General features: G+C 59.0%; 110 protein-coding genes, 1 tRNA gene and 1 pseudogene (1 of these 112 running past the window's edge). 35 read left to right on the forward strand and 77 right to left on the reverse strand.

From position 1 onward, the window contains the following. On the reverse strand, positions 1–245 hold a 245-nt coding region (locus G560_RS0110895; protein ID WP_244870038.1), incomplete at its 3' end, for a helix-turn-helix domain-containing protein. A gap of 81 nt (positions 246–326) precedes the next feature. Further along, positions 327–2213, reverse strand: coding sequence for a hypothetical protein (locus G560_RS20330; protein WP_022704344.1), 1887 nt, complete (start codon positions 2211–2213; stop codon positions 327–329). 1120 nt (positions 2214–3333) lie between these two features. Between G560_RS20330 and G560_RS0110915 the strand changes: the two genes are divergently transcribed. Both G560_RS0110915 and G560_RS21200 read left to right on the forward strand, forming a co-directional pair. Next, on the forward strand, positions 3334–3732 hold the full coding sequence (locus G560_RS0110915; RefSeq protein ID WP_022704347.1) for a LexA family transcriptional regulator: 399 nt from the start codon (positions 3334–3336) through the stop codon (positions 3730–3732). Next, positions 3729–3917 (forward strand): hypothetical protein, encoded by a 189-nt coding sequence (locus G560_RS21200; RefSeq protein WP_162140860.1) that lies wholly within the window; start codon positions 3729–3731, stop codon positions 3915–3917. Before G560_RS0110915 ends, G560_RS21200 begins: the two co-directional genes overlap by 4 nt. Before the next feature lie 156 nt (positions 3918–4073). On the opposite strand, the gene G560_RS0110925 is transcribed toward G560_RS21200, so the two are convergent. The 7 genes from G560_RS0110925 to aspS all read right to left on the reverse strand — a co-directional run bounded on the left by G560_RS0110925 (position 4074) and on the right by aspS (position 8714). Next, positions 4074–4307, reverse strand: a complete 234-nt coding sequence (locus tag G560_RS0110925; RefSeq protein WP_022704349.1) for a helix-turn-helix transcriptional regulator — start codon at positions 4305–4307, stop codon at positions 4074–4076. A gap of 324 nt (positions 4308–4631) precedes the next feature. Beyond that, positions 4632–4707 (reverse strand) — tRNA-Phe (locus tag G560_RS0110930). Between the two features lie 89 nt (positions 4708–4796). After that, positions 4797–4973, reverse strand: coding sequence for a DNA gyrase inhibitor YacG (locus G560_RS0110935; protein WP_022704350.1), 177 nt, complete (start codon positions 4971–4973; stop codon positions 4797–4799). Further along, entirely contained in the window at positions 4970–6010 is a 1041-nt protein-coding gene (locus tag G560_RS0110940; protein ID WP_022704351.1) for a ribonuclease E/G, read from the reverse strand. The genes G560_RS0110935 and G560_RS0110940 overlap by 4 nt, the downstream gene beginning before the upstream one ends. Then, positions 6007–6585 (reverse strand): Maf family protein, encoded by a 579-nt coding sequence (locus tag G560_RS0110945; RefSeq protein WP_022704352.1) that lies wholly within the window; start codon positions 6583–6585, stop codon positions 6007–6009. The genes G560_RS0110940 and G560_RS0110945 overlap by 4 nt, the downstream gene beginning before the upstream one ends. Before the next feature lie 4 nt (positions 6586–6589). Further along, entirely contained in the window at positions 6590–6808 is a 219-nt protein-coding gene (gene infA, locus G560_RS0110950) for a translation initiation factor IF-1 (protein ID WP_028913995.1), read from the reverse strand. A 130-nt stretch (positions 6809–6938) separates the two neighbouring features. Further along, entirely contained in the window at positions 6939–8714 is a 1776-nt protein-coding gene (gene aspS, locus G560_RS0110955) for an aspartate--tRNA ligase (protein WP_028913996.1), read from the reverse strand. 243 nt (positions 8715–8957) lie between these two features. On the opposite strand from aspS, the gene G560_RS0110960 reads away from it, so the two are divergent. The 3 genes from G560_RS0110960 (at position 8958) to G560_RS21010 (ending at position 13109) form a co-directional block, all read left to right on the forward strand. Then, the gene (locus G560_RS0110960) at positions 8958–9296 is read left to right on the forward strand and encodes a DUF3147 family protein (protein ID WP_022704355.1); all 339 of its coding nucleotides are present in this window, start codon (positions 8958–8960) and stop codon (positions 9294–9296) included. Between the two features lie 73 nt (positions 9297–9369). Then, on the forward strand, positions 9370–12699 hold the full coding sequence (gene carB / locus G560_RS0110965) for a carbamoyl-phosphate synthase large subunit (protein ID WP_022704356.1): 3330 nt from the start codon (positions 9370–9372) through the stop codon (positions 12697–12699). Between the two features lie 140 nt (positions 12700–12839). Beyond that, a complete protein-coding gene (locus tag G560_RS21010; protein WP_155947239.1) occupies positions 12840–13109 on the forward strand; it encodes a hypothetical protein in 270 nt (89 codons plus the stop codon). Between the two features lie 158 nt (positions 13110–13267). On the opposite strand, the gene G560_RS21015 is transcribed toward G560_RS21010, so the two are convergent. Beyond that, on the reverse strand, positions 13268–13738 hold the full coding sequence (locus G560_RS21015; protein WP_022704358.1) for a BrnA antitoxin family protein: 471 nt from the start codon (positions 13736–13738) through the stop codon (positions 13268–13270). Between the two features lie 309 nt (positions 13739–14047). Here G560_RS21015 and G560_RS19070 point away from each other — a divergent pair, with 309 nt between their 5' ends. Next, positions 14048–15406 carry a DEAD/DEAH box helicase gene (locus G560_RS19070; RefSeq protein WP_022704359.1) on the forward strand — a complete coding sequence of 453 codons (1359 nt, stop codon included), beginning with the start codon at positions 14048–14050 and terminating at the stop codon, positions 15404–15406. Between the two features lie 90 nt (positions 15407–15496). Here the strand turns inward: G560_RS19070 and G560_RS0110985 are convergent, their stop codons facing one another. Further along, complete coding sequence (locus G560_RS0110985) at positions 15497–15949, reverse strand: hypothetical protein (RefSeq protein ID WP_022704360.1); 453 nt, start codon at positions 15947–15949, stop codon at positions 15497–15499. A 391-nt stretch (positions 15950–16340) separates the two neighbouring features. Between G560_RS0110985 and G560_RS0110990 the strand changes: the two genes are divergently transcribed. Beyond that, a complete protein-coding gene (locus G560_RS0110990; protein ID WP_022704361.1) occupies positions 16341–16931 on the forward strand; it encodes a thymidine kinase in 591 nt (196 codons plus the stop codon). On the opposite strand, the gene G560_RS0110995 is transcribed toward G560_RS0110990, so the two are convergent. Continuing rightward, the gene (locus G560_RS0110995) at positions 16901–17836 is read right to left on the reverse strand and encodes a DMT family transporter (protein WP_022704362.1); all 936 of its coding nucleotides are present in this window, start codon (positions 17834–17836) and stop codon (positions 16901–16903) included. The two genes, G560_RS0110990 and G560_RS0110995, sit on opposite strands and share 31 nt — an antisense overlap. Positions 17837–17930: 94 nt before the next feature. On the opposite strand from G560_RS0110995, the gene G560_RS0111000 reads away from it, so the two are divergent. The 3 genes from G560_RS0111000 to G560_RS0111010 all read left to right on the forward strand — a co-directional run bounded on the left by G560_RS0111000 (position 17931) and on the right by G560_RS0111010 (position 21136). Beyond that, on the forward strand, positions 17931–19556 hold the full coding sequence (locus G560_RS0111000) for an AMP-binding protein (RefSeq protein WP_028913997.1): 1626 nt from the start codon (positions 17931–17933) through the stop codon (positions 19554–19556). A gap of 74 nt (positions 19557–19630) precedes the next feature. Continuing rightward, entirely contained in the window at positions 19631–20659 is a 1029-nt protein-coding gene (locus tag G560_RS0111005; protein WP_022704364.1) for a hypothetical protein, read from the forward strand. Between the two features lie 171 nt (positions 20660–20830). Continuing rightward, complete coding sequence (locus tag G560_RS0111010; RefSeq protein ID WP_022704365.1) at positions 20831–21136, forward strand: hypothetical protein; 306 nt, start codon at positions 20831–20833, stop codon at positions 21134–21136. A gap of 64 nt (positions 21137–21200) precedes the next feature. On the opposite strand, the gene G560_RS0111015 is transcribed toward G560_RS0111010, so the two are convergent. The 5 genes from G560_RS0111015 to G560_RS0111045 form a co-directional block, all read right to left on the reverse strand. Further along, complete coding sequence (locus tag G560_RS0111015) at positions 21201–21716, reverse strand: copper chaperone PCu(A)C (protein ID WP_022704366.1); 516 nt, start codon at positions 21714–21716, stop codon at positions 21201–21203. A gap of 41 nt (positions 21717–21757) precedes the next feature. Beyond that, complete coding sequence (locus tag G560_RS0111020; RefSeq protein ID WP_022704367.1) at positions 21758–22123, reverse strand: DUF2946 family protein; 366 nt, start codon at positions 22121–22123, stop codon at positions 21758–21760. A gap of 131 nt (positions 22124–22254) precedes the next feature. Beyond that, positions 22255–22542, reverse strand: coding sequence for a 50S ribosomal protein L28 (gene rpmB, locus G560_RS0111030; RefSeq protein WP_022704369.1), 288 nt, complete (start codon positions 22540–22542; stop codon positions 22255–22257). A 149-nt stretch (positions 22543–22691) separates the two neighbouring features. Next, complete coding sequence (locus G560_RS0111035; RefSeq protein WP_022704370.1) at positions 22692–23102, reverse strand: DUF4864 domain-containing protein; 411 nt, start codon at positions 23100–23102, stop codon at positions 22692–22694. Positions 23103–23213: 111 nt separating this feature from the next. Next, positions 23214–24794 (reverse strand): lysine--tRNA ligase, encoded by a 1581-nt coding sequence (locus G560_RS0111045; protein ID WP_022704372.1) that lies wholly within the window; start codon positions 24792–24794, stop codon positions 23214–23216. A gap of 131 nt (positions 24795–24925) precedes the next feature. Here G560_RS0111045 and G560_RS0111050 point away from each other — a divergent pair, with 131 nt between their 5' ends. Next, positions 24926–25348, forward strand: a complete 423-nt coding sequence (locus G560_RS0111050) for a tellurite resistance TerB family protein (RefSeq protein WP_022704373.1) — start codon at positions 24926–24928, stop codon at positions 25346–25348. A gap of 33 nt (positions 25349–25381) precedes the next feature. Here G560_RS0111050 and G560_RS0111055 read toward each other — a convergent pair whose 3' ends face one another. The 3 genes from G560_RS0111055 to G560_RS0111065 all read right to left on the reverse strand — a co-directional run bounded on the left by G560_RS0111055 (position 25382) and on the right by G560_RS0111065 (position 28069). Further along, on the reverse strand, positions 25382–25657 hold the full coding sequence (locus G560_RS0111055) for a hypothetical protein (RefSeq protein ID WP_155947241.1): 276 nt from the start codon (positions 25655–25657) through the stop codon (positions 25382–25384). 174 nt (positions 25658–25831) lie between these two features. Further along, positions 25832–27265 (reverse strand): D-alanyl-D-alanine carboxypeptidase/D-alanyl-D-alanine endopeptidase, encoded by a 1434-nt coding sequence (dacB, locus tag G560_RS0111060; protein ID WP_231575923.1) that lies wholly within the window; start codon positions 27263–27265, stop codon positions 25832–25834. 189 nt (positions 27266–27454) lie between these two features. Continuing rightward, positions 27455–28069: a nicotinate-nucleotide adenylyltransferase gene (locus G560_RS0111065; RefSeq protein WP_028913998.1), complete on the reverse strand. Its 615-nt coding sequence runs from the start codon at positions 28067–28069 to the stop codon at positions 27455–27457. A 184-nt stretch (positions 28070–28253) separates the two neighbouring features. Here G560_RS0111065 and ettA point away from each other — a divergent pair, with 184 nt between their 5' ends. Further along, on the forward strand, positions 28254–29909 hold the full coding sequence (gene ettA, locus G560_RS0111070; protein WP_022704377.1) for an energy-dependent translational throttle protein EttA: 1656 nt from the start codon (positions 28254–28256) through the stop codon (positions 29907–29909). 72 nt (positions 29910–29981) lie between these two features. Here ettA and G560_RS0111075 read toward each other — a convergent pair whose 3' ends face one another. The 8 genes from G560_RS0111075 to G560_RS0111115 all read right to left on the reverse strand — a co-directional run bounded on the left by G560_RS0111075 (position 29982) and on the right by G560_RS0111115 (position 35957). Then, positions 29982–30506, reverse strand: a complete 525-nt coding sequence (locus G560_RS0111075) for an REP-associated tyrosine transposase (protein ID WP_022704378.1) — start codon at positions 30504–30506, stop codon at positions 29982–29984. A 295-nt stretch (positions 30507–30801) separates the two neighbouring features. Then, positions 30802–31200: an acyl-CoA thioesterase gene (locus G560_RS0111085; RefSeq protein WP_022704380.1), complete on the reverse strand. Its 399-nt coding sequence runs from the start codon at positions 31198–31200 to the stop codon at positions 30802–30804. Continuing rightward, positions 31184–31549, reverse strand: coding sequence for an ectoine synthase (locus tag G560_RS0111090; RefSeq protein ID WP_022704381.1), 366 nt, complete (start codon positions 31547–31549; stop codon positions 31184–31186). Before G560_RS0111090 ends, G560_RS0111085 begins: the two co-directional genes overlap by 17 nt. A gap of 60 nt (positions 31550–31609) precedes the next feature. Further along, on the reverse strand, positions 31610–32713 hold the full coding sequence (locus G560_RS0111095) for a polysaccharide biosynthesis/export family protein (protein ID WP_022704382.1): 1104 nt from the start codon (positions 32711–32713) through the stop codon (positions 31610–31612). A 131-nt stretch (positions 32714–32844) separates the two neighbouring features. After that, positions 32845–33852: a GDP-mannose 4,6-dehydratase gene (locus G560_RS0111100; protein WP_022704383.1), complete on the reverse strand. Its 1008-nt coding sequence runs from the start codon at positions 33850–33852 to the stop codon at positions 32845–32847. Between the two features lie 18 nt (positions 33853–33870). Continuing rightward, the gene (locus tag G560_RS0111105) at positions 33871–34773 is read right to left on the reverse strand and encodes a DMT family transporter (protein WP_028914002.1); all 903 of its coding nucleotides are present in this window, start codon (positions 34771–34773) and stop codon (positions 33871–33873) included. Between the two features lie 199 nt (positions 34774–34972). Beyond that, complete coding sequence (locus G560_RS0111110; RefSeq protein ID WP_022704385.1) at positions 34973–35575, reverse strand: LysE/ArgO family amino acid transporter; 603 nt, start codon at positions 35573–35575, stop codon at positions 34973–34975. Continuing rightward, positions 35568–35957, reverse strand: coding sequence for an ACT domain-containing protein (locus G560_RS0111115; protein WP_022704386.1), 390 nt, complete (start codon positions 35955–35957; stop codon positions 35568–35570). The genes G560_RS0111110 and G560_RS0111115 overlap by 8 nt, the downstream gene beginning before the upstream one ends. An 87-nt stretch (positions 35958–36044) precedes the next feature. On the opposite strand from G560_RS0111115, the gene G560_RS0111120 reads away from it, so the two are divergent. Both G560_RS0111120 and G560_RS0111125 read left to right on the forward strand, forming a co-directional pair. Then, positions 36045–36920: a LysR family transcriptional regulator ArgP gene (locus G560_RS0111120; protein ID WP_022704387.1), complete on the forward strand. Its 876-nt coding sequence runs from the start codon at positions 36045–36047 to the stop codon at positions 36918–36920. A gap of 108 nt (positions 36921–37028) precedes the next feature. After that, positions 37029–38165 carry an MFS transporter gene (locus G560_RS0111125; protein WP_022704388.1) on the forward strand — a complete coding sequence of 379 codons (1137 nt, stop codon included), beginning with the start codon at positions 37029–37031 and terminating at the stop codon, positions 38163–38165. A gap of 95 nt (positions 38166–38260) precedes the next feature. Here G560_RS0111125 and G560_RS0111130 read toward each other — a convergent pair whose 3' ends face one another. The 4 genes from G560_RS0111130 to G560_RS0111145 form a co-directional block, all read right to left on the reverse strand. After that, the gene (locus G560_RS0111130; protein WP_022704389.1) at positions 38261–39001 is read right to left on the reverse strand and encodes a YebC/PmpR family DNA-binding transcriptional regulator; all 741 of its coding nucleotides are present in this window, start codon (positions 38999–39001) and stop codon (positions 38261–38263) included. Between the two features lie 96 nt (positions 39002–39097). Beyond that, a complete protein-coding gene (locus tag G560_RS0111135; protein WP_155947243.1) occupies positions 39098–39475 on the reverse strand; it encodes a hypothetical protein in 378 nt (125 codons plus the stop codon). A gap of 26 nt (positions 39476–39501) precedes the next feature. Next, positions 39502–41280, reverse strand: a complete 1779-nt coding sequence (locus G560_RS0111140) for an SLC13 family permease (RefSeq protein WP_022704391.1) — start codon at positions 41278–41280, stop codon at positions 39502–39504. A gap of 75 nt (positions 41281–41355) precedes the next feature. Next, entirely contained in the window at positions 41356–42168 is an 813-nt protein-coding gene (locus G560_RS0111145; protein WP_028914003.1) for a TIGR00282 family metallophosphoesterase, read from the reverse strand. Positions 42169–42262: 94 nt separating this feature from the next. Here G560_RS0111145 and G560_RS19075 point away from each other — a divergent pair, with 94 nt between their 5' ends. The 3 genes from G560_RS19075 to G560_RS0111160 all read left to right on the forward strand — a co-directional run bounded on the left by G560_RS19075 (position 42263) and on the right by G560_RS0111160 (position 46166). Next, positions 42263–44692 (forward strand): ligase-associated DNA damage response DEXH box helicase, encoded by a 2430-nt coding sequence (locus G560_RS19075; RefSeq protein ID WP_050525295.1) that lies wholly within the window; start codon positions 42263–42265, stop codon positions 44690–44692. 407 nt (positions 44693–45099) lie between these two features. Further along, entirely contained in the window at positions 45100–45759 is a 660-nt protein-coding gene (gene pdeM, locus G560_RS0111155; protein ID WP_022704394.1) for a ligase-associated DNA damage response endonuclease PdeM, read from the forward strand. Then, positions 45756–46166, forward strand: coding sequence for a PaaI family thioesterase (locus tag G560_RS0111160; RefSeq protein WP_022704395.1), 411 nt, complete (start codon positions 45756–45758; stop codon positions 46164–46166). Before pdeM ends, G560_RS0111160 begins: the two co-directional genes overlap by 4 nt. Positions 46167–46184: 18 nt before the next feature. On the opposite strand, the gene folD is transcribed toward G560_RS0111160, so the two are convergent. From folD to ybgC, 13 genes are all read right to left on the reverse strand, one after another. Further along, positions 46185–47075 (reverse strand): bifunctional methylenetetrahydrofolate dehydrogenase/methenyltetrahydrofolate cyclohydrolase FolD, encoded by an 891-nt coding sequence (folD, locus tag G560_RS0111165; RefSeq protein WP_028914004.1) that lies wholly within the window; start codon positions 47073–47075, stop codon positions 46185–46187. A 307-nt stretch (positions 47076–47382) separates the two neighbouring features. Further along, on the reverse strand, positions 47383–49059 hold the full coding sequence (locus G560_RS0111170) for a formate--tetrahydrofolate ligase (RefSeq protein ID WP_022704397.1): 1677 nt from the start codon (positions 49057–49059) through the stop codon (positions 47383–47385). Positions 49060–49389: 330 nt separating this feature from the next. Then, the gene (locus G560_RS0111180; protein WP_022704399.1) at positions 49390–49971 is read right to left on the reverse strand and encodes an MOSC domain-containing protein; all 582 of its coding nucleotides are present in this window, start codon (positions 49969–49971) and stop codon (positions 49390–49392) included. Between the two features lie 6 nt (positions 49972–49977). Continuing rightward, complete coding sequence (locus G560_RS0111185) at positions 49978–50763, reverse strand: methyltransferase domain-containing protein (RefSeq protein ID WP_022704400.1); 786 nt, start codon at positions 50761–50763, stop codon at positions 49978–49980. Positions 50764–50932: 169 nt separating this feature from the next. Continuing rightward, positions 50933–52840, reverse strand: coding sequence for an ATP-dependent zinc metalloprotease FtsH (gene ftsH / locus G560_RS0111190; RefSeq protein ID WP_022704401.1), 1908 nt, complete (start codon positions 52838–52840; stop codon positions 50933–50935). A gap of 74 nt (positions 52841–52914) precedes the next feature. Beyond that, positions 52915–54186, reverse strand: coding sequence for a tRNA lysidine(34) synthetase TilS (gene tilS, locus G560_RS0111195; protein ID WP_022704402.1), 1272 nt, complete (start codon positions 54184–54186; stop codon positions 52915–52917). Next, entirely contained in the window at positions 54177–55001 is an 825-nt protein-coding gene (gene ybgF / locus G560_RS0111200) for a tol-pal system protein YbgF (RefSeq protein WP_028914006.1), read from the reverse strand. The genes tilS and ybgF overlap by 10 nt, the downstream gene beginning before the upstream one ends. A gap of 6 nt (positions 55002–55007) precedes the next feature. Next, positions 55008–55529 (reverse strand): peptidoglycan-associated lipoprotein Pal, encoded by a 522-nt coding sequence (gene pal, locus G560_RS0111205; RefSeq protein ID WP_022704404.1) that lies wholly within the window; start codon positions 55527–55529, stop codon positions 55008–55010. Between the two features lie 100 nt (positions 55530–55629). Further along, complete coding sequence (gene tolB / locus G560_RS0111210) at positions 55630–56967, reverse strand: Tol-Pal system beta propeller repeat protein TolB (RefSeq protein WP_022704405.1); 1338 nt, start codon at positions 56965–56967, stop codon at positions 55630–55632. Further along, positions 56964–58115, reverse strand: coding sequence for a hypothetical protein (locus G560_RS0111215; RefSeq protein WP_022704406.1), 1152 nt, complete (start codon positions 58113–58115; stop codon positions 56964–56966). Before G560_RS0111215 ends, tolB begins: the two co-directional genes overlap by 4 nt. 9 nt (positions 58116–58124) lie before the next feature. Beyond that, entirely contained in the window at positions 58125–58598 is a 474-nt protein-coding gene (tolR, locus tag G560_RS0111220) for a protein TolR (RefSeq protein WP_022704407.1), read from the reverse strand. Positions 58599–58601: 3 nt separating this feature from the next. After that, a complete protein-coding gene (gene tolQ, locus G560_RS0111225) occupies positions 58602–59297 on the reverse strand; it encodes a protein TolQ (protein WP_022704408.1) in 696 nt (231 codons plus the stop codon). Positions 59298–59428: 131 nt separating this feature from the next. Continuing rightward, complete coding sequence (gene ybgC / locus G560_RS0111230; RefSeq protein WP_022704409.1) at positions 59429–59833, reverse strand: tol-pal system-associated acyl-CoA thioesterase; 405 nt, start codon at positions 59831–59833, stop codon at positions 59429–59431. 125 nt (positions 59834–59958) lie between these two features. Here ybgC and G560_RS0111235 point away from each other — a divergent pair, with 125 nt between their 5' ends. Next, positions 59959–60273 (forward strand): hypothetical protein, encoded by a 315-nt coding sequence (locus G560_RS0111235; RefSeq protein ID WP_028914007.1) that lies wholly within the window; start codon positions 59959–59961, stop codon positions 60271–60273. A gap of 49 nt (positions 60274–60322) precedes the next feature. On the opposite strand, the gene G560_RS19080 is transcribed toward G560_RS0111235, so the two are convergent. The 5 genes from G560_RS19080 to ruvC form a co-directional block, all read right to left on the reverse strand. Then, positions 60323–60988: a hypothetical protein gene (locus G560_RS19080; protein ID WP_022704411.1), complete on the reverse strand. Its 666-nt coding sequence runs from the start codon at positions 60986–60988 to the stop codon at positions 60323–60325. Positions 60989–61167: 179 nt separating this feature from the next. Then, positions 61168–62766, reverse strand: a complete 1599-nt coding sequence (locus G560_RS19085) for a hypothetical protein (RefSeq protein ID WP_022704413.1) — start codon at positions 62764–62766, stop codon at positions 61168–61170. 164 nt (positions 62767–62930) lie between these two features. Continuing rightward, positions 62931–63959: a Holliday junction branch migration DNA helicase RuvB gene (gene ruvB / locus G560_RS0111255; RefSeq protein ID WP_022704414.1), complete on the reverse strand. Its 1029-nt coding sequence runs from the start codon at positions 63957–63959 to the stop codon at positions 62931–62933. Positions 63960–63962: 3 nt separating this feature from the next. After that, on the reverse strand, positions 63963–64643 hold the full coding sequence (gene ruvA / locus G560_RS0111260) for a Holliday junction branch migration protein RuvA (protein WP_022704415.1): 681 nt from the start codon (positions 64641–64643) through the stop codon (positions 63963–63965). Continuing rightward, positions 64640–65173: a crossover junction endodeoxyribonuclease RuvC gene (ruvC, locus tag G560_RS0111265; protein ID WP_022704416.1), complete on the reverse strand. Its 534-nt coding sequence runs from the start codon at positions 65171–65173 to the stop codon at positions 64640–64642. Before ruvC ends, ruvA begins: the two co-directional genes overlap by 4 nt. Positions 65174–65513: 340 nt before the next feature. Between ruvC and G560_RS0111280 the strand changes: the two genes are divergently transcribed. Further along, positions 65514–65729, forward strand: coding sequence for a DUF1127 domain-containing protein (locus tag G560_RS0111280; protein WP_022704419.1), 216 nt, complete (start codon positions 65514–65516; stop codon positions 65727–65729). 184 nt (positions 65730–65913) lie between these two features. Here the strand turns inward: G560_RS0111280 and G560_RS0111285 are convergent, their stop codons facing one another. From G560_RS0111285 to G560_RS0111305, 4 genes are all read right to left on the reverse strand, one after another. Next, positions 65914–66267 (reverse strand): hypothetical protein, encoded by a 354-nt coding sequence (locus G560_RS0111285; protein WP_022704420.1) that lies wholly within the window; start codon positions 66265–66267, stop codon positions 65914–65916. Positions 66268–66385: 118 nt separating this feature from the next. Continuing rightward, positions 66386–67264, reverse strand: a complete 879-nt coding sequence (locus G560_RS0111290) for a 50S ribosomal protein L11 methyltransferase (RefSeq protein WP_022704421.1) — start codon at positions 67262–67264, stop codon at positions 66386–66388. Positions 67265–67593: 329 nt separating this feature from the next. Next, complete coding sequence (locus G560_RS0111300) at positions 67594–68013, reverse strand: LAPAL motif-containing putative phage structural protein (RefSeq protein WP_022704423.1); 420 nt, start codon at positions 68011–68013, stop codon at positions 67594–67596. 76 nt (positions 68014–68089) lie between these two features. Beyond that, the gene (locus G560_RS0111305) at positions 68090–68416 is read right to left on the reverse strand and encodes a class I SAM-dependent methyltransferase (RefSeq protein ID WP_022704424.1); all 327 of its coding nucleotides are present in this window, start codon (positions 68414–68416) and stop codon (positions 68090–68092) included. A 497-nt stretch (positions 68417–68913) separates the two neighbouring features. Here G560_RS0111305 and G560_RS0111310 point away from each other — a divergent pair, with 497 nt between their 5' ends. The 5 genes and pseudogenes from G560_RS0111310 to G560_RS0111330 all read left to right on the forward strand — a co-directional run bounded on the left by G560_RS0111310 (position 68914) and on the right by G560_RS0111330 (position 73697). Then, positions 68914–69975 carry a YeeE/YedE family protein gene (locus tag G560_RS0111310; RefSeq protein ID WP_028914008.1) on the forward strand — a complete coding sequence of 354 codons (1062 nt, stop codon included), beginning with the start codon at positions 68914–68916 and terminating at the stop codon, positions 69973–69975. Positions 69976–70068: 93 nt separating this feature from the next. Next, the gene (locus G560_RS0111315) at positions 70069–71325 is read left to right on the forward strand and encodes a D-amino acid dehydrogenase (RefSeq protein ID WP_022704426.1); all 1257 of its coding nucleotides are present in this window, start codon (positions 70069–70071) and stop codon (positions 71323–71325) included. Between the two features lie 104 nt (positions 71326–71429). Next, positions 71430–72137, forward strand: a complete 708-nt coding sequence (locus G560_RS0111320; RefSeq protein ID WP_022704427.1) for a hypothetical protein — start codon at positions 71430–71432, stop codon at positions 72135–72137. Between the two features lie 73 nt (positions 72138–72210). Beyond that, positions 72211–72585 (forward strand): annotated as a pseudogene (locus G560_RS21350) (GFA family protein). Positions 72586–72857: 272 nt separating this feature from the next. Then, the gene (locus G560_RS0111330) at positions 72858–73697 is read left to right on the forward strand and encodes a HalD/BesD family halogenase (RefSeq protein ID WP_022704429.1); all 840 of its coding nucleotides are present in this window, start codon (positions 72858–72860) and stop codon (positions 73695–73697) included. Positions 73698–73827: 130 nt separating this feature from the next. On the opposite strand, the gene G560_RS0111335 is transcribed toward G560_RS0111330, so the two are convergent. Further along, positions 73828–74217, reverse strand: coding sequence for an SMI1/KNR4 family protein (locus G560_RS0111335; RefSeq protein ID WP_022704430.1), 390 nt, complete (start codon positions 74215–74217; stop codon positions 73828–73830). Positions 74218–74440: 223 nt separating this feature from the next. Next, the gene (locus tag G560_RS0111345) at positions 74441–76648 is read right to left on the reverse strand and encodes a primosomal protein N' (RefSeq protein WP_022704432.1); all 2208 of its coding nucleotides are present in this window, start codon (positions 76646–76648) and stop codon (positions 74441–74443) included. A gap of 84 nt (positions 76649–76732) precedes the next feature. On the opposite strand from G560_RS0111345, the gene fsa reads away from it, so the two are divergent. From fsa to G560_RS0111365, 4 genes are all read left to right on the forward strand, one after another. Beyond that, positions 76733–77386 carry a fructose-6-phosphate aldolase gene (fsa, locus tag G560_RS0111350; protein WP_022704433.1) on the forward strand — a complete coding sequence of 218 codons (654 nt, stop codon included), beginning with the start codon at positions 76733–76735 and terminating at the stop codon, positions 77384–77386. A gap of 167 nt (positions 77387–77553) precedes the next feature. Beyond that, a complete protein-coding gene (locus G560_RS0111355) occupies positions 77554–78246 on the forward strand; it encodes a DUF484 family protein (RefSeq protein WP_022704434.1) in 693 nt (230 codons plus the stop codon). Next, positions 78243–79166: a tyrosine recombinase XerC gene (locus tag G560_RS0111360; protein WP_022704435.1), complete on the forward strand. Its 924-nt coding sequence runs from the start codon at positions 78243–78245 to the stop codon at positions 79164–79166. The genes G560_RS0111355 and G560_RS0111360 overlap by 4 nt, the downstream gene beginning before the upstream one ends. 30 nt (positions 79167–79196) lie before the next feature. Then, entirely contained in the window at positions 79197–79892 is a 696-nt protein-coding gene (locus tag G560_RS0111365; protein ID WP_022704436.1) for a CDP-alcohol phosphatidyltransferase family protein, read from the forward strand. 50 nt (positions 79893–79942) lie between these two features. On the opposite strand, the gene G560_RS0111370 is transcribed toward G560_RS0111365, so the two are convergent. The 3 genes from G560_RS0111370 to ileS form a co-directional block, all read right to left on the reverse strand. Beyond that, a complete protein-coding gene (locus tag G560_RS0111370; RefSeq protein ID WP_022704437.1) occupies positions 79943–80392 on the reverse strand; it encodes a methylated-DNA--[protein]-cysteine S-methyltransferase in 450 nt (149 codons plus the stop codon). A 6-nt stretch (positions 80393–80398) separates the two neighbouring features. Beyond that, positions 80399–80857, reverse strand: a complete 459-nt coding sequence (locus G560_RS0111375) for a hypothetical protein (RefSeq protein ID WP_022704438.1) — start codon at positions 80855–80857, stop codon at positions 80399–80401. Positions 80858–80960: 103 nt separating this feature from the next. After that, the gene (ileS, locus tag G560_RS0111380; protein WP_022704439.1) at positions 80961–83915 is read right to left on the reverse strand and encodes an isoleucine--tRNA ligase; all 2955 of its coding nucleotides are present in this window, start codon (positions 83913–83915) and stop codon (positions 80961–80963) included. A 239-nt stretch (positions 83916–84154) separates the two neighbouring features. Here ileS and G560_RS19090 point away from each other — a divergent pair, with 239 nt between their 5' ends. After that, complete coding sequence (locus G560_RS19090) at positions 84155–85372, forward strand: FAD-dependent oxidoreductase (protein ID WP_022704440.1); 1218 nt, start codon at positions 84155–84157, stop codon at positions 85370–85372. Positions 85373–85385: 13 nt separating this feature from the next. On the opposite strand, the gene G560_RS0111390 is transcribed toward G560_RS19090, so the two are convergent. Both G560_RS0111390 and G560_RS0111395 read right to left on the reverse strand, forming a co-directional pair. Further along, entirely contained in the window at positions 85386–86405 is a 1020-nt protein-coding gene (locus G560_RS0111390) for a YcjF family protein (RefSeq protein WP_022704441.1), read from the reverse strand. Between the two features lie 24 nt (positions 86406–86429). Continuing rightward, positions 86430–87803, reverse strand: coding sequence for a YcjX family GTP-binding protein (locus G560_RS0111395; protein ID WP_050525294.1), 1374 nt, complete (start codon positions 87801–87803; stop codon positions 86430–86432). Positions 87804–87964: 161 nt separating this feature from the next. Here G560_RS0111395 and truA point away from each other — a divergent pair, with 161 nt between their 5' ends. After that, positions 87965–88735 (forward strand): tRNA pseudouridine(38-40) synthase TruA, encoded by a 771-nt coding sequence (gene truA / locus G560_RS0111400; RefSeq protein ID WP_022704443.1) that lies wholly within the window; start codon positions 87965–87967, stop codon positions 88733–88735. Positions 88736–89048: 313 nt separating this feature from the next. Here the strand turns inward: truA and G560_RS0111405 are convergent, their stop codons facing one another. From G560_RS0111405 to G560_RS0111445, 9 genes are all read right to left on the reverse strand, one after another. After that, positions 89049–91151 (reverse strand): 3'-5' exonuclease, encoded by a 2103-nt coding sequence (locus tag G560_RS0111405; protein ID WP_022704444.1) that lies wholly within the window; start codon positions 91149–91151, stop codon positions 89049–89051. A 70-nt stretch (positions 91152–91221) separates the two neighbouring features. Continuing rightward, entirely contained in the window at positions 91222–91608 is a 387-nt protein-coding gene (locus G560_RS0111410) for a response regulator transcription factor (RefSeq protein WP_022704445.1), read from the reverse strand. Between the two features lie 5 nt (positions 91609–91613). Then, a complete protein-coding gene (locus G560_RS0111415; RefSeq protein WP_231575921.1) occupies positions 91614–92129 on the reverse strand; it encodes a hypothetical protein in 516 nt (171 codons plus the stop codon). A 19-nt stretch (positions 92130–92148) separates the two neighbouring features. After that, a complete protein-coding gene (locus tag G560_RS0111420; RefSeq protein WP_022704447.1) occupies positions 92149–93966 on the reverse strand; it encodes a DUF294 nucleotidyltransferase-like domain-containing protein in 1818 nt (605 codons plus the stop codon). Positions 93967–94035: 69 nt separating this feature from the next. Beyond that, positions 94036–95805, reverse strand: coding sequence for a sodium:solute symporter family protein (locus G560_RS0111425; protein WP_022704448.1), 1770 nt, complete (start codon positions 95803–95805; stop codon positions 94036–94038). A gap of 12 nt (positions 95806–95817) precedes the next feature. Then, entirely contained in the window at positions 95818–96075 is a 258-nt protein-coding gene (locus G560_RS0111430) for a DUF4212 domain-containing protein (protein WP_022704449.1), read from the reverse strand. A gap of 65 nt (positions 96076–96140) precedes the next feature. Then, the gene (locus tag G560_RS0111435; RefSeq protein WP_022704450.1) at positions 96141–96818 is read right to left on the reverse strand and encodes an adenylate kinase; all 678 of its coding nucleotides are present in this window, start codon (positions 96816–96818) and stop codon (positions 96141–96143) included. Positions 96819–96821: 3 nt separating this feature from the next. After that, positions 96822–98786 carry an acetate--CoA ligase gene (gene acs / locus G560_RS0111440; protein WP_022704451.1) on the reverse strand — a complete coding sequence of 655 codons (1965 nt, stop codon included), beginning with the start codon at positions 98784–98786 and terminating at the stop codon, positions 96822–96824. A gap of 364 nt (positions 98787–99150) precedes the next feature. Then, positions 99151–100815: a SulP family inorganic anion transporter gene (locus tag G560_RS0111445; protein ID WP_022704452.1), complete on the reverse strand. Its 1665-nt coding sequence runs from the start codon at positions 100813–100815 to the stop codon at positions 99151–99153. Positions 100816–100897: 82 nt separating this feature from the next. On the opposite strand from G560_RS0111445, the gene G560_RS0111450 reads away from it, so the two are divergent. Then, positions 100898–101383 carry a HugZ family pyridoxamine 5'-phosphate oxidase gene (locus G560_RS0111450; RefSeq protein ID WP_022704453.1) on the forward strand — a complete coding sequence of 162 codons (486 nt, stop codon included), beginning with the start codon at positions 100898–100900 and terminating at the stop codon, positions 101381–101383. 64 nt (positions 101384–101447) lie between these two features. Here G560_RS0111450 and G560_RS0111455 read toward each other — a convergent pair whose 3' ends face one another. Both G560_RS0111455 and meaB read right to left on the reverse strand, forming a co-directional pair. Then, positions 101448–103745 carry a right-handed parallel beta-helix repeat-containing protein gene (locus G560_RS0111455; RefSeq protein WP_022704454.1) on the reverse strand — a complete coding sequence of 766 codons (2298 nt, stop codon included), beginning with the start codon at positions 103743–103745 and terminating at the stop codon, positions 101448–101450. Positions 103746–103885: 140 nt separating this feature from the next. Beyond that, the gene (meaB, locus tag G560_RS0111460) at positions 103886–104869 is read right to left on the reverse strand and encodes a methylmalonyl Co-A mutase-associated GTPase MeaB (protein WP_022704455.1); all 984 of its coding nucleotides are present in this window, start codon (positions 104867–104869) and stop codon (positions 103886–103888) included. A gap of 176 nt (positions 104870–105045) precedes the next feature. Here meaB and G560_RS0111465 point away from each other — a divergent pair, with 176 nt between their 5' ends. Together G560_RS0111465 and hrpB are read left to right on the forward strand one after the other, a co-directional pair. Continuing rightward, the gene (locus tag G560_RS0111465) at positions 105046–105777 is read left to right on the forward strand and encodes a DUF3108 domain-containing protein (protein ID WP_022704456.1); all 732 of its coding nucleotides are present in this window, start codon (positions 105046–105048) and stop codon (positions 105775–105777) included. Between the two features lie 7 nt (positions 105778–105784). After that, the gene (gene hrpB, locus G560_RS0111470) at positions 105785–108241 is read left to right on the forward strand and encodes an ATP-dependent helicase HrpB (protein WP_022704457.1); all 2457 of its coding nucleotides are present in this window, start codon (positions 105785–105787) and stop codon (positions 108239–108241) included. A 4-nt stretch (positions 108242–108245) separates the two neighbouring features. Here hrpB and G560_RS20335 read toward each other — a convergent pair whose 3' ends face one another. From G560_RS20335 to G560_RS0111490, 4 genes are all read right to left on the reverse strand, one after another. Further along, a complete protein-coding gene (locus G560_RS20335) occupies positions 108246–109526 on the reverse strand; it encodes a Hint domain-containing protein (protein ID WP_022704458.1) in 1281 nt (426 codons plus the stop codon). A 190-nt stretch (positions 109527–109716) separates the two neighbouring features. Further along, positions 109717–110274 carry an isochorismatase family protein gene (locus G560_RS0111480; protein ID WP_028914012.1) on the reverse strand — a complete coding sequence of 186 codons (558 nt, stop codon included), beginning with the start codon at positions 110272–110274 and terminating at the stop codon, positions 109717–109719. Between the two features lie 4 nt (positions 110275–110278). Continuing rightward, positions 110279–111205 (reverse strand): ornithine carbamoyltransferase, encoded by a 927-nt coding sequence (gene argF, locus G560_RS0111485; RefSeq protein ID WP_022704460.1) that lies wholly within the window; start codon positions 111203–111205, stop codon positions 110279–110281. A gap of 74 nt (positions 111206–111279) precedes the next feature. Beyond that, positions 111280–112461 carry an aspartate aminotransferase family protein gene (locus G560_RS0111490; RefSeq protein WP_022704461.1) on the reverse strand — a complete coding sequence of 394 codons (1182 nt, stop codon included), beginning with the start codon at positions 112459–112461 and terminating at the stop codon, positions 111280–111282. A 385-nt stretch (positions 112462–112846) separates the two neighbouring features. Between G560_RS0111490 and G560_RS0111495 the strand changes: the two genes are divergently transcribed. Then, positions 112847–113464 carry a GcrA family cell cycle regulator gene (locus tag G560_RS0111495; RefSeq protein ID WP_022704471.1) on the forward strand — a complete coding sequence of 206 codons (618 nt, stop codon included), beginning with the start codon at positions 112847–112849 and terminating at the stop codon, positions 113462–113464. Then, a complete protein-coding gene (locus G560_RS0111500; RefSeq protein WP_028914013.1) occupies positions 113465–113653 on the forward strand; it encodes a hypothetical protein in 189 nt (62 codons plus the stop codon). A 108-nt stretch (positions 113654–113761) separates the two neighbouring features. Here G560_RS0111500 and G560_RS20340 read toward each other — a convergent pair whose 3' ends face one another. Next, positions 113762–115343 carry the 3' portion of a DUF4214 domain-containing protein gene (locus G560_RS20340; RefSeq protein ID WP_022704462.1) on the reverse strand. The gene runs 1139 nt beyond the window's last position, so 1582 of the gene's 2721 nt are visible here — the last part of the coding sequence; its start codon lies beyond the right edge, outside the window; its stop codon occupies positions 113762–113764.

Here is a 115343-nt window from a genome sequence, read left to right on the forward strand (position 1 = left end):
GCAGTCCGGCGCTCTTTGCGTGATTTGCGCTGATCCGAAACAAGCCATGCTGTCAGCTGAGTGACATACGGATCCAGCTTGCTCGGACGATCCGGCGTCTGAAACGCTGGCTCAACAATCCCCTCCCGCAAATACTTCTTGATCGTGTTGCGCGAGATGCCCGTGCGCCGCGCGATCTCGCGAATGGGCATCTTCTCTCGCAGCGCCCATCCCCGGATAACTTTTAAAAAACTCATGTCTATCACTCCAAGTGCCCCCAGCTGATTCAAGCTGAGGCAAGGTTGCACATGGGTCAGTTCTCAGTGACAATTTTTGCTGTTGCCGGGTCAGTTCTCAGTGACAATCAACAATGAAGCGCCTGTGGCAGTTTCTGTTCCGGTCAAACTGTCGTCACGTCCAATCGTGACATCACCACCACTTGTGGCCAGAGAGGCTTTCCAAGTTAATCCAGTGCCACCAAACGACTTACCACGCACGAAACCACTAAGGGCTGTCATGTCACCAGTGAAGCCAAAGCCGCTCAGTGAAGTTCCATCTCTACCGCGGCTCAGAGAGCCACCGACAGTTAGCTCATCAGAAAGCCCTACTGCTGCCGATATACTGCCAACGGTAAGGGTGGAGGTGCTGTCATTTGAAGAACGGGCTGCTGAGATTTTAATCGCCATTGGCAATTTAGGTGTGCTACCAGCGTTTGCCATGAAGTTCATCTGCCCAGCAGTATCAACTTCTAGCTCGGCCTGCACTGAATTACCGAGACTTGCTGTGAAAACTGCAATAGCAGCTCCTTGGGCTTGGGCATTTTGAGAAATGCTAGCTTGTGTATTTGCAGCGTCAAGCATGACACCGCCAAAGGCTGCATTTTTATAAATAAAGACGAGCTCGTTTTCGACGTCACTCACAGGGTCATATACGCCGTCTACAGTCCCTACAATAACGCTCCCGTCAGCTGAAACAAACTCCGCTTTCGAAGAGTTATTCCCAAAATCACTGCCTGTAGCAAGATTTACCAATCCACTGCTTTCGTCCCAACGAAATGCTTGTGTCAGGCCATCCGTCTCCGACGCTGCTTCCCCCACGACGACAGAACCGTCAGCGGATACAGCATTCGCATACGTATACAACGTCCCCCAATCCGCAGTTGTCCCGTCATCAAAATCGGTGCGCACGAGGTTAACCATACCGGTCGCCTCAGTCCACCGAAAGGCGCGCCCTGCAGCATAAGCATAGCCTATAACAGTTGAACCATCTGCAGAAATATCAGTTGTATTTGAGTTTACCGGAGCATTATTACGTAATAAATTTTCGGAAGCCCAATTATCAACAGATGTGGAAGCGATGTCCACCATGATCCCGTCGTTGGCATGCCAATAAAACGCCCGGACAACATTGTCTCCATCGTATGCCTCTCCCACCACAGCTCTACCATCTTCAGAGACGCCGCTAACTTGAGAAGTGGTACAGCAGTTGCTACCCACGGCCCAGCTGCTCCCGGTTCGCAAATCGACCATACCTGTCTCAGCAGTCCAACGATAAGCTGTGTCTGACAGACCGTCACCATTAGCCGTCCCTACGATAGTAGTCCCATCACGCGAAATACCAGCCACTTTTTGTTCGTTAAGTCCCCATGTTGCACCTTCGTCAACCTGAGTTAGTCCATTTTCTGTATCCCAATGAACTGCACGCCTATTTCCATTAAGACCGTTTCTGATCTCGCCTGCGACAGCGGAGCCGTCAAAAGAAACGTGCTTGGCGTCAGAACTATAGTCTTCGCCAAAAATCTTATCTACGGTTATGGTATCACCTACGACCCAACGGGCGGCATAACCATTCATTCGACCTACGACGACCGAACCGTCGGCGGAGATGGCATAAGCCCTTTCCTCGGCGAGCTCCACACTTGGAAATAGCTTCAAATCTCCAGTGACGGTGTCCCAATAAAACGTATATGTATATCCCTCATCATCGTCTTCGCCTCTTCCTATTACCGCAGTTCCATCATCAGACATAGCGTCGGGGTAAAAGTAAAATTCGTATTCGTTCAGATGTATGTCTTCCCAATACGGGCCAAAGGTATACAAAGGTGCTGGGCTGAAAGCGACCATTTCGTTGTCCGCAGCAAGCGATGCGATTGGCAGTCCAGACAAAGCTGAAGCACCAAATAACAATACAGCGGGTGAAATCATAGCTTTGGTCAATAGCATGTAATATTCCATTTTCATTGCAGGCGATCTACATCATGCAATCCACCCCCCATGTTCACGCGCTATGCTTGAATTTGGATTATGCGCATGATCAGGCACTGCGGTTTTCGATGTCACGGATCACTTCGACACGGTCGTTCGACTTGAGGCCGTGGACGTTTTTGGCAACTGCACTCTGCCTTTGTTCTGCCACTAAGCAATTCGTCTCCCTTGAATGAGAGTGCGCGTCAACGTCGCAAAAGATATATGGAGATGTCATTTGGATCGATATGTCGAAAGACAAATTGGATGAGTATTGGCTTTTCATGAGGGTGCACAAACAGTTCGACAACGACAAAGAGGGGGGGGTAAAGTCCCGGCACTTTAGGCAAATGATGCCTGGGTCTCGCGCGTTACTTATGAATCGATCGGCACTTATCATCGCGGCATTGAAGCAGGGTTGGCAAACTACGACATCAGCCTGATGCACATCGCTTTTCCATATCTACGAAGGCTTCTTCCGCTATCGCAGCATAAACGTAGGCGTTGCTTAGGATGATTTACGCTAACAGACCACCAGTGTTATGGAGTGAGCCCATCAGGTGCGCCTTCAAAGATTTAGAGCTCATTTGAAACCATGACTGCAAAGTTTGCTTACAGGCTCGATGCCGAAAAGTATTGGCTAGTGCTTGAAAAGCCAATGACCGCTTTGGTGATTCTGCACTGCGGCGTGGCCCGACCCCGCGAAGGCCGGTTGAGGGCCGTCCATTGCCGAAACCGCAACGGACATTAAGCAGGTCAGACGCACCACTCCTTAGATCGCGACAGCTGGTTTATTGAACCCTTGACGGCCCCATGATGATAGACGCCAATGAGGCGACGTGCCCTATCTGCGGAAGCGCCACTCCCTCAGCCTCCACCCGAGCATACCAACGCAATTGGCAGCTCACAGACCGCCATAATCGTTTGCGAGCCTAGTTCGGGGTGGAGGAATCTCCCTCAAAAACGCCTGCGGCGCCCCAAGCCATCCCCATCAGACACCGCTCCCCTTCTAGGACTTCGGTCTTTTCAAACATCCCTATTCTTCCTGTGAAACAGCCGTCATTTTTCTACCTATATAATTGATATCAAGTAACAAATGAGAGCGATATCAATGACACACCCACACAAAGACACCGCGGCCACTAAGTTCATCAACGCACGCATCAACGAAATCAGCCACCGCAAATCCCAGCAAGAGATGGCCCGCGACGCAGGCTTCAAGAATTCAAACATGATCACACTGTTGAAGCTAGGGTCGACCAAGCTGGCTTTAGATCGCGTTCCCGGAATGGCAAAGGCGCTGGAGGTGGATCCTGCCCTTCTTATGCGGCTCACACTGGCGCAATCCGTTGGCACCACCGCAGCGGCGGCACTGATTGAATGTTTCGGGTCGCCCGTCACAGAGAACGAACAGGGCTGGCTCGACGAGCTGCGCGATGCATCTGACAATAGCGACCCGAGACTGGCCGGACGGGCTCGGACAGCACTGCGGGGGATTTTTGGCAAATGAGCGACACCCCCTTCACCACACCCCGCCACATGGTTCCCAACTGGGAGCACCTGACTGCAAACGAGAAAGGCTGGGTCGAATTCATCCGGATCATCTCAGGCGGGCGCGACCCGTGTATCACACCGAAACGCGTTAGGGCGCTCAGGGCGATGTTGGACCCCGTGACTGCATCTGACCAAAGGTAGAAGAACCAACGGCTGGTCCCTTAGGAACTGGGGGTGTGGATGTGCAGCCATTCCCCGTCGGGGGCGGCTGCACATGAAAGACGCGTCATTGAATTGGCGCAATGGCCCAGAGCGCCGACCCGAAGCTTGGGAAACCAAATAGGTTCGTTCAGGCAGTCACGCCGCTATGCCAAAATAGTCGAGCCTTTCGACAAAGCACGTTTCTAGCTTCGCATCATGGTCTTCAATATCTGCCAGCCTCCACCGTGTGCAGCCTCGACCCACATTAAATGGCGCCGGAAAGTCGCCTTCGCGCTTCCAACGCCAAATCGAAGCAGCAGACACCCCGTAGTGAGCTGCGACCTGCTCGACTTTCAAAAAACTAGACTCAAACTTGGCAATATCGACCATGTGGTATCCCTCCTTTTGTGTGACCAACCTCTATAGGCGAAAAGTCCGGGATTGTCCTTCGGAAGACAAAAACTCTTTTCATCTTCGAAATTTATAATGAGCAAAACCAGTGTCGCCGCGGCATCCTCAGCATTGCAGAGTGCCTTTTTGCAAAAAGACGGCATGAGAATCTGCTCTGCAGCCTTTGTTCTCCTAAACATCAACGTAGCCCACGATCAGCGTTTGGTAGCCCATGGGTAGCCCAAAAGTACAAATGGCGCTTACCAAGCAAAGCACAAGATGCCCGCAACCAAAGCTTTTCGTATTAATATCAATGGGATGAAGTGGTGCCCGAAGACGGATTTGAACCGCCGACACGCGGATTTTCAATCCGCTGCTCTACCAACTGAGCTATTCGGGCACGTAGGCGCGGTATTAGGACAGCAGGCGGGGGCTGTCCAGAGGGATTGCGCAAAAAATCGCGCCCCTTTCGCGATTTACTGGCGCAACTTACTGACGGGCAACCTCGTCCTGCCCGGTCTCGCCGTCCTCGTCCACATCCGTCACGGCTGCGGGGATGGCATAAGACCCGTTCAGCCACTTGGCCAGGTCAACATCCGCACAGCGGCGCGAACAAAACGGCGTGTATTTCGGGTCGGCATCACGCGCGCAAATCGGGCAGCTCATACTCCGCTCTCCAACACATCCCCCAGCGCCAAACGATCCCGCTTGCGCACCAACTCGTACAGGCCCAGCACCGTCCAGCCCACCAAACTCGTCTCGGCAGACTCCCCTTTGAACGCCGCGCGCAGCACTTGGTCCAGCACAGCGCGGTCGCGTTTGGGCATCGGCGCAAAATCCACCACAATCTGCCCGCCAAGCCCGCGCAGCCGCAACTGACGCGGCAAATCCCGCGCCGCCGCAATATTCGCCTTCAGCGCCGCCGCAGGGCTGGTATCACCGCCTGTGTTCACATCCACCGCCAGCAGCGCGCGCGTGGGTTCAATCATCATATGCCCCTCGGCCAGTGCCACATGCGGCGCCAGCACGGCATCAATCATTTCCAGCACACCCAGATCGGCAAAACCGCCCTCAATCACCTCATCGGGGGCCGGATCGGCCCAATCGCGCCAGGCCACCTCAAGCGCCCCTGCCCCTTCGACAAGCAGCTCCGGCCCGCCATTGGTATCGGCCAAAACCGCCTCGGCCAAATCGCGCATCGCGGCAATATCGGCGGCAATCTCGTCACTATCCACGCCCTCGCAGGCCGACCGCAGGATCAGCCCCAGCGTCTCATCCGCGCTCGCCATCCCAGCTTCGGCCAAACCTTCAAGCGCGGCGCGCACGCCTTCATCCTTAATCCGACGCGAAATATTACGCCCAGGCGCCCCCGGCGTCACAATCGCATATCGGCTTTTGAACAACAGCCGCGTGGTCACAGGCACAGCTTTGCCCGCCTCGGCAGGCCCCGTCACTTGCACCAACAACCGCGCCCCGGGCGCTATGCCCGATGTCTGGCGCAAAAATCCATTGCCGTCGGGCAGCTTGACGAATACGCCGCCCTGCCCCTTCATCAAACGGTCAGCAACCGCGCGGTAAATCGCACCGGGCAGCGCGTCATCGCCGATCGGGTCCACCAGCAAATCCTGCAACTGCCCGTCAACGATCAACGCCGCCGCAGGCCGCCCCTGCACCTCGTCCAAAACGACAATCCGGCCCTTCATGGCTTTTCCTTCCAAACAGGGTATCCGGCTGTGCCCAGCATCGCGGCGGTTTCCGCCACAGGCAACCCCATGATTCCCGTGAACGACCCCGAAATCCACGGGATAAACGCACCGGCCAACCCTTGGATGCCATAGCCCCCCGCCTTGCCGCGCCAATCGCCTGACGCAAGATAGGCGTTCAACTCCGCGTCCGACAGCCGCTTCATTTTCACCGCAGACACCACTTCGCGGGTCCACAACCTGTCACCCAAACGCAAGGCCACAGCGGTAATCACCGAATGCCTGCGCCCGCCCAAAGCGACCAAAAACGCCGCCGCCTGCCCCGCATCGGCAGGCTTGCCCATGATCCGCCGCCCCAAAGCCACGGTGGTATCGGCGCACAGCACCAAATCATCCGGCCCCGCCTGCACCGCAAGCGCCTTTTCCCGCGCAATCCGCGCGCAATAGGGGCGCGGTAGCTCGGCCTTTAACGGGTCTTCGTTAATGTCGGGGGGCAGCACAGCATCCGGCACCACACCAATCTGCGCCAACAAATCAAGCCTGCGCGGGCTGGCCGAGCCGAGGATCAACCGCATGAAGTTACTTGAAACGATAGTTGATACGGCCCTTGGACAGGTCGTAAGGCGTCATTTCTACCTGAACCTTGTCGCCTGCCAGAACACGAATGCGGTTTTTGCGCATTTTGCCTGCCATCACAGCGATCAATTCATGGCCGTTCTCAAGTTCGACCTTGAATGTCGCATTCGGCAAAAGTTCCTTTACGACACCGGGGAATTCGAGAATGTCTTCTTTGGCCATGGTCACTCCAATAAATTTGAGCCCGCAAAAATGCAGGCTTTTGCGGGCATATGCGCCCAAGCGGGCTGATTTTCAAGCCCAAACTGCAAGCAAGGTGGCCCTATGGGGCAATTCATAGGGCCAAAACCGCTTATTCCTTTGGAATGACACGCAGATGCAACTCGCGCAGCTGCTCATTCGTCGGCTCCGACGGCGCATTCATCAGCAGATCTTCGGCGCGTTGGTTCATCGGGAACATGATAACCTCGCGGATGTTCGCCTCATCGGCTAGCAACATCACGATCCGGTCAATCCCCGCCGCACAGCCACCGTGGGGTGGGGCGCCGTATTTGAACGCCTTGACCATGCCGCCGAACCGCTTGTTGACCTCATCATTCGGATAGCCCGCGATTTCAAACGCCTTGTACATGATTTCCGGCTTGTGGTTGCGAATGCCGCCACTGATCAACTCATACCCGTTACAGGCAAGGTCATACTGATAGGCGTAGACGTTAAGCGGATCACCCTGCAACGCCTCCATCCCACCTTGCGGCATGGAAAACGGGTTGTGGCTAAAGTCGATCTTGCCCTCATCGTCTTTTTCAAACATCGGGAAGTCAACGATCCAAGCAAAGCGGAACGTATCGGTTTCCGACAGCTTCAACTCATTGCCAATCTCATTGCGCGCCCGGCCAGCAACGGCTTGGAAGGTTTCCGGCTTGCCGCCAAGGAAAAACGCCGCGTCGCCTTCATTTAGGCCCAACTGCACGCGAATAGCCTCGGTCCGCTCCGGCCCGATGTTTTTCGCCAAGGGGCCAGCGGCCTCCATGCTGCCATCCTCGGCCTTGCGCCAGAAGATATAGCCCATGCCCGGCAGACCCTGCTGTTGCGCAAAGGCATTCATCCGGTCGCAGAACTTACGGCTGCCACCCGTAGGCGCGGGAATAGCGCGGACCTCGTTGCCCTCGGATTCCAACAGCTTAGCGAAAATCGCAAAGCCGGAGCCGCGGAAATGCTCACTCACGTCCTGCATTTTGATCGGGTTGCGCAGGTCGGGCTTGTCGGACCCGTACCATTTCAGCGCGTCATTATAGGCAATCAGCGGCCAGTCGGTATCAACCTTCTTGCCACGACCGTATTCCTCAAAAATCCCCTGCACGACAGGCTGCACGGCGGCAAACACGTCTTCTTGCTTCACAAAACTCATCTCAATATCAAGCTGATAGAAATCAGTTGGCGAGCGGTCGGCGCGGGGGTCTTCATCGCGGAAACAGGGCGCGATTTGGAAATACTTGTCAAAGCCCGACACCATGATCAACTGCTTGAACTGCTGCGGCGCCTGCGGCAGGGCGTAAAACTTGCCGGGGTGCAGGCGCGACGGCACCAGAAAATCGCGTGCGCCCTCTGGGCTGGATGCTGTAATGATCGGGGTTTGAAATTCGTTAAAGCCTTGGTCCCACATCCGGTTGCGGATGGACCGCACCACGTTGGAGCGCAGCATCATATTGGCATGCAACTTATCGCGGCGCAGATCGAGGAAACGGTAGGTCAGGCGGGTTTCTTCCGGATAATCCACCTCGCCAAACACCGGCATCGGCAATTCTTCGGACGCGCCCAGCACTTCCATCGACCGTGCATACACCTCAATCTCACCCGTGGGCAGCTTGGGGTTAACGAGGCTCGCATCCCGCGCTTTGACCGTGCCATCAATACGAATAACCCACTCGGCGCGCACCTTTTCAAGGTCTTTGAACGCAGGGCTATCGCTGTCGGCCAGCACCTGAGTGATCCCATAATGGTCACGCAAGTCGATGAACAACACGCCGCCATGGTCACGGACCCGATGCACCCAGCCCGACAGGCGGATGTCTTGGCCAACGTTGCTGGCATTCAATTGGGCGCAAGTGTGGCTGCGATAGGCGTGCATCATTATCCCCTTTCAAAGGGCTTATTTTCCAGTTCCGCTGATACACATCGCGCGGGCGGTGAAGTCAAGCCCAAGCGGCAGCAAGGGGGGGGCCGCCCGCAGGGGCATCGAGCCCCTTTGGGCGGCGTTGGCGCGGGGTGATGGGGCCGGTGTAGCGGGGCGGCATTGGGTTGGCGGTGCGGATCGGATTTGAGTATTTTTACAAAGATGAAAGGGATAGGGTTTTTCGAGAGGAGAAATTTCATGCTCTATCTGTTCATCAAAGCGGCGGTTTCGGGGGTTTTGATTGCGGTCGCATCTGAAGTGGCGCGGCGGCACGCAGGCATCGGCGCGCTGATTGCATCCTTGCCGTTAGTGTCGGTTTTGGGCATGATCTGGCTGTGGCGCGACACCCAAGACCCGCCACGCTTGGCCGATCATGCGGCGGCGACCTTGTGGTATGTGATTCCCTCCTTGCCGATGTTTGTGCTGATCCCTGTGATGCTGCGCGCGGGTTTCGGGTTTTGGATCGCCCTTTTGGCCGGTTGCGCGCTGACTGTTGCCCTGTACCTTATTACCGTTTGGGTCATGACCCGCGCCTGATCGCCATATGCCCCTTGCACCCCCCTGCACGCCCGTTATAACCCACAAAATTTTGCGCAGATTGGGGGCCGCTATGCCAAAAAGAACCGACATCAAATCAATCATGATTATCGGTGCAGGGCCCATCGTTATTGGACAGGCCTGCGAGTTTGACTATTCCGGTGCCCAAGCCTGCAAGGCGCTGCGCGAGGAAGGCTACCGTGTCATCCTCGTCAACTCGAACCCCGCCACGATCATGACCGACCCGGGGCTGGCCGATGCGACCTATATTGAGCCGATCACGCCGGAAGTCGTGGCCAAGATCATCGAAAAAGAGCGTCCCGATGCGCTGCTGCCGACTATGGGCGGGCAGACTGGGTTGAACACTGCGCTGGCGCTGGCCGACATGGGCGTGCTGGAAAAGTATAACGTAGAGCTGATCGGCGCCAAGCGCGAAGCCATTGAAATGGCAGAAGATCGCAAATTGTTCCGCGAGGCGATGGACCGCATCGGCCTCGAAAACCCCAAGGCGACGATCATCGCCGCGCCAAAACTGCCCAATGGCAAGTATGACATCAAGGCCGGCGTGGCCGAGGCGATGGAAGCGATCGAATACGTGGGCCTGCCCGCCATCATCCGCCCCGCCTTTACCCTTGGCGGCACGGGCGGCGGCGTGGCCTATAACCGCGACGACTATGAGGCGATTTGCCGTTCTGGGCTTGAAGCCTCGCCAATGGCGCAGATTCTCGTCGACGAATCTCTGCTCGGTTGGAAAGAGTTTGAGATGGAGGTGGTGCGCGACACTGCCGACAACGCGATCATCATCTGCGCGATCGAAAACGTCGATCCGATGGGCGTTCATACCGGCGATAGCATTACCGTGGCCCCGGCCCTGACGCTTACGGATAAAGAATACCAGATCATGCGCTCGGCCTCGATTGCCGTGTTGCGCGAAATCGGGGTAGAGACTGGCGGGTCCAACGTGCAATGGGCGGTGAACCCTGTCGATGGCCGCATGGTGGTGATTGAAATGAACCCGCGTGTGTCGCGCTCGTCCGCGCTGGCGTCCAAGGCGACAGGCTTTCCCATCGCCAAGATCGCGGCGAAACTGGCCGTGGGTTACACGCTGGACGAGCTGGACAATGACATCACCAAGGTTACGCCTGCGTCGTTTGAACCGTCCATCGACTATGTCGTCACCAAAATCCCGCGCTTTGCGTTTGAGAAATTCCCCGGCTCACAGCCCAACCTGACCACCGCGATGAAATCGGTGGGTGAGGTGATGGCGATTGGCCGTACCATCCACGAGTCGATGCAAAAGGCGCTGGCGAGCCTTGAAACCGGCCTGTCCGGTTTTGACGAAATCGATATCCCGGGTGCGCCCGACCGTGCCGCGATTTTCAAGGCCTTGGGTCAGCAAACCCCCGACCGTCTGCGGGTGATCGCCCAAGCCATGCGCTTTGGTCTGACCAATGACGACATCCAGGGTGCCACCTCGTTTGACCCGTGGTTCCTCGCTCGCATCCGCGAAATCATTGATATCGAAGCCGAAATCCGCCACCAAGGCCTGCCCACCAACGCCACAGCCCTGCGCCGCCTGAAAATGTACGGCTTCACCGATGCCCGCCTTGCGATGCTGACGGGCCGCGATGAAGGCCAGATCCGCCGCGCCCGCCGCAACCTTGGCGTCAACGCCGTGTTCAAACGCATCGACACTTGCGCGGCGGAGTTTGAGGCGCAAACCCCCTACATGTATTCCACCTACGAATCCCCCGCGATGGGCGATGCGGAGTGTGAAGCGCGGCCATCCAACGCCAAAAAGGTCGTCATCCTTGGCGGTGGCCCCAACCGCATCGGCCAGGGGATCGAGTTTGATTATTGCTGCTGCCATGCCTGCTATGCCCTGACCGCGGCGGGCTATGAAACCATCATGATCAACTGCAATCCCGAAACCGTGTCCACCGATTACGACACATCGGACCGCCTCTATTTCGAACCCCTCACCCTTGAACACGTGCTGGAAATCCTGCGCGTCGAGCAGGAAAACGGCACGCTCCACGGCGTTATCGTACAATTCGGCGGCCAAACCCCGCTCAAACTGGCAAATGCCCTGCATGACGAAGGCATCCCAATCCTCGGCACCACCCCCGATGCGATTGACTTGGCCGAGGATCGCGAGCGTTTCCAAAAACTCCTCCACACCCTCAACCTCAAGCAACCCCACAACGGCACGGCGCGGTCACGTGATGAGGCGTTTGCGGTTGCCAAAGATGTCGGCTACCCCCTCGTCATCCGCCCCTCTTTCGTCCTCGGTGGCCGCGCGATGGAAATCATCCGCGATGACGCCCAACTGGAACGCTATATCCGTGAGGCCGTGCAGGTTTCCGGCAACAACCCCGTCCTCCTCGACAGCTATCTGTCCGGCGCGATAGAGGTTGATGTCGACGCCCTGTCTGATGGCCACAACGTCCATGTCGCGGGCATTATGGAACATATTGAAGAGGCTGGCGTCCATTCCGGCGACTCTGCCTGCTCCCTCCCCCCCCATTCCCTGTCGCCCGCGATCATCGCCGAACTCAAGGTCCAAACCATCGCCATGGCCCGCGCCTTGAACGTGGTTGGCCTGATGAACGTCCAATTCGCGCTGAAAGGCGACGATATTTATGTCCTCGAAGTAAACCCCCGCGCCTCGCGCACCGTGCCTTTCGTCGCCAAAGCCACTGACAGCGCCATCGCCTCCATCGCCGCCCGCCTGATGGCAGGCGAGCCGCTGGCAAACTTCCCGATGCGCGCCCCCTATGCCGCAGGCGTTGGCCCCGACACCGACCTGCCGCTGGCCGACCCGATGACGCTGGCCGACCCGATCACCCCGTGGTTTTCGGTGAAAGAGGCCGTCCTCCCCTTCGCCCGCTTCCCCGGCGTCGACCCCCTGCTCGGCCCAGAAATGCGCTCGACGGGTGAGGTGATGGGCTGGGACCGCACCTTCCCGCTGGCGTTTTTGAAGGCGCAAATGGGCGCAGGCAACGACCTGCCAACCGAAGGCCGCGTGTTCCTGTCGATCAAGGACATGGATAAAACCGCTGCAATGGCCGCCGCCGCCCACGACCTGATCGCCATGGGCTTTGAAATCGTCGCCACCAAAGGCACCGCCACATGGCTCGACTCCGTTGGTGCTGCGTCAACGCTGGTCAACAAAGTCTATGAAGGCCGCCCAAACATCGTGGACCGCCTTAAAAACGAAGACATCGCATTGGTGCTGAACACGACCGAAGGCACCCAGTCCATCCACGACAGCCGCGAAATCCGCAAAGTCGCCTTGTTCGATAAAATCCCGTATTTCACGACCGCTGCGGGGTCGATTGCAGCGGTAAGCGCGATGAAAGCACGGGGTGAGGGGATTGGGGTAAGGACGTTACAGGGGTGAAGAACGGCGGCGCACCCGCGCCGCGAAAACGCTCCAGTGGAGCGTTTTCAGTCCCGAACGCCCCCGCACGCTTGCAGGGGGCATGGTAGCCATGAATAGATGATAGCAGCAGTACGACCTACAATTTGAAGGAGTCAAACATGACGTTCGCGAAAATCGGCTGGTACTGCGCGGTATTAATTACATTCTTCAGCATAGTGAACCTCGGAATTGCAGCATATGTTGCCTTCATTGACAACCCAGAAGCGCGAGCTTTCGCTGCAAATAGTTATCTTGGAGGCAGATCATCTGGGCGAGTGTTGGATATGAGCCTTTACGGGTTTTTATTCGGTATTTGTCTCGGAATTTTTTCGAATATTGCAGAAGCGCTACAAGCTATTACAGAAAAAATGTGCCCTGAGAAAGACTGACCTTTTAGGCCCTCTCTGCTTTACAATTCCTTATTAGCCTGTTTTCGCCCCTCAAGTCTCCAAACTGGTCCCCCCGGCCCTCGGCATGGCCTCGGGCGTTCGATGTTCAAAACGCGCCACTGGCGCGTTTTGCCCCCGCCATTCGGCGGGGTCACATCTCACCCCTCCACCCGCTTCACCTTCATCCGCTCCTTCAACCGCGCCTTCCGTTCCACCGCAACCTCCTCCGCTGTCGCAGGCGCGTCCCCCTCCAACACCCGCCCCGTGTCGCCCCACATCGGTCGCTCGTCTGCATGGGCCTCCCTCTGCGCTTTGTAAAAATCCACGGTTTCCGCCCCGCGAATAACCCCTGCCAGCCGCGCGTGCATATAGCTGCGCAGCACCTCGTTCATGCGCGGCAAATGCCCCGCCCCCATCGATTTGAAAAACCGCAACACATCCGCGTCCATCCGCATCGTCACCCGCGCTTTGGGTGGCGCCGCCGATCCCCGCGCAATCTCGTGCCACTCATCAGGAATGCGCGACGTCGCCTCAATCGTGTTGTGCAGGTCCCACTCCAGCCGCCGCATTGCATCGGCCATATAGTGGTAATTCGCCCGCTGTTTCGCGGTCAGCTTTTTCAAATCCATAATGCCCTCCGTTCGCCTGACCTTGGCGAAAAATACCTAAAATTGCGTAAGTCGAGCGTATGTACGGATGGCATACGCATCGCATACACTTGACAGACGCCGCAAAAAGCCCCATCTGGCAGCTATCCGAGTGCCCGTGCCGCGTGAGCATGTGAACGGCCCGGATATAAGGTTCCCACCGTCACGCAGGGGTTCCGCGGTGCCGACGGGGTGTATGCAAGGTGCAGATACCCGAGGCGCGCGCCGCTCCCTCTTTGCCGCACGGTTGCGGCACTAGGCGCGTGGTTTCACGGGCCGGAAAGACTATTTATGACGACGTTTTCTGACTTGGGGTTGTCCCCTAAGCTTATGGCCGGCTTGGATAAAGCTGGCTACACGGCCCCAACCCCTATTCAGGTTCAGGCCATTCCGCATATCATGAAGGGCCGTGATATCATGGGCCTCGCGCAAACTGGCACCGGCAAAACCGCCGCCTTTGGCCTGCCCTTGCTGCACCGTTTGCTGGATATCGGCCACCCGCCAGCCCCCCGCACCGTGCGCAGCCTTATCCTTGCGCCAACCCGCGAACTGGTCGCGCAAATATCTGATAACCTTACGAATTATACCAAAGGCACCCCTGTCAAAGTGGTGACAATCACCGGCGGCGCATCGATTTTCCGCCAGTCGGAAAAGCTGGCCAAAGGCGCCGATGTCGTGGTCGCCACCCCCGGCCGCCTGATCGACCTGTTGGACCGCAAAGCCCTGACGCTGGAGGCCTGTGGCTACCTCGTTCTGGACGAGGCGGACCAGATGCTCGACATGGGTTTCATCCACGCCCTGCGCAAAATTGCGCAGTATATCCCCTTGAAAAGACAGACAATGCTCTTCTCGGCCACGATGCCGAAACTGATCGAAGATCTGGCAGGCACCTACCTGCGCGACCCTATCAAGGTGCAAGTCGCCCCCCCCGGCAAGCCGGTCGAAAAGATCGAACAATCCGTGCATTACACGCCCCAAGGCGACAAGGCCAAGCTGCTGGAAACCTACCTCAAGGATCACGTTGGCGAACAGGCGCTGGTGTTTGGCCGCACCAAGCATGGCTCTGAAAAGCTTATGAAATTGCTGGTGTCTTGGGGGTTCAAGGCCGGTTCTATCCACGGCAATAAATCGCAAAACCAACGCGACCGTACCCTGACCGAATTCCGCAATGGCGAGTTGGACGTGCTGGTCGCGACCGACGTTGCTGCCCGAGGGATCGACATTCCCGGCGTGCGCCATGTCTATAACTACGACCTGCCGAATGTGCCCGAAAACTATGTCCACCGCATTGGCCGTACCGCCCGCGCCGGTGCCGAAGGCCGCGCCGTTGCATTCTGCGCTCCCGCGGAAATGGGCGAGCTGAAAGACATCGAAAAGCTATTGAAAACAACGCTTCCCATCATCGGTGGTGCACCTTGGGGCTTGGCCGATATCAAAGCCGCACCCAAGCCGCCCCAGCGCGGCGCACGCCCGCCTCGTGGTGGCAGTGGTCAGGGCAAACCACGCTCGGCCCAAGGCAAACCGGGTGGCAAGCCGCAGGGCAAACCCCAAGGTAAGCCGATGCGCGGTGTCGAAGGAGGGCTGGGTGCCCCGAAAAAATCAGGGCAAAGCCGCAGCCCAAGGCCGCAAGGCCGCAGCAACGTAGCCTAACAAAAGGGCTGGCGCGGAGATCCGTGCCAGCCCTTTACGCTTTCGAAAGCAATTTGCTGTTAATCTGCTTCAAACTGAATGCAAAACGCCCTAATGCGCCTCGTCTTCCAGATTAAGCTTCATTTCCAGCAAAACCTGCTGAATTGATAACGTTTCACGCAGCAACCGCTTCGCTTCATTGATCGAGATTTTCCCATCGGAAATCGCGTTATTATACTCGCCCATCAACATCGCGAATCGCTGCGATAGCATCACTACATCCGAATTGATGCCCAGAGATTTTGAATTCCGCTTTGCCCCGTCATAGGCCATCGTGATCCCGCGTAAGTCGGCCAATGCACTGGTAACATGGGGGAAACTCGCGGCAGCCTCCAGCGCAGCGACAACATCGACCGGCATAAAACGATCTGAATGCTCATCGGCATCGGAATAATAGCGCCCGATCGTGGCCTTCGATTTTCCAGACAATTCGCAGGCCGCCTCTATGCCGACATCCTTGACCAAGGCCTCGGTGTGCTTTTTCAGATATCCGTTATGCTTCATGTCTGGCACTTTCACTCTTGTCCCCAAACCAACTTGGGGGAAATCATTTCAGCTTTTCCCATTAAGCTGCCCTTCAGGATTTGTCATCTATGTTTTCAGTTCCAGTGTGCGTTGGGATGGTAAAGAGTGGTCGGTGTCCCCAGCATCGACATGTGTCAGATCCGCCGTATCTTTACCTCGGGTGAGGGCGATGGACCTTGGTTCGTCGCGATGCGGCGGTCTGTTTTTACTGTTAAAGGTGCTTAGGGGGTTGTGATACTGTTCCACGAACAGGCTGCCACAACCCCTTTTTTCCAATCCACGCTCAACGCCTCCTTTCCTGTCACGGTGCCCCGCCAGACCGATAGATTTGCCCTTGTCGCTTTGGGGTGACCAAGGCTAAAACACCGTCATGGCAAAGCTCTATTTTCATTTCTCAACCATGAATGCGGGGAAATCGACCTCGCTTTTGCAGGCCTCGCACAATTACCGCGAAGGCGGCATGGCCACCTATTTGATCACGGCGCAGCTTGACAATCGCGCAGGGCAAGCCCGGATCGCCAGCCGGATTGGCATTGGCGAGCCTGCCGACACTTTCGCCCCGGGCGAAAATCTGTTCGCAAAAATCACGGCGCGTCTGACGAACGGCCCCCTGGCCTGTATTTTCATCGACGAGGCGCAGTTTTTAACCAAAGCCCAAGTTTGGCAGCTGGCTTGCGCAGTGGATGATTTGAACGTGCCGGTCATGTGCTACGGCCTGCGCGTTGATTTTCAAGGGAATCTTTTCCCTGGCTCGGCCGCGCTTTTGGCATGGGCAGACGAAATGCGAGAGGTCCGGACAATTTGCCATTGCGGCAAAAAGGCCACGATGGTGGTACGCAAAGGCCCGGATGGAACCGTGCTGAAAGACGGCGATCAGGTGCAGATTGGCGGCAATGAAACCTATGTTTCGCTGTGCCGCCGCCATTGGCGTCAGGCGGTTGGCAACAATTCCGCCGATTGATTTGCTCGTAGCGCGATCATTGCACCCGCGGCAGTGATCATCCCCATACCCAGCATGGCCCACAGCCCAAGGTCTTCGCCCCACAAGACCCACCCCCAGAACGCGGCCAGCGGTAGGTTCAGGTATTCAAACACCGAAACGCGGCTCGCCTCGGCGATCTGATAGGCGCGCATCAGCATCGCAACAGCGACCAGCGAGCCGGCCGCCTGCACAAACGTCCACCAATAGAATGCCAATGACGGCCAAACCCAGCCCCGCGCCACAAACCCCGCCGCACCCTCTGGCACAGCGACAGGAAACAGCGCCAGCACGATCAGCCCGACGAGCCCGAAAGCCCCTATCCCCGCGAAAAACCCCAAGGTCAGCGTCTCGGTCGTCTCATCCCCGCACCATTGGCGTGTGGCAATATTGCCCATCGCATAGAACGCGCCGGCCACAACCGGCATCAAGGCGGGCAGCGACAGCGCCGCTATTGCATCGCGCCCAAGCACAAATGCCACACCCAGAAACCCGATGCCCACCGCCAGAACCCGCACAATCCCGATGTGCCGACCATAAAAAAAGCGCGATATCAGCAGCACGAAAATCGGTGCGGTGAACAGCCCCGCGGCCACCTGTGCCACGGGCAAAAAGGCCAGCGACCCGAAATAGATCATCAACGCAATGCCATGCAGCCCCGACCGCGACGCCACCGCGCCAAATCGTTTGGGCCGCATCCGCAACCCTAATGGCCGCGCCACCAGCGCCAAAATCGCTACGATCATCAAGGTGCGGGTGACGTGAAATTGCCACAGCCCCGCCTCGATCGCGATCACCCGGACAAAGTTGTCAGTAAACCCGATGACCGTGGCAAAGCCCAGAACCAGGACGGCTGCGACCAATACGGGTTCAGATGTCGGTTTCATCGGGTTTTGCCTTTTTGTTTACCTTTACCGACTCGGATAAATTCGGCCATGATGCATGGCGGAAAGCGACATTTTCGGCGCCAAGGGGGGAAATATGGGTTGGCTTGCGGATGAAACTGGGTTGGAACGGTGTTCGGCGAACCATGTGGCGCTCTCGCCCTTGTCGCATCTGGCGCGCGCGGCCGATGTATTCCCTAACCATTTGGCGCTGATTTATGGCCAAACGCGGCGCACCTATGCCCAGTATCATACTCGCGTCAGCCGCCTCGCCTCGGCCTTGGCTGCGCATGGGGTGCGGCCCGGCGATGTTGTGGCGACCATATTGCCCAACATCCCCGCGCAGGCCGAGGCGCATTTCGGCATCCCCGCTTGCGGTGCCATTATCAATACCATCAACACCCGGTTGGAACCCGACACCGTTGGCTATATCTTTGACCACGGCGGCGCCGTTGTGGTGCTGTGCGACACAGCCTTTTTACCCTTGGCCGAGGCCGCGATAGAACTGCAAGCCGGCCCGCCCCCGCATATCATCGAAGTACCGGACCCAGAGGCAGGCCACCCCGCCACAGGCCGCTATTCAACCTATGAGGATTTGCTGGACCAAGGCGACCCAGCCGATGCGTGGCACATGCCTACGGATGAATGGGAAAGCATCGCGCTGAATTATACCTCGGGCACCACGGGGCGGCCCAAGGGGGTCGTGTGCCACCATCGCGGCGCATATTTGCTGACGATGGGCACAGTGGTCAGTTGGGGGCTGACCATGCATCCGGTATACCTGACCATCGTGCCGTTGTTTCATTGCAACGGTTGGGGTCACACGTGGATGATGCCGGTTCTGGGCGGCACCATCGCCTGTTGCCGCGATGTAACAGCGCGTGCCATTTATGACGCCATCGCCGACCACGGCGTCAGCCATTTCGGCGGCGCACCTATTGTCCTGAACACCCTGATCCACGCCAAACCCGACCAACGCCGCGCCTTTGACCATATCGTACAAGTCTTTACCGCCGGTGCGCCGCCTGCCGCCGCCACCCTTGCCGCGATTGAACCCTTGGGCTTTGAGGTAAAGCAGGTGTACGGGCTGACCGAAACCTATGGCCATATCACCGAATGCCTATGGCAAGACCGTTGGAACGCCTTACCCCAATCCGAACGCGCCGCGATCAAGGCCCGCACCGGCGTGATGCAACCGATGGCAGGCGAGGCCGTAGTGATGGACGAGGCGATGCAGCCCGTCCCGCGTGATGGCGAAACCGTGGGCGAGATTATGATCCGCGGCAATACCGTGATGAAGGGCTATTACAAAAACCCCGAAGCCACCGCCGAGGCATTCAAAGGCGGCTGGTTCCATTCCGGCGACATCGCCTTTCAGCACCCCGACGGCTATATCAAGATCACCGACCGCGCCAAAGACATCATCATTTCGGGCGGTGAAAACGTCAGCTCGGTCGAGGTGGAAAATGTGCTGATGCACCATCCCGCCGTGTCGCTTTGTGCCGTGGTGGCCAAACCGGATGAAAAATGGGGCGAGGTGCCTTGCGCTTTTGTTGAACTGAAAGCGGACGCACGTGCAACCGAAGGGCAGATCATCGCCTTTGTGCGCGACCATCTCGCCGGGTTCAAAACCCCGAAAATAGTAGTCTTTGGCGAATTGCCCAAAACCGCAACCGGCAAAATCCAGAAATTCGTGCTGCGGGTCACGGCAAAAACCTTGTGATGTCGCTGCAAGATTGTGCAAGCCGTGCCAACCCGCTATCGTTAGTATCAATAAGGCAGCAGGCAAGGCCATAAATGGCAAGTACGGCCCTAAGTAAGTATGAAAAGCTGGAATGCTCTGGCCTTTGGCGTGAAAATGCCCAAGGCCAGAGGCGGGAAGTTATTGCCAATTTGGGTACCACATCGCTTATCCTGTCCGACCCAAAGCAAGAGGTGGCGCTGAGCCATTGGTCGCTTCCGGCGGTCAAACGCCTGAACCCAAACGAGATGCCAGCGCTCTTTGCCCCTGATACCGCCGATGGCGAAACGCTGGAAATTGACGATCCCGAAATGATCGTGGCACTGGAAACCGTCCATGCCGCCATTCGCGCCACGCGTCCGCATCCGGGGCGGCTGCGCAATTCCTTTCTTGGGGCGACGGCCTTGGGTATTTTGGCCATCGGTGTGTTTTGGTTGCCCGACGCGCTAGAACAGCACACCGCGTCGTTTTTGCCTCGCACGACCCGTCAGGATATCGGCCGCACGGCCCTGGCAGACCTAACGCGCCTGACCGGGCAACCCTGCACTGCGCAGGGCGGCAAGACAGCCCTTGCCAAACTCTCGGCCCGCCTATTTGGGCCCGAAGCGGGTGTTGAGCTGATTGTCGTTCGCACAGGCCTTGCGCGGGCACAAAGCCTGCCGGGCCGTATGGTGGTCTTGCCCGAATCCCTGTTGGCCGAACAAGACGGCCCCGAACTGGCCGCAGGTTTTGCCCTGTCGGCCCGTATCGCCGCCGAAGTGAATGACACCATGATCCCCTTGCTGCACCACGCGGGGTTCATGGCGACCTTTCGTCTGCTAACCACAGGCGCGCTACCCGCCTCTGCGATTGCGGGCTATGGCGACAAGCTGATTGATGCGCCATTTTCGCCGCCACCGGATGATCTCTTGTTGGCTCGGTTTGAAGCTGCGGGCCTTGCGACCACCCCCTATGCCACGGCGCTGGATCCGTCAGGTGCCAGCACAGCCAATCTGATTGAGTCGGACCCCTTTGCCAATGTCGTGCCACCTGCCCTGCTGCCGGATGGCGATTGGGTCAGCCTGCAAGACATCTGTACCAACTGATCCGCATCGGTATTTAGTGGGCAAGGGTATCGCAGCCCCCACACTTGGTAGCTCGGCAATAAACCGCCGTTTTTGCCTTATTTTATTGAAAAAACTTGCCAGAATCGTTAGCCTTTGCCCCATATAAACACATTGGCAGGGCATACCCTGCATAGTATATGAGGCCGAGCCATGACAAAGACCCTTATCGCAGCAGCCCTGCTTGCGTTTGCATTGCCAATGACGGCCATCGCAGGCCCCATTGAAAGCGCGTGCCTGAAATCTGACCGCAAAGCTGCAAGCCGTGCGCTGTGTGGCTGTATCCAGCAAGTTGCGGACATGACCCTTAGCGGGGGCGAGCAACGCAAAGCTGCCAAATTCTTCCGCGATCCGGATCAGGCACAAAAGGTACGCATGTCCAAAAGTGACCGCGACAATGAATTCTGGGCGCGCTACAAGAATTTTGGTGAAACCGCAGGCGCGTATTGCGGCGGCTGATACGGTCCAACCGCCTATGCAAAACGGCCCCCGAGGGGGCCGTTCTTATGTTCGGTTGGGCAGGTTAATTCCCTGCACCTTCCTTCATTTTGCCGTGGCCCATCTTGCTGTGGTCCATCGCCTTACCCATTTCGGCGGCGCGTGCATTGTCCAAAGGCACCTCAACCGTCACGTCACCAGCCTTTTCAAAGGTCAGGGTCAGGCTGATCTTTTCGCCTTCGGCGGGCACTGATTTCAGGCCAAGAAACATCACATGCTCGCCACCGCGTTGCAGCGCGTGGTTTTCGCCCGCAGCAACGGCAAAGCCTTCTTCGACATGCACCATTTTCATCACGCCATTGGCGTCTTGCAAATGGGTGTGCAGCTCGACACGCTCGGCGATATCGGACTTGGCGCCGATCAGGCGGTCATCCGCCCCGTGATTCTCGATCACCATAAAGGCAGCGCCGCTGGTCGCCATAGCGCCCGAAACCCGCAGATAGGGGTCGGTGATGATGATATCGGCAGCAAAGGCCATCGGGGCCGAAGCGATTGCCAGAAAAGCCGCCGAAGCTGCCGCAAAAAGAGTCGTTTTGGTCATAGGTTTATTCCTGTGTTGATAGGGTCTGAAAAAGGTTGGGTTCAGCCCATCAATGGCGGTCCTCGGGCACGGGTTGTCAGTACGGCCGCTGCACGCAATTGGCTAACAGGCGCGCCCGCCGGCAGCCGTTCGCCGGCCGAAACCACAGCAATAATCACCGGCTGTGCAGGCGTCAGATAAGCGGCCAACCCTGCAAGGCATTCTGGGCAGGGATGGATCGGGCCGATAGGATTGCCCTGATCGTCCAGCGTGATGGTCGTCACGCCGTAACCCGAACAAATGACAATCGTGACCCCGCCTTTCGACAGCGCCACCGCTTGACCACGCGCAACCGCCATCGACACAGAGCCAAGGGCCAGTGCCAGGCAAAGCGAAATCAGGCTGAAAAGGCGAAGCATACGATTCATAGCTCCGTTTTTACACGGCCCCGCAAACCCGCGAAAGGGCCATTATGGCGCAGGCCATCCAGCGCTGCGAAACCAGCGAAAACGCAAAAAGCCCCGCCAGCAGCGGGGCCTTTCATAACGTTCCAGCGCAATCAGGCTGTTGCCTGTGCCTTTTCAACGTCTTTTTTGATCTTCAGTGCCTTTGGCGACAGCTCGTCGTTCTTGGCCTTCGCCAAAAACGCGTCAAACCCGCCGCGGTGATCGACTGTGCGCAAGGCAGCAGCAGAAATACGCAAAGAGAAAGACTGACCGAGCACGTCCGAAAGCAACGTGACATCATTCAGGTTTGGCAGAAACCGACGACGATTTCTGTTTTTGGCGTGGCTGACAGTGTTGCCAGACATTGGGCCTTTACCGCTCAGTTCGCAGACGCGCGACATAGTCGTGATCCTTGTTATTCAACGCCCCCAAGGGACATCATATCAACATCAAAGGCCACCGCAAACGGCAGTGTGCCAAAATTCCATCTGCGTCTGTTATGGGGAATCGCCGCCCTCGTCAAGCGGACAACACCCCCTTACGGCAGATTTCAGGCCCCGACACCCGATTGCGGCAAAAGCTGCACGGCGTTGATCTGCCAACCCTCTGGGGTTTCAATTACTTCGTAATCCAGCAGATGCATCGCCCCTGCCTGATCTGTCACCAATACCCGTTGCCACAACCGCCCATCCACATCGCGCAGCTCCAGCATCTGCACGCGGTCGGGGCGGTACACCATCGGATAGCCCCGCTTTACCATCATGCCGAAATTTTCAGACGACCCGAAAATCCCTTGGATATTGGGCGAGGCAAAGCTGAATGCCGTTGGAAAATCATCGGCCTGGAACGCCGCGATCTGATTGTTGATGATCGATTCTATGGCTGCCTGCTTGGCATCCTTGGCCATTGCCGGCACAGCCAACCCCACCAACAACGCCAAAACGATGAAAATTTGCCGCATGTGCAATCCTCCCTGTGACGTCCCCATGGAAAAACCTAGCGCAGGCCTGAAAAAAGACAAGCGGCGCACCGATTGGGCGCGCCGCTTGGGGACATGTCACAGCAAAGGGGGTTAGCCGACCAATTCGCCCGCCAGCCCGCGATCAATCAGCGCCAGTGATTCTGCCACGCCATAAAGGGCGATGAACCCGCCAAAGCGCGGCCCTTCGGATGCACCCAACAGCACCTCATACAGCGCCTTGAACCAATCGCGCAGCGGTTCAAACCCGTGATCCTTGCCCACGGCAAACACCATGCTTTGCAAGGCCTCGGCATCAAGGCCCCCATCCCACGCAGCCAAACGCGCGCGCAAATCAACCATTGCCGCGCGCTCAAGGTCCGTTGGCAGGCGGAACACCCGTTTCGGTGCCACAAAATCCGCGAAATAGCGCACGGCATAGCCCGCCGCCGCATCCAGATCGGGGTGCGTCTCGGCCGAAGCATCCGGCGCATAGCGTTTGATGAACCCCCACAGCCCTGCCGCATCGGTCGCAGCCGACACGCTGGCCAAATTCAGCAACATCGAGAACGGCACAACCATCCGGCTTTCGGGCGGATTGCCCGAATGGATATGCCACACAGGGTTATTTACCTGTGCTGCCACATCTTGCCCCGCATAAGCGCGCAACTGCTGGTGATATTCATCCATCGCACGCGGGATCACATCGAAATGCATCCGCTTGGCGGTTTTGGGCTTTTGATACATGAAATAGGACAGGCTTTCGGAACTGGCATAGGTCAGCCATTCGTCAATCGTCAGGCCATTGCCCTTGGACTTGGAAATTTTCTGCCCTTCTTCATCCAAAAATAGCTCATAGGTCATGTGGTTGGGCTTGCGCCCGCCCAGCACTTCACAAATCCCGTCATAGATAGGCGTGTTGGTGCTGTGGTCCTTGCCGTACATCTCAAAATCCACACCCAACGCGGCCCAGCGCGCGCCGAAATCGGGCTTCCACTGCAATTTCACATTGCCGCCCGTCACCGGCAGCGTCCATTCGCGGCCATCCTCGTCGTCAAAGGTAATGGTGTGGTTCACGCCGTCGACATGCTTCATCGGCACATACAAAACGCGGCCCGTTTCGGGGTGGATCGGCAAAAACGCGGAATAGGTTTGCTGACGTTCTTCGCGCAAACTTGCCAGCATGATCTTCATAATCGCGTCATAGCGTTCCGCGCACATCCGCAACGTGTCGTCAAACTTGCCCGACTTATAAAACTCGGTCGCGCTGATAAATTCATACTCAAACCCGAACGTATCCAGAAACCGCCGCAGCATGGCGTTGTTATGCGCGCCAAAGCTGTCGTATTCGCCATACGGGTCCGGCACCGATGTCAGCGGGCGCTGCATATGTTCGCGCAGCATCTCTTGGTTCGGCACGTTTTCAGGCACCTTGCGCATGCCGTCCACATCATCGGAAAAACAAATCAACCGCGTGGGAATGTCAGACATCACCTCAAACGCGCGGCGGATCATGGTCGTGCGCGCCACTTCGCCAAAGGTGCCGATATGCGGCAATCCGCTGGGGCCATAGCCGGTTTCAAACAGCACATAGCCCTTTTCCGGCGCCTTTTTTTCATAGCGTTTCAGGATCGCGCGCGCTTCTTCAAACGGCCAGGCTTTCGACGTCATCGCAGCATCGCGCAGGGCAGACATATCCCTCATCCTTTTATACACATGCGACAACACCGCGTTGCCGCAACCGCCCTCTCCTATTGCCCCCCCGCCAATAGGTCAATAATCTGCACCTAATTGACGCCCTGCAATGCCCCGAAAAGGAATACCAAATGTCCGAGACGCCCCATGTTATGACCGCCCAAGACGCCCTTTTGGCGATCATGGTCGCCGTTTCCGCCTCGGATGAGGATGTGCGCACCGCCGAACTGGTTGCCATTCAGCGGATTGTGAACCACCTGCCCGTGTTCGCCGATTATGATGCAGACCGCTTTTTGCGCGTGTCGCAGCTGGTGTTTGACCTGTTTGAAGAAGAAGACGGCCTAGATGCCCTGTTCGGCCTTGTGCAGGAATCGCTGCCCGAAAAACTGTTTGAAACGGCCTATGCGCTGGCCTGCGATGTCGCGGCAGCGGATGGGATGCTGTACGAACAGGAATTGCAGTTCTTGCAGGAAATCCGTGATGAATTGGCGATCGACCGTCTGCATGCCGCGGCAATCGAACGGGGTGCCCGTGCCCGCCATATGACCATATAACCAAGGCGCGGCGTGGTCACACGCACCTTTACCTTACGCGCCGCGCATTGCCATTTCAGGCACATCGGCGGCGTCAATGTTGGGCTCTTGGGCACGAATGGCGATCAATTCTGCCTCCATCGCGTTCAACCATTCTGCTTGCTGGGCGCAGCGTTTTTCGCTGTCCGCCAGAGCCGCGCGCAACCAGTTGATATCGGCAACTTGCGACCGCAACTCTAACCCGCGATCCCGCATAGAAATTCCCAGACGCAAGCCAGAAAAACCGCCGCAGGCCAGCAACACGACGGCCAGCAGTACACTTGAAAACATACCAAACTCAAACACTCTAAAACCCTGCCTCAACATACACATCCAAGCCTTTGGCCTTATTGGCAAGCTTGCCCTGCCGCGTCTATAAAAAACGCAAAGGGACATCATCTTTTGGCAGGATTCGCCGATTTCCAAAACACTGACAGGCGGCGGCTTTTACAACTCATCATGTCGTTAGGTGTATTGCGCCGCCCAATGCCTGATCAATTGGCCCTGCATATTGCGCGCGCTTCGGGTCCATTGCGGCCCACCATTGGGCTGCTCACGTTCCGACATAGGCAAGGCATCGCGCCGCCGCGTGTCGGCACTGAAAATCGCAAAGGTCAGTTCCTTGCCCGACGGCGGCTGGATATATCCCGCAAGGCCCGACACAAAATTCAGCGTGCCGGTTTTGGCCACGACGCGGATCGGGTGGCCCTTGATCTCTTTGCCTTTCGCGTCGCGAATGCCTTGCTCTTTCAACAGGTTTGGCAACATGCCACCCCGTGCAGCCCGAAACGCCGCCGCCATATCAAAGGCCGTAATGCGCGAACCGCCGCCAAGACCCGAATGATCGACAAGCTGGCCTTGCACCCCGTGCTTGGCCGCCAGCCACGCATTCATCTGCGCCGCAGAGGCCCGCAGCCCCCCTGCCCCAGACGCCGTCAGCCCCACAGCCTCGGCCGTGATATTGGTCGAATATTTCAGCATGTCGCGCATCACATCGGACAACGCATCACTGCGCGTTTCGGCCAGAACCGCGCCCGCAGGCAAGCCGCCAATCACGCCCGCATCAGGCAGGCGCAACCCGTGCGCGCGCATCAAGGAGGCAAACACCTCGGCGGTGTAAACTTCTGGGTGGCGGACCGGTAACCAACGGCTGCCCGCCTTGCCCAGCGCGCCCTGCGCCACCGTCCAAGTGTCACGGTCTTGCCCGGATTTATAGGCGAACAACGGCGCGGCGCGCGAAACGGCACTGACATTGGCCATCGATACCGCAGGAACAAAGCGTTTGCCCCGTGCATCCATCGACAATGTATACCCGTTCCCTCCGCGCTTCCATTCAAAATTCACGCGGTTATAGTTCAGGTTTAATCCCGCCACAGCAGGGTTATACCCCACATAATCCGGCTGATCGCCGTCGATCTCGTCGATATGCGGAATGCCCCCTGCATAGGCGAGGTAGCGGCCGCTGATCTCTTTAATCCCTGTGGCCGCCAGCGCCTGTGCCAAATCCCCCAACCGGTCAGTATCAAGGCTAGGGTCGCCGCTGCCCACCAAAATCAGATCGCCTTGCAAGCGCCCGTTTTGCACAGGGCCCGTCGCCATAACCCGCGTGGTATAGCGGTAATTTGCCCCCAAACGGTCCAAGGCATAAAAACCGGTCAAGGCTTTGGCAACAGATGCGGGCGGCTGTGCCACGGTTTCGTTCATGGCCTCAATCACTTTGCCGCTGGCCGTTTCCATCACCACAAACCCGACAGTGCCGCCCAACCCCGCAGCACTGACAATCGCGTCACTGCCACCAGACCCCGCCACCCCCGAACCGGGACGCGATGCAGGGCGCGGCGACCGTGACGGTGCCTCGGCACACCCCGGAACCGCAACCCCCGCCATAAGTGCGGCCAAAACCCAGCGCCTTGAATACATACCCCATCCCCCAACAGGTTTCGACATTACCGTGAAACATCCCCCGCACAGAACGCGTTGACATCGTCAATTTCTGGCCGCGTTGTATCAGACGTCTCCAAGTCGAAACACTTTTAATACCCTACCGCAAACCTACCCCAAGCCAAAAGCCCAAGTCCAGAGCACCAATCAACCGTTGGCGCGGCGGCCCCAGCCCCCCTGCGCGCGGATGGTACTCGACGAGACATTCATCAATGGCATGTTCAAAAAACACCAGCGCGGCGCGGGCCCATAGGCCAAACGCTGTGCCGCTACCTCGGGAATTCGCGCGCGCCAAAACACCTCGGCGGTTTTCGACAATCGCGCGCCGATGCGGCTTCCAGGCCGCGCCAAAACGCCAATCGGCACCATCCGCATGATGTCTTGCCAGCGATCCCAGCGGTCAAACTGCAACAGATTGTCCGCACCCATCAACCAGACAAACCGCACCCCCGGATAGTGCGCACCCAATGCCTCCAGCGTCGCCGCCGTATAGCGCGTGTCCAAACGTGCCTCTATATCCGTAATAATCACACGCGGATCGTCTATCACCGCCCGCGCCCGCACCAGACGGTCAACCATCGGTGCAGGCTGGCGTGCCTTTAACGGATTGCCGGGCGAAACCAGCCACCAAACGCGGTCCAACCCAAACCGCTTCAACGCCTCGCGCGTTAAATGCGCATGGCCCGCGTGTGCCGGATCAAACGATCCGCCCAAAAGGCCAATAACCATGCCCTTGGTCGCAATTGGAAATCCTTGCCGCACGCGCCCTACCTTTTGCCAGACATCCAAGGCTTGCCAGCCCTGACCAGCAATTTCAACCGGAATGCAGCTATATTGCCGGGCAACCCTGATTGCCCTTTCCCGCGTTTCCCACTAAAACATCCGCCAAACACACGCAGCGGTGGGTTTCACCCACCCTACGCCCAGAACCCATAGGAATATCATCATGGCCAGCTATCAATACATCTACCACATGGACGGCGTGTCAAAAACCTATCCGGGTGGCAAGAAATGCTTTGAAAACATTCAGCTCAACTTCCTGCCCGGTGTGAAAATCGGTGTGGTCGGCGTGAACGGCGCGGGTAAATCCACGCTGCTGAAAATCATGGCCGGCATGGACACGGATTTTAAGGGTGAGGCTTGGGCTGCAAAGGGTGCCAAAGTCGGCTACCTCGCGCAGGAACCGCATCTGGACCCGAACTTGACCGCCAAAGAAAACGTCATGCTGGGCGTGGCCGATAAAACCGCGATCCTTGAGCGTTACAATGAACTTGCGATGAACTACTCCGATGAGACTGCGGACGAGATGGCAAATCTGCAAGACCAGATCGACGCGGGCAACCTGTGGGAACTGGAAGCATCGGTTGGTGTGGCGATGGACGCCCTGCGCTGCCCGCCCGATGACGCGAATGTCGAGGATCTGTCGGGCGGTGAACGCCGCCGCGTGGCGCTGTGCAAGCTGCTGCTGGAAGAACCCGACATGCTGCTGCTGGATGAACCGACCAACCACCTTGACGCCGAATCGATTGCTTGGCTGCAAAAGCACCTGATCAACTACAAAGGCACGATCCTGATCGTCACCCACGACCGTTATTTCCTGGATGATATCACCAGCTGGATTCTGGAACTCGACCGTGGTCGCGGTATTCCGTACGAGGGCAACTATTCCGCATGGCTGGAACAAAAAGCCAAGCGGATGCAGCAGGAAAGCCGCGAGGACAAGACCAAGCAAAAGGCGTTGGAAAAAGAACTGGAGTGGATCCGTTCCGGTGCCAAGGCCCGCCAATCCAAAGGCAAGGCCCGTATTGCGCGCTATAACGAAATGGCCGGTCAAACGGTTATGGAACGCTCGACCACCGCGCAAATCGTTATTCCGAACGGCGAACGCCTTGGCAACAAGGTGATCGAGGTTGTCGGCCTGAAAAAGCACATGGGCGACAAACAGTTGATCGAGGATCTGACATTTACCATCCCACCGGGTGCGATTGTCGGTGTGATCGGGCCGAACGGCGCGGGTAAATCGACCCTGTTCCGCATGATCACCGGCCAAGAACAGCCCGATGAAGGCACGGTCACTTTGGGTGACACCGTGCAACTGGCCTATGTCGACCAGTCGCGCGACTCGCTGGATCCGAACGCAACCGCATGGGAGGAGATTTCAGGCGGGGCCGAGGTGATCCACCTTGGCGACATGGACGTGAACAGCCGCGTTTATGCAGGCTCGTTCAACTTCAAAGGCACGGATCAACAGAAAAAGGTTGGCCTGCTATCGGGTGGCGAGCGGAACCGCGTTCACATGGCCAAACTGCTACGGTCCGGCGGCAACGTGCTGCTCCTCGATGAGCCCACAAACGACTTGGACGTGGAAACGCTGCAAGCCTTGGAACAAGCGATCGAAGATTTCGCCGGCTGCGCGATCATCATCTCGCACGACCGCTTTTTCCTTGACCGCCTGTGTACCCACATGCTCGCCTTTGAAGGCGACGCGCATGTGGAATGGTTTGAAGGCAACTTTGAGGACTACGAGCAGGATAAAATCCGCCGCTTGGGTCCGGATGCGTTGGAGCCAAAGCGGGCGAAGTATAAGCGTTTTTCGCGCTGACATTTCGCATAAGTGTAGGGTGGGTGATAACCCACCTTTGCTAAACAAAGGGGCGGTGGGTTGGCACCCACCCTACTCTCCAAATGCGCCGTCAGGCACCTTGCCTGACCATTCTGCGGGAACACGGCCAAGACGAATATCGCGGTGGATAGACGAATACGGCCAATCTTGTGCCGACTTTACCAGACCGTGCTTCACGGGATTGCCCCAACAATAGGCCAAATGACCCTGATAATCCGCATCGCTGCGAATGTGATGGTCCCAGAACCTGCGCTGCCACAAACCTGCTTCACCTTTGGTTTCCTTCGACAAAGTGCGCGGGCCAATCCGGCGCACTTTTCGTGAAAAGCCAGTCTTGATTTCTTTCCAACGGGTTGAAAAGTCGTGATCATTGGCAGGCAACGTCCAGATCGCATGGAGATGGTCCGGTAAAACGACCCACGCGTCAATCTTGAACGGTTTGCGGGCCATCACTTCGGCCACAGACCAGCGCAGAACGTCAACTTCACGCAACAACATATCACTGCCCCGCTCCGCAAGTTTGACCGTGAAAAAGATGGTGGCCCCGCTCACCTTTGGGCGAATGTAGTTCGACATGGCCCAGCATTGCCGAAATCTGGTTAATTAACCGTTTAAAGACTGAACTGTCGCGTCAGTGTAGGGTGGGTGATAACCCACCGCTCCGGTTTGACATGTCCAAAAGGTGGGTTATCACCCACACTACCCTAAAGGAACCGATCCACCCCGACACGCGTTCAACCTGCAGCAACAGCAAATGGAGAAGATCATGAAAGGCATCATCGCTTGGTTTATGGGGGTTCCGATTTTCGTGATTATCCTGCTTTACGTCTTCGGGTTCTTTTGATCGACAGTCAAAGGCGGCATTTGCCCCCTACCCCACCACCCTCGGCCGGCCCGCATCATCAATCGCCACAAAGGTAAACACCGCCTCGGTCACCTTTTCGCGGTCGCCAATCCGGCCCCGCCGTACCCACGCCTCAATCTCTATCCCCATCGACGTGCGGCCCACACGCACCACACGGCCATAGATGCACAGCACATCGCCCACCCGCACGGGACGGATAAACTTCATCGCGTCCAGCGCCACTGTCGTCACGCGGCCTCCTGCCCGTTCGCCTGCGATAATGCCCGCCGCGATGTCCATCTGGCTAAGTACCCAGCCGCCAAAGATATCACCATTGGTGTTCACATCGCGCGGCATCGCCAGAGTGCGCAGAGTCAGCTCGCCTTCCGGCCCGCCAGACAAGCCCGCTTCAATATCCTTTTCCATGCAATTCCTCCCCTGTCAGCGCCGGGGTAAAGGTGCACACCAACCGCATTTCATCAAAGGCCCGCAGGGTGTGGCGATCATGGGCGTTTAAGGCATAAATCACCCCCGGCGTGATGGGATGCACCTGCCCTGTCGCCAAATCCTCAATCTCGCCCCGCCCCGAAATGCAATAGCAGGCCTCAAGGTGCGATTTGTATTCCAGTGTCATCGCGGCACCCGCAAAAATCACCGTGTCGGTCATGGTATAGCCCATGCCATCGGGGGCAGTCAGCAAACGGCGACTGTTCCAGCCCGGCCCCGTCACGTCATGCGCGGTGCCGATCACCCCATCCAAACTGCGAACAATCATTCCAACCCTCCCACGTTGCTTTGCCAAGCCTGCCAAAGACCTGCCACAAACGCCAGCGGTTTACAGCGAATTGTTCAGCCCCACGACCGACCGCGCCAAGCCAAAGACCGTATTGGCCGTAGCCAGCGGGGATTCAGTCGCCAGCACGCTATCATCGGGGTTCACCTGAAAATTCCGCGCGGCGAACAAGCCGTCTGCGGTGGTCAAATCAAAGGTGAACACGACCTGCTTCATCACTGGTCCTTTTATCCCATCCGCCCGCAACGCCCGCACCGGATATTCGCGTAAAATCAATACACCTTTGGGATTGGCGCGAGTGTCATTGATGCCCCCAACCAGCGACATCGCCTCAAGCGCCGTAATGTGATCTTGGTCAAAGTACACAAGGCTTTCCGTACCCGTGGCGCCCAACGCCGTGAAATACCGATCATCGGCCCGCACGATCACCTTATCGCCGCCGCGCAAAGTGGTGTTTTTGCTGGCATCCGACAACAACCGATTCGCCCGAATTTCATAGGTCTTGCCATCACGGATCAACCGCACCAACGGGTTTTTCAACGTCGGCGCAATCCCCCCGCCTTGGGCCAGCAGGCTTAGGATCGAAAAATTCCGGTCGGGCATCGGATAGCTGCCGGGTTTGCCCACACCGCTGACCAAATCAACTGTATTGCGCGCGCCCGGTTCCACCGAAAGCTGCACCTGCGCCGATGCCGCAATCGGCTCCAACGCCTTTTGAATCTCGGCCCGCGCGGCATCGGGCGTCAGGCCGTTCACCACCACCTCACCCAGATAGGGCACAAAAATCGTGCCCGTGGCCGATACTTGTGTGGGTGCCAAGGACACGGTTTTCTGCCCGCCTGCGGCCAGCAAGGAATTTTCCTGACTATCCCAAATCACCACATTCACCGTATCACCCGACCGGATAGCCGAACTCGCAGGCCCCGCTTTGGCCCCGATCCACCCGTGCCCGCCACCACCACCCGTGCGCGGCCACTTTGCCAATTGGTCCATATTGCTGCGGCTGACGCCTATCACCGAAAATGTCGGCTCTTTGGCATCTTTTTCGCGCAAAATCTCGGATGACAAGGCCGCACCGCGCGGCAAACCGCAAGCCATCAGCGATACCGCTGCGATCAAAAGCGCGCAGATAGGTCCAAATCGCATAACTGCTCCCAGCCTGATTCCTCGGCCACGATAGTCGCGGCAAAAAGGGCGTACCACCGCACAGGTTGCAACGGCAAACGATAAATCAGCTTATGTGACTTTATTAAGCGATTTCAGCTCTGAACGCAGAGCTATTTTCCGGAATACTCCCGATACCAATCCACAAAATGCTGGATACCCGTCTGCACATCGGTTTCTGGCTTATAGCCCGTCAATCGCTGCAACAGGCTGGCATCGGCCCAGGTGCGCGGCACATCACCGGCTTGCATCGGCATCAGGTTGCGCGTGGTTTTCAGGCCCAGCGCCGCCTCAATTGCATCGATAAAATCGGTCAGCTTTACCGATGTCGAATTACCGATATTGACCACCCGCCAGGGCGCCACGGGCGACAGGCTATCGCCTTCGGGTACCACTCCATCCACAGGGCGCTGCGGCGCTACGTCCATCAACAGCCGGATTCCGCGCACCAAATCAGTCACATAGGTAAAATCGCGGTACATCTCGCCATAATTATAAACATCAATCGCTTGGCCATCCAAGGTCGCATCCACAAACTTATAAAGCGCCATATCAGGCCGCCCCCATGGGCCATAAACCGTGAAAAACCGGAACATCGTGATCGGCAACCCGTGAATATGCGCATAGGCATGGGCCATGTTTTCATTGGCCTTTTTGGTCGCCGCGTAAAACGACATCTGCGACTCGACCTTGTCCGTTTCCGCATAAGGCACCTTGTCATTCGCCCCGTAAACGGACGAGGTCGACGCCATCAGCAAATGCTGCACTCCCAGCCGCCGCGCCGCCTCCATCACATTGAACGACCCAATGACATTGCTGTCCAAATAGGCGCGCGGGTTTTCGATACTATAGCGCACCCCCGCTTGGGCCGCCAAATGCACGATGATATCGGGCGCAAACGCATCCGCCACACGGTCAAACAGCGCCTGATCTTCCAGCATCCCTTCGGTCGCAGTGAAGCCTGCGTTTTGCAACAAAACCTGATGTCGGCGCTGTTTCAGGCGTACGTCATAATAATCGGTCATGCCGTCGAAACCATGCACGACAGCGCCCTCGGCCAACAGCAATCGCGCAAGATGAAAGCCGATAAAACCCGCCGTGCCTGTTATTAATACCCGCATGTTAAACGCCCCTCACAATCACAATTTACCCGCGCCCACCAGCGGCGTCACCGCGCGGCGCTTCAACTGCGCCTCACGCCATGTGATATAACTGACCGCACCAATAATCACCGCACCACCCAGCAAAACAAACGGGTCCACAGCCTCGCCAAAGACGAAAAAGCCCAGCATCGTGGCCCAAACCAATTGCAAAAACGTCACGGGTTGCGTCACCGAAATCGGCGCCACCGCAAAGGCCCGCGTCATGCAATAATGCCCCGAGGTCGCGGCCAGCGCCACCACGGCCAACCAGCCCAGCTGCGCCAGCGACATCGGCACCCAAACCCAAATAGCAAAGGGCAACAGGCCCAACGTCACCGTCACCGACAAAATCCCCACAACGGCTCCCGCAGGCATCTTGCCGCTCAGGCTTTTTGCAAACAGATATGACCCCGCAAAACAAATCGCCGCCCCCAGCTGCGACCAATGCCCCGGCTCAATTTCCCTTACCCCCGGCCGCAGCACGATCAGCGCGCCAAGCAGCGCCACGCCAATCGCAATCAACCGCCGAACAGCCAGCTTTTCGCCAAACAACAGCGCCGCCCCCAGCGTCACACACACGGGGTTCAGGTATCCAATCGCCGTCACCTCGGCCACCGGAATGCGCGCCATCGCGTAAAACCACAGCACCACGGCCAGCGTATGCACAGCGCCGCGCAACACAATCGTACGCCCCAATCCCGTTGGCACACCGACCCGCCGCAGCGTGACCAATGCAGGTGCCAAAAACACCACCCCCCAGCCAAAGCGCAAAAACGCCGATTGCGCAGCGGGCAGGTCGGTTCCCAAATACCGCACAATCCCCGTCACCACGACGAACGACAGCCCCGAGGCCAACATCCACGCAACACCAACAACCGGATTAGAAGGAGATTCTCTCATACACCCCACAAAGCCCCAAACCGCCCCCGGCGGCAAGGGCATCTCACGGCGCACAGGCCAAGGTTGTGGCAGCCTCACCGACTGACCCCGCCCACACCCTGCGACTTGCTGTAGAACGGTCGGCGGGTTTTGCCACCCGTCATAAAAGATCCGCCCAATCCCAAACAGCGAATACTGGCCCAAAACCACGTGCAAAACCCTAGCTAAACGCCAAGACCCCCGCAATCACCCACATCGTGGCCCCCACGATCACTTCCAGCACGACCCAAGACTGCGGCCGCGCCATCACAGGCGCCAACAACCGCGCCCCATAGCCAAGCGCGGTAAAGAAGCTGGCCGATGCCGCCGCAGCCCCAATGCCAAAGCTAAGCCCATGTGGCGCGTATTGTGCCGAAATCGCCCCGATCAAAACAACCGTATCCAGATACACATGGGGGTTCGCCCATGTCAGCACCAAAACGGTCATCACCACCCGCCGCAACGCCACGGGTGCATTGGCCGCGGGCACCAAGGCGGCCCCGCCGTTCCACGCGGCCCGAAACCGCAGCGTGCCATAGACCAGCAAGAACGCAACCCCTGCCCACAGCATCGCATCGCCCAGCCACGGCACGCTTTTCGACACCGCCCCAAACCCCGCCACACCCGCCGCGATCAATGCCGTATCCGACGCCGCACAGACAAAAACCACCCAGCCCACATGCTCGCGCCGAATACCTTGGCGCAGCACAAACGCATTTTGCGCCCCGATCGCCGCGATCAGGCTAATGGCAACCAAATACCCCGCGACCAGCGCCTCAAACATTGCTTACCCCCTGCATCGCAGCCACCGCATCATGCCGCAGCACCCACGGTACAAACACGTGATCATGGTGGTATCCCGCAACCATATTCGCACTGATTCCCTCGGCGGTCAGCGCCGCCGATATCGCCGCCGTCAACCCGACCGCAGCAAGGTCCGAATGCACCGTCAGGCTGATCCGCGCCCACCCGCCCTGATGTGCGACCCCTGCCGCCACCAACACAACCTCGGTCGCAACCACAGTCATTCCCTCATCCTCGGCCACCATAGCAAAGGCTCCAGCCACCCAATCCGCCCCTTGCGTCAGGCCAAAACCATATGGCGCGTCATGCAGTACAGGTTCCATGCTACGCAGCAATTCCGTCAAATCCCCAAGTCCCACCATACCAATCCCCCTTGCTTTGGGCTTGACTTACCTCACACCATTCCACCCAATCAAATTAATCTTAATACAGTTAGATAAGCGTGGCTAATGCTCGACTATAACCAACTCGCCGCCCTCACCGCCATCCACCGCCGTGGGTCCTTTGATCTTGCAGCATCGGCCCTTGGCGTCACCCCCTCCGCCATCTCACAACGCCTCAAGGCGCTTGAGGATCGGATGGGAACCCTCCTCATCCGCCGCAGCCAGCCTTGCACCGCCACGGATGCAGGCCTGCGCCTGATCCGGCATTTTGAGGATGTGATGCTGCTGGAGTCCAACCTTTCAGGCGATCTCCCTCAGGGCCCCGACCCCACCACCATCCGCCTTGCCGTCAATGCAGACAGCTTGGCCACATGGGTCTTGCCCGCCTTGGCAACCACCCAAAATCTGCTGTTCGATCTCGTGATTGATGACCAGGACCACAGCCAAAACTGGTTGCGGCGCGGCGAGGTGGTCGCCGCCATCACCGGCCACGCGGGCCCCCTACAAGGATGCGACACCCTGCCCTTGGGCGTGTTGCGCTACCGCGCCACCGCGTCACCCGCCTTTGTCGCCCGCTGGTTTCCAGATGGTCTTACCCGCGCCGCTATCGCGCGCGCCCCCGCGCTGACCTTTTCCGACAAAGACCGCCTGCAACGCGATTGGATCGCCACGCAGTTTGGCACCAACACCAATATTTCCTTTCCAACGCATCGCATTGCCTCGACCCAAGGCTTTGTCGACGCGGCCTCCCTCGGCCTAGGCTGGGGCATGAACCCAGAACCCCTCGTCGCCCCGCATCTGGCAGCCGGAACGCTGGTCGAAATTGCCCCAAACACCCCGCTCGATGTGCCACTTTACTGGCAATTCGCGCGGCTCACGGCGGCGGCCATAGCACCGCTCACACGCGCCATTCTCCAAGCCAGCGCAAAACATTTGTTGTAAAACCTGACACCAGCACCCCAGCCATGTCAGCCTGTCATAAACTGTGACTGTACTTGCCCCAACTCCCACGGCATTACCCAAACGGACGACATAATCCAAAGGCCCCAGATGACCCTACGCACCCCGAGAACCGCAGTTGTCGCCATGTTCTTTCTCAACGGTGCGCTCTTAGGCATCTGGGCCTCTCGCATCCCAGCCATAGCCGCCACGCATGACCTGACGCACAACTTGCTTGGGCTACTTCTCCTCTGCCTCGCTGCAGGGGCCATCGTCTCTTTCCCCATCGCCGGCCGCATGGTCGACAGCTTTGGCGCGGCCCCCGTCACCCGCGCCATCGCGCTGGCCTATTGCGCCGCCCTTATCCTGCTGGGCATCGCCCCCAGCATCGCCCTGCTTGCAATCGCCTTGTTCCTTTTCGGCATGGCCCATGGCGCGATGGACGTGTCGATGAACGTCTGGGCGGCCGAGGTGGAAAAGGCGGCAGGCAAGCCCATCATGGCCTCATTCCACGCCATGTTCAGCCTCGGTGCAGGCCTTGCCGCAGCGCTCGGGTATTTCGCCATACGCGCGGGCACCAGCGTGCCCCTGCATCTTGCAACTGCCAGCACCGCGCTTGGCATCATCGCCCTTATCATCGCCTCCACGCCTTGGGCATCCCCGCGCAGTAGCGCACAAAAGGGCAGCCTCTTTGCCTTCCCCACTGGCGCTTTGCTATTTGTCGGCCTAATCGCTTTCGCCTCTGCGATGGGCGAAGGGGCGGTGGCAGACTGGGGCGCCGTATTCCTGAACGGCAGCCTAAATACGACCGAGGCGCAAGCTACCTTGGGCTACTCCGCCTTTTCCATCGCGATCTTTGCCATGCGCCTGATCGCCGATCCCGTCATCAGCCGCTTTGGGGCCGTCAGAACCGCCCGCACCTCGGGAATCATCGCCTTCATCGGCGTGCTGACTGTGGTCGCGGCCCAAAACCTCGCCACTGCCCTCTCAGGCTTTGCCCTGATGGGCCTCGGCTACGCCGTCCTCTTCCCCCTCGCCTTCTCCCGCGCGGCCTCTGACCCAACCATGAGCCCGGGCCGCGCCATCGCTTCGGTCGCCACCTTGGGCTACGGCGGGCTGCTCCTCGGCCCGCCCGTCATCGGCTTCCTCGCCCAGGCCTCCTCACTCCGGCTCGCCCTCCTGACCCTCGCGGCCCTCGCCCTCCTCATCATCGCTTTCGCGCCCCACCTGCGCAAACCAAGCAATTAATCTCCATTCTCTTTGACCTAAATATCCATCCGCCTTGAAACAAAAAGACCCCCGGTCGAAAACCGGGGGCCCAAAATCTAGCAATCCAAATCCGCTTACAGCTGTGCTGCAACATCCTCGGGGATGTCAAAGTTATGCGTCACATCCTGCACGTCATCATCTTCTTCCAGCAAATCAATCAGCTTCATCAGCTTTTGCGCGGTTTCAAGATCCACCTCGGTCAAAACCTGCGGCTTCCAGATCAGCTTGGATTCCAAACTCTCGCCCAACGCCTTTTCCAGCGCGTCCGACACATCGTTCAACTGCTCCATCGCGCAGTAAATCCAATGGCCGTCCTCATCCGACACAACATCATCCGCACCCGCATCCAATGCGGCCATCATCACCGTATCGGCATCGCCCGCCTCAACTGCATAAGAAATCTCACCCACGCGGTCAAACCCGTGGCTAACCGATCCGGTCTGCCCCATGTTCCCGCCCGATTTGGTGAAATAGCTGCGCACGTTGCTGGCGGTGCGGTTCAGGTTGTCGGTCATCGCTTCGACAATAATCGCAATCCCGTTCGCGCCATAGCCTTCATAGCGGATTTCCGTGTAATCCGCCGCATCGCCAGATTGCGATTTCTTGATCGCACGGTCGATCACATCCTTGGGCATCGACAGCGATTTCGCCGCCTTTACAGCAAGGCGCAAGCGCGGGTTCTTGTCGGGGTCCGGCTCGCCCATCTTGGCTGCCACGGTAATTTCCTTGGACAGCTTGGAAAACATCTTTGAACGCAATTTATCCTGCTTGCCCTTACGGTGCTGGATATTCGCCCATTTGGAATGGCCTGCCATGAACCCGGTCTCCGAAATCTGAAATCTCTATGCCTGCCCTATACACAAACGCCGGCTCTATACGCAACCCCGCCCCCTGCTGCACCAAGGCGGCCCCTAATTGCGGGCCGATCCGTCCGGCACTGGCACAGGCGACACAAAACGGTACATCCGCCCGGCGTCATCCGTCAACGTAACCTGCCCCATTGGCGCCAATGTCCCATCGGTCCCCAGCGCCGCAAAGGCACCTTGCACAAGACGGCGCAGCAGGTTTGGATTTTCTACCAATTCAACACGATACTCAAAACCGCTGCCGCAGCCCTCCATCCGCCCGGCCCCGATGGGCGCACGACACTGGCTGCCATCCGACAATCCCACTGTCACCTGATCGGCGCTCAAGCGGGCTGTCGCAGGAACAGGCGAACCGGGCGCGCCGACACAGCCCATCAAAACAGCCAACGGCACGGCGCATAACATCAACTTGGTCGTTTTCATCTCAATATCCTTCAAAATACGCGGCCCTAAAACGGGAAAAACCACGGGATCATCGTGCTCATCACCACCATCATCAATATGTTCAACGGCACACCAATCCGCAAAAAGTCGGTAAACCTGTACCCCCCCGGCCCGTACACCAGCGTGTTGGTCTGATACCCAATCGGCGTGGAAAAACTGGCCGATGCCCCGAACATCACCGCCACCACCAATGGCCGCGGGTCCACCCCAAGTGACGTGCCAAGCCCAATCGCAATCGGCGTCAAGATCACCGCAACGGCGTTGTTCGACACCATTTCTGTCAGCAACGATGACAAACCATACACCGCAAACACCAACACAAAGGGCGGCAAACCCAGCATGAACGGCGCAATGGCATCGACCATCAACTTGACCGCGCCCGAATGGTCCAGCCCAAGGCCCACGGCCAGCATCGCAAAAATCAGCGCAAGCAACCGACCCTCGATAAACCCGAATGCCTCATCCGCATCAATGCAGCGCGTGACCAGCACAGTCGCCACCCCGATCAGCGCCAAAATCACAATCGGGGCCACCTCCAGCGCCGACAGGCCAACAACAGCCACCAGCACCCCCAACACAATCGGCGCATGACCACGGCGATAGGCCCGATCCGATGGCTGCGCGATATCGACAACATCCATATCCAGCGCGAGGCGTTGAATATCCGCCGCCGCCCCTTCCAACAGCAAAGTATCCCCGACCTGCACAATTACATCATCCAGCTGCCGCCCGATATTCTGGTTTCTGCGGTGCACCGCCAGCGTATAAACCCCATAGCGCCGCCGCAACCGCAACGACCCAAGCGAACGCCCAACCATCTGGCACCCCGGCGTGATCAACACCTCTACCGTCTCGGTTTGCACCGACGACAGCTTATCCACCTGCCGCAAATCCTTGCTGCTTTGCAGCGCCAGCACCTCGGACATCGGCGTGCGCAATACCACACGGTCGCCGGCCTCCAACTCCACCCCCGCCAACGCGCGGCGCAAACTCGCATCGCCGCGCAGCACGTCAATCACCCGCATGCTGTCGCGCTTGAACAGATCCACATCCATCACCTTGGTGCCGATCAACCCAGACTCTTCTGGTACCGCCACTTCGGTGAAAAACTTCATCTTGGACCTGTCGGCCAGCAACATCCCCATGCTTTCGCGCGTGGGTAGCAGCTTGCGGGCAAACAAAAACAGATACAAAATCCCGATGCCCGACATCACAATCCCAAGCGCGGAAATGTCAAAAATCCCGAACGGCTGCATCCCCATCTGCCGCGCCACCCCGTCCACCAACAGGTTTGTTGATGTACCAATTAGCGTGATTGTTCCCCCAAAAATCGCCAAATAAGACAGCGGAATCATCACCTTAGATGCAGACATCTTCAACTGCTTGGCCAGCTGCATGAACACAGGGATCATCACCACCACAATCGGCGTATTGTTCAAAAACGCCGACATCACGACGATCGCAAGCGTCAAAGTCGCCAAGGTTATGACGGGGCGCTTTTCCACATTGCGCACCGCAAGTCGCGTCACCCAGTCCAGCCCTCCCGTGCGCACCAACGCCCCCACCAGCACAAACATCGCCGCAATCGTCCACGGCGCATGATTCGACAAAACAGCCAAGGCATCGTCTTGCGGCAAAATACCCGTGACCAACATCACGGCGGCCCCCGCCAGCGCCGTCACCTCGACCGGAAAGGTTTCGCGAATAAACAGCACCAACATGCCAAACAGAATGGCAATCGCCAGCCAAGCCTGCATCGTTTCAGAAAGGTCCAAGCCAAGCATCGCTGCGGGTCCGCCTTTGTTAATTTTGTTCAGTTTAGCCCGAGTGGTCGCACCGAAAACAGCCCCAAAGCGTGCTCAGGGCCGCGCTTCTTGCAACCGCCCGCCGATGCGGATCATCGCCACGCGGATAGCCTTGCCCGTTTTGTCGTCAGTTTCCACATAGACGCCTGATAAAGTAGCAACGCCACTTGCAGGCTCAAACCGCGCTTTCGGCATGCCCGTGATAAAGCGGCGCATCGGCTCCAGCTTTTCCATGCCGATCACGCTGTCATAATCACCGCACATGCCCGCATCGGTCAAATAGGCACAGCCTTGCGCCAAAATCTGAGCGTCCGCCGTGGGCACATGCGTATGGGTGCCCACACACAAAGACGCGCGCCCGTCACACCAATGCCCCATCGCCATTTTCTCGGATGTCGCCTCGCAATGCATATCCACGATGGAGGCGCTCACCATTCCACCCAAAGGATGGGCCTTCAACACCGCCTCAACAGCCGAAAACGGGTCGTCAAACGGACGCTTCATAAACACTTGGCCCAGCGCCTGCACCACCAGCACCTTGCGCCCGCCCGTGGCCGTAAACACCCGCGCACCCTTGCCCGGCGCACCCTTGGCATAGTTCAACGGCCGAATGATACGCGGCTCAGTCTCAATAAACTGCAACATATCTTTTTGGTCAAAGGCATGATCGCCCAGCGTCACACAATCGGCGCCCGCGTCCAAGATCCCCTTGGCATGCGCCCCCGTCAGGCCCATGCCACCGCTGGCATTCTCGCCGTTCACCACGACGAAATCCAACTTCCACTCAGCACGCAGCGCCGGTAACCGCTCGGTAATCGCGGCCCGCCCTGATCGCCCCATAACATCGCCAAGAAACAATAATCTCATAGCGCTGGCATAGGCGGGGCAATCGCCAAGAGCAAGCAAAATGAAGCGCATTCAGGGGCTTTGCTTGCCCCTGTGGCCGCCCTATCTTACCCGCATGATACTCCCGCCCCCCCTCTCCGAATGGCTCGCCGCGCGCGGCTGGTCCTTGCACCCGCACCAAAAAGCTATGCTCAGCGCCACGGGTAAACCCGCGACCCTGCTCATAGCGCCGACAGGCGGCGGCAAAACCCTTGCAGGATTCCTACCGACCTTGGCCGAACTTGGGGCCACCCCCGCGCCGGGCCTGCACACCCTCTACATTTCGCCCCTCAAGGCACTGGCCGCCGACATCCGCCGCAACCTGTCCACCCCGATCATGGGCGCAGGGCTGGCAATACGGGTTGAGGACCGGACAGGCGACACCTCCTATACCCAACGCCGCCGCCAGCGTGCCGACCCGCCCCATATCCTGCTCACCACCCCCGAAAGCCTTGCACTGCTTTTGTCTTACGAAGACGCCCCCCGCATATTCAGTGGCCTACAACGTGTGATCATCGACGAAATCCACGCGCTGGCCGAAAGCAAACGCGGCGACCAGCTGATGCTGCAAATCGCCCGCCTGCAAACCCTCGCCCCCGGCCTGCGCCGCGTGGGGCTCTCGGCCACCGTGGAAAACCCACCTGCGCTGGCCCATTTCCTCGCCCCCACAGGCTGCAACATCCTGAACGCCGACCCGGGTCCCGCCCCCGACATCCAGATGCTCCACACCGCCGACGCCCCGCCCTGGGCCGGCAACGGCGCGCATTACGCAATCCCCGCGATCCTTGCGCAAGTGGCACAGCACAAAACCACCCTCATCTTTCACAACACCCGCGCCCAAGCCGAACTGTTTTTCCACGCTCTCTGGCTGAAAAACACCGATAACCTACCCATCGGCATCCACCACGGCTCCCTCTCACGCGAACAGCGCGAACGCGTTGAATGGGCTATGGTCGCAGGCCAGCTCCGCGCCATCGTCTGCACCGGCAGCCTCGATTTGGGCATCGACTGGGGCGATGTCGATCTGGTGGTTCAAGTCGGGGCACCAAAAAACGTCAAACGCCTTGTCCAGCGCATCGGCCGCGCCAATCACCGCTATAACGCGCCCTCCAAGGCCCTTTTGGTGCCTGCCAACCGCTTTGAAGTCGTCGAATGCATCGCAGCACTTGAGGCCGTGCGTGACAACACCCTCGACGGCGATCCCCGCGCGCCCGGCCCTCTCGACGTGCTGTGCCAACACCTGCTGGCCACCGCAGCCGCTGGCCCATTTGACGCAAACGACTTCTACGCAGAGGTCAAAACCGCCGGCCCCTACGCCACCCTGCCCCGCGCAGATTTCGACGCCTGCCTCGATTTCACCGCCACGGGTGGCTACGCGCTGCGCGCCTATGACAAATGGCAACGCCTGATGCTGCGGAATGACAAATGGACTCTGCGCGACCCCCGCAGCGCCACCCTTATCCGCCAAAACCTCGGCACCATCATCGACACCGAAACCCTAAAGGTCCGTCTGAAATCCCGCATGGGCGGCACCCCTCTAGGAGAGGTAGAAGAAAGCTTCGCCGCCACCCTCACCACCGGCGACACCTTCCTGATCGGCGGCCAAATCGTGCGCTTCGAGTCTATCAAAGACCTGACCGTCCAAGTCACCCGCACCCCCGGCCGCACGCCAAAGGTCGCGGTGTTCAACGGTACCAAATTCGCCACCTCGACCCTGCTCGCAGACCGCGTCCTGCGCATCTTCCAACAACCTGATTGGCCCAACCTGCCCAGCCACACCGCCCATTGGCTCTCCCTCCAGCGCGCGCAAAGCCAACTGCCCGCACCGAACCGCCTGCTCATTGAAACCTTCCCGCATGATGGCCGCGAACACCTTGTCCTCTACGGCTTTGCAGGTCGCAACGCGCAGCAAACCCTCGGCCTTTTGGTGACAAAACGGATGGAGGACGAAGGCCTCGCCCCCCTGGGCTTCGTCGCCACCGACTACGCCACAATGATCTGGGGGCTGGACCCCGTGCTGAATCCTTTGACCCTCCTCAACCCCGAGAACCTGCGCGACGGGCTGGAAAACTGGCTCGGCGGCAACGCGGTGATGAAACGCACCTTCCGCAATGCCGCCACCATCGCGGGCCTGATTGAACGCCAAAACCAAGGCCGCCGCACCTCAGGCCGCCAAGCGACCTTTTCCTCCGACATCCTTTACGACACCCTGCGCCGCCATGACCCCGATCACCTGCTCTTGCGCATCACCCGCACCGAGGCGATGGGCGGCATGGTCGATTTCGGCCGGATCGAGGATCTGCTGGCCCGCACCCAATCGCGCATCGACATCCACCACCTCGCGCATGTCTCCCCCCTCGCCTTCCCGATGTTCCTCGAACGCGGTCGCGTTCCCGTTGATGGCAAAGGGGTGGATAGGTTGGTCGAGGAAGAAGCCGCCAAACTCATGGCCGCCGCAGGCCTTACGGATCCAGGCACAACCGAAAACGTTTCGACTTTAACGTGACTCAGCATCCATCACATAACGCGCCGAAATCTTTGATTTCACACCGCGTTTAAGTCGAAATGCTTTAACACCCGCTTTATCTTGCCAAAACCAGCAAAACGACCCCAAGGTCAATTCCACCGCCGCGCCCCAAAGCCCGATCCAAAACCCTCAAAACAAACACATTTCAGCGAAAACCAATCCCACCGCCTTCATCTTGGCAAAAATACCTAAAACCCACTCGCCAGCCCTACGCGACCAAATCCCTACACCATTTCATCTTTGCAAAAATACTCAAAAACCGTCTCCCCCGATCCCTCCCGAACAGAACCCACCCACGGCGAGATCGCCGCGAATGCGCGCCCCCTCAATGGGGGCAACCATTCGCCCCTCTTGCAACGCCCCCCATCCTGCGCCACCGTCCGCCTATGACATACCACCCTTTCACCTTTAACGGCCATTCCCTCCGCGCGCTGCCCTCAGGCGCGCTGCATTGGCCTGCACAAAATCTGCTCTGCGTCTCTGACCTGCATTTGGGCAAATCCGAACGCATGGCGCGGCGCGGCGGCGCACTCCTCCCGCCCTATGAGGTGGCAGACACCCTGACCAAACTCGACGCCGACATCGCCACCACAACCCCCGCAACCGTTATCTGCTTGGGCGACAGCTTTGATGATCCCACCGCCGCCGAAACCTTGGCCGAACCGCACCGCCTTTGGCTGATACGCCTCATGGCAGGCCGCCGCTGGATCTGGATCGCAGGCAACCACGACCCCGCACCGCTGGGCCTCGGCGGCACCGACCGCATGCAGCTCACACTTGAAACCCTCACCTTCCGCCACATCGCCGAACTCGATGCCACCGGCGAAATTTCTGGCCATTACCACCCAAAGGCGCGGTTCGCATCCCGCAGCCGCCCCTGTTTTCTGCTTGGTCAAAACCGCCTGATCCTGCCTGCTTACGGCACCTATACCGGCGGGCTTTGGTGCGATGATCCGGCCTTTGCAGGCTTGCTGACCCAACCCGCCATCGCCATCCTGACAGGCACAAAGGCCATTCCCATCCCGCTATCGAAAGCCGTAAAATGACCAACCGCATTCACGACAGCTTTGCCAAACAAGCCCTTATGGCAACCTTTGGCGCAAAACTAACCGCCGTTTCCCCGGGCAAGGTAGAAATCACCGCGCCCATCCTGCCCCTCGCGCATCAACAGCACGGGGTCGGCCACGCAGGCCTGACCTTCGCACTGGCCGATACCGCAGGCGGGTACGCGGCCCTGACGCTGATGGAAGAAACCCGCGAGGTGATGACGGTCGAGGCGAAAATCAACCTCCTCGCCCCCGCGCGCGGCGACCACCTCATCGCGCGCGGCGAAGTCTTGCGCGCAGGCCGCCGCCTTACGGTCGTCCGCGCCGATGTCTTTGCATATGAAAACGGGGCCGAGACGTGCATCGCAGCCCTCCAAGCCACGATGATCGCCGTCGACCCCGCCTAAACCGTCGCTTTTTTGGGCCTAGGCCGTCAAACCTTCAGGCTCGGCCAACCCATTGGCGCGGCAACAGGCCGTCACAGTATTGGCCAACAGGCACGCAATCGTCATTGGCCCCACACCACCCGGCACAGGCGTAATCGCCCCTGCCACCGCAGCGCAGCTCTCAAACTCCGCATCCCCAACCAACACCGTTTTGCCGCCCCGTTCAATCCGGTTGATGCCCACGTCAATCACCGTGGCCCCCGGTTTCACATAGTCGCCCGTAATCATCTCGGGCCGCCCAACAGCGGCCACCAAAATATCGGCCCCACGGCACACGGCGGCCAAATCCTTGGTCCGGCTATGGGCAATCGTCACCGTACAGCTATCACCCAACAGCAATTGCGCCATCGGCTTGCCCACAATATTGCTGCGCCCCACCACAACCGCATTCAACCCCGACAAGCTGCCATGATGGTCGCGCAGCATCATCAAACAACCCAGCGGCGTGCACGGCACCATGCTTTTCTGCCCCGTCCCCAACAAGCCAACGTTTGAGATATGAAACCCGTCCACATCCTTGGCCGGATCAATACTGTTGATCACCAACTCCGAATTCAAATGCGCCGGCAGCGGCAATTGCACCAAAATCCCATGAATTTTCGGATCGGCGTTCAGCTTGGCGATCAGCGCCAGCAAGTCCACCTCGGCCGTGTCCGCAGGCAGCTTATGCTCAATCGAGGTCATGCCAACCTCAACCGTCATCTTGCCCTTCGATTTCACATAAACCTCAGACGCAGGGTCAGACCCAACCAAAACCACAGCCAACCCCGGCGTGATCCCGTGCTCTTCCACCAGCCGCGCCACATGCGCCGCCACTTGCCCCCTTACCTTGGCCGCAAATACCTTGCCGTCGATGATCACCGCGCTCATTTTGTCTCCTTTGGGGCATCCGCCCCCAATACCGTTTTTTCGCGCGCAATCGACCAGCCAATCAACTGCCACCGCCTTTACCACAGCGGCGCGGTCAATAAATCCCGCCCGCAGGGCCAACAACCCAATCAGCGCCACATTCAGTCGGTCATTCTCGGCCAGAATATCTTGCATCGCCTCACACTCGGCTGGGCGCTTCTTCCTGTCTTTGTCTTTGCTATCGGGCCCGCTGCGAACCGCTCGGCAAGTCAGGTCAAGATCATCAAACAAGACGGGGGGGCACAGCGTCCGCACCCCCCCAATTATTTTAGAACAAGCCCTCAACATTGCCGTCCGCATTCAGGCGGATCACTTCGGCACTTGGCACCCGTGGCAGGCCCGGCATCGTCATGATCTCACCACAGATCACCACAATAAACCCGGCCCCCGCGCTCAGACGCACTTCGCGCACAGGGACCGAATGCCCCGTCGGCGCGCCGCGCAGGTTCGGATCGGTGCTGAACGAATACTGCGTTTTCGCCATGCACACAGGCAAATGGCCATACCCAGCCTCTTCCCACGCCTTCAACTGCGACCGGATCGACTTATCCGCAAGCACGTCATCCGCATGGTAAATCCGTTTTGCAATCGTCTCGATCTTTTGCATCAGCGGCATCTCGTCGGGGTACAAAGGCGCAAAGTTCGATGCACCCGATTCCGCCAATTGCACAACCTTCTTGGCCAGATCTTCAATCCCAGCCGACCCTTGGGCCCAGTGCTTGCACAAGATCGCCTCAGATCCCTGCGATTTCACATAGTCCTTAACGGCTTGCACTTCGGCCTCGGTATCCGACACAAAATGGTTGATCGCCACAACAACGGGCACACCAAACGACTTCAGGTTGCCAATGTGACGGCCAAGGTTCGGGCACCCCTTTTTCACCGCATCTACATTTTCCGCGCCCAAGTCAGCCTTGGCCACGCCACCGTTCATCTTCATCGCCCGCACAGTCGCGACCAACACCACCGCATCGGGCGCAAGCCCTGCCTTGCGGCACTTGATGTTCATAAACTTCTCAGCGCCCAAATCGGCACCAAAACCAGCTTCGGTCACAACATACTCGCCCAGCTTCAACGCGGTTTTCGTTGCAATGACCGAGTTACAGCCATGTGCGATATTCGCAAACGGGCCACCATGCACGAACGCCGGGTTGTTCTCCAATGTCTGCACCAAATTCGGCTGCATCGCGTCTTTCAGCAACACCGTCATCGCGCCATCGGCCTTGATGTCGCGGCAATAGACCGGCGTTTTGTCACGGCGATACGCCACAACAATATCCCCCAAACGCTTTTCCAAATCGGCCAGATCATTGGACAGGCACAAAATCGCCATGACCTCGGACGCCACGGTAATGTCAAACCCTGTCTGGCGCGGGAAACCGTTCGCCACTCCGCCAAGGTTCACCACCACATCGCGCAGCGCGCGGTCGTTCATATCCATCACGCGGCGCCACACCACACGGCGCGCGTCGATGTCCAGCTCGTTGCCCCAATAGACGTGGTTGTCGATCATCGCCGACAGCAGGTTATGCGCCGATGTAATTGCGTGAAAGTCACCCGTGAAATGCAGGTTCATCTCTTCCATCGGCACAACCTGCGCAAAGCCGCCGCCAGCCGCCCCGCCCTTCATGCCAAAGTTCGGCCCAAGGCTGGCTTCACGAATACAGATCACAGCCTTCTTGCCAATGCGGTTCAAACCATCGCCAAGGCCAACAGTCGTCGTGGTCTTGCCTTCGCCAGCAGGGGTCGGGTTGATCGCGGTCACCAAAACCAGCTTGCCGTTTTTACGATCCGCCAGGGATGCGATAAACTCTTGGCTCACCTTCGCCTTGTCATGGCCGTAGGGCAGCAAATGCTCGGACGGAATCCCCAACTTGTCGCCAATTTCCATAATCGGCCGCTTCTTCGCTTCGCGCGCAATCTCAATATCGGTCTTAAATGCCATGATGTCCGTCACTCCCTGCGTGAACCACCCCTATCGGGCCTTGGCATCGGTGTAGCCAGTCCGTTTGCGCCAAGAAAGGGCGTTTCCGACGCATCCCGCGCCAAATTCGCCAGTGCTGGTTTCCGATAAGAGAATCTTGGTCAATGCAGAAACTTTTTGCAATTTCGGACGGTCAAAAAACGCCATGTTAACGAAACCATAAGGAGCTGGGTGCGTTACTTCAGGGATGCTGCCACAGGAGGTTTCTATGCAAACGCCACGTATCGCCCTTTTCTTCAATACAGTTCTTGGTATCGGAATGCTGATATCGGCGGCAGTCCTGTCGCTGCTTTAGGCACCGCACCAACGGCGCTGGTCCGGAATATGCAGGGTAATTTCATCGCCCAGCCGGAACAGCCCTTCCCGCTCCACCCAAGCAGTCACGCCGCGCCGCCCTTTGGCCGCCGCCTTGAATGCCGCGCCCTTATCGGGGTGCTGGCCTTCAATCGGGCGGGCCGGCAAACTGCACGGGCGGTTCTCCATATCCACCACCAAAGTGGCCCCACTCTGGCCTTGCAACCGCGATGACGGCGGCACATGCGTAAAATCAGGGATCCCCGAAACAACCATCGTCGTGCCCAACAACGCGGGGTCCAAGGTCTCTAGCCCCATATCCTTAGCAATCACCGCCAACTCCTCGGCACAGAGCACCGCAAATTGCCGTGTATTGCGTATCTCGGTGCCGCGCGGGTGCTGCTCGGTGACACGGCTACACGATCCCCGCGTCAACCCGCCATGCGCCTCACCCGCGGGGCCCGCAAACCGTGCCATAATCTCGGGCACCGCTTGGCTGTTCAGCGCTGCACCACGGTCTGGCACCACGCCCAACCACACCACGCGCCCCACAATATCGGTCTTTTTCAACGCGGGCATGGCACCTCACACCGTTAGGGTAAAAAACACGCGTCGAAACGGCATCAAGGCCCCGCCATCCGGCAACAGCGGATAGGCTGCGCCCAACGCCGCATCATAGGCATGCAAAAACGCGGTCGTCTCGTCCTCGCTCAGGCGCTCCAACACGGGTCGCATCGCCGTACTTTGCGTGAACGCCCGAACCGGATGCCCGTCGGCTTGCGGCTCCAGTCGCTGCACATATTCGCTTTCCCAAGCCAAGACCTTACCCAAGGGGGCCAGCATTTCCCAATATTTCAAAGCGGCCAAAACAGGGGTTTCGGGCAAATCGGCAAAACGATCGGCAAACAGCGCCGCAGCAATATCGCGGATAAACCTGTGCGATGGCGCGCCCCATTGCCGTGGCATTTGCACCGCCAACACCCCGCCACGTGCCAACATCGCCGCCAGCCGTGGCATCATCGCCTCATGCCCGCCGACCCAATGCAGCGCCGCATTGGAAAAGATCAGCGCTGGCTTGGTGTCTGGGTCCCAGTCGGTCACGTCCGCCTCGAGCAGGTCGCAATAGGCCCCGGTTTTCTCCGCCTCGGCCAACATCGCGGGCGAGCTGTCAATGCCAATCAGCTGCCGCCCCGCCGCACCGCATCCAAAGCGTTCAGCCAAAGCGCCGCCAACCGCGCCATTACCGCAGCACAGATCAATCACCGCACCGTCCGGCAAATCCGGCACCTGCGCTAACAAATCCAGCGCAGGCCGCAAACGCAACCCGCCAAACCGCGCATAGCGTTCCGGATTCCAATCGCTTTGGGTCATAGGTGCCGCTCCACTCTGCTTGCCCGCAACATATCCCGCGCGCACAGCGCCAAAGCAAACGCTTTCCTACCAAGCCCCGAAATTCGCCACGCTTTCTCTCATCCCGTTGCCAAAGTGCAAAACGCCGCAGGTTTCCCCACGGCGTTTGCTCTCGCGCGTTCAAAAACCCTCAGGCTTGCGGCTCAGGCTCCATCCCACCCTTAGGCGCTTTGGGTTTGGTCTTGGGGATCGCCACGACCGACGCAGTTTCCCCTCCCGACGGCTTGTCATGATCATCATTGCCGCCCAGCTTTTCACCGGCCACGACCTTTTTGATCTCATCGCCCGTCAGCGTCTCATACTCCAACAGACCTTGGGCCAAACGCTCGAATCCTTCATTTTTTTCCAAAAGGATTTTGCGGGCAAGCGCATAGCCCTCGTCAATCAGAACCTTCACTTCTTCTTCGATCAGGTTCTTGGTATCGGCCGAAACAGAAAAGCCGCCCGTTTGCCCCTGATAGCCCTGATGCGCCTCGGCATAATCGATATTACCAATCTTATCCGACATACCCCAGCGCATAACCATCGCACGGGCCAAAGCGCTGGCCTGCATGATGTCGCCCGACGGGCCGTTCGACACGCCCTCTTCACCCCATTTGATAATCTCGGCAGCCTTGCCGGCCATCGTCATGGCAATCCGTTGTTTGCACTGATCTTTGTGCATGTTCAGCTGGTCCATCTCGGGCAGGCTCATCACCATCCCCAGCGCACCACCGCGCGGAATAATCGTGGCCTTATAGACGGGATCACATTTCGGCAGCGCCATGCCCACAATCGCATGCCCCGCCTCGTGGTACGCGGTATGCTCTTTTTGCTCGGCGGTGAGCACCATGCTCCGGCGTTCTGCCCCCATCATCACCTTGTCTTTGGCTTGTTCAAAATCGTGCATGGTCACAAAACGGCGGCCCACCCGCGCGGCCATCAACGCCGCCTCATTCACAAGGTTGGCCAAATCCGCGCCCGAAAACCCGGGTGTGCCCCGTGCAATAATCCGCAAATCGACATCGGGGCCAACCGGCACTTTACGCGCATGCACGGTCAAAATCTTCTCACGGCCCTTGATATCGGGGTTGGGCACTTGGATTTGGCGGTCAAAACGGCCGGGGCGCAGCAGCGCAGGGTCCAGCACATCCTTACGGTTGGTCGCGGCCACGATGATCACACCCTCGTTCGCCTCAAACCCGTCCATTTCCACCAGCAACTGGTTCAGCGTCTGTTCACGTTCATCATTGCCGCCGCCCATGCCAACGCCACGTGCGCGGCCTACCGCATCAATTTCGTCGATAAACACGATACAGGGCGCATTCTTTTTCGCCTGTTCAAACATATCGCGCACGCGGCTTGCGCCCACGCCTACGAACATTTCCACGAAATCCGAACCGGAAATGGTGAAAAACGGCACGCCCGCCTCACCTGCAATCGCGCGGGCCAGCAAGGTCTTACCGGTCCCGGGGGGGCCAACAAGCAACGCTCCTTTCGGAATTTTACCACCCAAACGGCTGTATTTCTGCGGGTTGCGCAGGAATTCAACAATTTCTTCCAGCTCTTCTTTGGCCTCATCAATGCCTGCCACATCATCAAACGTCACGCGGCCATTCTTTTCGGTCAACAGCTTGGCCTTGGATTTGCCAAAGCCCATCGCCCCGCCCTTACCGCCGCCTTGCATCCGGTTCATAAAGAAAATCCAGATCCCGATCAGCACAAGGAACGGCAACCACAGCGACAGCAGGCCAAAGAACCCCGATTGTTCCTGCGGCTTGGCGACAACCTCAACCTCTTTGGCGATTAGCCGGTCGGTCACATCTTCGCCTTGCGGCTTGATGACAGTGAAATCCTTGCCATCCTTGCCACGCACGGTGATTGTTTCGCCATCCAGCGTCACGCTGGCCACTTCGCCTGCGTCCACCCGTTCAATAAAGTCGGAATATGACACCGACCGCGATGATGTTGTCGTTTGCCCACCACTGAACAGGTTGAACAAAGCAAGGATCAAGACCAAAAGGACGACCCAGAATGCGATATTTCGTGCATTTCCCACGAAGCTTCTCCTTCACGCGCTGCACCAAAAGGGGCATCAGCTTTGAACTTAAAATAGACATAAGTTTCAACTGTTCAATGCGATAGTACAAATTGATTGAAAGGCGCGACAATGCGCGCGTCAAAACCTGCCGGAAAACCCGCCAACGGGGCCGCAATTACCACATCATCATACCACACCGCAGGCGAAACCAGCAAAGAATCCCGACTGTGGCCTGTGGCTTTCCAACCTTTGCACTGGCGCAAACCGTCAGGGCCCAAGGCCCGTACCTCCTGCCCCGCCGCAAACGGCCCGTCCACTTGCCAACGCCCGTCCCAATCGTCGCCCGCAACCGAAATCAGCCCCGCAACCGCCCGTGGTTCGCGCACAACCCGAAACGCCGCCGCAGAAACCCTGATCCGGCAACCTGCCAAAGTCGCGTCATGGCCCTGCGCAATCGCCATCATCACCCGATCCACGCCAGACCCGCGCGGCGCATAGCCCGCCCCAGAAATCCAGCGCAGCGCCGCAATCAGCAACCGCCGCTGCACGTCTTGTTCCGTTCTGTCCCACGCCTGCCTGTCAAAAACCACCTCGCCAGCCCGTTCACTGCACACCCGCATCGCCGCATCGCGGGCCGCAGTTTCAAGCGCGTCTTGCGCCATGCGCAAATTGTGGATCACATCGCCCAACGTCTCGACTGTGATCCCCAATGGTTTCAAAGCCTTTAACGCGCGGCGGGCTTTTATGCGCGTGAACCTGTCATTTTCATTGCTGGGATCATCCATCCACGAAACGCCGCGGCGTGTCAGATAGCTGCGCAAATCCTTGCGTTCGACTGACAAAAACGGCCGCATAAACCGCACGCCGCCTTGGTTCCACCCGCTTTGCATGCCGACCAATCCGCCAATCCCGGCCTTGCGTGCAAGCCCCATCAAAAACGTCTCGGCGTGGTCATCCGCCGTATGCCCCAGAACAATATGGGAAATTCCCTGCCCAGCCGCCCAGTCCGCCATCAACCCGTATCGCGCCCGCCGCGCGGCATCCATCAGGTTGCCCGCCACCGCGCCATGTTGCCAAACCAACACCGCATGCGGCACACCCATTGATGCGCACAACTGCGCCACCTCCGCCGCCTCGGCTGCTGATCTGTCACGCAGCGCGTGGTCCACCGTCACCGCATGCAGCGTAAATCCCTGCATCCGCGCCACCTGCATCATCACAAGCAACGCCCCCACAGAATCGGAACCACCGGAAACCGCAACAGAGACTCCGGTGGGTCTTTCCTTACCTAAAAACGGGCGTTGCGCAGATTGCATCAGGAACGCGTCCCGTTCCGCCTCTACCGTCAAATCGTCTACTGGCACCCCAGCCCCAACGCCGCATTCGCAGCCTCAACAGCCGCAGGGTCGGTCGGGAACCGCACGCCAACCTCTTGCAAGGTCACGCAAGCCTCAGGGCCCTGCCCCAATGTCCCCAGCGCTTGGCCCACTTTCAGCAGCGATTGCGCCGCCATTGGCCCTTCCATATCACCCGAAAACGCCTCCAGCCACGCCCGCGCCGCCTCTGATGTCTCACCCAGATTGGACAGCGCCTCTCCTCGGTAAAACTGCGCCTGCGCGGTTAGGGGCCCACCCGTATAGGTCTGGGCAAAGGTCGCAAAGAGGTCCGCGGCGCCGCGAAAGTCACCTTGACCGAGCACCCCCTTGGCCCGGTCAAAATCTGCCTGTTCATTGGTTGCAAGCGACCCACCACCCGAAGATGGCACGCTTGGCACCGCTGGCGCTACAACAGCCGCGCCACCCGTTTCACCACCCAAAGTCGGTGTGGCACCAATCGCCCCCAAATCGCCGCCTTCAAGCTCGGTCAACCGGAACTCAAGGTCGCCAATCCGGTTGGTGCCATCGCTGACAACCTTATTGACCCGAAACTCAAGGTCTTCGGTCTTGGCCGTCACCTGCGCAAGTGCTGCTTCGATCGCATCAACGCGGTCAAGGATCGACCCGCCAAAACCGCCCGTCGCACCGCCGCCCGTGGTCGACAACTCGGATCGCAAACTTTGCACCGACTGGTTCAGAACCGTCAATTCCTGCCGAATATCGGCCAAGGTTTGCGCGCGGTCCTGCGCAAACCCTGCCAGTGGCAGCGCCACCAGTACGATTGCCATAAAGCCCGCGCGCATCATCGTTTAGCTACCTGCGCCCAGCGACAAAACCGTCACCGCGCGGCGGTTGCGGCTGTAACAATCCTCAGTGGAACACACCTCTACCGGACGCTCCTTGCCATAAGAAACGGTACGGATACGGCTGGCAGCAACCCCTTGCGACACAAGGAAGTTCTGCGCAGCAGACGCGCGGCGCGCACCCAGTGCAAGGTTGTACTGGCGTGTGCCTTGCTCATCGGCATGGCCTTCAACGATAAGCGCATAATCGCTGTTGGTCTGCAACCACTGTGCCTGCCCCGTCAGGGTCTGGCGTGCCTCATCCGACAAGGTGTTCTGATCAACAGCAAAGAACACCCGATCGCCCAGCGTTTGCTGGAAATAGGCCACCGACCGTGGATCATTCGCGCCACCAAGGCCTTGGCTGTCAATACCGCCAGCCCCCGCGCCGCCAGCACCACCAGCGCCCGCCCCAAATCGGTCGGGGTTGTTACACGCAGCAAGGCCCAAAACGCCGACCAGCAGCATCGCTTTCGTAAGATAAGACATCCATTCGTCCTTTTATTAAATGCCCGACTTGGGCCAAAGCCATTAAAGGCTAACGTAGCAGGTTTAAACCGCCCTGTGAATCAGGCAATCTTCACATTTTTCACGGCAACAGCGGCGACCACGACGGGTCCGATGCGGCACCATTCGACCCAACTGGTTTCAAATTGCGCCCCGTAATATCCACCGAATACAGCGACGACTGCCCCGCAGCCCCCGAAGTTTCGCGGGTGAACATGATCACACGGCCATTGGGCGACCATGTCGGACCTTCATCCAGAAACGATGCAGTCAACAGGCGCTCTTCCGACCCGTCCACACGCATCACGCCAATATGGAACCGGCCCTGATGCTGCTTGGTGAACGCAATCAAATCGCCGCGCGGGCTCCACACCGGGGTCGAATACCGCCCTGGCCCGTTGGAAATGCGCCGCGGCTCTCCGCCACCCGCACCCATCACGTAAATCTGCTGCGTCCCCGAACGGTCGCTCTCGAACACAATCTGGCTGCCATCGGGGCTGTAATCGGGCGCGGTTTCAATCGACGGCGCATTGGTCAAACGCGTCAACCCGCCGCCACTCGTATCCACACTGTACAAATCGCTGTTGCCGCCTTGTTCAAGGCTGAACAGCACCGTCCGCCCATTCGGTGCAAAACGCGGCGCGAATGTCATGGTCCCGGGCTGGTCGCTCAGCGCACGCGCCTGAACCGATGCCACATCCATCAGATAAATCTTGGGAAAACCCGACTGATACGACGTATACAAAATCCGGTCGCCCGTAGGGCTAAACCGTGGCGCCAGCACGATCGACCGGCTATCGGTCAAAAACTGCACATTCGCGCCATCATAATCCATCACCGCCAACCGCTTGGCACGCTCGTTCTTTGGCCCGGATTCCGATACAAACACCACGCGCGTGTCGAAATAGCCGCCTTCGCCCGTGATCCGGCTGTACACGGCATCGGCCACCTTATGCGCCATCCGCCGCCAGCTTTGCGTGGTGCCTGCAAACTGCAACCCCTCGCCCATCTGCTGACCCGAGAAAATATCGAACAACCGGAACTTTACCACAATCCGGTCGCCACTGGCACTAACAGCCCCCGTGACCAAGGCTTGCGTATTGATCGCCTTCCAATCGGCATAGGCGATTGGCGCGTCAAAACTATCCACCCGCCCGATATGGGCACTGGCCGGAATTTCGCGGAACAATCCCGTTCCCGCCAAATCGGATGCAATCACCCGTGCAATATTGGCGGCATATTCACCCGCCGCCCCGTTTTCGGCCACAAAATTGGGCACAGCAAAGGGCAACGGCTCAATCACGCCTTCGGTAATCTCAATCCGCAGCGGGCCATTTTGTGCCACTGCGGGCGCGCCGTACAGGCCGCCAAAGATCAGTCCAATCGCAAGTAATAGGCCGAAGGGTCTCTGATAGGTCATTTGATCCTCATTCTCTCCGGGTTGAATACCAATTCCAAACTACGCCATTGATCATATTTTTCAGGGGGAAGTTTGAATCCATTTGCACCACAGCGGATAACCGCTCGTCTGGCGGCTTCATAGGCTTGGCGCGCAGCGCCCTCTGATCCGCCCTCAAATTCCGTCATCTTCATGGAACCGGCGTCCGGCTTCCCGTCCTGCCCCAATTCTACTGAGACTGTAACAGTCACCAACAGCGCCTCGGATGACAATGACCCTACGTTCCAACAGGCCTGAACCGCCACGCGCAACCCATCCTTTTCGCCCGCCGTCATCGGCGGCCCGCTTGGGGCTGTGGCAGGAGCTGGGGCCGGGTTTGATGCCGCCCCCGATGCCGCCGCCACCGCTGCATCAATCGCGGCTTGGGTCGCATCGGACGTTACAGGGGCCGCATCTGCATCCACCGGCGCATTTTCCGCCCGCCGCGCAGGCCGCGCCTTGGGCCGCGATGATGCCGAAGGGGCCAAAGATTCGGCTTTGTTGGCTTCGGTGGCAAGCTCGGTTCCGGCCTCCTCAGGCGCGGATTCTGGCTTGGCCTCTTCCACCACCTGCGCCTCGGGTGCGGCTTCTGGTGTCACCGCCGGGGTCGGCGTTGTATCGGTTTGCGCATCCGGCGCAGGGGCCTCGGTTGGCACAGGGGCCACACGTTCGGCAGGCTTGGCCCGTGGCCGCGCACTGGTCACGGGGGCCAAAACAGGGGGCTCCTCAACCGCCAAAGGCGCGGGCGGCGCAGGCTCATCTGGCGCTTGCGGCACAGCTTCGGGTGCCACCTCTAGCACATCAGGGGATGTTTCCGGTACGGGCTCTGGCTCGGGGCGCGGCGGTGGCGGCGTCACAACGGCAGGCTCTTCCGGCGCTGGCGTTGGTGCAGGCGTCTCAACCGCTGGCGTGGGCGGGGTGGGCGTGGCAATATCGGTTTGCGGCGCTTCGGGCGCAGGTGCCGTTGGCGATGCCGCCATAATGGCCTCGAACTCGGCGCTGGTCACCAACGATACTTCCGTCACCGCGACCTCGGCATTGTCATCATGGCGGATGAAAAACCCGCCAATAAACACCCACAAGATCAGGCCGACATGTCCGAGACCTGAATAAAGAACGCCCTTTTCCATCACGTCAGCCTAGCCGCCGCTCGCGCCAAAGGATGGCCCGTCCGTATCGGTCACAAGGCCGATGTTGCGAAACCCGCCCGCGTTCAGCGCGCCCATAACCTGCGCCACGCGGCTATAGGGAATGGAGCCGTCCGCGCGCAAGAAAACCTTGTCGCTGTCCCGCTCCGCCGCAATCGCCTGCAATTTCGGGATCAACTCACCCTCGGCCACCTCTTGCGTCTGGATCATCACCAAACCTTCAACCGTCAAAGTCACCGTCAACGGCTCTTCCTGCTCGGTCGGCAGGGCTGTCGCCGCCGTTTTGGGCAATTCAATCGGCACGCCCACGGTCAACATCGGGGCTGCAACCATAAAGATGATCATCAGCACCAGCATAACATCGACAAACGGCGTAACGTTGATTTCAGACATCGCAGCCGATTTGCCACGCCGCCGTCCGTGCCGCCCGCCCCCGCCCGATTTTTGAACAACCCCGCCGCCCATGGCTCAGGCGTCCAACTGGCGCGACAGAATGGTCGAAAACTCGTCGGCAAAGGCCTCATAGCCGCCAATAATCTGCTCGGCATCCGCATTCAGCTTGTTATAGAAAACCACCGCCGGAATAGCGGCCAACAACCCGATCCCCGTGGCCAACAACGCCTCGGCAATACCGGGGGCCACAACGGCAAGGCTGGTATTCTGGCTGATCGCAATCTCTTCAAACGCGTGCTTGATGCCCCAAACCGTACCGAACAACCCGATAAACGGTGCCGTAGACCCCGTAGTCGCCAAGAAAGACAACCCCGCGTTCAACCGCTCACTTTCCTTGTTGATCGCCACATCCATGCTGCGGTCAATCCGCGCCTGCGCACCCGCAATCAACCCGCCATCATCACGGTGACTGCGCCGCCACTCCAGCATCCCCGCCGAGAAAATCCGCTCCGATGCGCCCGTCGCTTCGGGGCCAATCCGCTCAAACAACTCGTCCAGCGGCTCACCCGACCAGAATGCCTGATCAAACACACTCGACTCCCGCCGCGCCAACCGGAACGCAATATGTTTGCGAATGGTGATCGCCCATGACCAAAAGGACATGACCAACAGCATCAGCATCACCAGCTTTACAGTCAGGGTCGCACGCGCAAAAAGCGCAATAAGCGAGAAGTCAAGCTCCTGCGCCGCCGCAAGGGTATCGGTGTTCATATCGCCTGCTCATATTTATGGGCCGTTTGCCGACCTCGGTATTTGGTGATTCTATCCGTTTTTAAAGGGGATTGCCAATAGATCATCGGTCACACGCGCAAGAACCCGCCAGTTAACCGGTCAAATTCGCGTCAACCTGTAACAATCCGCCCCCGCAGCCCCGCCCGTAGCCCTTCCGGAAACCGCACCGCGCGCCCTTCCGCCCCCAAACACACCAGCGTCACCTCGGCCTCAAACAGCCGCTCCGCCCCACGCCAAACCACTTGCTCCAACCGCAACCGCGCACCTGTGGCTTCCAAAACCGCCGTTCTCACCTGCAATTCATCGTCATAAACCGCAGGCCGCAAATACTCGGCCACCACCCGCCGCACCGCAAACACAACCCCCTCGCCCAGCAGCGCCGCTTGGTCCACCCCCAGCCCGCGCACCCACTCACTGCGCGCCCGCTCAATAAATTTCAGGTAATTCGCATAGTACACAATGCCCGCAAGGTCGGTATCCTCGTAATACACCCTCAGGTCGAACTGATGCAGCATTGTTTCGCCCCCGAACGCAATAAAACCCCCATTTGCCACAATATGAACCAGAATACACCCAAGATCAGCCGGATTGTCCCGTCATAAGGGTCTAATCGAGCAACGATTGTATATGAGGTAGTAAAATGCGTAAAATGACACTGGTGCTGTCCGCCGCAGGTCTTTCCCTGCTAAATTCAGGCGCCCGCGCCGAAAGCCAAGATCTCGGCACATGGGCCTCCACCATCGCCGCTCCACAGCCCGCAACGGTCGCAGTTTTGGCGCTGATCGGCATGGGCTTTCTGGTTCTCTTGGCCAGCACCCCACTCGGCACCGCATCCGCCAAAACACCCCCGCACCGGTTCAAATGGCCCAGCCTCAGCGGCGCATGGCCATCCCAACGCGCAACCCTCGCCCTCTTCGCAATGATCGCCGTCGGCGGCTCGCTCGGCATGGCCTAGGGCCCTGTCAGGCACCTCTCCCTCTCTGTACCCAAAATCGGGGCGCGTCTCAGGTTTCCGCGCCCCGCTCTAACGCCGCCGCCTCTGCCGCCGCCTCGGCCACAGCCACCCGCGCCGCCAAGCGCAGCGCGTGGCTCGCATCACGCGCCACAACCGGCATCGCCCGCCCGTACCCCGCACGGATCACCGCGCCAATCTCGGGCCGCAAAACCGCCACCCCGTCCACCTGCGCCAACGGCGACCGCCCGCGAAACGCCACATCCGACCACAGCAAAATCACCTGCACCGCTTGGTTCAGCGCCACAACCTCGGCCGGCACCTCGGCCAAACCGTCATCCATCCGCACAAACACAAACGCCGCCTTGATCGCCCCCGCCGCGTCAAACCGGAAACTGCGGTATTGGTTCGCCCCCGCGCCTTGCAACCGCGACACCACCGCCTCCAAATCGGGGATCATCTCGCCCAGCTTCGGCACCGCCAGCAACTCCTCCCAATCGGCAAGGAAAAACAGCATCAGGTTCGCCCCCAACTCGGGGTCCGTTTCCGCCATCTGATGCCCCGCAAGCGCCACCACCGCCTCCACCGCGCCTTTGACCACCGGCAAAACCGCATCCGTCACGCCAAACACCACCGGCACAATCGGCTGCCCCCAGCGCGCAAACACATACGCCCCATCGCCACGCGTGAACAGCGCCTCAACCTCACTCGCGTCCATAAGGCCCCTCCCTCAATCCAGACCCCGCCTTACCGCAAAGCCGCCCCCCGAAACAAGCACGGGCAAACCAAACACGCGCCAAACAAACACAGGCGTCCCATACACCCACCCCATTTCATCTTTGCCCAAATACTCACCGCAACCGCGCGCCCCAAAGCGCTTGCCTTGGCCCGCCGCCCCTACTTGCTGTCTTGCTTAATCAACCCCGAAAACCCCGCCACCGCCAACAACGTCAACGCCCAGCCCGCAATGATCTGCACCCACAGATACCACCGCGCAAACACCCCGAACGGGCTTTGGCCATTCGGCAACCAATAGCTTTGCATCTCAAGGCTCACCACAGGCAGCAACACATCCGCCGAATAGACCCAAGCATTGAACTGCGGATAAGACAGAGCCTCGTGTTGCCCCAGATAGCAATCATATTGCGTCTGCAACGGTTGCCGCAGCCCCACCGCGTCCTTGCCAAGGCTCGGCAAACGCACCGCTTCCCCAGCCGTCACCCCGCACAACACCCATTCCGGCGCGCGCTGCACCTGTGGCAAGTTGGGCTTGATCGCGCCAAACGTCTCGGCCCCGCCAAACACCAAAACACCTGCCAGCCAAAACCCCACCAGCCAAGCAAAGGCCAGCAACGGCGCACGGCCATAGCGCACAGTCGCGCCCAAAATCCCGTCCCAAACCGCCAACAAACCCGCCTGCCCCGTCCGGCTCTCCGCCCGCAACTCCTTGCGCCGCGCCGCCCGCTGCAACCGCTCCTTCTCAATTAAAATAGTCCGCGCGGCCCCGCCATGCCCCGCCTCGCGCAACGCCCGCGCACATTCCTCATAAGGCTGCGGCCAAAACGCCACCCCGTATTCCTCCGGCCGCTGCAACCCTAACCACCGCAACCGCGCCGCCGCGTCCACAGGTGCCTGCCCCACAAATGCCCCATAACGGCATCGATCTAAAAGGATTTCTGTTGGCCAACATACTTCTTGATCGTTAAATTGTCCAATTTGTGCCCCAGTCAGGTCTAGCGCCCCGACAATCATAGTCTCGCCTGCCAAAAGAAACCCGCCAGAGATTTCTGCTCTATTGCAGTTCAATGCGTTGCCATGTCTGGTTGCCTGCAAACTTGCATCACCGCAAGCAAGTAGACCGCCAACTCTTGCCCCGACTAGACGTACTGCACCACGTGCCTCGATCCCTCGCAAGATCAAGTCGCCCCTAACTGCCAGACCATCTAAATTCAGGGCGTCGTCCGCATCTCCTGCATTTAATTTTGCATCCTCACAATCAAAATAGCCTCCCACCTTAGCGCCAAGAAATCGCAGTTCGCCCTGCACCGTTATGCCGTCCAAGACGACAACACCACGCGCTTCTAACCCGTCAGCCACCATCCCGTGCATAAGCGCCGACCCGTTGAAAAATAGATTTTGAAGCTGTGCCACACGCAAAAATACAGGCTCTGGAAACCGGCAATCGAACATCACAAAATCACCTGTAAGCGTACAGCCTTCCAAATCCAACCCGCGGGTTTCCGCCCCCTCCCGCTCATCCCCTTCAATATAAGCGCCCTCAACCCCCAAACCCTTTTCCGAAGGCGCGCATTTCTTACACCCACCCAGCGCCAAATACCGCACAAACTCCGCCCGTATCCGCAGCGCTTTCGGCGCATCCTCGGGCGGCACGCTGTCCGAAACCCGAAACGGCTCTCGGTTCCCCGCCTGCAACCACGCAACCAGCCTTTTCTCGGCCTCCCACAGCGGTTCAAAATCACTCAGCTTTTTACCCATAACACCCCCGCAGGTCGGGGTTCACCCCGACTCCGCCGCCCCAAACCAACCCCAAATCCCCTGCGCGTCCGCATTAAAATTTGGTTAACAAAAATCACAATACCGTTCTAAATCAACACCTTACAAAAATGTCCGCGCGCGAACACCTGCGGGGCAAACGCCCCCTACGTCCCGTCAAACATATCCGCCTGCCCCGCTGGCCTCGGCGCCTCCAACCCCAAATGCCGCCAAGCCCGCGGTGCCAGCATCCGCCCCCTCGGCGTCCTTTGAAGCAACCCTTGTTGCAGCAAAAACGGCTCGATCACCTCTTCCAGCGCGTCCCTTGCCTCACTCAGCGCCGCCGAAATCGTCTCGACCCCAACCGGCCCCCCGCCATAATGTTCGGCCAGCAGCATCATATATCGTCGGTCCGCCCCATCGAGACCCAGATGATCCACCCCCAGCCGTGTCAGCGCCCGATCCGCAATTTCCCGCGTCAGCCTGCCGTCGCCCTCAACCAGCACAAAATCCACCACGCGGCGCAGCAATCGCCCCGCAATCCGAGGCGTCCCCCGCGCCCGTTTCGCAATTTCCCGGGCGCCCTCTGGGTCCGATGGAATCCCCATCAACCGCGCCCCCCGCGTCACAATCAGATCCAGCTCATCCTCGGTATAAAACACCAACCGCGTCGGAATCCCGAACCTGTCGCGCAGCGGCGTGGTCAGCAACCCCAGCCGCGTCGTCGCCCCCACCAGCGTAAAGGGCTGCAAATCAATCCGCACCGTCCGCGCCGCTGGCCCCTCACCGATCACCAAATCCAGCGCGAAATCTTCCATCGCGGGATAAAGCACCTCCTCAACCACAGGGGAAAGTCGATGAATCTCGTCGATAAACAGCACATCATTGGGTTCCAGATTGGTCAGGATCGCCGCCAAATCCCCCGCCTTGGCCAGCACGGGGCCAGACGTCATGCGAAACCCCACCCCCAATTCCCGCGCCATAATCTGCGCCAGCGTGGTTTTCCCCAAACCGGGCGGGCCATGAAACAGGGTGTGGTCCATCGCCTCGCCACGGATTTTCGCGCTCTCAATAAACACGCGCAAATTGGCCCGCGCCTCGGCTTGGCCAACAAACTCCTCCAACACCTGCGGGCGCAAGGCGCGATCGGCATCTTCGGGCAGCCCTTCGGGGCGCAAAGTCGGATCGGGCTCCATATCTTATCCCTTCGGTGCCAGCAGTTTCAGCGCGGCCTTGATCAGCACACCCGTCCCCGCCTCCGGTGCCTCACCCGCCGCCTGCGCCACGGCTTGCGCCGCATCGCCGTGCCCATAGCCCAGATTAATTAAAGCCGACAACGCCTCGGCACTCGCCGCCGCCCGGCCCGCAGCCGCCGAAGTATCCACCTTAGCCGCAGCCCGCACCGCCGCCACCGGCTCAATCACATCATCCTCCACCGCGCCTGCCGTACTGGCCGGATTAGCCCCCATCGCCATGACCGTTGGTGCCTTGGATTTCAGTTCCAACACCACCCGCTGCGCAATCTTTGGCCCCACACCGGGTGCCGCCTGAATGGCCTTAGCATCGCCCAGCGCAATCGCCCGCGAAACGCCGTCCGGCCCCAATGTCCCCAAAATCGCCATCGCCGCCTTGGCCCCCACGCCTTGAACCGTCACCAGCAACCGATGCCATTCCTTTTCCAACATGGTGGGAAAGCCGAACAGCTGCAGCAGATCCTCGCGCACCACCAATTCGGTAAACAGCGCTACCGCCTCACCCACCCGCGGCATCGCGGCCAGCGTCCGGTCCGACACATGCACAATATACCCAACCCCGCGCACATCGACCAAAACATGGTCGGTCCCGCGATAGTCCAGCCGCCCCGCAATCTTGCCAATCATCCTGCTGCCCTTTTCCCCGCCGACACCTTCAATGCCGCCTGCAACCGCCCCGCCGATTGCATATGATGCGCATGGCAAATCGCAATCGCCAAGGCATCGGCCGCATCGGGGCCCTCAATCACCACGCCGGGCAATTGCACGCGCACCATGTGGTCCACTTGCCCCTTGGCCGCGTGCCCCACACCCACAACCGTCTTTTTCACCGCATTGGGCGCATATTCCCCCACAGTGATGCCAAACTGGGCAGGCACCAGCAGCGCAATCCCCCGCGCTTGGCCCAGCTTTAGCGTCGCCACCGCATCCTTGTTCACAAAGGTATTTTCCACCGCCGCTGCATCGGGCGCATAAACCCGCAAAACCTCGGTCAATTGCCCATGCAAACTTAGCAACCGCGCGGCCAAATCGCCGATCCCTTCACCCGGCGCCGAATGGCAAATGCCATTCGCGACGTGGCTGAGCCGCGATCCGGCCACGTCGATCACCCCCCAACCAAGGTTGCGCAACCCCGGATCAATGCCCAATACCCGCATGCCCACCCCTTTTATTCGTTAAAACGCGAATAGCACGAATAGGGAACATCCGCCAAGCGCTTTACGCCACGCGCCAAAAACCCCCGCCAAAGCTCCAGCAAACCCACACCAAATCCACCCCGATTGCTGCACCTGCACGGTATTCGACGCTTCCCCAGCCAAAACCGACACCTTTACGTCATCCCCTTATAAAAAAGGCAAAACTAAGGCAAACAGCTATGCGAAAACTGCATCTCAGCCATGCCATATCGGGGGATTGCTTTGCAGTTGCAGCAGGCCTATTTGCCACTCATCGAAACAACCTGCTGCATATTTGTGCAGTTTAAAAAGGAAAACCGCAATGGCCGCTTTTGAGACCACCCGCACCGCGCCATTCGGCGCTATCGCCACTTACAGCGTTGTCCGCTTTTTCAGCAACGTTGCCACCGACGTTACCGCTTGGAATGACGCACGCGTTACCCGCAATGCTTTGGGCAAATTGTCCGACCGTGAACTCGATGATATTGGCCTGACACGCGGCGACATCGCCGACATAGCGCTGCAAAACCGCTTCTGATTTCTGGCGTATATGCGTGGGTATCGCCGCATCCGATGGATGCAACTGACGCGCGCCAATGAGGCGCAAAGTTAAGAAAGCCGCCTCCGATTGGGAAGGCGGCTTTTTTATGCAGGAAAATCTAGAACGGTTGCGCAAGACTATGGCATGCGCCCAGCACTGCGCGGGCTGAATGCGATCCGGTTTACCCGTGCTTTTGCAGACTGCGGCGAATGGTTTCTGAAATCCATAGCGTGATAGGGTCCGGCGCCATCAAAGTGGCCCCCAGCCTGTCAAAGCCTTCGCCTTGCTCCAACTGCGCCACGCGGCTTTCGTAGGTTTGCGCCCCCACAAAATAGTGGATCGCCCCCTTCACGCCAAACGCTGACATAGCAAAAAAGAGCACCGGCAACAGCGCTTTCAAACGTGTCTTACGCACGGGCCTGCGGTAATGCGACCGGCCCAAAACGCCAACAGCCTCATGGCCGTAACCTTGTGCATGGGCCTGCTTCAGCCGGCCCACACGCTCATAAAAATCTTTTACATTTGGGTCAAACATCACAATTTCCCAACGCTACGCCCCGTGCTGCCATAAAGCGCCCCAACTTAGGCAAAACTAAGACAAAACGGCGGGAAAACGGCCCCAAATGGCCTAAATGTCGCCTTAATTCAGCCCATTATTTCCGGCGCAGCACCAATGCCGCCCATTCGCCCAAATCCTCACGCGAAACGGAAACAAAGCCTGCCGCGTGATAGGCCGCTTCAATCGACTCTGCCTGCACAACCAGCAAACCAGACAGAATGCACAACCCATCCTCGGCAATATGGCGTGCCATATGCGGGGCAAGTTCCACCAACGGACCTTTTAGGATATTGGCAAAGACAAGATCATAGGGCGCGGCCTCGCGCAGGCGCGGATGGTCAAAGCCAGCCGCCTCAAGGCATTCTACCCGCCCGTCCAGCTTGTTGATCTGCATGTTGGCCCGCGCCACATCAACCGCAACCTGGTCAATATCCGACGCAATGATCAGCGCATCAGGCAGCACCCGCGCCGCCGCCAGCGCCAGAACGGCCGTACCGCAGCCAATATCGGCCACACGCGCAGGGGCAAAGCCTTGGTCGATCAAACGGTCAAATGCCCGCAAGCAGCCAAGCGTCGTGCCGTGATGCCCCGTTCCAAACGCGACAGTCGCCTCAATCTGCAACGGCACGCGGGCCGGATCGGTTGGCACTTTGTCCGCGTCATGGCTGCCGTACACGAAAAACCGCCCCGCCTCGACCGGTGACAATTCTCGCCGCACATGCGCAACCCAATCCACTTCGGGCAGTTCCGAGATCGCAAAGGATTTCGCCCCGAACGCCACCGACAACAGCTCTAACGTTACCTCATCCGGCGCTTCCAGAAAATACGCGCCCACTTCCCACAGCCCGCTGTCGTCCTCAATTTCAAACACGCCAACGCCGGTCGGCTCGGGTTCCATCCGCTCCATCGCCTCGGCAAGGGCTTCGGCGGCGTCTTGGCCGGTCAATGTGGTCAGGGCGGTATAGGTGGGCATGGCAAAACCTCATGTAAAGTTGCCAAGCGGCCTAGCCCCCGCATGGGCCAGCGTCAAGCGGCTTGCAAAGCCCAGCCATGGCCAGCCCCCTACTTCGCCAATAGCGCGCGTCCCAAAGCGTTAACAGATCGGCACCTTTTGGGCGCAACCCATTTGGGTAGACCCGTCATCACAACGGCACAAGTGGGCGTTCCATAAAATAAACACAGCTGCGCCACGCGTCCGGAAAGCCATCAGGATGCGGCATATCCAGAAAACTGGCTGCCTCATACATCGCTCTTGCATGGGTCAAAAACCTAGCAAATGAGAAAAACACTTTGTTAAAGCCATCAGCGTTCCACCTTGATCTCCACAAGGTTGTCGCCGTCCTTTACGCGCAGAACGACAACTGAAGCTACTTTCTTGCCACGAAGCCACTTAATAAGCTGGTATAGCCCAACAGATGGACCGCCAACTATGCCGATCCATTCAAGAATTTCCTTTGCCGTTCGAATATTGTCTTCGGCCAAAAGCAGCTTTGCTTGCTCCCATATTGTCAACGCGACGGATACATCAAGCTCAAAACATTTTTGCTCTACATCGGCGTTGACGTAGATACGCGCCGCCGCGCGATCACCATTGGCATATCTATTGGCCTCTTTGACAAGATCGCTGAGAGCCAGAAGCGCTGGGGCAAGATGCGCTACGTCCATAGACTTATCAGCCAGTGCTGGCCCATCATACTTAATGGTTGTGTCAACACGCTTCATCTTGGCACCTCCCCATCAAAGATAGTTGGCCTGAACCACAAATGCCCGCCTAATCGCGGCACGGTGATCAATTCCGCTACGAATGTTGCTGGTAAGACTCAGCCCCCGCTTGGTGCGTTTGATACATAAGGCCGCAACCTCCGGCCAGTTCTTTTGCCTTATTGGTGAATACGGTGGAAGGCTCCAACCCCAAAACCGAATGGGACGGAAATCGGTCAGCAATTCGTCGGGTTATACCCCCCGTGCCTGACCCAATATCAACAATTAGCCCTCCGTCAGGCACGCTCAATGCGTCAAGCACTGGGATCATGCTCGGGTCTGCGGCGCGGGTTTCCAAGGCGGTGGCGATTATCTCAATCATCTCGGCAGGTGCCGCATCGACGTCTTCAAATGGGTCGGGCATACATCACCTAAAATATTCAAGGCCGCAATTTGCGGCAGGCAAAAAAATCAAAAATGTAAATCATGTTCTCCTCGACAAACGATTCCACGCAACCACATTATCGATTGGTGTCGTTTCTTGCTCTCAAAGCCGTCAAATCGTCCGATTTCTGGAGATGTGCCAAAAGCGACCATGCCTATCGTTGACAGCGTCAGGCGCCCCCCTTCTGTTGAAAAACGCTGCTACTCACCCGAACTGGTCCAAAGCAGTCGGTGGTTTTCCGTCAGAACCTGCTTTTGGTGAAGCCTGTGTTCACGGGGTTTTGCCGCCTTTTCCGCAAGGCCGCGTCTTTCAACAAGATATGCACAAACCTGACCTCGGGGCGCAGGCCCAGCATTATGCCCAGTCGGCGCAACCCAATCTGCTCCACCATCACCCGCATCCTCCCCCCATCTGATCTAAATCAAGGCGTATATATTCAAACCCTGCCATATGACCCCATCACGATGGAGCATGACATGGACCTGATCCCCCTGATTGACCGCATCGGCGAGTCGCCAACTGCGGCCCTCTTTGGCCTGATCACCGGCCTCATCTTTGGCATCGCCGCCCAGCGGTCCAAGTTTTGCTTGCGCGCTGCCACCGTCGAATTCGCTCGTGGCCAAATGGGCCCGCGCGTGGCAGTGTGGCTGCTCACCTTCTCGACGGCCCTCGTTTGGGTCCAAGGCGCGGCCCAGCTTAACCTCTTCAACAGCGCCGATGCCCGTATGATGGCGGTGGCTGGCTCGTGGTCGGGCGCGGTGATTGGCGGGCTGATCTTTGGCGTTGGCATGGTGCTGGCGCGCGGCTGCTCTGGCCGTCTCCTCGTCCTTGCCGCCACCGGAAACCTGCGGTCTATCGTCTCGGGCCTGATCTTTGCCGTGGTCGCGCAAATGTCGCTGCACGGCATGCTCGCCCCCGCCCGCGATTACCTCGCCCGCCTCTGGGTCACGCCCGGTGGCCGCAACGTCGACCTTCTGGCCCTCCTCCATCTCCCTGACATCTCAGGCCTGCTGCTCGGCATCGCCCTCGCAGCGCTCGCCCTCGTTGTGTCCTACAAAAACAAAATCTCGGTCCGCACACTGGTCTTTGCGTCCGGCGTAGGCTTTGCCGTTGCCACTGGCTGGGTCCTCACTTTCGCCCTCGCCCAAGTCGCGTTTGAACCCGTCTCGATCACCTCCGCCACCTTTTCCGGCCCTTCGGCCAACACCTTGATGTTCTTCCTCACCCCAAACCCGATCTTGGAATTCGACGTGGGCCTTGTGCCCGGCGTGGTCATCGGGGCCTTCCTCGCCTCGCTCTGGGGCCGCGAATTCAAGTTCGAAGGCTTTGACACCGCAGGCAACATGCGCCGTGCGATGATCGGTGCCGTCCTGATGGGCTTTGGTGCCATGCTGGCAGGCGGCTGTGCCATCGGCGCAGGCGTCACAGGCGGCTCCATCTTTGCAGGCACTGCATGGCTTGCGCTGTTTTGCATGTGGATCGGCGCAATGGTTACAGACTTTGTCGTCGATCAGGCAGGCCAACGCGCCTTGGCATAACAACGCGGCAAAACTGGCTATATCAACGGCTTGAGTTCCCGAACGGCTCAGGGCATGGTCCCGCAAAATTGGGGCTGTCAAAGGGAACATCCAATGAAAGTTATCGTTATGGGCGCGGGCGTTATCGGCGTCACAACCGCTTACTACCTCGCCAAACAAGGCGCCTCCGTCACCGTCCTCGACCGCCAACCAGGCCCCGGCCTGGAAACATCCTACGCCAACGCAGGCGAACTTTCCTACGGCATGACGTCGCCTTGGGCCGCCCCCGGCATCCCGATGAAAGCGGTCAAATGGATGTTTATGAAACGCCGCCCCCTGTTCATCTGGCCCCTGATCAGCCCGACCATGTGGAAATGGGGCTATGACATGGTCCGCAATTGCAACGAGGAAAGCTACCGCCTCAACAAAGGCCGCATGGTCCGCATTTCTAACTATTCCCGCGATGTGATGCCCGACCTGATCGCGGAAACCGGCATAGAATACGATGGCCGTGAACAAGGCACCCTGCAACTGTTCCGCACCGCCAAACAGCTCAAGGATTCCAAGGCCGATCAGGACATCCTGTCCGAATACGACAGCCCGTTCGAGGTCCTCGACTCCGCAGGCTGCATCGCCGTGGAACCCGCCCTGGCCGAGGTCCGCAGCAAATTCGTCGGCGGCCTGCGCCTGACCGCCGACCGCACCGGTGATTGCCGCATCTTCACCACCGCGTTGGCCGAAAAATGCACTGAAATGGGCGTCGAATTCCAATACGGCACCAATATCCGAGCCATCGCGGTCGAAAACGGCCGCATCGCAGGCGTTGACACCGAAATCGCAGGCCGCCAAACCGCCGATGCCTATGTCTGCGCGCTTGGCAGCTATGCCGCAGGCCTTTTGAAACACACGGGCATCAAACTGCCGGTCTATCCGGTCAAGGGCTATTCGGTCACCCTGCCCGTCACCGATGATGCCTACGCCCCGCAATCCACCATCATGGATGAAACCCACAAAGTCGCGATCACACGTCTGGGCGACCGTATCCGCGTTGCAGGCACGGCTGAAATCGCAGGATATTCCAACCGCTTGGGCCCCCACGCCACCAACACCGTGCGGCACGTCATCAGCGACCTGTTCCCGCGCGGCGGTGATTTGTCTAAGGCCGAAGGCTGGACCGGCCTGCGCCCCATGACCCCCGATGGCACCCCCGTTCTGGGCGCATCGCGCTATGACAACCTGTTCCTCAACACCGGCCACGGCACGCTGGGTTGGACGATGGCCTGCGGTTCAGGCCGCGCGGTGGCCGATGTCGTGCTTGGCAAAACACCCGAGATTTCCTTTGATGGGTTGACGGCAGAGAGGTATGCGTGAGGGGGTAATTACCAACGCCTACTTCGATTGCGGGCTCAATAAGGCATGTAAAAACCCAACAAGGTTCATTTTCAAGTAACAAGCGTAAGGGGTATCTGTTCCAAATGTCTAATGCAGTATTTACCGCGTCTAACGCAGAGATCGAAAACCTAATTCTTGAGAAGAAGCTGATCGCTTTGCTTCCTACTGATTGGGACAGCGAGCTCAAAATTCGCCAAGGCCGAGTGACCTCGGCGACACAACGCAACAATAAACTAAGAACGCGCAGGTTTTGGCTAACCTTCCTTGGGATGCTGCCCATTTGCCTGTTCGCTCTTGATGTGTGGCCCGCCTTTGGCATTACCTTTCTCAGTGGTACCTTCTCGTTAATCCTCTCTTTGTGTATCGCTTGGTTGGCTATGGAGGTTGAGGAAGTTGAAGCAACTGATGATGGTTATGTCGAACTCGAAAAACGAATTGTCGCCGCATTGGAACGCTTGAACCACGATGACAAGATCATGGAGCGTGCCTTGGCAGACAGTTTTATCAAGCAAAGTTGGATCAATAATTTCAATGCACGACGACGGATTGAAACAGACATAGAGTCCGCTAGACGCGCCATTGGCAATTACACTTACTTAGAAGCCAGCAACAAAAGTGCAGGGAAACCCGCAAGCGCTTTTGCAGCAAGAGATTTGGCAGATGCCCAAGCAATGCTAAGCGTTGCACTTGCAGAACTGACCGCCTCAGGTGCTTGGACCTATCCAGATATGGCGAAATGTCGCACGAATTATCAAATTGAAAGAGACGGCTACATGGGCACAAGGCAGTAGTCCCTCCGTCATAATTACTCAGAGCGGCGTTTCGCACCTCCACCTATCGCCACTCACACCAAAAGGCCCTCAAATGACCCAATTCGCCGGCAGCTGCCTGTGCGGCGATACCCGCTTCACCACCTCTGGCCTGCCTAACCGCGCCGGCATCTGCCACTGCCTCGATTCCCGCTAACACGACAGCGCCTTGTTCCACGCCTCCGCAATCTTCCCGTAAACCGCCGTCACCATCACCGGCAACACCACAAATTACAACGGCCGCCATTTCTGCCCCCGCTGCGGCTCGTCGGTCTTTGGCCTGACGCGGGACGCGGTGGAACTGAACCTCGGCTCGCTCGACGCCCCCAACCAGCTCGGCCCCACCTATGAACTCTAGACCATACGCCGCGAAACATGGTTGCCCCTGTTCCCCCTGATGAAACGCTTTGGCCGCGATAGGGACCTCTGATCCCCCGCCCCACCCCTTTCATCTTTGCAAAAAATACGCACCTCGCAACGCCCCGACTCTTGCCCATCCTATCTTGGCAAGACCACCTGATCTCCCACCTCCCCCAAGCCGTAGGGTGGGGCTTCACCCCACCACTCACCCACCACTCCCCTCGCGCCCGTGGGCTGCCCTCGAACACAGCACCCGAAAACGCCATCACCACGTCGCATTTCTCCCAGACTCCCCCGCCGCCTCGGCTAAACTTTTCCAAAGGGCAAAGCTCGGAGCGCGCGATGTTCAACCCCACCTATTTGATCGACCTAAGCCGCTATCCGATCACCCAACCCGGCCCCGCGCTCGATGCACTGCTGACCCGCGTTCAGGCCGATCTTGGCGCCCATGGCTGCGCCGTCCTCAAGGGTTTCGTGCCACCCAGCGGCATCGCAACACTTGCAACACAGGCCGATAGCGTTGCCGACAAAGGCTTTCGCTCGTTCAACCGCACCAACCCCTATTTCACCAAGGATGATCCTAGCCTGCCCGCGACTGACCCGCGGCGCCGCTTCTTTGATCGCTCTAACAGCTTCATCCCCGCCGATAACTTCCCGTCAGGCAGCCCCCTGCGCAGCCTGTATGAATTCGCCCCACTGACCGCCTTTATCAAAGACTGTCTGCAAGAGCCGAACTTCTACCCCTACGCCGACCCATTGGCCGATGTGATTGTGAACATGGCCGAGGAAGGCAACGGTTTTCCGTGGCATTTCGACACCAACAACTTCACCGTAACCATCGCAATCCAGAACGCAGAAAGCGGCGGCGCGTTTGAATATGCCCCCAATATCCGCGCGGGTGCTGAAAATTTCGAGGCCGTGGAACAGGTGCTGGATGGCACATCAGACCGCGTCCGCACTCTTGTGCTGGAACCCGGCGATCTGCAAATTTTCCGAGGCCGTTATTCCTTGCACCGCGTCGCACCCCTTGCAGGCAAAACCCCGCGCTTTGTCGGTATCTTTTCCTATGTCGAACAACCCGACATGGTCGCAACGCCGGAACGCTGCAAGCAGCTCTACGGCCGCGCCTTGCCGGTGCATTACGAGCGGGCGGGCCAGCGGGCTGACAGCTTTCTGGACTAACCGGATTTGGGGGGGGCTACCTGCCCTGCGCCACGCCATCGGCAGGATGGACCACAGGGTTTTACCATTGGCAGGGTGCGCTTCAGCGCACCAAACCATCCCCGCCCAAAACGATACGATCAACGGGTTTTCAACGCGCCAAATCGGCAAAATCTTTTGCGACCTTGCATGTCGCGCCCGTTTCATGGCGCCAACAATGCACCGCAGCATCGCAAACCTTATCCCCGGTCAAAAAGACAAGCGCATCACCCGTCCCGTTTTCGGCAAGGCAAATCGCGCCCTCGGACCATCCGGCCCATTTTGTCTTTTCATTGGTTTCTCGCACAATATCATTGCACGTTCGCGCCAACCGCTTGCGATCAGATTTGTCCAGAATGGGGATAAGCTGCCATCGGTCGCCCGCCACTTTGACCTCGCCACCATTTTTCTGGATCATTGCGGCTCTGTAAGTGGGGGGCAGGCTGACACCCAGCTTTTCCTCTGCCTCAACAAGATATTTTTCATCTAAATCAAAGGACATGAAACCACTCCTAAAGGTCGGATACATCTCGAGTTTGACATTGCCAAAAACAACAGTCAATCACACATCAGCCGACCAGCCAGCCCTAGGGTGCCACCCTGACACCCGCCAAAAACCCTGCGCGTCCACATTAAAATTCAGTTAACAAAAAATATGTTATTGTTTAAAATCAGCAACTTGAAAAAATGTCCGCGCGCGAACATCTTTTCGTTCATGGCTGCGGTCACAGAAAACTCTGCGGATCGATGTCTACCGCCAACCGCACGTTATTTGGCAATCTCACCTGCGAAATCCACTCCGAAATCGCCGCCTGAATAGGGGCGTTTTTATCAGCCTTCACCAGCAGCCGCACCCGATGCCTGCCCCTCACGCGGGCAATCGGGGCAGGAGCTGGCCCGAAAACCTGCGCCCCGATTTTCCGCAAAGGCCCGTCTCTGCGCGCCAATTCCGCGCCTAGATCAAACACTGGCCCCACCTCTGGTCCTGATAAAATTATCCCTGCCATTCGCCCATAAGGCGGCACCCCGGCCTGCCTGCGTTCGCCCGCCTCGGCCTCCCAGAACGCCTCTTCATCCCCGCCCAAAATCGCGCGGATAACGGGGTGTTCGGGCTGAAAGGTTTGCATCATCGCGACACCCGGCTTTTCAGCCCGCCCCGCCCGCCCCGCCACTTGCCGCATCAATTGAAAGGTCCGCTCTGCCGCCCGCAAATCCGACCCCGACAGCCCAAGATCGGCATCAATCACGCCCACCAAAGTCAGCAAGGGAAAGTTATGCCCCTTTGCCACGATCTGCGTGCCGATAATAATATCCGCCGCCCCCGCCGCAATTGCCTCGATCTGCTCTTTCAACGCCCGCGCCGATCCGAACAGATCCGACGACAAAACCGCCACGCGGGCCTGCGGAAACAGCGCCACGACCTCTTCGGCCAGCCGTTCCACCCCCGGCCCCACCGGCGCCATTTTTCCCGCCACCCCGCAAGACGGGCAAACCTCCGGCATCGGTTTCGTGGCCCCACATTGATGGCACATCAGCCGGTTCAAAAACCGATGCTCCACCATTCGGGCATCACAATCATCGCACCCCACCTGCTCTCCACATGCGCGGCACAGGGTCACGGGGGCATACCCTCGGCGGTTTAAAAAGATCAGGGACTGCTCGCCCGCCTTGACCCGCGCCGTCACCTCGGTTTCCAGCGTCGGTGAAATCCAGCGGCCCTGCGGCAGCTTTTCGGCGCGCATATCAATCGCCCGCATATCCGGCATCTCTGCCGCACCAAATCGCGCGCCCAAATCCAGCCGCCCGTATTTCCCTGTCTTGGCATTGACCCAACTTTCCAGCGATGGCGTGGCCGAGGCCAGAACAACCGCCGACCCACAAATCGCCGCCCGCAGCACGGCCATATCGCGGGCGTTATAGATCACGCCTTCCTCTTGCTTGTAGGAACTGTCGTGTTCCTCATCGACCACGATCAGCCCTAAATCCTGAAACGGCAAGAACAGCGCCGACCGCGCCCCTGCCACAAATTGCGCGCCGCCATTCGCCGCCATCCGCCACAAGCGGCGCCGTTCGGTCATCGTGACACCAGAATGCCATTCGGCAGGCCGCGCGCCAAAACGGGTTTCCACGCGGTTTATAAATTCAGATGTCAGGGCAATCTCCGGCAGCAAAACCAACGCCTGCCGCCCGGCCCGCAGGCACTCGGCCACGGCTTCCAAATACACCTCAGTCTTTCCCGATCCGGTCACGCCCTTCAGCAAGGTCGCCGAAAACCCGCCCAAGGCCACCGATGCCACCAGCGCATCACCCGCCGCAATCTGGTCGCCCGCAAGCCGCACGACCATCGCATCAGGGTCAAGGCGCGGATAGGGCAGATCGCGCGGCGCGTCTTCCTCTAGTACCACGCCCGATTTGACCAAGCCTTTGATAACCGAAGCCGTCACCCCTGCCTGTTCGGCCAGTTCCGACAGGGTAAAGGACAGCCCGCCGTAATCACGCAGCACCTCCAGAACCTTGGCGCGGGCATCGGTGGCGCGGGCGGGTTCACCCGATCCCAGCCGATACACACGACGAGTGGATGGCGGGCTGTCAAGCCCCGGCGCGCGGGTGGCAAGGCGCAGCATCGCCTGCAAGGGCGTCAACGTATAATCAGCGGCGCGGGCCAAAAAGGACTGCATCTCATCCCGCATGGGCGGCACATCCAGCACACGGTAAGCGGCACGCAGCTTGGCCGAGTCAATCCCGCCAACACCCGCCCCCCAAACCACACCCAAAATCTTGCGCGGACCCAAAGGCAGTTCCAGAAAATCGCCCATCGCGCAGCCACCTTCGGGGGCGCTGTAATCCAGCAACGGCCCAAGGCTACGGCCAAAGCTTTCGGTGACGGCCACGCCGATCACCTCTCCTGCCTGCCAGAATGTTTGCGCTACCATAAACTTGCCCGCTCTCTTTCCCTTGGCCTGCATATGCGGTAATACACCCCAAACACCCGCAACAACACCCAAAGGACGCGCGCCATGAAATTCTTTGTTGATACCGCCGATGTCGCTGACATCCGTGAACTGAACGATCTGGGCATGGTAGATGGGGTGACAACCAACCCCTCGCTGATCCTGAAATCCGGCCGCGACATTTTGGAAGTAACCAAGGAAATCTGCGATATCGTGTCTGGCCCCGTGTCGGCCGAAGTGGTCGCGTTGAAGGCGGATGAGATGATCGCCGAAGGCCGCAAGCTGGCCAAGATTGCCCCAAATATTGCGGTCAAGGTGCCGCTGACTTGGGACGGTTTGAAAACCTGTAAGGTACTTTCGGGCGAAGGCCATATGGTCAACGTGACCTTGTGTTTTTCCGCAAACCAAGCGCTTTTGGCGGCCAAGGCGGGAGCCACGTTTATCAGCCCCTTCATCGGGCGTTTGGACGATATCAACCTGGATGGGTTGGACCTGATTGCCGACATTCGCACGATCTATGATAACTACGGCTTTGAAACCCAAATCCTTGCAGCCTCTATCCGCACCGCCAACCATGTGGCACAATGCGCGATGATCGGGGCCGATGTGATGACCGCGCCGCCAAGCGTTATCAAAGGCTTGGCCAGCCATGTGCTGACTGACAAGGGCCTTGACCAGTTCATGAAAGACTGGGCGAAAACAGGTCAGAAAATCCTGTAAGCTGCGCGATTTCGGATTGGGGGCCGAGGGTGTGATGCCCTTGGCCCTTTTTCATGGGCATGGCACAATTGCCCCAATCCCTTAGCCAAATGCCCGTTTGCCCCAGAAAACTGAGGAAATGGCGGGCAGGCCCTGCTATAAGCCTGCAAAACACGTAGGGCAGTAAGATGATTGAACAGGACTTGCGCGACCGCCTGATTGCGGCGCCAGAAAGTATTCTCGAGGACCAAGACGTCATGCGCGCGCTGATTGCTGCGAATGAACGGGCGATGGGGTCAAACATCGTCGATCTGCGCGGCATCGCGATGGAGCGGTTGGAAACGCGGCTGGACCGGCTGGAAGACACGCACAGGTCGGTGATTGCCGCGGCTTATGAGAATTTGGCCGGCACCAATCAGGTGCATCGCGCGATTTTGCAAATGCTGGACCCGCTGACATTTGAGGAGTTTTTACAAAGCCTTGGCACAGAGGTGATGCAAACCCTGCGCGTGGATTGCGTGCGCTTGGTGCTGGAATCGGTGCAAAATGCCGATGATCCGGCGCTGCGGAAATTGGGCGAGGTGCTGTATGTGGCCGAACCCGGCTTTGTGGCCGAGTACATCGCGGGCGGGCGCAATGTGTCGCTGCGCCCCGCAACCTTGCGCCAAGTCGTGCCTGCGTCGGACGCGCTTTACGGTGAACGCGCGGGGTGGATACGGTCCGAGGCGCTGATGCGGCTGGACTTTGGCAAAGGGCGTTTGCCGGGGATGTTGGTGATGGGCGCCGAAGACCCGCATCAGTTTAAACCCACCCAAGGTACGGATTTACTTGCGTTTTTCGCAGGCGTGTTTGAGCGGACGATGCGCCGCTGGCTGTCATGACCCTTGCCATTTCGCCTGCCGCCCGTTCGGCCATGGCGGAGTGGCTGGACCATTTGCGCGCGCTGGATGGGGCTGCGGATAACACGCTAAAGGCCTATGCATCTGATCTTACTGGATATTTGGCATTCCTGGCGCAGCATCGGGGCGGCACCGAAGGGGTGCGGGGACTGGTGGCTCTGCCGCAAACCGATCTGCGGGCGTGGATGGCACATGAGCGCGGGCGCGGGGTTGGGGCGCGGTCTATGGCGCGGGCACTATCGGCTGTAAAAGGGTTTACGGCGTGGCTCGCCGACCGCGAAGGTGTGGATGCAACGGCCGCCCTTTCGACCCGCGCGCCAAAGTTCCGGCGCAAGCTGCCGCGCCCAATTGCCGAGGATGCGGCGGCACAAGTTCTTGATACTATTGGTGATGATGCCCGCGAAGACTGGGTGGCCGCGCGCGATACGGCCGTGGTGACGCTGCTTTATGGTTGCGGTTTGCGGATATCCGAGGCGCTGGGGCTGACGGGAGCTGCGTACCCTTTGCCGGATGTGTTGCGCATTACGGGTAAAGGCGGCAAGGAACGGTTGGTGCCGGTTCTGCCAGCCGCCAAAGACGCGGTGGCGCGTTACGTAAGCCTTTGTCCTTATGAGATTTCTGGCGCAACCCCGCTGTTTTTCGGCACGCGCGGCGGGGCGTTGAACCCGCGCCTGATTTCGGCGGCGATGGAGCGGGTGCGCGCACGGTTGGGCCTGCCTGCTACGGCCACGCCCCACGCCTTGCGCCATTCCTTTGCCACACATCTGCTAACAGCAGGCGGCGATTTGCGCGCCATTCAGGAATTGCTGGGCCACGCGTCCCTTTCCACCACCCAAGCCTATACAGCGGTTGATACTGCCCGCCTGATGGACGTATACGCACAGGCGCATCCACGTGCATGAAACCAGCCAGAACCACAGATTGATCACGCTATGACATTGAAAATAAAAGCTCTTTTAGTCCATCTTTTTACCGCAACCGGTGCAGTTTTGGCCATGTTGGCGATGCTTGCCGCGGTCGATGAAAACTGGAGTCAGATGTTTTGGTGGTTGGTCATCGCCTTGGTTGTCGACGGGATCGATGGCCCATTGGCGCGGCGCTATCACGTCAAAACCAACTTTCCCATCTATGACGGCGTGCTGTTGGACCTGATCATCGACTACCTGACCTATGTGTTCATTCCGGCCTTTGCCTTGTTCAAATCGGGGCTGCTGCCGGATTGGACAGGATGGATTATCATCATCGGGATCACCTATGGATCGGTGATTTACTTTGCCGATACCCGCATGAAAACAAAGGATAATTCTTTTTCCGGCTTTCCGGCCTGCTGGAATATGTTCGTGCTGGTGATGTTTGCCTTGCAACCGGGATATTGGACAATTTTGGTCTTTGTCATAGCGCTGACTGTGGCAATGTTCTTGCCGCTAAAGTTTATTCACCCCACGCGGACTGTGCGTTGGAATTGGGTGTCTTTGCCGATGGCGCTGGGGTGGACCTTTTTCGCGGGCTGGGCCACTTGGGTTGATTTCCACCCGCAAAGCTGGGCGCATTGGGGGCTGATCGTGACCTCGTTGTATTTGTGCTTTGCCGGTATCGCGCAGCAGATCATTCCCGAAAAGCAGGCGTAAATTTTGCGTATGCCATCCGTATGCCATCCGTACATACGTTTGTCTGCACGCTAAATCAGCAGGCCGCCCGCGCCTTCCAGTTTCAGCAGCGCAATTTTGGTCTCCACCCCGCCAGGTGCGGAAAACCCACCCAGGCCGTTTGCGCCCAAGACGCGGTGGCATGGGATTAGGATGGGAATGGGGTTGGCGCCGCAAGCCTGCCCGATCGCTTGGGCCGGACGCCCCAGCAGCTTGGCAAGGTCGCCGTAGGTGCGGGTTTCGCCGTAGGGAATGGCGAACATCGCGCGGCGCATGTCGCCCTGAAAGCCGGTGCCGAAATCCAGCGGTAGATCGAACGTGGTGCGGAGCCCGTCGAAATAGTCACCCAACTGGCGGCACGCCTCGCGCAGCAAGGGTGTCGGGTCAGATCTGCGGGCGGTCCAGTCGATACGGGTGATGATGCCGCTGTCTTCGACCACCGCAAAGGGGCCGTAGGGGGAGTGGAAGACGGCTTGTTTCATGTTTGGTCAATACACATCGTCAATGGCAAGGGTTTTGCCGTTCAGCTCAAACGTCTCACCCTTTTTCAGACCGGCCATCGCGCGATAGATGGGGCTGCTTTCAGAAATGCCCAGGTATTTTGCGCCGTCACAGTCGAACTTGGTGGTCGACACAGCAACGACAAAGTTGCGGCCATCCACAACGACAATTGCGCCAAGATCCACGGTATCGGTCGGGCCGAAATCCATGTCTTCTAGCGCCTCGATCTTGGCGGCATGGACAAAGACGGGCTGATCCAACGCTGCCGCCTGGTCTGCGGCAGTGCGCGACAGGGCCATGTCGTCCTTGTCCCAATTGTCGCGGTCATCCAGCAAGGACTCTTCGGTAAAGCGTTCGTGCTTGTCTTCGGCGAAATCAAGCTCGGCCTGTTCCAGTGCCAGCATCTTATTGCGCACGGCGGTTTTGCGGGCGGTGGTATCCGACATATTTTATCCTATCCAATGAGCGATTTGGGCGAACCCATTCACAACACCAACGCACGACTGGCCTGCTGGTTCCGCCCCAAGGTCAGGGCGGAACCAACTATCATCACCCCAGCGCCGCGTTGCAGCGGGCGCAGGTGCAAGGGTGTTTGTGCGTGCCGACGTCGGGCAGGATTTGCCAGCAGCGCACGCATTTATCCCCCGGTGCCATTTCAAACACCACGGCGACACCCGGGACTTCGGGCAGGCGGAACGCCTCGGCCGGGGCGGGGTCGGCGGTCAGTTGCACAGCGGAGGTGATGCTGAGTTCGGCAAAGTTGACCGATTTCATCGCCGCCAGAAGGGCTGCATCCTCGACATGCACCACGGGGGCAGCCTCTAGGCTGGCACCGATGACCTTGGCGGTGCGCTGTACCTCCAAGGCCGCGATGGTCGCACGACGGGCGGCGCGCAGGCCAACCCATTTCGCGGCCAAAGCAGGGTTCAGCCAGTCATTTGGGGTCACAGGCATATCCTGAAGGTGGACCGAGCTGTCGGCACCCGGGAAGCGCGAGAGCCAGACATCTTCCATCGTGAACACCAGAATTGGCGCGAGCCATGTCGTCAGGCGGTGGAACAGCAGGTCCAGCACGGTGCGGGCAGAGCGGCGGCGCAGGCTGTCAGTTGGGTCGCAATACAGCGCGTCTTTGCGCACGTCAAAGAACACCGCCGACAGGTCTGTCGTGGCAAAGGTGAACAGCTTTTGGAACACGCCTTGGAAGTCGAACGCGGCATAGCCTTTGCGGACCTCGATGTCCAACTCGGCCAAACGGTGCAGCACCCATTGCTCCAACTCTGGCATATCCTTCAGGTCGACGCGTTCAGCATCCGAGAACTCGGCAAGGTTGCCCAGCATAAACCGCATGGTGTTGCGCAGGCGGCGATAGCTGTCTGCGGTGCCTTTCAGGATTTCTTTGCCGATGCGCTGGTCGACGGTATAGTCGGCCTGCGCCACCCAAAGGCGCAGAATATCCGCGCCATATTCCTTGATGATTTCTTCGGGCACCACGGTGTTGCCGATGGATTTGGACATCTTCATGCCCTTTTCATCCAGCGTAAAGCCGTGGGTCACGACGTTGCGGTAAGGCGCGCGGCCCAGCGTGCCGCAGGCCTGTAGCAGCGAAGAATGGAACCAGCCGCGGTGCTGGTCGGTGCCTTCCATATAGACATCGGCGATGCCATCCTTGGTGCCATCGGGCCGGTCGCGCAGCACGAAGGAATGGGTGGAGCCTGAGTCGAACCACACATCCAGCACGTCAAAAATCTGATCGTAGGCGTCGGGGTCATGCAGGCCCGCAAGGGTTTTTTCCTTGAAGCCCGCGACATACCAAACATCCGCCCCGTCCGCCTCAAACGCCGCTGTGACACGGGCGTTGACGGCATCGTCACGCAGCAGGAAATCGGGATCGGTCGGTTTCGCACCCTTTTTGATGAAACAGGTCAGGGGCACACCCCAAGCGCGCTGGCGCGACAGCACCCAATCAGGCCGCGCCTCGATCATCGAGTACAGGCGGTTGCGGCCGGTTTGCGGGGTCCATTTGACCAGCTTGTCGATGGAGTTCAGCGCACGAGTACGGATGGTATCGCCCATGTCGCCCATGCCATCATCCAGCTTTTTGTCGATGGCGACAAACCATTGCGGGGTGTTGCGGAAGATGACTGGGGCTTTGGAGCGCCATGAATGCGGGTAGGAGTGTTTGATGGTACCGCGCGCCAGCAGACCGCCCACCTCAACCAATTTCTGGATAACGGCGGTGTTTGCATCGCCTTCCCACGGGTTGGCCTTGTTCTTTTTGTTCGGCGCATCGCGCAGAATGGCCTTGCCACCAAAGAACGGCAGATCATCGCGGAAGCGCCCGTCAGACATGACGTTATAGGTGATGACCTGTTCCAGCATTCCCAGATCGCGGTACAGCTCAAACTCTTCCATCCCGTGGCTAGGGGCGCAATGGACAAAGCCGGTGCCTTCGTCATCGGTCACGAAATCGGCGGCGCGGAAATCGCGGATGTCATCCCATTCGCCGTTTGCGCCATCCGCGCCGGCAAGCGGGTGCAAAAGGCCGGTTATCTGTGTGGCATCCACATCGTCGACGCGCGTCCACATATCATCGTCCAGCCGTGCGCGGACCATCACACCAGCGGCGAGTTTGTCTGACAGGATGAAACGGTCGCCAACCGATGCCCAAGATTCCGCAGGAGTGCCGATGACCTCATACAGACCGTAGGAAATATCCTTACCGTAAACCACTGCTTTGTTGGACGGCATTGTCCAAGGGGTTGTGGTCCAGATCACCAGATGCGCGTCTTGCAAGGCGGGGGCCTCTGACAGCACCTTAAACTTGACCCAAACGGTAAAGCTTTCCTTGTCGTGATATTCCACCTCGGCCTCGGCCAAAGCGGTTTCTTCGACCGGCGACCACATGACGGGCTTGGAGCCTTGGTACAGCGAGCCGTTCATCAGGAATTTCATGAACTCTGCCGCGATCACCGCCTCGGCGTGGTAATCCATCGTCAGATAAGGGTCGGCCCAATTGCCGGTGATGCCCAACCGCTTGAATTCCTCGCGCTGGATATCGACCCAGCCGGTCGCGAAATTGCGGCATTCTTGGCGGAAATCGACCACATCCACCGCGTCTTTATCAAGGCCCTTTTGGCGGTATTGTTCCTCGATCTTCCATTCAATCGGCAGGCCATGGCAATCCCAACCCGGCACATAGCGCGCATCAAAGCCCATCATCTGATGGCTGCGCACGATCATATCCTTGATGGTTTTGTTCAGGGCGTGGCCGATATGCAGGTGGCCGTTGGCATAGGGGGGGCCATCATGCAGGGTAAAGGGCGTGCGGCCCCCCGTTTGCGCAGCGGCTTTTTCGCGCAACCGGTCATAGACCCCGATGTTTTCCCAATGGGCCAGCCATTCCGGTTCGCGCGATGGCAGGCCTGCGCGCATGGGAAAATCGGTTTCGGGCAAAAACACGGTGTCTTTGTAGTCGGGGGTATGGCTAGGGGTATCTGCGCACATGATTGGCGGTTCCTTACGGATCGGGAAAATAGGGGGGGGACAGGGCAAAACTGCGGCCCGCGCGTGGCGTGGCAAAGGACATCCCGGCGGCTGAACAAGGTCAGATCGCCGGGCCGCTAATTCGTGCAAATATCGCGTGTATCTGTCGCATGGGCGGGGTTATACGCGCGGTTTACGCTGCGGTCCAGCCATGCTGTGATGGCGGCCTGCGGCAAATGATGCGGTAAAGGGTCGGCGCTATGAAAACGGCAATTGCAGGGGCAGGTATTGGCGGCTTGGCAGCGGCCTGCTTGCTGGCGCAGGGCGGGCGGGATGTAGTGCTGTTTGACCAGTTTGATGTGCCGCGTCCTGTGGGATCGGGGCTTATGATCCAACCCTTGGGATTGGCCGTGCTGGACCTGTGCGGCGCGGGTGATGCTGCACGCGCAGCAGGCCAACGCATCGCGCGAATGTATGGGGTTGAGGTCACGCGCGGACGTCGCGTTTTGGACGTGAGCTATGACCCCAAAGGCCGCCCAGAGGCACAAGGCCTTGCCATTCACCGCGCCGCCCTACACGGTGCTTTGATGCAGGCAGTGGCGGCAGTTGGCGTGCGGGTTATCCCGTCAAGCATGGTGCAATCGGCCCCCCTGCTGGACCAGCAGCGCGGCTTGGTGATGCAGGATGGCCGCGAGCATGGCCCCTTTGATCTGGTGATTGATGCAACGGGCAGCGGCTCGGCTTTGTCCCCACTTAAGGGCCGCGCCCTGCCGTATGGTGCGATCTGGGGCACGGTTCCGTGGCTTGCGCAAACCCAGCTGCCAACAGATCAACTGTCGCAACGCTATGCGGGCGCGCACCGCATGGCGGGGGTGTTGCCCTTGGGCCAAGTTCCGGGTCGCAACGGCGCCCATGCGGCAATCTTTTGGTCAATGCCGCGCCGTGATCTGGCACATTGGCCCAGCCGCGATTTGACGGAGTGGAAGGCCGAGGCAACGGCCCATTGGCCCGATTTCGCGCCGTTCCTGCAAACCCTGACCAACACGGCGCAAATGACCGCCGCCACCTATAGCCACGGCACCTTGCGCCGCCCCTTTGCCCAAGCACTTGCCTTTATCGGGGACGCCGCCCACCGCGCCAGCCCGCAACTGGGCCAAGGGGCCAATATGGCGCTGTTTGATGCGTTGGCACTATCCCGTGCGCTACAGGCCAATTCAATCGAGGATGCCCTGCCCCGCTATGCCCAAATGCGCCGCTGGCATGTGCGAACCTATCAAGCGATGAGCGCGGCCTTTACCCCGCAATATCAATCTGATAGCCGCATCCTGCCTGCCCTGCGCGATTGGGTGCTGGCTCCGCTCTCGCTCACTTGGCCCCTACCGCGTATCCTGTCAAAACTGGTCGCAGGCGAGCTGATCCCCCCGCTGGCGGGTGAAGTGTTCACCGCTTCGCAATTTCATCTTGGCCCAAATACCTAAATCCTGCCCCCCGTCACACGCTCTTTGTGTCAGACCCGCCAAACCCGTCAAACACCCCCGTCAACGCGCGGCTCATCAAATTCGTCACCTTGGGCCTTGGCAAGGCGGCAAAGGGCATTGGGCGGCACAGGTCCATCGCGGCCACGCCGACCCGTGCGGTCAGCGCACCGTTCACCACCCCTTCGCCAAAGCGCCGCGACAGTTTGCCCAAAATCCCGCCGCCCGCGACCGACCCGATCAAATCATCGCCCAGCGCCAGTGCGCCTGTTGCCAACAAATGCCCGAACACGCGGCGCATCAGCTTCAGGCTGCCCAGCGTCCCCGACCGCCCACCATAAAGCGCCGCAATTTTGCGGATCATCGACAGGTTGGAAAACAGTGCCACCACCACATCGGCCAAGGCCAGCGGCACAAGCGCCGTCACGGTTGCCACACGGCGCGCCGCCGCCTCAATCTCGGCCCGCGCGGCCAGATCGATGGGGCCCAGCAGTTCCACCTCGGTCAGGTTCAGCAGCGCATCGGCGTCCATCACATCGCCGCGCCGTTCATTCAGCCGTGCTGTGCCCCAGCGCAAGTCGGGGCGGGTTTTGTACAAGGCGACCATATGGTCCGTCACTTTGGCAGCGGGTTTCAGCAGGTTGGCGGCCCGCGCGGCCTCTACCTCGGCGCGCAAACGGTCCAAACGGCCAAGGCGGTAAAACCCCAACGCCTCTCGCAGGGCCAACCCCAGCAGCACCGCAATCGCAAGACCCGTCAGGCCAAAGGCCACCCAGCCGAGCAGCGAATTGCGCGCCAGCATACCCATGACAAAATCATAGACCGCGACCGAGATCATAAAGCTGAACAGACTGCCCAGCGCCCACACCGCAAGCCGCATCAAGCGCGATGGTTGCGCCCCCGCGACCGATGCCGCCGTAGTCATCGCGCGGCCTGTGGGCAGACCCAAATCCGGCACCGGCGGCGCATCGGAAGGAGTTTGCGCAGAGGCCTTATCGGGGGCCTCATCCAGATCAATCAACACGGGTTTAGCCATCAAAGGCTCCTTTTTATCAGCATCTTAGCCCAAACGGTCGGTCAGCAAAAACTCGGCCGCGCGGTCCAGCCTTATATGCGGCGGGCCATCACCGGGGCGCAGGGTCAGGCGGGCGGGGGCGAATGACATCACCGAATAGTCAGCGTCCAGCCACGCGGCCTCGCCTTTGCGGGCGGGGCCAAGCAGGTGGTTCGGATCGTCGGGCAAGATGCCTGCAAACATCGCGGCTTGCTTGCCGGTTTCCAGCAATGTGCCGCGCACCAGATCAATGGTATCGCCGCCATGATTGCGCGTTTCTTCAACCGTGGCACGCAAGGCGGCCAGCGACATCGCCTGCGTTTGCGCGCCGGAAAAGGCGGCACGGTCGCGCGCGTCGCGCAAAAGCGCCTCGGTTATTGCGGTCAAGCGCGGGTGTTGGGAATGGTGCAAATGATCGGCTTTGGTGGCCGCGAACAGGATTTTATCGACCCGTTTGCCAAGCAGGATGGAACTGAGAAACCCGTTCTGGCCGGGACGGAACGCGCCCAAAATCTCGGCCATCGTGCGGCGCATATCCTCAAGCGCCATCGGGCCTGCGTGAATGGCGCCCAGCACATCCATCAGCACAATCTGTCGGTCGATGCGGCTGAAATGATCGCGAAAAAACGGGCGGACCACGCGGGATTTATACGCCTCGAACCGCCGGTCCATTTCGCGCCACAGGCTGCCGCGCGGCGTGCTGGCCGGTTTGGGCAAAGGCGCAAAGGTCAGAACCGGACTGCCCGCCAGATCACCCGGCAGCAAAAACCGCCCCGGCGTGCAATCAGACCAGCCAGCGGCGCGGGCCGCTTGCAGATAGGCGGTGAAATTTGCGGCAAGGGATTGGGCACGCGGTTCATCCAGCCTCAAGGCGGCATCCTCGGCGCGGGCTTGCGCCATGAACCCCTGCGCCTGCGTGCGGTGTGCGATACGCTCTAACGTCGCCTCGGACCAATCGGCATAGGTTTTGCCCATAAGCGCAAGGTCGAGCAGCCATTCACCAGGGTAGTCGATGATATCAAGATGGATGGTGCGCGGGCCTGTCAGGCCACCCCAAAGCCCGCCGAAGAACCCCGAAGGCTGCACACGCAACGACAGGCGCAGTTCGGAAATGGCGCGGGTTGAGGCGGGCCAATGCGGGGCGGCCCCCGTCAGGGCTGCCAGATGGGTTTCATAATCAAAGCGGGGCAAGATATCATCCGGTTGCGGTTGCAAGAACGCGCTAGCGATGCGAGGGGCCGCACTGAACTGTGGCATCCGCCCTCGATCCAGCAGGTTGGCCACGAGGCTGGTGATAAACACCGTTTTGCCCGCCCGCGAAAGGCCCGTAACGCCCAGCCGGATGACGGGTTCAAACAATGCCTCGGACACGCCCGACATTGCCGTTTCCACCCCGCGGCCAAGGCCATCTGTAAGTCCACCCAGCACAAACTGCCCTTTTCTGATCGCTTGCCCCAAGATAGGCCCTAAAGGGGCAGGTTCAAAGGGGGAAAGACAGGCAAGGCCTTGTCAGCGCTTGGGCCGCGCGGTAACCGGAGATTATGCCCAGATATGCACTGAAAATCGAATATGACGGCGGACCGTTCAATGGCTGGCAGCGCCAGGCCGAGGGGCAACCCACGGTTCAAGGCGCGATTGAAGCTGCTTTGGCGCGGCTGGAAGACGGGCCGCATACGATTGCCGCAGCAGGGCGCACCGATGCAGGGGTGCACGGATTGGGGCAAGTGGCCCATTGCGATTTGGCCAAGGACTGGGACACGTTTCGGCTGATGGGGGCGATTAACGCGCATCTGCGGCCCAGCCCCGTGTCTGTCGTGGCCTGTGCCTTGGTCGATGACACGTTTCACGCGCGGTTTTCGGCGGTGGAACGGCGCTATCTGTTCCGGCTTGTAACCCGCCGCGCGCCTGTGACCCATGATCGCGGGTTGGTCTGGCAGGTCGGGCATGATCTGGATCTGACGGCGATGCGGTACGGGGCGGCGCATCTGATCGGGCTGCATGATTTCACCACCTTTCGGTCAAGCATGTGCCAATCGGCCTCGCCCATCAAAACCATGGACGAGATTGAGATTGAGGAACGTGGCTACCCCGATGGCCGCGAGTACCGCTTTTCGCTGCGTGCGCGGTCATTTCTACACAATCAGGTCAGGTCTTTTGTGGGTACGCTGGAACGCGTTGGTGCGGGCGCGTGGCACCCAGAGCAAGTGGCCGAAGCCTTGGCCGCCAAAGATCGCGCCGCTTGTGGGCCAGTATGCCCGCCGCAAGGGTTGTATTTGAATGGGGTGGGATACCCTGTGGATCCCTTTGCCTGACATGCGCTTGCGGCTTGATCGGTAGCGGGGGCTGTCTGCCCCCCTGGCCTTGCGGCCATTCCCCCCGAGGATATTTTTGCCGAAAAGAAATCGCAGGGGTCCAGCACCCCATCGGGGATTACCTCCAGCGACGGGGTGCTTTCTCTCCGGGCGGTCATCGGCTTCCCAGCCTGTACCGCATCCATAGCCTATTCGGACAAGGTTAATATTTTCTGACCGAATTCTTTTCGGCAAAAATATCCTCGGGGGGTGAATTGGCCTTAAGGCCAAGAGGGGGCGTGAGCGCCCCCTGCCACCGCTGCCGCATATCCCGTCAGTTCAGATCCTTTAGCAACCGGCCGTGGCGGCGCAGTTCAGTCAGGACCGCGCCAAAGCTGGTAAGCCCGCGCCCTTGCAGCATTGGCAACAGCTTGAGGAACGCATCCGCCGTGGCCACGCTGTCGCCAATTGCCGTGTGGCGGGCCTCTTCGGGGATGGTGATCGACAGGCGGTGGGTCAGCGCGTCAAGGCTGTGGTCTTCGTGCTGGCCAAACACCACCGCAGACAGCAAGACGGTGTCAAGAATAGGGTTGTCGAACCGCGCACCGATGGCGAGTTCGTGGCGGCGCAGGAATTCCATATCAAAGGGCGCGTTATGAGCGATCAGCACCGCGCCTTCGGCAAATTTGTGAAAGGCGCGGCCTGCCACGCCGATATCGGGGGCGTTTTGGACCATTGCTTCGGTGATTCCGTGCACCACGGTCGAGGCGGAGGGGATAGACCGCCCCGGATTGACCAGCATGTCAAACACTTCGGCCTCGACCCGTTTGCCGTTGACGATGCGCACGGCGGCGATTTGTACGATCTCATCGCCTTGGTTCGGCAGCAATCCTGTGGTTTCGGTGTCGAACACCACATAGGTCAAATCCGCAAGCGCGGCATCGGCCACCTTTTCGTTCCGCGCCTTGCTCAACAGGTCAAAATCATAAACCACCGCCCGCGCGATGGGTTTCGGGCGCGGGCCTGCGCGGCGTGCGATGCGGATGGGCAGGCAGATGCATTGCCGGCCCCCGGCCAGTGTTTCGGGCCAGATATCGGTGGCATGGCCGGTCAGGACATGTCGGCCCGTTATGCCCGGGATGTCATCATCCAAGGGCGCATCCAGCCATCGTTCCAACTGCGCCACCCGCAGCGGAGCACCGTTCCAACACAGCCGCAACAAGGCGTCGGTGCTGTCTTCTGCGACGGTCAAGTCGAACGCCCGCGTGTTGGCAGCCTCTGCGAGACCAAGGGTCACCCGCGCCAAAAGCGAAACCACCTCGAACCCGTCGCAGCGCAGCAGCAGCGGTGCATCCGCCGCGCTGAGCGTCAAACCTTGGGCCTCAAGCCGGGCGCGCAGACCATCGGTCAGATCTGCGATGCGCTGGGGGGAACGGGGGGCAACGTCTTGCCGCCCTTCCTCTTGCCGCGCTGCGAGGTCTTTGACAGCGAGGCTTAGCCCATCCACCTCGGCGCGCACGGCGGCGTCCATTTCATGCGGGATATCGGCGCCTTTGGGCAGAACGGACAGCAATGTGCCCAAGTTGGCGGCGGGGCGGCGCACGCGGTCTAGCACGTCGGCCAGCAGAGCCTCGCGTTTGGCATGGGCGGCCAGATCGGCAGTAACGTCGCGCAATGTCAGGACATAGCCGGGGGCGGCCGCGCCATCACTGGGCAAAAGCCGCATCCGGGCGGCGAGGATTTCGCTGCCGTCACGGGTGGCGCAAAGCAGGTCAGACGCGGCATCGGGGTCTTCCGCCTCGATCAGGCGGTGGTGGGCGTGGCGGATAGGGCCTTCGCGCAGGTAGTCAAACAGCTTGCGGTCCAGCCCCGGTGCGGCGCCTTGGGTGGCGGCGCCGATCAGGTCCACCGCCATGCCATTGTAAAACACCAGTTGGTGATCGCCCGAGCAAAGCAGCACACCGACGGGGACATCGGACAACAGCGCCGCAAGCCGGTTTTTTTCGGATGAAAGGCGAGTGGTTTCGCGGGCCACGGCCTCGGCCAGCGCGTTGCGGGTTTCCGATAGGCTGTGCGCGGTGGCTTGAGCGGCGGGGGCAAGATCGCCCAGATAGCGCGCGACAGTCGGATCCATCACCGCCGCCACATCGGCATGGGCGCGGGCGCGCAAGGCCCCTGCCAGCAGGTCGATGGGTTTGGAGACGTTCACGTCAAACAGATACCAGACCGCCGCCGTCAGCCCAACCACCCCAAAACTGCCGATCACGCCGCCTTGGACAAAGGCATTCAAGCTGTCGGGTGCGCCAAGCCGCCGATAGCCGAGCATCAAGCCAAGGCACAAGAGCACCACCGCACCGATGGCGAGGGCGGCAAAGAACAAGAACACCCTGACCCGCAGGCTGAGACCGTTAAGCGAGAATTTGGGATCAGAGGTCATTACTGCCCCCGATCCGGCGCTTGGTATTGCGGCATGCTTGCATGGTCTGCCTTTCCGCGTTTTGTCTTTGTTAGCCTTCCAAAAGGCGGCGCACTTCGGCCCTGAGCTCTGTCAGTTCAAAGGGTTTCGAGATGAAGCCGTCAGCCCCCAAGGCCAGCCCTTTCTTGCGTTCGATTGCCGAGCCACGGGCGGTCATCATCAGGATTTTGATATCGGCCAAGTCGGGGTCCAGCCGCATGCCTTGGCAGATTTCATAGCCAGACATTTCGGGCAGCATCACATCAAGCAGAACCAGATCAGGGTGCATGGTGCGGATGCGGGCCAGCGCCTCGCCGCCATTGGCCACGCGGTCATGGGCATAGCCTTCGCGGGTCATCAGGTAATCAAGCGCGAGGGCGATGTTGTCTTCATCCTCGACCACCAGAACGCTGTGCTGTTTTACCCCATCCGCAGGCATGGTCCCTACCCCTCTGTGCAGGCTGCGCGTTGCAGCTCGTCTTCTTGTCCGACATCCATCCAGTCGCCGCCTGTCAGCGTGCCATCGGGGGCAAGCTCCACCCCTTCGATTAGATCGGCGCGCTTGCCGCCTGCGCAGTCAAAGGCCACGGGAATACGGCGTGTCGGCGTCCAGCGTTGAACCAGCAGCACTTCGGCCATACGGAAATTCGGATTGCCAGGGCTTTTGACCAGCCCTGTCCCGTCAAGGGCAGCAAAGCGCGATGACACGGGAAAGAGATAGGTCCAAGGGCGGTAGGCCACGCGGTCAACGGGCGACGACAGGATGATCACCTGTTCGGGCAGCGCATCGGTGGTGCGGATGTACCATGTGTATTCGTTCCAGACCGAAAACATCAACATCCCAAGCCCGATTGAGGCCGGAAGTGTCCATTTAGGCATGCGGCCCTTGGACAAATGGCGCACGATCACGACAAAGCCGAGAAGGCCCAATCCGGCCGCAAAGGTGGCAATATAGTCCATTAACATAAGTCTTTTACTTTCAAGAACGTGTCCCCCGGGCCTGACCGATGGCGGATTGCATTGTGCGCACCACGACAAACGCATCGCGCAGATGCGAGCGTTCAAAGTCTGACAGGTCAGACGGTGCCATAAAGTTATCGGGCTTCCGGCCCGAACGAATGAGACGTGCCTGATTTTGCAGGCGGATTTCGGCGATCATATCATAGGCCTCGATCAGATCACGCGCGCCCGAGACCGAGATCACGCCGGCCTCTTCGGCGGCAAGCAGGCGGGCGCGGGTGTTCACGGCTGTGCCTTTGCCGATGAGCGCATAAACGCGGCCCAGATCGGTGACAGGCACCACACCCGAATGTTTCAGGTCGATATGGTTTTTATACTCGCCCGAGCGGATGGTGGCAAAACCGCGCAACAGGCCAAGGGGAGGCGAATGGGTTAGGCTGTTTCCCACCATATGGGCCACAAAGATTGAATTTTGCGACGCCTTTTCAAGGGTTTCCATCTGCAAATCGCGGAACAGGCTGACGGCGCCACCGATGGGGCGCAGGTCGAACATCACAGAGGCGAGCATCTGCGCCTTTGGGTCGGGGGTCGCGATCCATTTGCGGAAATATTCGCGCCACACGCGCACGGGTTGACACCAAATCGGGTTGGTCGCCATCATGTCGCCGGGGCAATAGAAATAACCCGCAGCATCCAACCCATCGCTAACGAATTTCGCAAGGGCTGTGAAATAGGGCATGTCAGCATCAGTTACGCTGTCATCCAGCATCAGGCAGTTGTCCTGATCAGAGACGCCGGTTTGTTCCTGCCGGCCTTGGCTGCCGCAAGCCAGCCAAAGATAAGGCACAGGGGCGGGGCCAAGCTGTGCCTCGGCCAAAGCCAGCAGGCGGCGGGTGACGGTATCGGCGATATCGGTGATCAGGCGTGTGACCACCTCATGCGCGTTATTCGAGCCGACAAGCTGCACCAAAAGCGCTGGGATGCGGGCGGTGACGGCGGCCATATCGGCCACGGTTTCGGCCATTGCCGCGTCGCGCACAAGGCTGGCCGAAGAGACGGCGGCAAAGCGCGTGAGGTCCGTTTGCGTGACCATGCCGACAAGGCGGTCGCCTTCGACAACCGGCAAATGGCCGATGCGGCGTTCCAACATGATGTGCAGGATGTCAGACCCGAGGTCTTCGGGGGAAAGAGCGACCGGATCGCGGGTCATGATGCCCGCCACGGGGCTGGACGGGTCAAGCCCAATGGCCAGCACTTTGTTGGTCATATCGCGGGTGGTGACGATGCCGACAAAGCGGTCATCCTCGACGACCCCAAGACTGGACACATGCTTGTCGCGCATTTTCGCGGCCGCAGTCCGAATGGTGTCATCGGGGCCAATGGTGACGGGTTTCCGCGCCATCAGGTCGGCGACCTTTTGGGTGGTCAGATCCGAACCGCGCGCCTCAATGCTGCGGCCACGGCTGAAAAAGCGGGCGAATGCAGGGGAGTTGGCGATGAGGCGTTTGAATTCGGCGGTGGGCAGCATCAGTGCCACGGTGTCTTCGGTTGCGCGGGCTGTTGTGACAGCAAGGCCATCACGCAGCAAACCACGTTCGCCAAAGGAATTTCGGGGGCCAAGAAGCGACACAAGCCCGCCGGACGGTTCCAGCACCTCTACCGAGCCGCGCTTGACCAGATACAACCCATCAAGGGGGGCGCCTGTTTGGTAAATCGAGTCTCCGGCAGCATATTCGCGGCGGTCGAAAAGCCCTGCAACGCGCACCAGATCGTCCTTTGACAACGTGTCATAGGGGTGGACAGTTTCCAGAAAGCTGATGATCGCGGATTGCGTCATGTTTATTTCCGTTGTCCTGATATTCAAAGGGGAACGCCCCCCGGTATAAACCGGAGGGCGCAATCGGTGTTAGTGGCCGGTTGCAGCGCCCGCGCCTTTTGGCACGCGGATCGATTCAACCAGATCCTGCACGTCCTGTGGAGGCGGCGAGGTCATCATCGACACAGCATAGGCAACTGCAAAGTTAGCCAAGGCGCCGATTGGGCCAAAGGATGCTGGCGGGATACCGAACAAGAAGTTCGACGCCGTGTTTTCCAGCAAATTCGTACCTGGGATAAAGAACATACCCAAGTAGGTGAACAGGTAACCACAGGTGATAACAAGACCAGCCAACATACCCAAGGTCGCACCCATCGCGTTGATCCGCTTGGAGAAGATCCCCATCATCAAGGACGGGAAGATCGTCGCCGCTGCCAGACCAAAGGCCAAGGCCACGGTTTGCGCCGCAAAGCCGGGAGGATTAAGCCCCAACCATGTTGCCACCACGATTGCACCCGCCATCGAGATACGGGCAGCAAGCAATTCGCCCTTTTCCGAGATGTTCGGGTTCAAGTATGACTTGATCAAGTCGTGGCTGATGGCCGAAGAAATAGCCAACAGCAGGCCCGCTGCGGTCGACAAAGCAGCTGCAAGGCCGCCTGCCGCGATCAGCGCAATTACCCAGCCTGGAAGCTGTGCAATTTCAGGGTTCGCCAGAACAAGGATATCGTTGTTATAGGTGAACTCGGAACCAGTCCAACCACGCTCGGCTGCGGTTGCTGCAAAGCCTTCGTTCTTGTCGTTGTAGAACTGGATACGGCCATCGCCGTTCTTGTCCTCAAACTTCAACAGGCCAGTAACTTCCCAGTTGCGCATCCACTGTGGGCGCTCTTCGTACAGAACAGCTTCAGCTTGGGTGCCTTGTGGGTAGATGGTGGAGATGACGTTCAAGCGCGCCATTGCACCAACAGCCGGGGCCGACAGGTACAAAAGCGAGATGAACACCAGTGCCCAACCAGCCGACCAACGCGCATCGGATACCTTTGGAACGGTAAAGAAGCGGATGATGACGTGTGGCAGACCGGCAGTACCGATCATCAGTGACAAGGTGAACAGGAACATATTGAACATAGAGGTGTTCAGCGTGGTATACTGCGCAAAGCCCAGTTCAGTCACAACCTGGTCAAGCTTGGTCAACAGCGGCAAGCCGGATTCGATATGTGTGCTGAACAGACCCAGACCCGGGATCGGGTTACCGGTCAGCTGCAACGAGATGAAGATCGCTGGAATGGTGTAGGCGATGATCAAAACGCAATACTGTGCAACCTGCGTGTAGGTGATGCCCTTCATCCCGCCCAAAACGGCATAGATGAACACGATCGCCGACGCGATATAAAGGCCAGTGTCGCTTTCAACTTCCAAAAAGCGCGAGAAGGCAACGCCTGCACCGGTCATCTGGCCGATAACATAGGTTACCGAAATGATGATCAGCGAGATAACGGCAACCATACGGGCCTTTTGGCTGTAGAAACGGTCACCGATAAACTGCGGCACTGTGAACTTGCCGAATTTGCGCAGGTAGGGTGCCAAAAGCAGCGCCAACAGCACGTAGCCGCCCGTCCAACCCATCAGGAAGGTCGAGTTGCCGTAACCGACAGCAGCGATAAGGCCCGCCATCGAGATAAAGGAAGCCGCCGACATCCAGTCAGCCGCTGTGGCCATACCGTTCAGAACAGGGTGTACGCCCTGACCTGCAGCATAAAATTCAGCCGTGGTCCCGGCGCGGGCCCAAATGGCGATACCGATGTAGAGCGCGAAAGACCCGCCTACAAAGATAAGGTTTAGGGTATATTGATCCATCTGTTCCGATCCTTATTCTTCAACGCCGTGTTCGGCATCGACCTTGTTCATTTTCCACGCGTAGAAGAAAATGAGGCCGAGGAACACGAGAATTGAGCCCTGCTGGGCAAACCAGAAGCCGAGGTCAGTGCCCCCGACAGCGATGCCCGACAGCATGGGCCGTAGTAGAATGCCAAGCCCGAAGGACGCGACAAACCAGATTACCATGCAGATGGTAATGATCCGGATGTTCGCGGCCCAATAGGCGTTGGACGATGTTTTGTCCGCCATTTGCGTTACTCCCTGTTTTTGTTCTCTCGACCACTTTTCCAGAACAGAAAAGTGGCCGTCCCTCCTTAAGCCATCACCCGTTTTACAGCCGTTTGCATGGCATCTGCGACCGAAGCGATGTCAGCCATCGCATCAACCGTTTCCAACACACCCCGACCTTTGTAATAGGTGATAAGCGGTGCCGTCTGGGCATGGTACGCGGTTAACCGCGCCCCCGCCGTTTCGGCATTATCGTCGGCACGGCGTTTGAAATCCGTCCCGTTGCACTTGTCACAAACACCCGCTTTGGCAGGTTGCTTGAACTCGTCATGATACCCTTCGCCGCACGCAGCGCAGGTGTACCGGCCCGCAACGCGGGCAATCATCGGTGCGTCTTCGACTTCCATCGAGATCACCGAATTCACACGTTGGCCGGTGCTGTCCAGCACAACGTCCAACGCCTCGGCCTGCCCCGCGGTGCGGGGAAAGCCATCCAAGATCACGCCTCGACTGGTATCGGGGTCGGCCATACGGTCCTTTAGGATCGCAAGCACGATATCATCGGACACAAGGCCACCGGCCTGCATCACGGTCTGCGCCTGCTTGCCCGCATCAGTGCCTGCCGCCACTGCGGCGCGGAGCAAATCGCCGGTAGATAGCTGCACAAGGCCAAATGCCTCTTCCAGCATCCGCGCTTGGGTGCCTTTGCCGGCCCCGGGGGGGCCAAGCAGGATAAGGACTAACGGCGCTCTGTTTTCAGCCATGAATTACACCCGGTTCATACGGTTGGCGATCAGGTCATCCACCAACGATGGATCAGCAAGCGTCGAAGTATCGCCAAGCGCGCCAAAGTCATTTTCGGCAATCTTGCGCAGGATGCGGCGCATGATTTTGCCCGAACGGGTTTTTGGCAGACCTGGCGCCCATTGGATCAGGTCCGGGCTGGCAATTGGGCCAATTTCCTGACGCACCCATTTGACCAGCTCGCGCTTTAGATCATCGGTGGGTTCGACATTGTTCATCAAGGTGACATAGGCATAAATGCCTTGGCCCTTGATCTCATGCGGGTAGCCGACCACAGCGGCTTCCGCGACCATCGAATGGGCAACGAGAGCCGATTCAACCTCGGCGGTGCCCATGCGGTGGCCCGATACGTTGATCACATCATCCACGCGGCCGGTGATCCAGTAATAGCTGTCCTCATCCCGACGGCAGCCGTCACCCGTGAAATAATAACCGGGATACTGGCTGAAATACGCCTCTTCGAACCGCGCATGATCGCCCCACAGGGTGCGCATCTGTCCTGGCCAGCTGTCGGTAATGCACAAAACACCTTCGGCCACGGTTTCGGATTGGATTTCGGCAGTCGCAGGGTCCAGAATGACCGGCTTGATACCAAAGAACGGCTTTGTGGCCGATCCTGGCTTTTGGGAAATCGCGCCCGGCAGTGCGGTGACAATATGGCCACCCGTCTCAGTTTGCCAGAATGTATCGACAATCGGGCATTTTCCTTTGCCAACATGGGTATTGTACCAGTTCCATGCCTCGGGATTGATCGGTTCACCGACCGAACCGAGCAGTTTCAGGCTGGAGAGGTCATGCTTTTCTACCCATTCCGTACCCTGCGCCATCAGCGCGCGAATGGCCGTGGGGGCGGTATAGAATTGGTTGACCTTGTGCTTGGCGCAAACTTCCCAGAAGCGGCCAGCATCGGGATAGGTCGGCACGCCTTCGAACATAATCGTGGTAGCGCCATTCGCCAGCGGGCCGTAGATGATATAGCTGTGGCCCGTGACCCAACCCACATCGGCGGTACACCAGAACACATCGCCATCATGGTAATCAAAGGTCATCTGATGCGTCATCGACGCATAGACCAGATAGCCGCCCGAGGTGTGGACAACGCCCTTTGGCTTGCCCGTAGACCCCGAGGTGTACAGGATGAACAGCGGATCTTCGGCGTTCACTTCAACCACATCACAGGTTGGTGCGGCGGCGGCCATTTCGGCCTTTACGTCGATATCGCGGCCTTCAACCCATGTGGTTTGATCGCCGGTATGTTTGACAACCAAGCATTTCACGCGGTCATCACAATGCAACAGCGCCGCATCGGTATTGGCCTTGAGCGCGGTTTTGCGGCCACCACGGGGGGCAAAATCGGCGGTGATCACGCATTTCGCGTCAGAATCGTTGATCCGGTTGCCCAACGCATCGGGCGAGAAGCCTGCGAAAACGATGGAATGGATCGCACCGATTCGCGCGCAGGCGAGCATGGCATAGGCCGCCTCGGGGATCATCGGCAGATAGATGACGACGCGGTCGCCTTTGGTCACGCCTTGCGCCTTTAGCACATTCGCCATGCGGCAGGTGTTTTCCAAAAGCTGGGCGTAGGTGATGTGCTGGGCGGGTGTATCGGGGTGGTCGGGTTCCCAGATAATCGCGGTTTGGTTGGCGCGTTTGGCGATGTGACGGTCAACGCAATTGGCGGACACGTTCAGCTGGCCATCTTCGAACCACTTGATCGAGACTTTGCCCAGATCAAAGTTGGTATCTTTTACTTTGGTGAAAGGCTTGATCCAGTCGATCCGTTTTCCCTGCTCGGCCCAAAAGGCAATCGGGTCAGCTACGGATGCTGCGTACATCGACGCGTAAGCGGCCGCATCAACATGGGCATTCGCGATAAACGCATCAGAAGCGGGGTAGACCGAACCGGCCTGAACGGGTTGCGACATGACTGTTCCTCCTCAAATCGGGCGCAAATCGGGCTCAAATCGGGTGACCCGTTGCCCCTCGGCGATCCACCGCAATGCGCGGCAGCTCCCCTTCCCTTAATTGCACTATACCCCAACAGTCAATTTTTCCGTAACTCTTTTTGAAATAATGATTTTCTTGTAAATTTATTTACGGATAGGGGGAGATATTTGTAAATTATGAAAATTGCGTCAAAATTTTGACATTACTTTTCAACCTGATAGCCATTCACAAACAAGTTACTATCTGGGCGGCTTTCCGCCGGAAAGCTGGAGTTTTGCCTACTTACGCAGCGTAAATAAAAATCGGACGGCGCGGCGTCAGGTCTTGCTGCACCCGTATCAGCTAGGGCGCAGCATGTGATTCGCTGTGGTTTGATTCTGCCAAAACAGCATCGACCGCCGCAATATTCGGCAAGTAGGTGACAGCCGGTTCCCGCAGCCCGTGGCTGTGCAAAACGGCCCTGACATCGGGGTTGGTCGCGGTGAAAAACAGCCGCCCCCCCTTGCGCGCCGTCTTGCGGGCAAGCAAGGCAAACGACCGCGCACCAGAGCTGTCGATGAACGGCACCTCGGTAAAATCGACGGCAAACCCTTGGGGCGCGTCGGCGATCCGGTCAAGCACCGACCCCAACCGCGCCGCCGCGCCAAAGAAGTAGGGACCGCGCAGATGGCACACAACCAGCTCTGGCGCGCTGGGGTCGTGCTGCCCCGCCGGTTCGGGCAGGCCCGCATCTGCGGCATCCGACATGCGGCGGATGAACACCGCGCCACCAAGGGCCACGCCCACAACGATGCCCGTGGTCAAATCACGGAAAATCACCAGACCCAAGGTTACAAGAACCACCATCGCATCGGCGCGGCTGGAGCGTATCAGCGCCCACAGCTCTTCTTTTTCCGCCATATTCCACGCGACGATGACCAAAACACCTGCCAGCGCTGCAAGCGGGATATAGGCGGCAAGGGGGGCGGCGATCAGCATGAAGGCCAGTACAAACACAGCGTGCAGCATGCCAGAAACGGGACCATGCGACCCCGCGCGCACATTGGTTGCGGTGCGCGCGATCGTGCCCGTCACGCAAAACCCGCCAAACAACGACGAGCCGATATTGGCAATGCCCTGCGCCACAAGTTCGGCGTTGGACCGATGTCTGCGCCCAGTCATCCCATCGGCCACCACCGCCGACAAAAGCGATTCAATCGCGCCCAGCAGGGTAAAGCTGATGGCCCAAGGCAGCGCGGCCCAGACCATCGGCACCGTCATTTGCGGCAAGGCGGGCTGTGGCAAAAGGTTGGGAAGGCCGCCAAAACGGGTGCCGATGGTTTCGACCTGCAAGCCCAAAACGGTAACGACAGTGGAGGCGGTGACAACGGCCAACAACAGCCCCGGCCAATTGGGGCGATAGCGTTTCAGCGCAAGGATCAGTGCGATTGTGGCCGCTGCGACCGCGCAAGCCGCTGGGCTGACGGTGCCGCGGGCCTGCCACAGCGCTGGGATTTTGTGCAACAGCTCACCCGGTTCGGCGCCTGAAAGCTGCAAGCCCAAAAGGTCACGCAGCTGGCTTGCAAAGATGATGACCGCGATACCGGCGGTGAACCCGACGGTCACGGGATAGGGGATAAAGCGGATGTAGCTGCCCACCCGCAAAACCCCGACCGCGATCAGCATCAGGCCCGACAGAAAGGTCGCAAGCATCAACCCGTCAATCCCTGTCGCCGTGGCACAAGCGGCGATCAGCACGATAAACGCCCCCGCAGGCCCGCCGATTTGAAACCGCGACCCGCCGAACGCGGACACCAAAAACCCGCCAATTATGGCAGTATAAAGCCCGCGTTCCGGCCCAACGCCGCTGGCAATGGCTATGGCCATCGACAACGGCAAGGCGACAATGGCGACTGTTAGCCCCGCCAAAGCATCCGCGCGCAGGTCACTGCGGCCATAGCCTTCGCGCAGAACCGTTACGATCTTGGGCAGAAATTCGGGTGCGTCGGTCTGGCTTGTCTTGGTCATGGGCTACCTGTATCTTTGATAGTTGCACCAGACGCCTCGCAAAATATCCTGTCAAGCGCCCAGCGCAAGCCAAGGGACGCCAATGCCGCAACGCCAAGACCCTACTCCCCCCGCCGACAAAGCCGAAATAGCAGCAGCGCAAGGGTTTATCGACCTGAAGCATGGAGCGCTTTCGTACATTGCCGCAGACGGATTGCCCGGGATTAGCCGGATCGCGATTGGGCGGGATGAGCGGGGTGTGCCGCTGACCTTGATATCATCGCTTGCGCCGCATTGGGCGGGGCTGCAGGCGCATCCAGATTGCGCCTTGATGCTGGGCGAGCCGGGCCCCAAGGGCGACCCGCTGACCCATCCACGGCTGATGCTGCGGGCGCGCGCGCAGTTTGTGGGTGCGGCAGAGCGCCCTGCCCTGCGCGACCTTTGGCTTGCCACCCATCCCAAGACCAAGCTTTACATCGATTTTGCAGATTTTGGGTTTGTTCGGCTGATCCCTGTCAGTGGCTTGTTGAACGCGGGTTTCGGCAAGGCGCGGCGGATTGCGGCGCAAGATTTGCTGCATAGCCAATAAACCCCAGAAAAAAGGCGCGCCATTTACGGCGCGCCCAGTTCGTTACCCTATGACGTTGGTCGCGTCAGTTTGGATTGTCACAACGAATGGTGACTTGCGCCCGCCCGCGCAGGGCTTGCGGCCAGCGCAAATGGATGCTGCGCGCGCCGGTCCCTCTTTCGGTTTCCGCATAGGGCATCGAATAGTCGATCACGTTTGCCGCAGTGCGCACCGCGTTTTCTTTGACAATTCCAGACACATTGCGCGCCCGCGCCCCGAAGGGCAGATAGCCTTCGGTATCAACAACCCACGTATCCGCCGCAGTGTTCTGGTCATGCTGAATCGTGACCGGACTTTGTGTGATCTGGTTCACGCCGTTATAGGCATTCGCCTCGATCATCACATTGCGAAAGCGCGTGAAATCAAGCGTGGAATGGGTGGTATCGACACTTTCGACCCGATCAATATTGGTGTTGATCGTGCGGAACACGTTGTCGTTCATCGTAAAGCCGTTGATGAAATGGCCGGGACCATAAGGCTTGATCACGAAAAAGTTGAACGAAACGGCTGTGTCATTGCTGGTGAAAATATTGCCCGTAACGGTCAACCCGCCAAAGGAATATTCAGAGCTGAATTCCGGCGCGGGGTCATGTTCATTGCCCCATTCGATATAGCAATTGTCGATGTAGTTCCCGATGATCAATGTCTTTACATTGGTCGAGGTGAACACAATCCCCGCGCGCCGCACGCCTGCGGTTTGGTCATCGCCCTGGAAAAAGTGGTTGCCGATGAACAGGTTGCCCGACCCGCCCATGATGGCAAAATGGGCAAAGCGCACGATGCGGTTGTTGCGGATTTTGGCATCGTTGGAATTGACGTTCAACGCAATGCTGGTGCGGTTTTGCACGGGCAAGGGTTGTTCGTTCGACAAGAACTGGCATTGATCGACGTGCAAGCCCTGACAGCCCTCGCCAATCGACGTGATCCCACGGTCTTTGGGTTTATTGAAGGTGCAATCGGAAATGATAAAGCCAATGCCCGCAGGGGGCAGCATCACAGCGCTGGACAGGCCGTTGCACTGGAATTCCATATCCTTGATTTCAAACCGGCCAAGTTTGGCAAAGCTGCTGAAATCCAACAGGTACTTATAGCGGGTAAAGGTATAGGTGCGGGTGCCCGCAGCCCCCCAAAGTGGCATGCTAAGCATAATGGTGCCAGCGGCCACGTCCTTGGACAGAACGTAAACCTCGCGGCCCACACCCGTTCCGGTGACGCGGGACCCGACAAGAATATTGGCGACATTGGCCACCCCTGTCAGGCGAAACGCGTTGCTGTTGGGCGTGTAGGTGCCAACCGACGTGGCGGTGGAATCGTTCCATGCGGTCGAAGTGCCGGCTTCGATCATACCATTGGCCAAGACGCGGCGTTGCACCAAGGTATCCAGACCCGAAACGGCTGCGACATCCAGCGGGCTGGTCAGGATAATCCGCCGCCCGCCAAGGTCAAACACAGCATGGTCGGTGAAATAGAACAGCACCTGAAACCCGCGGCGAAAGCCCTCTTGTTCGTCGCCAAACGCGGCCTCGTACGTGTCCATGTTATAGTCGCGCGTACAGGAGAGGCGGAACTGCGGCGGCATGACGACCGTGCCTTCAAACCGGACCTTGGCGCTGAAGGTGACATTGGTGTTCAAAAAGTAAGTACCGCGCGACACCAGCACAGACACCGCATTGTTGCGCGCAAATGTGTCGGCGGCATCGAACGCGGGCGCGTCATTGGTGACGCCATCACCAACAGCGCCAAAATCGCGCACATCCACCCAAGGCATCAGGTCGCGCAAAAAGGCGGATGTGATGTCTTCGATCTCGATATCATCAATCCGAACCACACCGCCGTTCGACCCTGTCAGATCCAGCCCGAAATGCCCGTAGATCGGTGTGCGGCCCCAAGCCATATTCACGCCCGACCGGTTGGACGTGGAAATGATCGCCGAAACCGTTTTCACCTCGCCATACGCCGTCAGCGCCACGGATGGCCCTGTTTGCGGCACCCCGATCACGTTGGTATTGTTGGAGGCCCCTGCCCAACCGGCGATCCGCACCGATGGCAAAGCCCCCGAAATCGCCTTGACCCGTGCCGTTACCCGCAAATACAGCCCCGGAATGATTGGCGTTTGCAGGTAAGAGCGAACCTTTTGGGTGTTTGATGTCTTTTGCAGCTCCATACAGCCGCCAAAATCCTGGTCAGCAGGCACATAGGCCGCATTGGGTTGCCCCGCATAGCTGCCCGACCCCGCAATCCCATCTTCACGCGACCACAGATTAAGGCCTGCCGAAAACGGGGGGGGCGTCAGCACCAGCCCGTCAGTAATCGCTATATTCATTGATCCAAACCCTCACGTTTTGTGCGCCAATCGCAAGGCTGACCCATCAAGGGCCCGCCGTGACAGGGGGCAGGATTAGCGAAAGGGGGTTAATGCGGGTTAAGAGGGGCGCGCGGTCATCCCGCCGCCAGCGCAACGCTTTAGCCCTGTGCCGATAGCTTGGCCAGCATGTCGGCGGCAGCACTGTCGGGGGTCATTTCGCCCCGTGCAACCGCGTCACCTGCGGCTTGCATTGCCGCGCGGGTTTCGGGTTTCGCGGTTAATGCGCGCAGCAATCCTTGGCGCACTTCGTCTTCAAACCAGTGGCGGGCTTGGGCGGCGCGACGTGTATCCCAATGGCCGTGGCTTTTGCGCCAATCGCGCAGGCTGCACATTTCCGCCCAAGCTGTGTCCAGCCCTGCATCCTCGATCGCGGAAACCGTCATTGCCTTGGGAAAGCCGTCGGGGTCTTGCGGGCGGCGGCGCAGCAGGCGCAAGGCGCCGGCATAATCGGCGCAGGTGCGCATGGCTGCGGGTTTCAAATCACCATCGGCCTTGTTCACCAAAATGATGTCGGCCATTTCCATGATGCCACGCTTGACGCCTTGCAATTCGTCCCCGCCCGCCGGTGCCAGCAGCAGGATAAACAGATCAGACAATTCCGCCACCACGGTTTCCGATTGCCCGACCCCCACGGTTTCGATCAGAACCACGTCAAACCCAGCCGCTTCGCACAGGGCCACCGCCTCTCGTGTGCGCCGCGCCACGCCGCCCAAATGCGTTTGGCTTGGGGAGGGGCGAATAAACGCAAGTGGTTGGCGGGTCAGATGTTCCATGCGGGTTTTGTCACCCAGAATAGACCCGCCCGACCGCGCCGAGGATGGGTCCACCGCCAGCACCGCCACCCGCAGACCTTGGCGCACTAGCATCAGGCCAAACGCCTCGATAAAGGTCGATTTGCCCACACCGGGCGTGCCCGACAACCCGATCCGCAGCGCTTGCCGCCCTGTGCCGCGCAGATGATCCGCCAAGGCCAACGCCTGCACACGGTGATCTGCGCGGGTAGATTCTACTAACGTAATCGCCCGCGCCAACGCGCGCCGATCCCCGGCTGCGACCTTTTCTGCAATTTCTGAAACATCCATGGCGCAGCTCCGGCAAGGTTCCGCTTGAAAACGGGGGATAACTGGACAAGGTGACGCTAATGTCATCTTTCCCCCCAAGCTTTGGGGTTTTTAGCCCCGCCTAACGTCTATATTCTAGTGATAACGGGAAAAAAACGCCCCTTTAGGTGCAAACTCCTGAAAAAAGTGAGGTTAGCATGAAAAATTCTCTGCGCATCGCAGTACTGGCTCTGGCTGTTGGGGTCGTGCCCCCCTCTTTCGTCTTGGCCGAACGGGTTGAGGATAAGGCCACGTTTGACGTGGTTATTCGAGGGATCAGTGCAGCTTCGCTTGGCTTTTCGGCTGTCGAGGAAGGCGACCGGTATGCTGTGTCCGGCTTGCTGAAAAGCGCCGGTATCGCCGCGATGTTTCGTAAGATAAGCTATACCGGCACCGCGAGGGGCGCTGTTTCGGAAACGAATTACACGCCTTCAAGCTATGTTGAGACATCGGACAACGGGAAAAGGACGTCGACCAGCAAGATGACCTATTCGCGCGGTGTGCCCAGCGCAGTGCAATATACCCCCGCGCGTGCAGGCCGTGAAAAAGACGTAGACCCCGCCAGCCAAGGGGGCACGGTCGATACGCTGACCGCACTTTACGCCATTTTGCGCGATGTCGATGCAGGGCAGGAATGCAAGGTTAGCCTGAAAATGTATGACGGGCGCTATGTCAGCTCGATCGCCATTTCCAAGCCTGCGACCAAGGGTAAAACCGTTGTCTGTAGCGGCCAATACCGCCGTATCGCGGGCTTTAAGCCGGAGGAAATGGCGGAGCGGACCAATTTCCCTTTCACCCTGACCTATGAACCCGTAGCGAATGGAAAAATGCGCGTGACTGAGGTGGCGATGGAATCCATCTATGGCAAAGCCGCGATGAAACGCCGATAAAGGTGGCGTGAAACAAGCCGTCCAACCCCTTCCCATTGACGAGGCCCTGCCTCGCCTGATCCAAGCCTTGCGCGCGCAGGGCATGGCCGTGCTGCAAGCGCCGCCCGGGGCGGGCAAAACCACACGGGTGCCGTTGGCAATGCTGGAGGCGGGGCTTTGCGATGGTCGCATTTTGATGCTGGAGCCCCGCCGCCTTGCCGCCCGCACATCGGCGGAACGCATGGCCGAAACGCTGGGTGAACCTGTCGGCCAGACCGTCGGCTACCGCGTGCGCGGCGAGGCCAAGGTCGGCCGCGCCACGCGGATCGAGGTGGTAACCGAAGGCATTCTGACACGGATGATCCAATCTGATCCCGGACTTGACGGCATCGGCGCGGTGATTTTTGACGAGTTCCACGAACGCAGCCTGAACGCCGATCTTGGGCTTGCGCTGGCGTTGGAGCTGCGCAGCGCGTTGCGCGATGATCTGGTTTTGCTGGTCATGTCGGCGACGCTGGATGCGGCACCCGTGGCAGCGCTTATGGGGGATGCGCCACTGATCACGTCCGAAGGGCGGGCCTTTCCGGTTGAAACGCGCTGGTTGCCCCGCGCCCTGCCCCCGCGCGCGCGGCTGGAAACCGAGGTTGCCGCCTTGATCTTGCAAGCGTTGGAGGATTGCCCCGAAGGGGGTTTGCTGGCCTTCCTGCCCGGTGAAGGCGAAATTCGCAGAACCGAGGCGGCGCTGAAAGGGCGTTTGCCCCAAGGCTGCACGATCCGCCCCTTGTTCGGGAATATGACCTTTGCCGACCAGCGCGCAGCCCTTACGCCGCAAACCCACGGGCGCAAGATTGTGCTGGCCACGGCGATTGCCGAAACCTCGCTTACCCTGCCTGACATTCGTGTGGTGGTGGATGGGGGCAGGTCCCGCCGCGCGCGGTTTGACCCCAATTCCGGCATGTCCCGCCTTGTGACCGAACGGGTGACAAAGGCCGAGGCGGAACAGCGGCGGGGGCGCGCGGGTCGTGTCGCCCCTGGCACCTGTTACCGGCTTTGGACCAAGGGCGAAGAAGGCGGGATGGCCGCGTTTCCCCCCGCCGAGATTGAGGCCGCAGACCTCACCCCGCTGGCGCTTGAACTGGCGCTTTGGGGCAGCGCCGACGGCTTGGCCTTTCTGACCCCACCCAACCCCGGCGTTATGGCCGAGGCCCATGCCTTGCTGACATCGCTTGGCGCGCTGAAACAGGGCCGGATCACCGACCATGGTCGCGCGCTGGCCGCCTTGCCGTTGCATCCGCGCCTTGGCCATATGTTGCAAACAGCAGGGGCAGGCCCCGATGCCGCCACGCTTGCCGCCCTATTGGCGGAACGCGACCCCGTGCGCGGCGCGCCGCCCGACCTTGGCCTGCGCCTTGCAGCCATCAAAAACCCGCGCGGGTTTGAAGAAAGCCACCCCTACATGGTTGATCGCGGCGTGGTTGAGCGGATCAAATCCGAGGCCAAACGCCTTAGCCAAACCACTGACAACAGTGACTTTTCTACGGTCCAACTTGCCGCGCTCGCCTACCCTGACCGCATTGGGCTGCGGCGCAAGGGCGACACCCCACGCTATATCCTGTCGGGTGGCAAGGGAGCAGTGGCGGATGAAGGCACGCCCCTTGCAGGCCACCGCCTGATCGTCGCGACCGACCTTGACGGCGACGCGCGCGAGGCCAGAATTCGCCAAGCAGCGCCCCTACATCTGGCCGAATTGCGCGACCTTTATGGCGATCAAATCGCATGGGTCGATGTCTGTGAATGGTCGCGACGCGAGGGCAAGATCGTCGCCCGCAAGCAGGAACGGTTCGGCGCGCTGGTGCTGGAGGATCGCATCTGGCCCGATGCCCCCGCAGATGCAATGGCCCGCGCCGCCTTTGAAGGGCTGCGCCTAATTGGCCTGCCCTGGACCCCGACAGCCCAGCGTTTACGGGCGCGGGTGAACCTGTGCCGCAAGGATGGCAGCGATTTGCCGGACCTGTCGAACGAGGCGCTGCTGGCAGATCCAGACTGGCTGCTGCCCTATTTGACAAAGGCCAAGACCGAGGCGCAGTTGCGCGGGTTGGACCTGACCGATGCTTTGCGCGGGCTTCTTGGGTATGAGGGCACGCAACTTTTGGACCGCCTGACTCCCAGCCATTTCACCACGCCGTTAGACCGCCGCATTCCCATTGATTACGATGGCGAAGCGCCGGGGATCGAGCTGCGGTTGCAAGAGCTGTTTGGCGTGACCGTGCATCCGGCTGTTGGCCCCAAAGCACTGCCGTTGCGCATAACTTTGCTGTCGCCAGGGGGCAAGCCTGTGCAGGTCACGATGGATTTGCCAGGGTTTTGGACCAATTCCTACGCGGATGTCCGCAAGGATATGCGTGGGCGCTACCCCCGCCACCCGTGGCCAGAAGATCCGCGGCAGGCAGACCCGACACTGCGCGCCAAACCGCGTGGGACATAGCGAGTTAGGCCGCTAATGCCCCACGATTGCAATGATTTGGGGGCTGGTTGATTTTGGCAGACGCCAATCGGCGACCAATCAAGACCTTTGCCTCATGCGCTAACAGAACGCGGCGAACAGCGGGTTTTGCACCAATCCGTTCCATTTCATAATCGAGCAACACAGCGCGAAGCGAGTCCACTGCGCGATGCGGCAAGGCGTCAAACACCTGCGGGCCAGGATACAGCGTTTCTGCCGCCGTGCCTTGGGCGATCACCAATTGATGCTGCTCCAACAGCAAGTGATGATAGCTGACTTTTCCAGTCCCGATGGCACGGTACACGCCGGGCAACCCCAACAAATGCTTGGCCGCGACCAGAACTTCGGCCTCGCCAAACAGCAATTCGCAATCGGCACCGTCAAGCATGACCAAGTGTTGGCCGGACACCCAAAGATCAGCATCATTGTCCAAAACACCTTGCGAAATGCACACAGGCAGCGCCTCGTCTTGCGCCACAACCGTACCGCCGCCGACCCACAACAAGGGTTGGGGACCATCATCCAAAGTGTCCACCAGATCACCTGCGCGCAAGGTTTCCACCCCACGCTCGCCATCCGGCGTAGCGATCATCGTTCCGGCCACAAAGCACACCGGATTGCCGTTCAAAAAGCGGGTGGACCACACACCATTCGGGTCGTTCGGGTCCAAAACCGCATTTGGATAGTTTGCAATTGCAGCCGCATTGCCCGAACCTGGGATAATGTAGTCGATGGCGCCGCCGTTTGTCAGACCCGTTTGGGCCACGCCCGTGTACCCATTGGTCCACTGAATCTGTTGATAGATAAAGTCGATTTCAAAGTTGCCGTTCTGCGTATGCTCTAGCACCAGCTGAAAGGTGTTCGTATTTGCAGTGGACCCTGAATAAGCGCGGACCCCAAGCCAAGTGATCGTGACGCGGTTCGTCGAGGGATCCAGATCCCAGTAGATGTTATTGGTGCCCGTGCCCGACCCCGCCGTGATGTTCACATCCGACCAAAACACAGCAATCGCAGGATAGGTCACGCTGGCCAAAGCCGTTGGCGTATAGGATGTCACGGGCGCGTTAAAGGTGATCAGACCGTTGGTGTTGATGTACAGGCTGGTATAGTTCGTACCGAAATAGTTGATCCCGTTAGGCCCGAACACCGACGTGATGTTCACCAAAATAGAGCCGTCATCATAATTGCCAGCCGTCAGGGCGGACGAGCGGAAACTGCCCTCACCCACGCCTTGCGGCCCACCTAGCCCTGTATTGATCGCTGCCATTTTGGACCCGCGTTGCTATATATCGTGGCACTAGAAATGCGCGCAGCTTGTGGCCGATTTGCGGGCGCAATGTGGCATTTGAGTGAATTTGGAAACAATTATCGCCGCAATCACGCCGCAATTGACAACAAATCTCCGTAAAATGCGCTATTGTTTAGCCGCGAGGGCAATTTTCTGCAAAGCTCGGGAGTTAATGCGGGACTAAAAATCCATGAAGTGTATCTGAGGAAACAATCGCTGCGAACTCGGCTAATGTTCCCAAAGTGACTGATAAAACCGTTTCAGGGCTGTGCTGCACACCATCGGGGCCCGTGACACCAAAGCCGAAAACGGCGTCTTGGGGCAAGACCACATCAAACCCCAAATTTGCAGCCATGCGCAGGGTGCTGGCCACACAATAGTTCACGGCAGCGCCAACAATAACCAAACGCGTCACGCCCATATCGCGCAAATACGCCTCTAGCCCCGTGCCGATAAAGGCGGAAGACCCGTGTTTTACGAAAACCGGTTCTCCCACACTTGGCAGGGCACAAGGCATGGGTTCGCCCCCTGATGTGCCCAGCCGAAACCCAGACTTGGGGTTTGGATCGTCATGGTGAACATGCAAAACCCGCAAAGCCTTGGCACGACAAAGCGCAATCGTGGCCGCAATCGCCGCTTCGGCCCCAAGGTTTGAGCGTGGGACACCCGCCAAGGTACGCCGCGCAAATTCCATCTGGCAATCAATCACCAAAAGCGCGGCGGTCATGGCATCAGACCCCAAGGCACCAGCGCATCACCGCCTTTTGCGCATGCAAACGGTTCTCGGCCTCATCAAAAATCACGGAATGTGGACCGTCCATCACCGCACTTGTCGCCTCGTCGTTGCGGTGCGCCGGCAAGCAATGCATGAACAACGCATCAGGTTTGGCCATCGTCATCAACCGTTCATTGACCTGATAGCCCCGCAACTGGTTATGGCGGCGTTCTTTGGCCGATTCAGGGTCATGCATCGAAACCCAAGTGTCAGTCACCACCAAATCGGCCCCCGCCATCGCCTTTGCGGGGTCACGCTCGACAGTCACATTCACACCTTTTGACCGCGCGAAATTTAGCCATTCCGCCTCGGGGTCGAGGGTTTCTGGGCCCGTAAAGGTGAAATCAAACCCGAACTGGCCAGCAGCATGCAAAAAGCTGGCGGCGACATTGTTGCCATCGCCACACCAGACCACCTTTTTGCCTGCAATGGGGCCGCGAACCTCTTCATAGGTCATGACATCGGCCATGATCTGGCAAGGGTGCGTGCGGTTGGTCAGGCCATTAATCACCGGAACCGTGGCATGTTCGGCCATTTCTTGCAGCGTTGCTTCCTCAAATGTCCGGATCATGATCAGGTCGACGTAGCGGCTGAGAACGCGCGCGGTATCGGCGATCGTTTCGCCGTGGCCCAATTGCATTTCCTTGCCAGACAGCACCATCGTCTGCCCGCCAAGCTGACGCACGCCGACGTCAAAGGACACGCGGGTACGGGTGGAGGGCTTTTCAAAAATCAACGCAACCATATGGCCCGCAAGGGGTTGGTCATCATCTGGCGTGCCTTTTGGTCGGCCTTTGCGGGCGGCTTTCATGGCATGGGCAAGGTCGATCATGCCCCGCAATTCGGCGGCATCTGTGGTGTGGATATCAAGAAAATGCTTCATGGTGTTCTTTCTGGGCAACGCCGGGGGGCCAGCCCCCCGGGCCCCCCGGGATATTTGGACCGAAAAGAAAGGGGTTAGGGGGTTGTGGCCGCAACGGCGGTGGCTGCTTTGTCGAGGCGGGTAAGGGCCTCGGCGATGTCTTCATCCGTGATGTTCAACGCGGGCAACAGGCGGATCACATTGTCGGCGGCGGGCACGGTTAACAGGTTTTGGGCATAGTTTGCTTTGACCACATCCGTATTCGCAGCCTTGCACTTTAGCCCAAGAATAAGACCTGCGCCGCGCACGGCCTCATAGACATCGGGATGGCTGGCGACGAGCCCCTCGAGCCCCTGACGGAATAGCGATGATTTGCGGTTTACCTCGGCCAGAAAGGCGGGATCAGCCACGATTTCCAAGACCTTAGCCCCCACCGCGCAGCCCAAGGGGTTACCGCCATAGGTGGAGCCGTGACTGCCTGCGACCATACCGGATGCTGCATTTTCGGTGGCAAGAACGGCCCCCAATGGAAAGCCGCCGCCGATGCCTTTTGCGACCATCATGATGTCGGGTGTGATGCCCGACCATTCATGTGCAAAGAGTTTTCCAGACCGGCCAACGCCACATTGCACCTCGTCCAAAATCATCAGCGCGCCGGTTTCATCACACAGATCGCGCAAGCCTTTCAGGCAGGCATCGGGCAGCACGCGAATACCGCCTTCGCCTTGGATCGGTTCGACCATGACTGCCGCGACCTTATTGGTAAGGGCGGCGCGCAAGGCGTCATGATCGCCGAATGGTAAGGACTTGAAACCCGGCATCAAGGGGCCAAAGCCCTTGACCATTTTTTCCGATCCGGCAGCGGCAATTGCCCCGGTGGAACGGCCATGAAACGCGCCGTCAAAGGTCAGGATTTCAATCCGTTCCGGCGCGCCTTTTTCATACCAGTATTTCCGCGCCATTTTGATGGCGAGTTCGGCAGCCTCGGTGCCCGAGTTGGTAAAAAACACAGTGTCTGCAAAGGTGTGTTCGACCAGCATATCGGCAAGTTTTTGCTGCTGCGGTATTTGATACAGATTGGACACATGCCACAGGTTGCCAGCCTGAGCGGTCAATGCGGCCACCAGATCGGGGTTGGCATGGCCCAAGGCATTGACCGCAATACCTGCGCCCAGATCCAGATAGCGGGCACCATCGACGGTGGTAAGCCATGATCCTTCGCCCTTTTCAAAGGCCAAGGGCGCGCGGTTATAAGTCGGCAAGACGGAAGGGATCATGTCATCGTCCTTACTAGGGAAGCCTTAGCCGTGCCAAAGGCTGGCGGCCAAGTCAACGGATATATCTGAAACGAGGGGTGCCGAGATGGCAGGGAACACTGGCCGAAAACGCGTGAATTAGCGTCGGCGTCGGGGCAGTTGGAAAGGGTGTACCGATGTGTTCATGCCAGTTTGGTAAGATGGTTTTACCCTTGTGTAAAGCGACATTTTATTCGGTTTGCGGGCATGGTAGACTCAAGCCCGCACAAAGAGGATGCGGGCATCGGCACCGGAGACCCTTGTATCTGTGGCCCTGCAGTAGTATCTAAGCCTGTCACAGCTATATTGGGGCGACCAAGCGCCGCCTGCGGAGCACCGTAGACTGCCCCCAACACCGGAGATAGGCATGTCCTGGACAGACGAGCGCGTTGAAACGCTTAAGAAAATGTGGGCTGACGGCCAAAGCGCCAGCCAGATTGCAAAAGAACTGGGCGGCGTCACGCGCAATGCGGTGATTGGCAAAGTTCACCGCCTTGGCCTGTCAAATCGCGCCACCGGCACGCCTGCAAAAGACGAGGCAGAAGCGCCTGTGGCCGCCGCACCTCGCGTTGAGGCGGCACCCAAGCCAGCGGAACCGGCACGTGCTGCCGAAGCCAAGCCCGCCGCCGCCGCGCCGCGCCCCTCTGCGCCCATCAACCCGACTGTCGCGCAAGTGGTGAATAACGTCACCCCATTGCCGCTGCGCAAGTCGATTGTGCCTGCGGGCCAGCCTTTGCCGCCACAACCTTCGGCCAATGAAATCAGCCCCGAGGCGCTTGCGTCGGTTCGGGAAGTTGAGAAACATGCCAAGAAAATCAGCTTGATGGAGCTGACCGAGCGGACCTGTAAATGGCCGATCGGCGACCCTGCAACCGAAGATTTCTGGTTCTGCGGCCTGCCCTCGACGGCGGGCAAACCCTATTGCGAAGCGCATGTCGGTGTGGCGTTCCAGCCGATGTCAGCGCGGCGGGATCGCAGGCGCTAAGTGCGGCCGTTCATCGACCCGAATGACCCTTTCTTTCGCCGCCCCGCGACACGCTGGGCGGCGTTTTTAGTGCCGCTGGTCTGGGCCGGATTTGAGGCTTGGCTGGGCAGCTACGGCTGGGCTTTGATGGTGGCCGGATTGGCGGGGTATGCGGGGTATATGCTGATTTGGAAGGGGCCATCGGCCTGAGCCATTTTGCCTGCCGTTTTCAGCAGTCACCGCACCGCCACCCCGTATTTTTTCCGTATGTTATGCGTATGACATCTGTATGTACAATGACCGGATGTCGGGTGGGTTTCAGAACATGAAAGTGGCGGCCAGAACCTCGGCTTGGGTGGTTTGTTCAAAGTGGATTGTCACGCCTTGATCGCTGAAAACAGTGGTTGCGCCGGATTGCTGCAAATGGGCCCCCACATCCCCACGAACAGTGTAGCCGAAGCCTTGAAACGACAGCGTGTCCCACGGTTCCAGCCCGACGACCTTGTTGGTTGCGGCATCGGCCCTGTGAAAGACGAACGTGTCGGCCCATAGCCCGCCAAACAGCAGGTTATTGCCAGACCCGCCATCCAATACATCATCGGCACCTTTGGCAAGGACCCACGCCTTCAGCGGCTCGGCTGTTTTGGTGATGAACTCGCGGCTTTGAACGAACCCGAACACCACGTTTTCGCGGCTGTGGCTGCCGCTGTCCAATCGGCTGACCCAAGCGTTCAGACCCGCGGCATCGGGGGCGCGGTTCAGCACATTGGCATAGAGCAAGGTCACAAATTCGGACGCGGTTGCCCGACTGTAAGTTGTTTGAAATTCGTTCGAGTTCACAAAGCCGGAAATGACGCTGGTCAGGGAGACACCGCTTGCCAGACGGTCCACCCATGTATTGAAGCCGCCCATATCGGGACTGCGGCCCAAAACGGCCTGATACAAACGAAACACATCGTCCATCAGCTCCATTTTCACGCCTTCATAGGAAAACGCCAAGGTGCCTGCCTCGGTTTTTTGCCGCAACTCGACGCTTTCGGAAAAGCCGTTTACCACCTGTTCGCGGCTGCGCGCCCCGCTGTTCAAAAGCCCTGTCCATGTGCTGTAGCCGCCCGGATCTGGGGCGCGGCCCAACACATTGGCATAGAGCAGGGTCACAAAGTTGCCGTTGTCGACATTGCCATATGTTGTGCGAAATTCGTTGGAATTTACAAAACCTTGGGTGATTTGCGGCAAATTGCGGGTGCCATCGATAAGGATGTTCGCCCAAGTCAGCAGGCCCGCAAGGTCTGGCGCGCGGTCCAAGGTTGCCTGATAAAGGCGGTAGACCTGCCCCGTTGCCGTGTCAAAAGGTCGGGTTTCGGACCCGCCGATCAGGGTGTCATTGCCCGCCCCGCCCATCAAGGTATCAGATGCGCCACCGCCGACCATACGGTCGTTGCCTTCGCGCCCGTCGATAAAGTCGGGTTGGCCTGTGCCTGTCATCGACACGGCAACAGGGGCAATGGGGGTGACATCAATATGCGTAAGGTCAAACAGATCGCCAAGGTCCAGCTCTGCGGCAAACAGGGTTTGTCCATCGGAGGTGCGCAACGAGATCCGCTCTCCTGCGAACCGGATTTCCAGACCGTCTGCCCGTTCGATAAACTGAAGCGCTTCCTTGGAATAAACGCGGCCCAGCGCGCTTAGGTCAATACGGTCAATGCCACGTTCAAAACCGACGACAATGTCCAATTCGCCATCGGGTTCGAAAATGAACACATCCGCGCCGGCCCCGCCATAGAGCAAGTCGCCTCCGGCGCCATCAACCAAGATATCATCGCCATCACCACCAAAAAGCCGGTCGTTCCCCGCGCCGCCGAAAATGATGTCGCGGCCGGCACCGCCGGTCAACGTGTCG

This window comes from Pseudorhodobacter ferrugineus DSM 5888 (genome assembly GCF_000420745.1).
GTDB lineage: Bacteria > Pseudomonadota > Alphaproteobacteria > Rhodobacterales > Rhodobacteraceae > Pseudorhodobacter > Pseudorhodobacter ferrugineus.

What these genes read in the sequence shown, in the direction of transcription:
- G560_RS20330 (WP_022704344.1), bottom strand. Translation starts at nt 2,213, where the DNA reads ATGGAATATTACATGCTATTGACCAAAGCTATGATTTCACCCGCTGTA.
- G560_RS0110915 (WP_022704347.1), top strand. Translation starts at nt 3,334, where the DNA reads ATGACACACCCACACAAAGACACCGCGGCCACTAAGTTCATCAACGCA.
- G560_RS21200 (WP_162140860.1), top strand. Translation starts at nt 3,729, where the DNA reads ATGAGCGACACCCCCTTCACCACACCCCGCCACATGGTTCCCAACTGG.
- G560_RS0110925 (WP_022704349.1), bottom strand. Translation starts at nt 4,307, where the DNA reads ATGGTCGATATTGCCAAGTTTGAGTCTAGTTTTTTGAAAGTCGAGCAG.
- G560_RS0110935 (WP_022704350.1), bottom strand. Translation starts at nt 4,973, where the DNA reads ATGAGCTGCCCGATTTGCGCGCGTGATGCCGACCCGAAATACACGCCG.
- G560_RS0110940 (WP_022704351.1), bottom strand. Translation starts at nt 6,010, where the DNA reads ATGAAGGGCCGGATTGTCGTTTTGGACGAGGTGCAGGGGCGGCCTGCG.
- G560_RS0110945 (WP_022704352.1), bottom strand. Translation starts at nt 6,585, where the DNA reads ATGCGGTTGATCCTCGGCTCGGCCAGCCCGCGCAGGCTTGATTTGTTG.
- infA (WP_028913995.1), bottom strand. Translation starts at nt 6,808, where the DNA reads ATGGCCAAAGAAGACATTCTCGAATTCCCCGGTGTCGTAAAGGAACTT.
- aspS (WP_028913996.1), bottom strand. Translation starts at nt 8,714, where the DNA reads ATGCACGCCTATCGCAGCCACACTTGCGCCCAATTGAATGCCAGCAAC.
- G560_RS0110960 (WP_022704355.1), top strand. Translation starts at nt 8,958, where the DNA reads ATGCTCTATCTGTTCATCAAAGCGGCGGTTTCGGGGGTTTTGATTGCG.
- carB (WP_022704356.1), top strand. Translation starts at nt 9,370, where the DNA reads ATGCCAAAAAGAACCGACATCAAATCAATCATGATTATCGGTGCAGGG.
- G560_RS21010 (WP_155947239.1), top strand. Translation starts at nt 12,840, where the DNA reads ATGACGTTCGCGAAAATCGGCTGGTACTGCGCGGTATTAATTACATTC.
- G560_RS21015 (WP_022704358.1), bottom strand. Translation starts at nt 13,738, where the DNA reads ATGGATTTGAAAAAGCTGACCGCGAAACAGCGGGCGAATTACCACTAT.
- G560_RS19070 (WP_022704359.1), top strand. Translation starts at nt 14,048, where the DNA reads ATGACGACGTTTTCTGACTTGGGGTTGTCCCCTAAGCTTATGGCCGGC.
- G560_RS0110985 (WP_022704360.1), bottom strand. Translation starts at nt 15,949, where the DNA reads ATGAAGCATAACGGATATCTGAAAAAGCACACCGAGGCCTTGGTCAAG.
- G560_RS0110990 (WP_022704361.1), top strand. Translation starts at nt 16,341, where the DNA reads ATGGCAAAGCTCTATTTTCATTTCTCAACCATGAATGCGGGGAAATCG.
- G560_RS0110995 (WP_022704362.1), bottom strand. Translation starts at nt 17,836, where the DNA reads ATGAAACCGACATCTGAACCCGTATTGGTCGCAGCCGTCCTGGTTCTG.
- G560_RS0111000 (WP_028913997.1), top strand. Translation starts at nt 17,931, where the DNA reads ATGGGTTGGCTTGCGGATGAAACTGGGTTGGAACGGTGTTCGGCGAAC.
- G560_RS0111005 (WP_022704364.1), top strand. Translation starts at nt 19,631, where the DNA reads ATGGCAAGTACGGCCCTAAGTAAGTATGAAAAGCTGGAATGCTCTGGC.
- G560_RS0111010 (WP_022704365.1), top strand. Translation starts at nt 20,831, where the DNA reads ATGACAAAGACCCTTATCGCAGCAGCCCTGCTTGCGTTTGCATTGCCA.
- G560_RS0111015 (WP_022704366.1), bottom strand. Translation starts at nt 21,716, where the DNA reads ATGACCAAAACGACTCTTTTTGCGGCAGCTTCGGCGGCTTTTCTGGCA.
- G560_RS0111020 (WP_022704367.1), bottom strand. Translation starts at nt 22,123, where the DNA reads ATGAATCGTATGCTTCGCCTTTTCAGCCTGATTTCGCTTTGCCTGGCA.
- rpmB (WP_022704369.1), bottom strand. Translation starts at nt 22,542, where the DNA reads ATGTCGCGCGTCTGCGAACTGAGCGGTAAAGGCCCAATGTCTGGCAAC.
- G560_RS0111035 (WP_022704370.1), bottom strand. Translation starts at nt 23,102, where the DNA reads ATGCGGCAAATTTTCATCGTTTTGGCGTTGTTGGTGGGGTTGGCTGTG.
- G560_RS0111045 (WP_022704372.1), bottom strand. Translation starts at nt 24,794, where the DNA reads ATGTCTGCCCTGCGCGATGCTGCGATGACGTCGAAAGCCTGGCCGTTT.
- G560_RS0111050 (WP_022704373.1), top strand. Translation starts at nt 24,926, where the DNA reads ATGTCCGAGACGCCCCATGTTATGACCGCCCAAGACGCCCTTTTGGCG.
- G560_RS0111055 (WP_155947241.1), bottom strand. Translation starts at nt 25,657, where the DNA reads ATGTTTTCAAGTGTACTGCTGGCCGTCGTGTTGCTGGCCTGCGGCGGT.
- ettA (WP_022704377.1), top strand. Translation starts at nt 28,254, where the DNA reads ATGGCCAGCTATCAATACATCTACCACATGGACGGCGTGTCAAAAACC.
- G560_RS0111075 (WP_022704378.1), bottom strand. Translation starts at nt 30,506, where the DNA reads ATGTCGAACTACATTCGCCCAAAGGTGAGCGGGGCCACCATCTTTTTC.
- G560_RS0111085 (WP_022704380.1), bottom strand. Translation starts at nt 31,200, where the DNA reads ATGGAAAAGGATATTGAAGCGGGCTTGTCTGGCGGGCCGGAAGGCGAG.
- G560_RS0111090 (WP_022704381.1), bottom strand. Translation starts at nt 31,549, where the DNA reads ATGATTGTTCGCAGTTTGGATGGGGTGATCGGCACCGCGCATGACGTG.
- G560_RS0111095 (WP_022704382.1), bottom strand. Translation starts at nt 32,713, where the DNA reads ATGCGATTTGGACCTATCTGCGCGCTTTTGATCGCAGCGGTATCGCTG.
- G560_RS0111100 (WP_022704383.1), bottom strand. Translation starts at nt 33,852, where the DNA reads ATGCGGGTATTAATAACAGGCACGGCGGGTTTTATCGGCTTTCATCTT.
- G560_RS0111105 (WP_028914002.1), bottom strand. Translation starts at nt 34,773, where the DNA reads ATGAGAGAATCTCCTTCTAATCCGGTTGTTGGTGTTGCGTGGATGTTG.
- G560_RS0111110 (WP_022704385.1), bottom strand. Translation starts at nt 35,575, where the DNA reads ATGTTTGAGGCGCTGGTCGCGGGGTATTTGGTTGCCATTAGCCTGATC.
- G560_RS0111115 (WP_022704386.1), bottom strand. Translation starts at nt 35,957, where the DNA reads ATGGTGGGACTTGGGGATTTGACGGAATTGCTGCGTAGCATGGAACCT.
- G560_RS0111120 (WP_022704387.1), top strand. Translation starts at nt 36,045, where the DNA reads ATGCTCGACTATAACCAACTCGCCGCCCTCACCGCCATCCACCGCCGT.
- G560_RS0111125 (WP_022704388.1), top strand. Translation starts at nt 37,029, where the DNA reads ATGACCCTACGCACCCCGAGAACCGCAGTTGTCGCCATGTTCTTTCTC.
- G560_RS0111130 (WP_022704389.1), bottom strand. Translation starts at nt 39,001, where the DNA reads ATGGCAGGCCATTCCAAATGGGCGAATATCCAGCACCGTAAGGGCAAG.
- G560_RS0111135 (WP_155947243.1), bottom strand. Translation starts at nt 39,475, where the DNA reads ATGAAAACGACCAAGTTGATGTTATGCGCCGTGCCGTTGGCTGTTTTG.
- G560_RS0111140 (WP_022704391.1), bottom strand. Translation starts at nt 41,280, where the DNA reads ATGCTTGGCTTGGACCTTTCTGAAACGATGCAGGCTTGGCTGGCGATT.
- G560_RS0111145 (WP_028914003.1), bottom strand. Translation starts at nt 42,168, where the DNA reads ATGAGATTATTGTTTCTTGGCGATGTTATGGGGCGATCAGGGCGGGCC.
- G560_RS19075 (WP_050525295.1), top strand. Translation starts at nt 42,263, where the DNA reads ATGATACTCCCGCCCCCCCTCTCCGAATGGCTCGCCGCGCGCGGCTGG.
- pdeM (WP_022704394.1), top strand. Translation starts at nt 45,100, where the DNA reads ATGACATACCACCCTTTCACCTTTAACGGCCATTCCCTCCGCGCGCTG.
- G560_RS0111160 (WP_022704395.1), top strand. Translation starts at nt 45,756, where the DNA reads ATGACCAACCGCATTCACGACAGCTTTGCCAAACAAGCCCTTATGGCA.
- folD (WP_028914004.1), bottom strand. Translation starts at nt 47,075, where the DNA reads ATGAGCGCGGTGATCATCGACGGCAAGGTATTTGCGGCCAAGGTAAGG.
- G560_RS0111170 (WP_022704397.1), bottom strand. Translation starts at nt 49,059, where the DNA reads ATGGCATTTAAGACCGATATTGAGATTGCGCGCGAAGCGAAGAAGCGG.
- G560_RS0111180 (WP_022704399.1), bottom strand. Translation starts at nt 49,971, where the DNA reads ATGCCCGCGTTGAAAAAGACCGATATTGTGGGGCGCGTGGTGTGGTTG.
- G560_RS0111185 (WP_022704400.1), bottom strand. Translation starts at nt 50,763, where the DNA reads ATGACCCAAAGCGATTGGAATCCGGAACGCTATGCGCGGTTTGGCGGG.
- ybgF (WP_028914006.1), bottom strand. Translation starts at nt 55,001, where the DNA reads ATGCGCGCGGGCTTTATGGCAATCGTACTGGTGGCGCTGCCACTGGCA.
- pal (WP_022704404.1), bottom strand. Translation starts at nt 55,529, where the DNA reads ATGTCTTATCTTACGAAAGCGATGCTGCTGGTCGGCGTTTTGGGCCTT.
- tolB (WP_022704405.1), bottom strand. Translation starts at nt 56,967, where the DNA reads ATGACCTATCAGAGACCCTTCGGCCTATTACTTGCGATTGGACTGATC.
- G560_RS0111215 (WP_022704406.1), bottom strand. Translation starts at nt 58,115, where the DNA reads ATGGAAAAGGGCGTTCTTTATTCAGGTCTCGGACATGTCGGCCTGATC.
- tolR (WP_022704407.1), bottom strand. Translation starts at nt 58,598, where the DNA reads ATGGGCGGCGGGGTTGTTCAAAAATCGGGCGGGGGCGGGCGGCACGGA.
- tolQ (WP_022704408.1), bottom strand. Translation starts at nt 59,297, where the DNA reads ATGAACACCGATACCCTTGCGGCGGCGCAGGAGCTTGACTTCTCGCTT.
- ybgC (WP_022704409.1), bottom strand. Translation starts at nt 59,833, where the DNA reads ATGCTGCATCAGTTCGACCTGAGGGTGTATTACGAGGATACCGACCTT.
- G560_RS0111235 (WP_028914007.1), top strand. Translation starts at nt 59,959, where the DNA reads ATGCGTAAAATGACACTGGTGCTGTCCGCCGCAGGTCTTTCCCTGCTA.
- G560_RS19080 (WP_022704411.1), bottom strand. Translation starts at nt 60,988, where the DNA reads ATGGACGCGAGTGAGGTTGAGGCGCTGTTCACGCGTGGCGATGGGGCG.
- G560_RS19085 (WP_022704413.1), bottom strand. Translation starts at nt 62,766, where the DNA reads ATGGGTAAAAAGCTGAGTGATTTTGAACCGCTGTGGGAGGCCGAGAAA.
- ruvB (WP_022704414.1), bottom strand. Translation starts at nt 63,959, where the DNA reads ATGGAGCCCGATCCGACTTTGCGCCCCGAAGGGCTGCCCGAAGATGCC.
- ruvA (WP_022704415.1), bottom strand. Translation starts at nt 64,643, where the DNA reads ATGATTGGCAAGATTGCGGGGCGGCTGGACTATCGCGGGACCGACCAT.
- ruvC (WP_022704416.1), bottom strand. Translation starts at nt 65,173, where the DNA reads ATGCGGGTATTGGGCATTGATCCGGGGTTGCGCAACCTTGGTTGGGGG.
- G560_RS0111280 (WP_022704419.1), top strand. Translation starts at nt 65,514, where the DNA reads ATGGCCGCTTTTGAGACCACCCGCACCGCGCCATTCGGCGCTATCGCC.
- G560_RS0111285 (WP_022704420.1), bottom strand. Translation starts at nt 66,267, where the DNA reads ATGTTTGACCCAAATGTAAAAGATTTTTATGAGCGTGTGGGCCGGCTG.
- G560_RS0111290 (WP_022704421.1), bottom strand. Translation starts at nt 67,264, where the DNA reads ATGCCCACCTATACCGCCCTGACCACATTGACCGGCCAAGACGCCGCC.
- G560_RS0111300 (WP_022704423.1), bottom strand. Translation starts at nt 68,013, where the DNA reads ATGAAGCGTGTTGACACAACCATTAAGTATGATGGGCCAGCACTGGCT.
- G560_RS0111305 (WP_022704424.1), bottom strand. Translation starts at nt 68,416, where the DNA reads ATGCCCGACCCATTTGAAGACGTCGATGCGGCACCTGCCGAGATGATT.
- G560_RS0111310 (WP_028914008.1), top strand. Translation starts at nt 68,914, where the DNA reads ATGGACCTGATCCCCCTGATTGACCGCATCGGCGAGTCGCCAACTGCG.
- G560_RS0111315 (WP_022704426.1), top strand. Translation starts at nt 70,069, where the DNA reads ATGAAAGTTATCGTTATGGGCGCGGGCGTTATCGGCGTCACAACCGCT.
- G560_RS0111320 (WP_022704427.1), top strand. Translation starts at nt 71,430, where the DNA reads ATGTCTAATGCAGTATTTACCGCGTCTAACGCAGAGATCGAAAACCTA.
- G560_RS0111330 (WP_022704429.1), top strand. Translation starts at nt 72,858, where the DNA reads ATGTTCAACCCCACCTATTTGATCGACCTAAGCCGCTATCCGATCACC.
- G560_RS0111335 (WP_022704430.1), bottom strand. Translation starts at nt 74,217, where the DNA reads ATGTCCTTTGATTTAGATGAAAAATATCTTGTTGAGGCAGAGGAAAAG.
- G560_RS0111345 (WP_022704432.1), bottom strand. Translation starts at nt 76,648, where the DNA reads ATGGTAGCGCAAACATTCTGGCAGGCAGGAGAGGTGATCGGCGTGGCC.
- fsa (WP_022704433.1), top strand. Translation starts at nt 76,733, where the DNA reads ATGAAATTCTTTGTTGATACCGCCGATGTCGCTGACATCCGTGAACTG.
- G560_RS0111355 (WP_022704434.1), top strand. Translation starts at nt 77,554, where the DNA reads ATGATTGAACAGGACTTGCGCGACCGCCTGATTGCGGCGCCAGAAAGT.
- G560_RS0111360 (WP_022704435.1), top strand. Translation starts at nt 78,243, where the DNA reads ATGACCCTTGCCATTTCGCCTGCCGCCCGTTCGGCCATGGCGGAGTGG.
- G560_RS0111365 (WP_022704436.1), top strand. Translation starts at nt 79,197, where the DNA reads ATGACATTGAAAATAAAAGCTCTTTTAGTCCATCTTTTTACCGCAACC.
- G560_RS0111370 (WP_022704437.1), bottom strand. Translation starts at nt 80,392, where the DNA reads ATGAAACAAGCCGTCTTCCACTCCCCCTACGGCCCCTTTGCGGTGGTC.
- G560_RS0111375 (WP_022704438.1), bottom strand. Translation starts at nt 80,857, where the DNA reads ATGTCGGATACCACCGCCCGCAAAACCGCCGTGCGCAATAAGATGCTG.
- ileS (WP_022704439.1), bottom strand. Translation starts at nt 83,915, where the DNA reads ATGTGCGCAGATACCCCTAGCCATACCCCCGACTACAAAGACACCGTG.
- G560_RS19090 (WP_022704440.1), top strand. Translation starts at nt 84,155, where the DNA reads ATGAAAACGGCAATTGCAGGGGCAGGTATTGGCGGCTTGGCAGCGGCC.
- G560_RS0111390 (WP_022704441.1), bottom strand. Translation starts at nt 86,405, where the DNA reads ATGGCTAAACCCGTGTTGATTGATCTGGATGAGGCCCCCGATAAGGCC.
- G560_RS0111395 (WP_050525294.1), bottom strand. Translation starts at nt 87,803, where the DNA reads ATGTCGGGCGTGTCCGAGGCATTGTTTGAACCCGTCATCCGGCTGGGC.
- truA (WP_022704443.1), top strand. Translation starts at nt 87,965, where the DNA reads ATGCCCAGATATGCACTGAAAATCGAATATGACGGCGGACCGTTCAAT.
- G560_RS0111405 (WP_022704444.1), bottom strand. Translation starts at nt 91,151, where the DNA reads ATGACCTCTGATCCCAAATTCTCGCTTAACGGTCTCAGCCTGCGGGTC.
- G560_RS0111410 (WP_022704445.1), bottom strand. Translation starts at nt 91,608, where the DNA reads ATGCCTGCGGATGGGGTAAAACAGCACAGCGTTCTGGTGGTCGAGGAT.
- G560_RS0111415 (WP_231575921.1), bottom strand. Translation starts at nt 92,129, where the DNA reads ATGGACTATATTGCCACCTTTGCGGCCGGATTGGGCCTTCTCGGCTTT.
- G560_RS0111420 (WP_022704447.1), bottom strand. Translation starts at nt 93,966, where the DNA reads ATGACGCAATCCGCGATCATCAGCTTTCTGGAAACTGTCCACCCCTAT.
- G560_RS0111425 (WP_022704448.1), bottom strand. Translation starts at nt 95,805, where the DNA reads ATGGATCAATATACCCTAAACCTTATCTTTGTAGGCGGGTCTTTCGCG.
- G560_RS0111430 (WP_022704449.1), bottom strand. Translation starts at nt 96,075, where the DNA reads ATGGCGGACAAAACATCGTCCAACGCCTATTGGGCCGCGAACATCCGG.
- G560_RS0111435 (WP_022704450.1), bottom strand. Translation starts at nt 96,818, where the DNA reads ATGGCTGAAAACAGAGCGCCGTTAGTCCTTATCCTGCTTGGCCCCCCC.
- acs (WP_022704451.1), bottom strand. Translation starts at nt 98,786, where the DNA reads ATGTCGCAACCCGTTCAGGCCGGTTCGGTCTACCCCGCTTCTGATGCG.
- G560_RS0111445 (WP_022704452.1), bottom strand. Translation starts at nt 100,815, where the DNA reads ATGACCAAGACAAGCCAGACCGACGCACCCGAATTTCTGCCCAAGATC.
- G560_RS0111450 (WP_022704453.1), top strand. Translation starts at nt 100,898, where the DNA reads ATGCCGCAACGCCAAGACCCTACTCCCCCCGCCGACAAAGCCGAAATA.
- G560_RS0111455 (WP_022704454.1), bottom strand. Translation starts at nt 103,745, where the DNA reads ATGAATATAGCGATTACTGACGGGCTGGTGCTGACGCCCCCCCCGTTT.
- meaB (WP_022704455.1), bottom strand. Translation starts at nt 104,869, where the DNA reads ATGGATGTTTCAGAAATTGCAGAAAAGGTCGCAGCCGGGGATCGGCGC.
- G560_RS0111465 (WP_022704456.1), top strand. Translation starts at nt 105,046, where the DNA reads ATGAAAAATTCTCTGCGCATCGCAGTACTGGCTCTGGCTGTTGGGGTC.
- G560_RS20335 (WP_022704458.1), bottom strand. Translation starts at nt 109,526, where the DNA reads ATGGCAGCGATCAATACAGGGCTAGGTGGGCCGCAAGGCGTGGGTGAG.
- G560_RS0111480 (WP_028914012.1), bottom strand. Translation starts at nt 110,274, where the DNA reads ATGACCGCCGCGCTTTTGGTGATTGATTGCCAGATGGAATTTGCGCGG.
- argF (WP_022704460.1), bottom strand. Translation starts at nt 111,205, where the DNA reads ATGAAGCATTTTCTTGATATCCACACCACAGATGCCGCCGAATTGCGG.
- G560_RS0111490 (WP_022704461.1), bottom strand. Translation starts at nt 112,461, where the DNA reads ATGATCCCTTCCGTCTTGCCGACTTATAACCGCGCGCCCTTGGCCTTT.
- G560_RS0111495 (WP_022704471.1), top strand. Translation starts at nt 112,847, where the DNA reads ATGTCCTGGACAGACGAGCGCGTTGAAACGCTTAAGAAAATGTGGGCT.